The 115,343-nt window shown below is 73.1% G+C and carries 107 protein-coding genes, 1 tRNA gene, 2 rRNA genes, 2 pseudogenes and 1 riboswitch (1 of these 113 running past the window's edge); of the genes and pseudogenes, 71 read left to right on the forward strand and 41 right to left on the reverse strand.

Annotated elements, in window-relative coordinates; translation table 11 throughout:
• The 3 genes from Q8R60_09915 to Q8R60_09925 form a co-directional block, all read left to right on the forward strand.
• Positions 1-3,095, forward strand: a 23S ribosomal RNA gene (locus tag Q8R60_09915); the annotation flags it as partial.
• Positions 3,096-3,215: 120 nt separating this feature from the next.
• Positions 3,216-3,332, forward strand: a 5S ribosomal RNA gene (rrf, locus tag Q8R60_09920).
• Positions 3,333-4,211: 879 nt separating this feature from the next.
• Positions 4,212-5,372 carry a hypothetical protein gene (locus Q8R60_09925; protein MDP3712784.1) on the forward strand — a complete coding sequence of 387 codons (1,161 nt, stop codon included), beginning with the start codon at positions 4,212-4,214 and terminating at the stop codon, positions 5,370-5,372.
• Here Q8R60_09925 and Q8R60_09930 read toward each other — a convergent pair.
• Complete coding sequence (locus tag Q8R60_09930; GenBank protein MDP3712785.1) at positions 5,369-6,298, reverse strand: MBL fold metallo-hydrolase; 930 nt, start codon at positions 6,296-6,298, stop codon at positions 5,369-5,371. The genes Q8R60_09925 and Q8R60_09930 overlap by 4 nt on opposite strands.
• A 126-nt stretch (positions 6,299-6,424) precedes the next feature.
• On the opposite strand from Q8R60_09930, the gene Q8R60_09935 reads away from it, so the two are divergent.
• Positions 6,425-6,772, forward strand: coding sequence for a single-stranded DNA-binding protein (locus tag Q8R60_09935; GenBank protein ID MDP3712786.1), 348 nt, complete (start codon positions 6,425-6,427; stop codon positions 6,770-6,772).
• Between the two features lie 21 nt (positions 6,773-6,793).
• Here Q8R60_09935 and Q8R60_09940 read toward each other — a convergent pair whose 3' ends face one another.
• The gene (locus Q8R60_09940) at positions 6,794-8,086 is read right to left on the reverse strand and encodes a DUF1015 domain-containing protein (GenBank protein ID MDP3712787.1); all 1,293 of its coding nucleotides are present in this window, start codon (positions 8,084-8,086) and stop codon (positions 6,794-6,796) included.
• 71 nt (positions 8,087-8,157) lie between these two features.
• Between Q8R60_09940 and Q8R60_09945 the strand changes: the two genes are divergently transcribed.
• Complete coding sequence (locus Q8R60_09945; GenBank protein ID MDP3712788.1) at positions 8,158-8,634, forward strand: tetratricopeptide repeat protein; 477 nt, start codon at positions 8,158-8,160, stop codon at positions 8,632-8,634.
• Positions 8,635-8,657: 23 nt separating this feature from the next.
• Complete coding sequence (locus Q8R60_09950) at positions 8,658-9,638, forward strand: HAD-IIA family hydrolase (protein ID MDP3712789.1); 981 nt, start codon at positions 8,658-8,660, stop codon at positions 9,636-9,638.
• On the opposite strand, the gene Q8R60_09955 is transcribed toward Q8R60_09950, so the two are convergent.
• Positions 9,626-9,964 (reverse strand): SCP2 sterol-binding domain-containing protein, encoded by a 339-nt coding sequence (locus tag Q8R60_09955; GenBank protein MDP3712790.1) that lies wholly within the window; start codon positions 9,962-9,964, stop codon positions 9,626-9,628. The two genes, Q8R60_09950 and Q8R60_09955, sit on opposite strands and share 13 nt — an antisense overlap.
• Positions 9,965-10,086: 122 nt before the next feature.
• Between Q8R60_09955 and Q8R60_09960 the strand changes: the two genes are divergently transcribed.
• The 8 genes from Q8R60_09960 (at position 10,087) to steA (ending at position 16,932) form a co-directional block, all read left to right on the forward strand.
• Complete coding sequence (locus Q8R60_09960) at positions 10,087-10,473, forward strand: phasin family protein (GenBank protein ID MDP3712791.1); 387 nt, start codon at positions 10,087-10,089, stop codon at positions 10,471-10,473.
• Complete coding sequence (locus Q8R60_09965) at positions 10,470-10,610, forward strand: hypothetical protein (GenBank protein ID MDP3712792.1); 141 nt, start codon at positions 10,470-10,472, stop codon at positions 10,608-10,610. Before Q8R60_09960 ends, Q8R60_09965 begins: the two co-directional genes overlap by 4 nt.
• Before the next feature lie 9 nt (positions 10,611-10,619).
• The gene (locus Q8R60_09970; protein ID MDP3712793.1) at positions 10,620-11,417 is read left to right on the forward strand and encodes a TlyA family RNA methyltransferase; all 798 of its coding nucleotides are present in this window, start codon (positions 10,620-10,622) and stop codon (positions 11,415-11,417) included.
• Positions 11,418-11,430: 13 nt separating this feature from the next.
• Entirely contained in the window at positions 11,431-12,318 is an 888-nt protein-coding gene (locus Q8R60_09975; GenBank protein MDP3712794.1) for an NAD kinase, read from the forward strand.
• Position 12,319: 1 nt separating this feature from the next.
• Entirely contained in the window at positions 12,320-14,053 is a 1,734-nt protein-coding gene (gene recN, locus Q8R60_09980) for a DNA repair protein RecN (protein ID MDP3712795.1), read from the forward strand.
• A complete protein-coding gene (locus Q8R60_09985; protein ID MDP3712796.1) occupies positions 14,050-15,210 on the forward strand; it encodes a GNAT family N-acetyltransferase in 1,161 nt (386 codons plus the stop codon). The genes recN and Q8R60_09985 overlap by 4 nt, the downstream gene beginning before the upstream one ends.
• Before the next feature lie 260 nt (positions 15,211-15,470).
• Complete coding sequence (locus Q8R60_09990; protein ID MDP3712797.1) at positions 15,471-15,713, forward strand: hypothetical protein; 243 nt, start codon at positions 15,471-15,473, stop codon at positions 15,711-15,713.
• A 37-nt stretch (positions 15,714-15,750) separates the two neighbouring features.
• Positions 15,751-16,932, forward strand: coding sequence for a putative cytokinetic ring protein SteA (steA, locus tag Q8R60_09995; GenBank protein ID MDP3712798.1), 1,182 nt, complete (start codon positions 15,751-15,753; stop codon positions 16,930-16,932).
• Positions 16,933-16,977: 45 nt separating this feature from the next.
• On the opposite strand, the gene Q8R60_10000 is transcribed toward steA, so the two are convergent.
• A complete protein-coding gene (locus tag Q8R60_10000; GenBank protein MDP3712799.1) occupies positions 16,978-18,672 on the reverse strand; it encodes a DUF222 domain-containing protein in 1,695 nt (564 codons plus the stop codon).
• Between the two features lie 91 nt (positions 18,673-18,763).
• Between Q8R60_10000 and Q8R60_10005 the strand changes: the two genes are divergently transcribed.
• The 21 genes and pseudogenes from Q8R60_10005 (at position 18,764) to Q8R60_10105 (ending at position 41,458) form a co-directional block, all read left to right on the forward strand.
• Entirely contained in the window at positions 18,764-19,714 is a 951-nt protein-coding gene (locus tag Q8R60_10005) for a copper transporter (protein ID MDP3712800.1), read from the forward strand.
• On the forward strand, positions 19,714-20,445 hold the full coding sequence (locus tag Q8R60_10010; GenBank protein MDP3712801.1) for a hypothetical protein: 732 nt from the start codon (positions 19,714-19,716) through the stop codon (positions 20,443-20,445). Before Q8R60_10005 ends, Q8R60_10010 begins: the two co-directional genes overlap by 1 nt.
• A complete protein-coding gene (locus Q8R60_10015) occupies positions 20,442-21,791 on the forward strand; it encodes a lipid II flippase MurJ (GenBank protein MDP3712802.1) in 1,350 nt (449 codons plus the stop codon). Before Q8R60_10010 ends, Q8R60_10015 begins: the two co-directional genes overlap by 4 nt.
• Positions 21,784-22,788: a glycosyltransferase family 4 protein gene (locus Q8R60_10020; GenBank protein ID MDP3712803.1), complete on the forward strand. Its 1,005-nt coding sequence runs from the start codon at positions 21,784-21,786 to the stop codon at positions 22,786-22,788. Before Q8R60_10015 ends, Q8R60_10020 begins: the two co-directional genes overlap by 8 nt.
• Positions 22,785-24,809 carry a hypothetical protein gene (locus tag Q8R60_10025; protein MDP3712804.1) on the forward strand — a complete coding sequence of 675 codons (2,025 nt, stop codon included), beginning with the start codon at positions 22,785-22,787 and terminating at the stop codon, positions 24,807-24,809. Before Q8R60_10020 ends, Q8R60_10025 begins: the two co-directional genes overlap by 4 nt.
• 54 nt (positions 24,810-24,863) lie before the next feature.
• Complete coding sequence (locus Q8R60_10030) at positions 24,864-26,519, forward strand: CTP synthase (protein ID MDP3712805.1); 1,656 nt, start codon at positions 24,864-24,866, stop codon at positions 26,517-26,519.
• A 103-nt stretch (positions 26,520-26,622) separates the two neighbouring features.
• Positions 26,623-28,938: a DUF6351 family protein gene (locus tag Q8R60_10035; GenBank protein MDP3712806.1), complete on the forward strand. Its 2,316-nt coding sequence runs from the start codon at positions 26,623-26,625 to the stop codon at positions 28,936-28,938.
• Positions 28,939-28,975: 37 nt separating this feature from the next.
• A complete protein-coding gene (locus Q8R60_10040; protein ID MDP3712807.1) occupies positions 28,976-29,587 on the forward strand; it encodes an NUDIX hydrolase in 612 nt (203 codons plus the stop codon).
• Positions 29,588-29,732: 145 nt separating this feature from the next.
• Entirely contained in the window at positions 29,733-30,848 is a 1,116-nt protein-coding gene (gene ald, locus Q8R60_10045; GenBank protein MDP3712808.1) for an alanine dehydrogenase, read from the forward strand.
• Positions 30,849-30,871: 23 nt separating this feature from the next.
• Complete coding sequence (locus Q8R60_10050) at positions 30,872-31,792, forward strand: site-specific tyrosine recombinase XerD (protein ID MDP3712809.1); 921 nt, start codon at positions 30,872-30,874, stop codon at positions 31,790-31,792.
• Positions 31,793-32,052: 260 nt separating this feature from the next.
• A complete protein-coding gene (locus Q8R60_10055; GenBank protein ID MDP3712810.1) occupies positions 32,053-32,940 on the forward strand; it encodes a ParA family protein in 888 nt (295 codons plus the stop codon).
• Entirely contained in the window at positions 32,937-33,482 is a 546-nt protein-coding gene (locus Q8R60_10060; protein ID MDP3712811.1) for a hypothetical protein, read from the forward strand. Before Q8R60_10055 ends, Q8R60_10060 begins: the two co-directional genes overlap by 4 nt.
• Positions 33,483-33,617: 135 nt before the next feature.
• On the forward strand, positions 33,618-34,292 hold the full coding sequence (locus tag Q8R60_10065; protein MDP3712812.1) for a hypothetical protein: 675 nt from the start codon (positions 33,618-33,620) through the stop codon (positions 34,290-34,292).
• Between the two features lie 10 nt (positions 34,293-34,302).
• Positions 34,303-35,226, forward strand: coding sequence for a segregation/condensation protein A (locus Q8R60_10070; protein MDP3712813.1), 924 nt, complete (start codon positions 34,303-34,305; stop codon positions 35,224-35,226).
• Positions 35,223-35,966 carry an SMC-Scp complex subunit ScpB gene (gene scpB / locus Q8R60_10075; protein MDP3712814.1) on the forward strand — a complete coding sequence of 248 codons (744 nt, stop codon included), beginning with the start codon at positions 35,223-35,225 and terminating at the stop codon, positions 35,964-35,966. The genes Q8R60_10070 and scpB overlap by 4 nt, the downstream gene beginning before the upstream one ends.
• A 57-nt stretch (positions 35,967-36,023) precedes the next feature.
• Positions 36,024-36,746: pseudogene (locus Q8R60_10080) on the forward strand (pseudouridine synthase).
• 691 nt (positions 36,747-37,437) lie between these two features.
• On the forward strand, positions 37,438-37,809 hold the full coding sequence (aroH, locus tag Q8R60_10085; GenBank protein ID MDP3712815.1) for a chorismate mutase: 372 nt from the start codon (positions 37,438-37,440) through the stop codon (positions 37,807-37,809).
• Between the two features lie 744 nt (positions 37,810-38,553).
• A complete protein-coding gene (gene cmk / locus Q8R60_10090) occupies positions 38,554-39,288 on the forward strand; it encodes a (d)CMP kinase (protein MDP3712816.1) in 735 nt (244 codons plus the stop codon).
• 56 nt (positions 39,289-39,344) lie between these two features.
• Positions 39,345-39,989: a lysophospholipid acyltransferase family protein gene (locus Q8R60_10095; protein MDP3712817.1), complete on the forward strand. Its 645-nt coding sequence runs from the start codon at positions 39,345-39,347 to the stop codon at positions 39,987-39,989.
• Entirely contained in the window at positions 39,986-41,347 is a 1,362-nt protein-coding gene (der, locus tag Q8R60_10100) for a ribosome biogenesis GTPase Der (protein MDP3712818.1), read from the forward strand. The genes Q8R60_10095 and der overlap by 4 nt, the downstream gene beginning before the upstream one ends.
• Positions 41,348-41,384: 37 nt before the next feature.
• Positions 41,385-41,458: transfer RNA gene (locus Q8R60_10105), tRNA-Pro, on the forward strand.
• Here Q8R60_10105 and Q8R60_10110 read toward each other — a convergent pair.
• Entirely contained in the window at positions 41,450-41,611 is a 162-nt protein-coding gene (locus Q8R60_10110) for a hypothetical protein (protein MDP3712819.1), read from the reverse strand. The two genes, Q8R60_10105 and Q8R60_10110, sit on opposite strands and share 9 nt — an antisense overlap.
• A 19-nt stretch (positions 41,612-41,630) precedes the next feature.
• Between Q8R60_10110 and Q8R60_10115 the strand changes: the two genes are divergently transcribed.
• The 11 genes from Q8R60_10115 to gcvP all read left to right on the forward strand — a co-directional run bounded on the left by Q8R60_10115 (position 41,631) and on the right by gcvP (position 53,524).
• Entirely contained in the window at positions 41,631-42,239 is a 609-nt protein-coding gene (locus Q8R60_10115; GenBank protein MDP3712820.1) for a CDP-alcohol phosphatidyltransferase family protein, read from the forward strand.
• An 11-nt stretch (positions 42,240-42,250) separates the two neighbouring features.
• On the forward strand, positions 42,251-44,737 hold the full coding sequence (locus Q8R60_10120) for a mannose-1-phosphate guanyltransferase (GenBank protein ID MDP3712821.1): 2,487 nt from the start codon (positions 42,251-42,253) through the stop codon (positions 44,735-44,737).
• Positions 44,738-44,865: 128 nt separating this feature from the next.
• Positions 44,866-45,708: a DUF881 domain-containing protein gene (locus Q8R60_10125; protein ID MDP3712822.1), complete on the forward strand. Its 843-nt coding sequence runs from the start codon at positions 44,866-44,868 to the stop codon at positions 45,706-45,708.
• A complete protein-coding gene (locus Q8R60_10130; GenBank protein ID MDP3712823.1) occupies positions 45,705-46,037 on the forward strand; it encodes a small basic family protein in 333 nt (110 codons plus the stop codon). The genes Q8R60_10125 and Q8R60_10130 overlap by 4 nt, the downstream gene beginning before the upstream one ends.
• The gene (locus tag Q8R60_10135; GenBank protein ID MDP3712824.1) at positions 46,034-46,888 is read left to right on the forward strand and encodes a DUF881 domain-containing protein; all 855 of its coding nucleotides are present in this window, start codon (positions 46,034-46,036) and stop codon (positions 46,886-46,888) included. The genes Q8R60_10130 and Q8R60_10135 overlap by 4 nt, the downstream gene beginning before the upstream one ends.
• Before the next feature lie 64 nt (positions 46,889-46,952).
• On the forward strand, positions 46,953-47,351 hold the full coding sequence (gene gcvH / locus Q8R60_10140; protein MDP3712825.1) for a glycine cleavage system protein GcvH: 399 nt from the start codon (positions 46,953-46,955) through the stop codon (positions 47,349-47,351).
• Positions 47,352-47,533: 182 nt separating this feature from the next.
• Positions 47,534-48,079, forward strand: a complete 546-nt coding sequence (locus Q8R60_10145; protein MDP3712826.1) for an FHA domain-containing protein — start codon at positions 47,534-47,536, stop codon at positions 48,077-48,079.
• 59 nt (positions 48,080-48,138) lie between these two features.
• Positions 48,139-48,852 (forward strand): MerR family transcriptional regulator, encoded by a 714-nt coding sequence (locus Q8R60_10150; GenBank protein ID MDP3712827.1) that lies wholly within the window; start codon positions 48,139-48,141, stop codon positions 48,850-48,852.
• A 131-nt stretch (positions 48,853-48,983) separates the two neighbouring features.
• The gene (locus tag Q8R60_10155; GenBank protein MDP3712828.1) at positions 48,984-49,454 is read left to right on the forward strand and encodes a bifunctional nuclease family protein; all 471 of its coding nucleotides are present in this window, start codon (positions 48,984-48,986) and stop codon (positions 49,452-49,454) included.
• 266 nt (positions 49,455-49,720) lie between these two features.
• On the forward strand, positions 49,721-50,269 hold the full coding sequence (locus tag Q8R60_10160) for a MerR family transcriptional regulator (protein MDP3712829.1): 549 nt from the start codon (positions 49,721-49,723) through the stop codon (positions 50,267-50,269).
• Between the two features lie 98 nt (positions 50,270-50,367).
• Positions 50,368-50,467: riboswitch (glycine riboswitch) on the forward strand.
• Positions 50,468-50,737: 270 nt separating this feature from the next.
• Positions 50,738-53,524 (forward strand): aminomethyl-transferring glycine dehydrogenase, encoded by a 2,787-nt coding sequence (gcvP, locus tag Q8R60_10165; protein MDP3712830.1) that lies wholly within the window; start codon positions 50,738-50,740, stop codon positions 53,522-53,524.
• 138 nt (positions 53,525-53,662) lie between these two features.
• Here the strand turns inward: gcvP and Q8R60_10170 are convergent, their stop codons facing one another.
• Positions 53,663-53,923 (reverse strand): DUF5999 family protein, encoded by a 261-nt coding sequence (locus Q8R60_10170; protein ID MDP3712831.1) that lies wholly within the window; start codon positions 53,921-53,923, stop codon positions 53,663-53,665.
• Between the two features lie 172 nt (positions 53,924-54,095).
• Here Q8R60_10170 and Q8R60_10175 point away from each other — a divergent pair, with 172 nt between their 5' ends.
• On the forward strand, positions 54,096-55,265 hold the full coding sequence (locus tag Q8R60_10175) for a chorismate-binding protein (GenBank protein MDP3712832.1): 1,170 nt from the start codon (positions 54,096-54,098) through the stop codon (positions 55,263-55,265).
• Positions 55,266-55,275: 10 nt separating this feature from the next.
• Here the strand turns inward: Q8R60_10175 and Q8R60_10180 are convergent, their stop codons facing one another.
• On the reverse strand, positions 55,276-55,770 hold the full coding sequence (locus tag Q8R60_10180; protein ID MDP3712833.1) for a hypothetical protein: 495 nt from the start codon (positions 55,768-55,770) through the stop codon (positions 55,276-55,278).
• A gap of 289 nt (positions 55,771-56,059) precedes the next feature.
• On the opposite strand from Q8R60_10180, the gene Q8R60_10185 reads away from it, so the two are divergent.
• The 3 genes from Q8R60_10185 (at position 56,060) to Q8R60_10195 (ending at position 57,590) form a co-directional block, all read left to right on the forward strand.
• Positions 56,060-56,629 (forward strand): CAP domain-containing protein, encoded by a 570-nt coding sequence (locus tag Q8R60_10185; GenBank protein ID MDP3712834.1) that lies wholly within the window; start codon positions 56,060-56,062, stop codon positions 56,627-56,629.
• Positions 56,630-56,761: 132 nt separating this feature from the next.
• On the forward strand, positions 56,762-57,025 hold the full coding sequence (locus Q8R60_10190) for a hypothetical protein (protein MDP3712835.1): 264 nt from the start codon (positions 56,762-56,764) through the stop codon (positions 57,023-57,025).
• A 370-nt stretch (positions 57,026-57,395) separates the two neighbouring features.
• The gene (locus Q8R60_10195; GenBank protein ID MDP3712836.1) at positions 57,396-57,590 is read left to right on the forward strand and encodes a hypothetical protein; all 195 of its coding nucleotides are present in this window, start codon (positions 57,396-57,398) and stop codon (positions 57,588-57,590) included.
• Positions 57,591-57,812: 222 nt separating this feature from the next.
• Here the strand turns inward: Q8R60_10195 and Q8R60_10200 are convergent, their stop codons facing one another.
• Together Q8R60_10200 and Q8R60_10205 are read right to left on the reverse strand one after the other, a co-directional pair.
• Positions 57,813-58,874, reverse strand: a complete 1,062-nt coding sequence (locus tag Q8R60_10200; GenBank protein ID MDP3712837.1) for an NlpC/P60 family protein — start codon at positions 58,872-58,874, stop codon at positions 57,813-57,815.
• 113 nt (positions 58,875-58,987) lie between these two features.
• Positions 58,988-59,317 (reverse strand): hypothetical protein, encoded by a 330-nt coding sequence (locus Q8R60_10205; protein ID MDP3712838.1) that lies wholly within the window; start codon positions 59,315-59,317, stop codon positions 58,988-58,990.
• 244 nt (positions 59,318-59,561) lie between these two features.
• Here Q8R60_10205 and Q8R60_10210 point away from each other — a divergent pair, with 244 nt between their 5' ends.
• Positions 59,562-59,936 carry an RNA polymerase-binding protein RbpA gene (locus Q8R60_10210; GenBank protein ID MDP3712839.1) on the forward strand — a complete coding sequence of 125 codons (375 nt, stop codon included), beginning with the start codon at positions 59,562-59,564 and terminating at the stop codon, positions 59,934-59,936.
• 53 nt (positions 59,937-59,989) lie between these two features.
• Here the strand turns inward: Q8R60_10210 and Q8R60_10215 are convergent, their stop codons facing one another.
• From Q8R60_10215 to Q8R60_10230, 4 genes are all read right to left on the reverse strand, one after another.
• A complete protein-coding gene (locus tag Q8R60_10215) occupies positions 59,990-60,499 on the reverse strand; it encodes an FxsA family protein (protein ID MDP3712840.1) in 510 nt (169 codons plus the stop codon).
• A gap of 3 nt (positions 60,500-60,502) precedes the next feature.
• Positions 60,503-61,243: a polyprenol monophosphomannose synthase gene (locus tag Q8R60_10220; GenBank protein MDP3712841.1), complete on the reverse strand. Its 741-nt coding sequence runs from the start codon at positions 61,241-61,243 to the stop codon at positions 60,503-60,505.
• Complete coding sequence (lnt, locus tag Q8R60_10225) at positions 61,240-62,754, reverse strand: apolipoprotein N-acyltransferase (protein MDP3712842.1); 1,515 nt, start codon at positions 62,752-62,754, stop codon at positions 61,240-61,242. Before lnt ends, Q8R60_10220 begins: the two co-directional genes overlap by 4 nt.
• 535 nt (positions 62,755-63,289) lie before the next feature.
• Entirely contained in the window at positions 63,290-64,861 is a 1,572-nt protein-coding gene (locus Q8R60_10230) for an amidohydrolase family protein (GenBank protein MDP3712843.1), read from the reverse strand.
• Positions 64,862-65,009: 148 nt separating this feature from the next.
• Here Q8R60_10230 and lat point away from each other — a divergent pair, with 148 nt between their 5' ends.
• Genes lat through Q8R60_10250 form a run of 4 tightly spaced genes read left to right on the forward strand, consistent with a single transcriptional unit; the run spans position 65,010 to position 69,187 of the window.
• Positions 65,010-66,332, forward strand: coding sequence for an L-lysine 6-transaminase (lat, locus tag Q8R60_10235; protein MDP3712844.1), 1,323 nt, complete (start codon positions 65,010-65,012; stop codon positions 66,330-66,332).
• Positions 66,333-66,335: 3 nt separating this feature from the next.
• Positions 66,336-67,871, forward strand: a complete 1,536-nt coding sequence (locus tag Q8R60_10240; protein MDP3712845.1) for an aldehyde dehydrogenase family protein — start codon at positions 66,336-66,338, stop codon at positions 67,869-67,871.
• 10 nt (positions 67,872-67,881) lie between these two features.
• A complete protein-coding gene (locus Q8R60_10245; protein ID MDP3712846.1) occupies positions 67,882-68,367 on the forward strand; it encodes a nitroreductase family deazaflavin-dependent oxidoreductase in 486 nt (161 codons plus the stop codon).
• Between the two features lie 19 nt (positions 68,368-68,386).
• A complete protein-coding gene (locus tag Q8R60_10250; GenBank protein ID MDP3712847.1) occupies positions 68,387-69,187 on the forward strand; it encodes an aldo/keto reductase in 801 nt (266 codons plus the stop codon).
• Positions 69,188-69,416: 229 nt separating this feature from the next.
• Here Q8R60_10250 and Q8R60_10255 read toward each other — a convergent pair whose 3' ends face one another.
• A complete protein-coding gene (locus Q8R60_10255) occupies positions 69,417-70,997 on the reverse strand; it encodes a thiamine pyrophosphate-binding protein (GenBank protein ID MDP3712848.1) in 1,581 nt (526 codons plus the stop codon).
• A 7-nt stretch (positions 70,998-71,004) separates the two neighbouring features.
• Entirely contained in the window at positions 71,005-72,246 is a 1,242-nt protein-coding gene (locus tag Q8R60_10260; protein ID MDP3712849.1) for a CoA transferase, read from the reverse strand.
• A 26-nt stretch (positions 72,247-72,272) separates the two neighbouring features.
• Between Q8R60_10260 and Q8R60_10265 the strand changes: the two genes are divergently transcribed.
• Positions 72,273-72,665, forward strand: a complete 393-nt coding sequence (locus Q8R60_10265) for a TIGR03618 family F420-dependent PPOX class oxidoreductase (GenBank protein ID MDP3712850.1) — start codon at positions 72,273-72,275, stop codon at positions 72,663-72,665.
• Between the two features lie 18 nt (positions 72,666-72,683).
• Here the strand turns inward: Q8R60_10265 and Q8R60_10270 are convergent, their stop codons facing one another.
• Together Q8R60_10270 and Q8R60_10275 are read right to left on the reverse strand one after the other, a co-directional pair.
• Complete coding sequence (locus Q8R60_10270; protein ID MDP3712851.1) at positions 72,684-73,151, reverse strand: AsnC family transcriptional regulator; 468 nt, start codon at positions 73,149-73,151, stop codon at positions 72,684-72,686.
• Positions 73,148-74,296, reverse strand: a complete 1,149-nt coding sequence (locus tag Q8R60_10275) for an acyl-CoA dehydrogenase family protein (GenBank protein ID MDP3712852.1) — start codon at positions 74,294-74,296, stop codon at positions 73,148-73,150. Before Q8R60_10275 ends, Q8R60_10270 begins: the two co-directional genes overlap by 4 nt.
• A gap of 67 nt (positions 74,297-74,363) precedes the next feature.
• Here Q8R60_10275 and Q8R60_10280 point away from each other — a divergent pair, with 67 nt between their 5' ends.
• From Q8R60_10280 to Q8R60_10295, 4 genes are all read left to right on the forward strand, one after another.
• Positions 74,364-76,562: an alpha/beta hydrolase-fold protein gene (locus tag Q8R60_10280; GenBank protein ID MDP3712853.1), complete on the forward strand. Its 2,199-nt coding sequence runs from the start codon at positions 74,364-74,366 to the stop codon at positions 76,560-76,562.
• Between the two features lie 338 nt (positions 76,563-76,900).
• Complete coding sequence (locus Q8R60_10285; GenBank protein MDP3712854.1) at positions 76,901-77,782, forward strand: helix-turn-helix transcriptional regulator; 882 nt, start codon at positions 76,901-76,903, stop codon at positions 77,780-77,782.
• A 13-nt stretch (positions 77,783-77,795) separates the two neighbouring features.
• The gene (locus tag Q8R60_10290) at positions 77,796-78,707 is read left to right on the forward strand and encodes a 5'-3' exonuclease H3TH domain-containing protein (protein MDP3712855.1); all 912 of its coding nucleotides are present in this window, start codon (positions 77,796-77,798) and stop codon (positions 78,705-78,707) included.
• Positions 78,708-78,769: 62 nt separating this feature from the next.
• Positions 78,770-80,470 (forward strand): glycerol-3-phosphate dehydrogenase/oxidase, encoded by a 1,701-nt coding sequence (locus Q8R60_10295; GenBank protein MDP3712856.1) that lies wholly within the window; start codon positions 78,770-78,772, stop codon positions 80,468-80,470.
• 149 nt (positions 80,471-80,619) lie between these two features.
• Here the strand turns inward: Q8R60_10295 and Q8R60_10300 are convergent, their stop codons facing one another.
• The 8 genes and pseudogenes from Q8R60_10300 to Q8R60_10335 form a co-directional block, all read right to left on the reverse strand.
• A complete protein-coding gene (locus tag Q8R60_10300) occupies positions 80,620-83,322 on the reverse strand; it encodes a DEAD/DEAH box helicase (protein MDP3712857.1) in 2,703 nt (900 codons plus the stop codon).
• A 9-nt stretch (positions 83,323-83,331) separates the two neighbouring features.
• Entirely contained in the window at positions 83,332-84,324 is a 993-nt protein-coding gene (locus tag Q8R60_10305; GenBank protein ID MDP3712858.1) for a YegS/Rv2252/BmrU family lipid kinase, read from the reverse strand.
• Positions 84,231-84,995: a twin-arginine translocase subunit TatC gene (gene tatC, locus Q8R60_10310; protein ID MDP3712859.1), complete on the reverse strand. Its 765-nt coding sequence runs from the start codon at positions 84,993-84,995 to the stop codon at positions 84,231-84,233. The genes Q8R60_10305 and tatC overlap by 94 nt, the downstream gene beginning before the upstream one ends.
• A gap of 144 nt (positions 84,996-85,139) precedes the next feature.
• A pseudogene (gene tatA, locus Q8R60_10315) lies at positions 85,140-85,310 on the reverse strand (Sec-independent protein translocase subunit TatA).
• A gap of 95 nt (positions 85,311-85,405) precedes the next feature.
• Positions 85,406-85,582, reverse strand: a complete 177-nt coding sequence (locus Q8R60_10320) for a hypothetical protein (protein ID MDP3712860.1) — start codon at positions 85,580-85,582, stop codon at positions 85,406-85,408.
• A gap of 23 nt (positions 85,583-85,605) precedes the next feature.
• Entirely contained in the window at positions 85,606-85,938 is a 333-nt protein-coding gene (locus Q8R60_10325) for a hypothetical protein (protein MDP3712861.1), read from the reverse strand.
• Positions 85,939-86,104: 166 nt separating this feature from the next.
• Positions 86,105-87,049 (reverse strand): WYL domain-containing protein, encoded by a 945-nt coding sequence (locus Q8R60_10330; GenBank protein MDP3712862.1) that lies wholly within the window; start codon positions 87,047-87,049, stop codon positions 86,105-86,107.
• Positions 87,046-87,999, reverse strand: coding sequence for a WYL domain-containing protein (locus tag Q8R60_10335; protein ID MDP3712863.1), 954 nt, complete (start codon positions 87,997-87,999; stop codon positions 87,046-87,048). Before Q8R60_10335 ends, Q8R60_10330 begins: the two co-directional genes overlap by 4 nt.
• A 46-nt stretch (positions 88,000-88,045) precedes the next feature.
• On the opposite strand from Q8R60_10335, the gene Q8R60_10340 reads away from it, so the two are divergent.
• The 3 genes from Q8R60_10340 (at position 88,046) to Q8R60_10350 (ending at position 92,862) form a co-directional block, all read left to right on the forward strand.
• Positions 88,046-89,098, forward strand: coding sequence for a DUF3866 family protein (locus Q8R60_10340; protein MDP3712864.1), 1,053 nt, complete (start codon positions 88,046-88,048; stop codon positions 89,096-89,098).
• Positions 89,099-89,136: 38 nt separating this feature from the next.
• On the forward strand, positions 89,137-90,603 hold the full coding sequence (locus Q8R60_10345) for an adenylate/guanylate cyclase domain-containing protein (protein MDP3712865.1): 1,467 nt from the start codon (positions 89,137-89,139) through the stop codon (positions 90,601-90,603).
• Between the two features lie 87 nt (positions 90,604-90,690).
• On the forward strand, positions 90,691-92,862 hold the full coding sequence (locus Q8R60_10350; protein MDP3712866.1) for an EAL domain-containing protein: 2,172 nt from the start codon (positions 90,691-90,693) through the stop codon (positions 92,860-92,862).
• Here the strand turns inward: Q8R60_10350 and Q8R60_10355 are convergent.
• The 11 genes from Q8R60_10355 to Q8R60_10405 form a co-directional block, all read right to left on the reverse strand.
• Positions 92,855-93,226: an FKBP-type peptidyl-prolyl cis-trans isomerase gene (locus Q8R60_10355; protein ID MDP3712867.1), complete on the reverse strand. Its 372-nt coding sequence runs from the start codon at positions 93,224-93,226 to the stop codon at positions 92,855-92,857. The genes Q8R60_10350 and Q8R60_10355 overlap by 8 nt on opposite strands.
• Positions 93,227-93,248: 22 nt before the next feature.
• Positions 93,249-94,607, reverse strand: coding sequence for a Pup--protein ligase (gene pafA, locus Q8R60_10360; GenBank protein MDP3712868.1), 1,359 nt, complete (start codon positions 94,605-94,607; stop codon positions 93,249-93,251).
• A 77-nt stretch (positions 94,608-94,684) separates the two neighbouring features.
• Positions 94,685-97,438, reverse strand: coding sequence for a SpoIIE family protein phosphatase (locus Q8R60_10365; protein MDP3712869.1), 2,754 nt, complete (start codon positions 97,436-97,438; stop codon positions 94,685-94,687).
• Positions 97,439-97,442: 4 nt separating this feature from the next.
• A complete protein-coding gene (locus Q8R60_10370) occupies positions 97,443-99,254 on the reverse strand; it encodes a S8 family serine peptidase (GenBank protein ID MDP3712870.1) in 1,812 nt (603 codons plus the stop codon).
• 129 nt (positions 99,255-99,383) lie between these two features.
• Positions 99,384-99,593, reverse strand: a complete 210-nt coding sequence (locus Q8R60_10375; protein MDP3712871.1) for a hypothetical protein — start codon at positions 99,591-99,593, stop codon at positions 99,384-99,386.
• 196 nt (positions 99,594-99,789) lie between these two features.
• Entirely contained in the window at positions 99,790-100,125 is a 336-nt protein-coding gene (locus tag Q8R60_10380; protein ID MDP3712872.1) for an FKBP-type peptidyl-prolyl cis-trans isomerase, read from the reverse strand.
• Positions 100,126-100,403: 278 nt separating this feature from the next.
• Entirely contained in the window at positions 100,404-101,102 is a 699-nt protein-coding gene (gene prcA, locus Q8R60_10385) for a proteasome subunit alpha (GenBank protein MDP3712873.1), read from the reverse strand.
• Between the two features lie 4 nt (positions 101,103-101,106).
• Positions 101,107-101,895 carry a proteasome subunit beta gene (gene prcB / locus Q8R60_10390; protein ID MDP3712874.1) on the reverse strand — a complete coding sequence of 263 codons (789 nt, stop codon included), beginning with the start codon at positions 101,893-101,895 and terminating at the stop codon, positions 101,107-101,109.
• A gap of 26 nt (positions 101,896-101,921) precedes the next feature.
• Positions 101,922-102,179 carry an endonuclease VII domain-containing protein gene (locus Q8R60_10395; protein ID MDP3712875.1) on the reverse strand — a complete coding sequence of 86 codons (258 nt, stop codon included), beginning with the start codon at positions 102,177-102,179 and terminating at the stop codon, positions 101,922-101,924.
• A 309-nt stretch (positions 102,180-102,488) separates the two neighbouring features.
• A complete protein-coding gene (locus Q8R60_10400) occupies positions 102,489-102,710 on the reverse strand; it encodes a ubiquitin-like protein Pup (protein ID MDP3712876.1) in 222 nt (73 codons plus the stop codon).
• Between the two features lie 84 nt (positions 102,711-102,794).
• Positions 102,795-103,145 carry a Rieske (2Fe-2S) protein gene (locus Q8R60_10405; protein ID MDP3712877.1) on the reverse strand — a complete coding sequence of 117 codons (351 nt, stop codon included), beginning with the start codon at positions 103,143-103,145 and terminating at the stop codon, positions 102,795-102,797.
• 86 nt (positions 103,146-103,231) lie between these two features.
• Here Q8R60_10405 and Q8R60_10410 point away from each other — a divergent pair, with 86 nt between their 5' ends.
• Entirely contained in the window at positions 103,232-104,116 is an 885-nt protein-coding gene (locus Q8R60_10410) for a hypothetical protein (GenBank protein ID MDP3712878.1), read from the forward strand.
• On the opposite strand, the gene dop is transcribed toward Q8R60_10410, so the two are convergent.
• Complete coding sequence (dop, locus tag Q8R60_10415) at positions 104,113-105,639, reverse strand: depupylase/deamidase Dop (GenBank protein MDP3712879.1); 1,527 nt, start codon at positions 105,637-105,639, stop codon at positions 104,113-104,115. The genes Q8R60_10410 and dop overlap by 4 nt on opposite strands.
• Positions 105,640-105,778: 139 nt before the next feature.
• Between dop and Q8R60_10420 the strand changes: the two genes are divergently transcribed.
• On the forward strand, positions 105,779-106,636 hold the full coding sequence (locus Q8R60_10420) for an alpha/beta hydrolase (protein MDP3712880.1): 858 nt from the start codon (positions 105,779-105,781) through the stop codon (positions 106,634-106,636).
• A 24-nt stretch (positions 106,637-106,660) separates the two neighbouring features.
• Here the strand turns inward: Q8R60_10420 and arc are convergent, their stop codons facing one another.
• Positions 106,661-108,421 (reverse strand): proteasome ATPase, encoded by a 1,761-nt coding sequence (arc, locus tag Q8R60_10425; protein MDP3712881.1) that lies wholly within the window; start codon positions 108,419-108,421, stop codon positions 106,661-106,663.
• Positions 108,422-108,596: 175 nt separating this feature from the next.
• Between arc and Q8R60_10430 the strand changes: the two genes are divergently transcribed.
• The 3 genes from Q8R60_10430 to Q8R60_10440 are packed head-to-tail and all read left to right on the forward strand — an operon-like array spanning position 108,597 to position 109,666.
• Positions 108,597-108,716, forward strand: coding sequence for a ferredoxin (locus tag Q8R60_10430; protein MDP3712882.1), 120 nt, complete (start codon positions 108,597-108,599; stop codon positions 108,714-108,716).
• Positions 108,717-108,720: 4 nt separating this feature from the next.
• Positions 108,721-109,044, forward strand: coding sequence for a hypothetical protein (locus Q8R60_10435; GenBank protein MDP3712883.1), 324 nt, complete (start codon positions 108,721-108,723; stop codon positions 109,042-109,044).
• Positions 109,045-109,063: 19 nt separating this feature from the next.
• On the forward strand, positions 109,064-109,666 hold the full coding sequence (locus tag Q8R60_10440; GenBank protein MDP3712884.1) for a hypothetical protein: 603 nt from the start codon (positions 109,064-109,066) through the stop codon (positions 109,664-109,666).
• A gap of 232 nt (positions 109,667-109,898) precedes the next feature.
• Here the strand turns inward: Q8R60_10440 and Q8R60_10445 are convergent, their stop codons facing one another.
• From Q8R60_10445 to Q8R60_10455, 3 genes are read right to left on the reverse strand one after another with little or no spacing between them, the layout of a single operon-like run.
• Positions 109,899-110,834, reverse strand: a complete 936-nt coding sequence (locus Q8R60_10445; GenBank protein ID MDP3712885.1) for a tRNA (adenine-N1)-methyltransferase — start codon at positions 110,832-110,834, stop codon at positions 109,899-109,901.
• A 34-nt stretch (positions 110,835-110,868) separates the two neighbouring features.
• Entirely contained in the window at positions 110,869-111,984 is a 1,116-nt protein-coding gene (locus Q8R60_10450; protein ID MDP3712886.1) for a M50 family metallopeptidase, read from the reverse strand.
• Between the two features lie 9 nt (positions 111,985-111,993).
• Positions 111,994-112,371 carry a hypothetical protein gene (locus tag Q8R60_10455; GenBank protein MDP3712887.1) on the reverse strand — a complete coding sequence of 126 codons (378 nt, stop codon included), beginning with the start codon at positions 112,369-112,371 and terminating at the stop codon, positions 111,994-111,996.
• Between the two features lie 111 nt (positions 112,372-112,482).
• Between Q8R60_10455 and Q8R60_10460 the strand changes: the two genes are divergently transcribed.
• The 3 genes from Q8R60_10460 to Q8R60_10470 form a co-directional block, all read left to right on the forward strand.
• Complete coding sequence (locus Q8R60_10460; GenBank protein ID MDP3712888.1) at positions 112,483-113,358, forward strand: RecB family exonuclease; 876 nt, start codon at positions 112,483-112,485, stop codon at positions 113,356-113,358.
• Between the two features lie 140 nt (positions 113,359-113,498).
• The gene (locus Q8R60_10465; GenBank protein ID MDP3712889.1) at positions 113,499-114,311 is read left to right on the forward strand and encodes an ABC transporter ATP-binding protein; all 813 of its coding nucleotides are present in this window, start codon (positions 113,499-113,501) and stop codon (positions 114,309-114,311) included.
• A 1-nt stretch (position 114,312) separates the two neighbouring features.
• Positions 114,313-115,343, forward strand: partial view of an FtsX-like permease family protein gene (locus tag Q8R60_10470; protein ID MDP3712890.1) — the 5' portion only. Its footprint extends 1,483 nt past the window's final position; the window shows 1,031 of its 2,514 coding nt (coding positions 1-1,031); the start codon lies at positions 114,313-114,315; its stop codon lies off the right edge, out of view.

A 115,343-nucleotide genomic window follows, 5' to 3' on the forward strand; every position in this document is an offset into this window, starting at 1 on the left:
GGTGGATGCCTTGGCATCAAGAGCCGATGAAGGACGTTGGAGCCTGCGATAAGCCCTGGGGAGTTGGCAACCGAGCTGTGATCCGGGGGTGTCCGAATGGGGAAACCTGGCTGGAGTCATGTCCAGTTACCCGCGCCTGAATGAAATAGGGTGTGTGGAGGGAACGTGGGGAAGTGAAACATCTCAGTACCCATAGGAAGAGAAAACAAAAGTGATTCCGAGAGTAGTGGCGAGCGAAATCGGAAGAGGCCAAACTCAAGCAGTGTGATAGCCGGCAGGCGTTGCTGTTTGAGGGTTGTGGGGCCGTTTAGTTGGGTCTGCCGATCCAACACAGAGTAAAAAATCATTGATGAAGTCGAAGAGGACTGGAAAGTCCCGGCGTAGAGGGTGATACCCCCGTACACGTAAGTCAATGACTCTGAAGCGTCACCCCAAGTAACACGGAACCCCTGAAATTCCGTGTGAATCTGGCGGGACCACCCGTTAAGCCTAAATACTCCTTGGTGACCGATAGCGGACAAGTACCGTGAGGGAAAGGTGAAAAGTACCCCTGGCGGGGAGTGAAATAGTACCTGAAACCATGTGCCTACAATCCGTTGGAGCGGGTATTTATACCTGTGACAGCGTGCCTTTTGAAGAATGAGCCTGCGAGTTTGCGTTGTGTTGCGAGGTTAACCCGTGTGGGGTAGCCGTAGCGAAAGCGAGTCTGAATAGGGCGACTGAGTGGCACGCTCAAGACCCGAAGCGAAGTGATCTATCCATGGGCAGGTTGAAGCGCGGGTAAGACCGCGTGGAGGACCGAACCCACTTAGGTTGAAAACTGAGGGGATGACCTGTGGATAGGGGTGAAAGGCCAATCAAACTTCGTGATAGCTGGTTCTCTCCGAAATGCATTTAGGTGCAGCGTTGCGTGTTTCTTGCCGGAGGTAGAGCTACTGGATGGCCGATGGGCCCTACAAGGTTACTGACGTCAGCCAAACTCCGAATGCCGGTAAGTGAGAGCGCAGCAGTGAGACGGTGGGGGATAAGCTTCATCGTCGAGAGGGAAACAACCCAGACTACCGACTAAGGCCCCTAAGCGTGTGCTAAGTGGGAAAGGATGTGGAGTTGCAGAGACAACCAGGAGGTTGGCTTAGAAGCAGCCACCCTTGAAAGAGTGCGTAATAGCTCACTGGTCAAGTGATTCCGCGCCGACAATGTAACGGGGCTCAAGCACACCGCCGAAGTCGTAGGATTCGCATATTTGGTAGGCCTTCGTGGTCCAGCCATGCGGATCGGTAGGAGAGCGTCGTGTGGCGAGTGAAGCGGCGGGGTAACCCAGCCGTGGACGCCACACGAGTGAGAATGCAGGCATGAGTAGCGAAAGACATGTGAGAAACATGTCCTCCGAAAACCCAAGGGTTCCAGGGTCAAGCTAATCTTCCCTGGGTAAGTCGGGACCTAAGGCGAGGCCGACAGGCGTAGTCGATGGACAACGGGTTGATATTCCCGTACCGGCGAAGAACCGCCCAAACTAATCCAGTAGTGCTAAGAGTCCTAATCCGGTAGATGGATCCCTTCGGGGTGAAGCAGCCGGCCTAACGCTCGACCCCATTCTGGTGCGGTTAGCGTATTAACAGGTGTGACGCAGGAAGGTAGCCGTACCGGGCGATGGTTGTCCCGGTGTAAGGACGTAGGGCGAGAGATAGGCAAATCCGTCTCTCACATAGCCTGAGATCCGATGCGTACCCCTCACGGGGGAAATCAGTGATCCTATGCTGCCAAGAAAAGCATCGACGCGAGGTTCTAGCCGCCCGTACCCCAAACCGACTCAGGTGGGTAGGTAGAGAATACCAAGGAGATCGAGAGAATCGTGGTTAAGGAACTCGGCAAAATGCCCCCGTAACTTCGGGAGAAGGGGGGCCGGATTCGTGAAGGGATTTACTCCGGAAAGGGTGTGGTGGCCGCAGAGACCAGTGGGAAGCGACTGTTTACTAAAAACACAGGTCCGTGCGAACAAGCAATTGGATGTATACGGACTGACGCCTGCCCGGTGCTGGAAGGTTAAGAGGAACGGTTAGCCGCAAGGCGAAGCTGAGAATTTAAGCCCCAGTAAACGGCGGTGGTAACTATAACCATCCTAAGGTAGCGAAATTCCTTGTCGGGTAAGTTCCGACCTGCACGAATGGCGTAACGACTTCTCGACTGTCTCAACCATAGGCTCGGCGAAATTGCACTACGAGTAAAGATGCTCGTTACGCGCGGCAGGACGGAAAGACCCCGGGACCTTTACTATAGCTTGATATTGGTGTTCGGTTCGGCTTGTGTAGGATAGGTGGGAGACGGTGAAGCTTGGACGCCAGTTCAGGTGGAGTCAACGTTGAAATACCACTCTGGTCGAATTGGATGTCTAACCTCGGTCCGTGATCCGGATCAGGGACAGTGTCAGGTGGGTAGTTTAACTGGGGCGGTTGCCTCCCAAAATGTAACGGAGGCGCCCAAAGGTTCCCTCAGCCTGGTTGGCAATCAGGTGTCGAGTGCAAGTGCACAAGGGAGCTTGACTGTGAGACAGACATGTCGAGCAGGGACGAAAGTCGGGACTAGTGATCCGGCACTGGCTTGTGGAAGCGGTGTCGCTCAACGGATAAAAGGTACCCCGGGGATAACAGGCTGATCTTGCCCAAGAGTCCATATCGACGGCAAGGTTTGGCACCTCGATGTCGGCTCGTCACATCCTGGGGCTGGAGTAGGTCCCAAGGGTTGGGCTGTTCGCCCATTAAAGTGGCACGCGAGCTGGGTTTAGAACGTCGTGAGACAGTTCGGTCCCTATCCGCCGCGCGCGCAGGAGATTTGAGAAGAGCTGTCCCTAGTACGAGAGGACCGGGACGGACGAACCTCTGGTGTGACAGTTGTTCTGCCAAGAGCACCGCTGTTTAGCTACGTTCGGCAGGGATAACCGCTGAAAGCATCTAAGCGGGAAGCTCGCTTCAAGATGAGATCTCCCACTGGGTCAACCAGGTAAGGCCCCCGACTAGACCATCGGGTTGATAGGCAGGAAGTGGAAGCGCAGTAATGCGTGCAGCTGACCTGTACTAATAGGCCGAGGGCTTGACCACAAACTGCTGCTCTCTCTTCGTGAGAGACAACGCGTCCACTGTGCGGTTCCCGAGATACGGTCGGGAGCCATTCATCCCGCACCACGGGAAGAATGAGCACCACCGACATCTCCATAGAGTTTCGGCGGCCATGGCGAAAGGGAAACGCCCGGTTCCATTCCGAACCCGGAAGCTAAGCCTTTCAGCGCCGATGGTACTGCACGGGAGACTGTGTGGGAGAGTAGGACGCCGCCGGACATACTTTCGACAAGGGCCGCCCATTCGTGGGCGGCCCTTGTCGCATTTCCAACACAATTTTCTTCATAGAGGAGCACCACCGTGGCAGACCAACGCAAGGCGACGAGCGGCGGTAGCGGCGGTAGTGCTGGCCAGGGGCGGCCGTCGCGTCCGGCGGGTGCCGCACGCGCCGGCGGGGCAGGCAAGCCCTCCGGCGGCACGTCGGGCGGTGCCGGTCGCAGTAGCGGTGGGTCGTCCACGGGACGCGCCGGCGCGCAACGCCCGGCGCGTCCGAGCACGGGCAACCGGTCTGGACAGAGCCCGGCAGCTCGCGCGTACCAGGAGCGCACGGCCGAGGATCGTCCGGCCCGTCCCACTGGTGAGCGGTCGGGTGCGGATCGTCCGTCGCGTCCGTACGGGGATCGTCCGGCGCGTCCCGCGGGTGAGCGTTCGGATCGTCCGGCTCGTCCGGCCGGCGAGCGTTCGGCTCGTCCGTACGGGGATCGTCCGGCGCGTCCCGCGGGTGAGCGTCCGGATCGTCCGGCTCGTCCGGCTCGTCCGTACGGGGATCGTCCGGCCGGCGAGCGTCCGGCTCGTCCGTACGGGGATCGTCCGGCGCGTCCCGCGGGTGAGCGCTCGGATCGTCCGGCACGACCGTCCGGCGAGCGCTCGGATCGGCCTGCGCGTCCCGCGAGTGAGCGCACGGATCGTCAGGCGCGGTCGTACGAGGATCGTCCTGCGCGTCCCGCCGGTGAGCGCTCGGATCGTCCGGCACGACCGTCGGGTGACCGGCCGTCGCGTCCGTACGGTGATCGGCCCGCTCGGACTGGCCCGCCGGCGGCGGGGCAGCGCAGGCTGTCACCGGAGCAGGCCGCGAAGCGGGTCGAGCTCGAGAACCGGGTGTACGACCCCCGTCGCGAGGAGCGCCGCAAGCAGGCTCGGGTAGCGCTGCCCGAGGGCATCGACCCGCGCATGCTCGACGCCGACGTGCGACGTGAGCTGCGGTCGCTGTCGAAGGAGACCGCCGACCTCGTCGCGCAGCACCTCATCGTGACCGGCCAGCTGCTCGACCAGGACCCCGACCGCGCGCTCACTCATGCTCGGGCCGCCGTGGCGCTGGCCGGGCGTGTCGGCGTGGTGCGGGAAGCCGCCGGCCTCGCTGCCTACGCGGCGGGGGAGTGGTCCGATGCTCTGTCCGAGCTGCGCGCCGCGCGTCGGATGACCGGCTCGCCCGAGCACCTGGCTGTCATGGCCGACTGCGAGCGGGCGCTGGGCCGGCAGGACCGGGCGTTGAAGTACGCCGACGACCGAGAGGTCGCTCAGCTCACCAACGCGCAGCGGGTCGAGCTCGTCATCGTCGTGTCGGGTGCCCGGCGCGACCTGCGGCAGTACGACGCGGCTGTGCTCGTGCTCAAGGACCCTGCCCAGCGCACCACCGGTGCGCGGCCGTGGGCGTCTCGCCTCTGGTACGCCTACGCCGATGCGCTGCTCGAGGCCGGGCGCGAGGACGACGCGCGCGAGTGGTTCCAGAAGGCTGCGGACGTCGACGAGGCCGGTGAGACCGACGCGCAGGAGCGGCTCATGGCGCTCGACGGCATCGTCTTCGAAGACGCCTACGACGGTGACGACGACGAGGGGCCGGACGCCTGGATCACCCCCGACGCCGAGGACGTGATGGCTGGCTTCGCCGCAGCGATGACAGCCAGCCAGGGCGCAGAGCCGACGGCCGTTGGAGGAGGCCCTGCACCGGCCGAGGCGCTCGAGGTGCACGGTGAGGACTCGGACGATCCCGCAGGGTCGGAAGCGGACACCAGCGCGGGTGAGGCGTCCGGGTCGGGTCAGGACGCTCGCGAGGACACAGCCGACGCGGCTGACGCAGGCGACGATGAGGTGACGGACCCCGACGATGCGGCGGACGGGTCGAGCAGCGGAGACTCGGCGCAGGATGAGGCGGCACCGGCGCGGGAGCGCGCTTCCGGCGTACCTGCTGCGGTGTTCACCCACGTCGAGCCTGCACCGCGGACGAGTGGCGAGCCGGGTGGCAGCACGACGCTGTTCTAGACGGGCTCGACCTGGTCGAGCCAGCGCCTGATGCCGCTGAGGTTGGCGGCATCACTGTTGAGGGCGTCCTGTCGGGCGGCGAGGTCGGGGTCGGCACGCAGGGCGGCGTAGCGCTCGTGGGTGCGGGCCCGGACCGCGGCGACGGCGTGATCGAGCTCGAGCACGCGCGTCTCGCGGGCCAGCTCGACCCACAGGCGCAGCTCCTCAGCGGAGCGCTCGAGGGCGTCGCCGACGGCCGTGACCGGCCCGAAGTGGCTGAACAGCAGTCGGGTCGGAGCCAGCGAGGCGAACAGCTCCAGCGAGGCCAGCGCGACCGGTAGGTCGAAGTCGGGGGGTGGCGTGGCGGGGCGGAGCAGGTCGGCCTCGGGGACGTAGACACCGGCGGCGTCACCGACGTAGAGATCGCCGGTCTCGGAGTCGAGCAGGCCGACGTGGTGGGAGGCGTGCCCGGGGGACCAGTGGGTCGTGAGGCGACGACCGTCGCCGAGGTCGACCTCGCCGGTGTCGCCGAGCGCGCGGACCCGCTCCGCGGGGGTCGCGAGCAGGTCGCCGAAGACCCGGGCGAACAGCTCCTCGCCGTAGACGCGCTTGGCCGAGGACAACAGCCGCTCGGGGGCGACGAGGTGGCGGGCGCCGCGCTCGTGCACGACGACCTCGGCGCGCGGGAAGGCGGCCGCGAGGTCGCCCACGCCGCCGGCGTGGTCGAGGTGGATGTGGGTGACGACGATCGTCGCGAGGTCCTCCGGGCCGATCCCGAGCGCGGCCAGCTCAGCGACGACGAGCGCGGCAGAGGTCGCCGCCCCCGTCTCGACGAGCGCGGGACGCGAGGAGCGGACGAGGTAGGCGGCGGTGATCCCGTCGTAGCCGCCCATCGCGGTGTCGATGAGGTGCACGTCGGACCCGAGCTCACGCGTGCGGTCGTCCACAGGCCCTCCCGGCTCGCGGCGGCCGTCCACAGATCGGTCGCGGGCGGCCCCACGAGGCCGCCTTCCGTCGCACCCTATCCCCGGAGCGACAGGCCCCGGAGCGGGTCGCGGACAGGAGGAGGAGCGGTGCACACGCAGTCACGCAACGAGGTGGTGCTGGTCGGCAGGGTGAGCGCGGACCCGGAGGACCGGGAGCTGCCGAGCGGGGACGTGCTGACGACGTTCCGCCTGGTGGTGGACCGCCCGCCGCCGACCCGGCCGCTGCCCGAGGGGGTCCGGCCGGCGACGACCGACACGCTGGACTGCGTCGCCTGGACCGGGCGGGTGCAGCGCAGCGCCCGTGCGCTGCAGGCCGGCGACGTCGTCGCCGTCGAGGGGGCGCTGCGCCGGCGCTTCTGGCGCTCACCCACAGGGGCGGCGAGCCGGTGCGAGGTGGAGCTCGGTGGGCTCAAGCGGCTGGAGCGCGCCTCCTAGCGGGTGCGGCTGCGGGTGCGGTCAGGCGTCGCGGTGGTCGCGCAGGACCAGCCCGGTGCGGGGCTTGGGAGTGAACAGCGTGGACTTGCGGGGCATCCGCTCGCCGCCGCGCGCGACCGCCGCGACCGCCTCGACCGGGGTCGGGTTCAGCAGCACGGCGGTGCCGCCGGTGCGGGCCGCCTCGGCCAGCGCCTCGTCGACGGCGTGCGCGTAGCCGACCGTCTCGACGGTGTCGGACAGGCCCCAGAGCAGGGGTACGACGAAGCCGTGCAGCACCGACACGTCCAGCGCCTTCCAGGCGACGGAGCGCTCGTCGCCGAGCGCCGTGTCGAGCTTTCCGGTGTCCGGGTCGGTCAGCAGCCGGACCGTGCCGCCGTCGCCGGAGACCAGCAGGAAGGCCGGGCCCGCCTCGCCGGCCTTCGTGAGCGCGGCGAGCGCGCCCTCGAGGTCGTCGTCGTCGAGGTCATGGACCGTCATGCCGTCGCGCGCCCGCCCGGCGAGCTCGGCGGCCTCGACACCGGGGACGACCCGGTGGATCGGGTGGACCTCGGGCCCGAAGGACGTGGCGTCGACGAGGAAGGTGAGCCCGTGGTCCCAGGGGCCGGGCGCGCCGCCGTGGGCCGCCTGGCGCTGCAGGTAGGTGGCGTAGCGGTGGTGGCCGTCGGCGATGAGGGCCGTGCGCGGGTGCAGGTCGGCGGCGATCGCGGCGAGTTCGGTGGGGTCGGTGACCGCCCAGAGCCGGTGACGCAGGCCGTCGGGGAGCACGACGTCGACCAGCGGCTCGCGGGCATCAGCGGTCCGGACCGCGTCGGAGGCGGCCCCGCCCCCGTCGTACACGAGGAAGATGGGCTCGAGGTCGGCCTCGACCGCGGTGTAGAGCGCGAGCCGGTCGCTGACGGTGCCGGACATGGTGTTCTCGTGCGGCAGCACGATCTCGTCCTCCGGCGGGCTGAGCGCCAGCGCCCCGAGCAGCCCGCGCTGCGCGTGTCCCTCGCCGGCCTGCTCGTAGACGTAGAGCGCCGGCACGTCGTCGGGGGCGAGGGCGCCGGTGCTGCGCCACCCGCGGAGCAGGTCCGCGGCGCGGCGGTAGCGCGACTGCTCCCCGTCGGCGTCGCCGCGTGGAAGGATGAGGCGCACCACGTTGTGGTCGGACAGCTCCTCGAGCGCCGCCACGCCCGCGTCGTCGATGACGTCGTAGGGCGGGGAGGTCAGCCCGCTGAGCGGACCGGCGGCGGCAGGGTCGAAGCGCAGGGCCCGGAAGGGCGACAGGACGAGACCGGAAGGACGGGCAGGGGAGGGAGCAGCGGCGGTCACCCCGCCGATGCTAGGGCGGCGGCTCGCGAGGCCGCGCCAGCCGGGCCAGGGATCCACGAGGAGGAGCACGCGTGTCCGACAGGTACGACCCCCGGTACGACCCCCGTGCACCCGACGAGGAGAAGCCCCGGCCTTACGCCGATCTCCCGCCGCCGCCTCCGGACGTCGTGCCCCAGGGCGAGATCTGGGACTGGTACGCGCGCGGCCTCGACCTGCTCGAGAACGGCGACGTCAACGCCGCGATCCAGATCCTCACCCACACCGCGCAGGCCGAGCCGGAGTCGCGGCAGGTCCGCGAGGCGCTGGCGCGCGCGCAGTTCGACGTCGGGATGTACCCCGAGGCCCGCGAGAACTTCGAGTGGATCATCTCGGTGAACCCCGCTGACGACTACGCGCAGTTCGGCCTCGGCCTGGCCGCCACCAAGCTCGGTGACCTACCGGCCGCCGTGGAGCACCTCGCGCTGGCTGCCGCGATGCGCCCCGACATCACCTACTACGCCCAGGCGCTGCGCGGCGCGAAGGCGGCGCTGACCGCCGCCAAGCGCTGATCGGCCGAGGGCCGGTCAGGCAGGTGCCGGTCGGGCAGGTCCTGGTCGGTGACGGGCTCGCGAGCTGCGAGGGGCCGCTCGCGGCCGGCTACGACGCGGGGCTCTACGACCTCGACGGCGTGCTCTACCTCGCCACCGAGCCGATCCCGCACGCCGCCGCCTCACTGGCATCGGCGACGGAGCTCGGGCTGCGCCCGGCCTACGTCACCAACAACGCCTCGCGCAGCCCCGCAGTGGTCGCCGCGCTGCTCGCCAGCGTGGGTGTGTCGGCCGTCGAGCACGACGTGGTGACGAGCGCCCAGGCGTCGGTGCGGCTGCTCCACGAGCAGGTCGACCCGGGCAGCGAGGTGCTCGTCATCGGCTCCGACGACCTTGCCGCGGCGGTCGCCGACGGCGGCTACGCACCGGTGCGGGAGGCAGGCCCGGGCGTGCGGGCGGTGGTCCAGGGGCTGTCCTTCGACGTCGGCTGGCTGCAGCTGGCCGAGGCCGCGGTCGCGATCCGGGCCGGCGCGCTGTGGGTCGCGGCCAACACCGACACGACCTTCCCGTCACCCCGGGGGCCGCTCCCGGGTTGCGGTGCGCTGGTCGCCGCGCTCGTGACAGCGACGGGTCGGGAGCCGGTGGTCGCGGGTAAGCCCGGCCCCGCGCTGCACGCCGAGGCGGTCGAGCGGGTCAGTGCCCGGCGGCCGCTGGTCATCGGCGACCGGCTCGACACCGACGTGCTCGGCGCTGTCGGCGCGGGTGCCGACAGCCTGCTCGTCCTCACCGGCGTCTGCACCCTCGAGGCGCTGCTTGCCGCCCCCGCGGGCAGCCGCCCCGCCTTCGTGGCGGCCGACCTGCGCGGACTGCTCGAGGCCCACCCACCGGTCGAGCTCGTCGACGGGGGCGCCCGCTGCGGGACGGCCTTCGCGGCGTACGACGGGAAGGTGTCCGAGGGCGCGGGGGTCCCGGAGCTGCGGGCGGCCTGCGCCGCGGCGTGGGCGCGCGCCGATCAGATGAGCTGACGCAGCCGGAGCAGGTCGAGCGGCCCGGCCTGCACCCGCAGCTTGCCGGTGGCGAAGGCCGTCGGCACGGAGAGGCGGCCCTCGGCGAGGGAGATGAGGTCGTCCGAGCCGCAGGACAGGCGCACCTGCGCCCGGTCGGCGGTCTCGGTGTGGACGTCGCGCAGGCCCTCCTCGCACAGCCGGCCGACGAAGACGACGTCGAGGTCGTAGACCTTGCAGGAGACGGAGCGCTCGATGACGTACTTCGCGCGCAGGTCCGGGTCGAGGGCGTCGAGGCGCGCGACGAGGGCGTGCACGGTCGCCCACACCTCGTCGATCGTCGCCACGCGCTGCTCCTGGGTCCTCCGGCTGCCGCAACCGTAGCGCCGAGCGCGGTAGCGTCGTCGGGCGCCGGGGCCGTCCGTGCGCAAGCCCGTCCGACCCGAGCCCGTCCCCATCCGGAGGAACCGTGCGCGACGCACTCAAGAGCTACCTGGCGCTGGCCAACGGCGTCACCGAGCTGACCAAGCAGCGGGCCGTCACGGCCGCCAAGCAGCTCGTCGCCCAGGGCGAGGCCACCGCCAGTCAGGTCCAGGAGCTCGCCGAGGACCTGCTGCAGCAGAGCAAGCAGAACCGCGAGGCCGTCACCGCGCTGGTGCGCTTCGAGGTCGACAAGGCGCTCGGCCGCGTCGGCCTCGCCACTCAGGACGAGGTCGAGGCGCTCAAGGCCAAGGTGAAGGCCCTCGAGGCGCAGCTGTCGGGCCCGAAGGCTCCCGCTGCCAAGGCGGCTGCCCCGAAGGCGCCCGCGAAGAAGGCTGCTGCGAAGAAGGCGCCGGCGAAGAAGACCGGCGCGTGAGCGCCGCGGAGCAGGCCGTCGCCCTGCTGGAGCGGCTCGAGGAGCTGCCCGTGGCCGAGCACGTCGCGGTCTTCGACGGCGTGCACCGCCAGCTCCAGGACGCCCTCGCCGCGCTCGACGAGAACAACCGGGCCTAGGAGCCCCGGCTGGCCCGTCGCGCGCGGCTCGACGCCGAGCTGGTCCGTCGCGGGCTGGCGCGCAGTCGCGAGCACGCGAGCGCGCTCATCGCCGACGGGCTGGTCCGCGTCGCCGGCACGGTCGCGACCAAGCCGGCGACCGCGGTCGAGGCCGCGACCCCGCTGCTCGTCGACGCCGAGCAGGGTGAGACCTGGGTGTCACGGGGCGCCCACAAGCTGCTCGGCGCGCTGGACGCCTTCGGCGTAGGTGTCGAGGGTCGTCGGGCGCTGGACGCCGGCGCGTCGACGGGCGGCTTCACCCAGGTGCTGCTGCGCCGCGGGGCGGCGCACGTGGTGGCGGCCGACGTCGGCTACGGCCAGCTCGCGTGGGCGCTGCAGACCGACGAACGCGTGACCGTGATGGACCGCACCAACGTGCGGGCGCTCGAGCTCGCCGAGCCGGTCGACCTCGTCGTCGCCGACCTGTCGTTCATCCCGCTCGGGCTCGTGCTGCCGGCGCTCGCGGGGTGCTGCGCGGCCGGCGCAGACCTGCTGCCGATGGTCAAGCCGCAGTTCGAGGTCGGGCGCGAGCGGCTCCCGTCGGGAGGAGTGGTGCGCGACCATGCGCTGCGTGTGGAGACCGTGCGGCGGGTCGCCGGGCAGGCCCAGGAGCTCGGGCTCGGGGTGCGCGGTGTCGTCGCGTCGCCGCTGCCGGGGCCGTCGGGCAACGTGGAGTACTTCCTGTGGCTGACCGTCGGTGCCGACCCGCTCCCAGAGGTCGAGCTCGACACCGCGGTGGACAACGCCGTCGCGGCCGGACCTGCGTGACAGGGTGGTCGCCATGACGGACCGCCGATCGGTGCTGCTGCTCGCCCACACGGGGCGACCGGCGACGGTCGACGCTGCCCGTCTCGTCGTGTCGCGGCTGCTGGAGGCTGGCGTCGAGGTGCGCGTCCTCGCCGAGGAGTCCGACGACCTCAAGACCGAGGGCGTTGTCGTCCGCGACGAGGCCGGGTGCGCGACCGGCGCGGAGCTGGTGCTGGTGCTCGGCGGCGACGGCACGATCCTGCGGGCCGCGGAGCTCGCGCGCGGCGGGGGAGTGCCGCTGCTCGGCGTCAACCTCGGGCGGGTCGGCTTCCTCGCCGAGGCCGAGCACTCCGACCTCGAGGCGACGGTCGAGCAGGTGCTCGACCGGGCCTACGAGGTCGAGGAGCGGATGACGCTCGGCATCGACGTGGTCGTGGACGGGGAGCGGGTCGACAGCGGCTGGGCCCTCAACGAGGCGGCCGTGGAGAAGGCGGCCCGCGAGCGGATGCTCGAGCTCGTCGTGGAGGTCGACGGCCGACCGCTGTCGCGCTGGGGCTGCGACGGCGTCGTCGCCGCCACGCCGACCGGCTCGACGGCCTACGCGTTCTCGGCCGGTGGCCCCGTGGTGTGGCCCGCGGTGGAGGCCACCCTCGTCGTACCCGTGAGCGCGCACGCGCTGTTCGCCCGGCCGCTCGTCGTGTCGCCCTCGTCGGTCGTCGCTCTCGAGGTCCTGCCCAGCGGGTGCTCGGCCGTGGTGACCTGCGACGGGCGGCGCTCGCGGGAGCTGCCGCACGGTGCGCGGGTCGAGGTACGCCGAGGGGACATCCCCGTGCTGCTGGCGCGCACCCGGGAGCGGGCGTTCACCGACACTCTGGTCGAGAAGTTCGCCTTGCCCGTCGAGGGCTGGCGGGGGCGGGACTGACGTGCTCGAGGAGATCCGCATCTCGGGGCTCGGCGTCATCGACGAGGCCGTCCTGGAGCTCGCGCCCGGCCTGACCGTCGTGACCGGCGAGACCGGCGCCGGCAAGACGATGGTCGTGCAGGGGCTCGCGCTGCTCTTCGGTGGCCGCGGTGAGGGCGGGCGGGTTCGGCCCGGGGCCGACCGGGCCGTCGTCGAGGGCCGGCTCGTCCTCGACCCGGGCCACCCCGCGGTCGACCGGGCGCTCGACGCGGGCGCGGAGCTCGACGAGGGCGTCCTGCTGCTGAGCCGCACCGTGTCGGCCGACGGTCGCTCGCGCGCTCACGTCGGCGGGCGCAGCGTGCCGGTCGGGGTGCTTGCGGAGCTGAGCGAGTCGCTGCTCGCGGTCCACGGGCAGAGCGACCAGCAGCGGCTGCTCAAGCCGGCCCAGCAGCGCCAGGCGCTCGACCGCTATGCCGGGCCGCCGGTGCTGGACCTGCGTGACCGCTTCCGGGCCGAGTGGGTGCGCTGGCGCGACGTGCGCGGGACCCTCGCGGAGCTGCGCGCGGCCGCGGCGGAGCGGTTGCGCGAGGCCGAGCTGCTGCGGCTCGGGCTCGCCGAGGTCGAGGCCGCGTCACCGCTCGACGGCGAGGACGCCGCGCTGCGCGTCGAGGTCGAGCGGCTCGCCCACGCCGACGACCTCCGGACCGCGGCGAGCACCGCGCGAGAGGCGCTGACGGGCGACGACCTCGACGCCCCGGACGCGCTCGGGCTGCTGACCGCTGCCCGCAAGGCGCTGGAGGCCGCTGCGTCCCACGACCCGGCGCTGGCCGCGCTCGCGGAGCGCCTGGGGGAGACCGCCCACGCGGTCGCGGACGCTGCGGGGGAGCTGGCGTCGTACTCCTCGTCGGTCGATGTCGACCCGCTGCGGCTCGCGTCCGCGCAGGACCGGCTCGCGGTGCTGACGGCCCTGGTGCGCCGGCATGCGAGCGAGGACCTCATAGGCGTGCTGGCCTGGGCCGCGTCGGCGAGCGAGCGGCTGCTCGAGCTCGACGGCGCCGACGACCGGATCGCGGCGCTGGAGGCCGAGGACACCGCGCTCGAGGCGTCGCTCGGGGTGCTCGCCGAGGCGCTGTCGCAGGCACGCGTCTCCGCGGCGCTGCGCTTCGGGGCTGCGGTGAGCGCGGAGCTGAGCGAGCTCGCGATGCCGCACGCCGAGGTGAGCGCAGCGGTGACGCAGCGCGAGGCGGTTGACGGCCTGCCGGTCGGCGACCTGGTGCTGGCGGCGGGGCCGGAGGGCGTCGACGAGGTGGAGCTGCTGCTCGTGCCGCACCCCGGCGCGCCGGCGCGGGCACTGCAGAAGGGCGCGTCCGGGGGTGAGCTCTCGCGGGTGATGCTCGCGGTCGAGGTCGTCTTCGCGGGCTCCGACCCGGTGCCGGTGATGGTCTTCGACGAGGTCGACGCCGGGGTCGGTGGTCGGGCGGCGGTCGAGGTCGGGCGGCGGCTCGCACGGCTCGCCCGCGACCACCAGGTGGTCGTCGTGACGCACCTGCCGCAGGTCGCGGCCTTCGCCGACCGGCACCTGCACGTCGTCAAGCGCGACGACGGCACCGTGACGCGCTCGGGGGTCGTCGCGCTCGACGACAGCGAGCGCGTGCAGGAGCTGTCGCGGATGCTCGCCGGGCACGACAGCGGGATGGCGCGTGGTCACGCCGAGGAGCTCCTCGCCGCGGCCGCGCAGGAGAAGGGGGAGCGGTGAACCGCGACATCGTCCGGCTCGACGACCGGCACCGGGACGCCGTGTGGGCGCTCAGCCGGCTGGCCTTCGGGGGTGACCCCGCGGCGCCGACGCCGGCGGCTCACCCGGGTGAGGTCACCTACGGCATCGAGGACGGCACCGGCGGGCTGCTCGCCAGCGCCTCGGTCCGCTCCCTGTCCCAGTGGTGGGGCGGGCGGATGGTCCCGATGGGCGGGGTCGCCGGTGTCGCGGTGCACCCCGACGGCCGCGGCCGCGGCATGGCCCGCCGGCTCCTGCGCAGCCTGCTGCCGCAGATGCTCGAGGCCGGGCAGGCGGTCAGCGTGCTCTTCCCGACCGCTGTCGGGCTCTACCGGCCGCTCGGCTGGGAGGTCGTCGGCTCGCTCGACCACACGCTGCTGCCGACCGCGCTGCTGCGCGACGCGGGCGACCCGGTCGGGGTCCACGTGCGCACCGCCGGGGAGGACGACGTCGCCGCGGTGCAGGAGCTCTACCGCTGGTACGGCGAGACCTCCGCGGGGCTGCTCACCCGTGAGGGGCAGGCCGGTCCCTCCGGTGTGCTGTCGCACGACGTGGTCGCGCTCGCCGAGGACGACGACGGGGTGCCGCTGGGCTACGCCGCCTACGACCGCGGCAGGGGCTACGGCGCCGACGCGGTCGTCACCGTGCACGAGGTCGTGGCCCGCTCAGGTGAGGCTGGTGCCGCGCTGCTGCGCTCGCTCGGGTCGTGGGACTCGGTGGCCCCGTCGGTGCGCTGGCGCGGCCCGACCGAGGAGCTCGCCCTCGAGCTGCCCGGGCAGGTGCCGCCGCCGCAGCGGGTGCAGCCGTGGATGCTGCGCATCGTCGACGCGGAGGCCGCGATCGGGGCCCGCGGCTTCGCGCCCGCCGCCACCGTCGACGCGTCCTTCGCGCTGGTCGACCCCGACGTGCCGGGGCACGACGGGGCGTGGCGGCTCGTCGTCGCCGACGGCCGCGGGGAGCTCGAGCGGACGCCGCGCAGCGTCGACCTGCCGCTGCTGCACGTGCGCGGCCTCGCCCTGCTCTACGCCGGCGCGGCCGACACCGGCCTGCTGCTGCGCACGGGGCTGCTGGACCGGCCGATGCCGACGCTCGACGCGGCCTTCGCGGGGCCGCGGCCGCGGGTCCTCGACTACTTCTGAGGCGTGGCCCGACGCCCTTGCGTTGGATGTCAAAGTCCAACCTCGCTGATCTCGATGATCGACAGCACATCTGCACGCGCCGGCACGCTCAGCGCGGGGCCACCGCCCGTGCGGATGTGCTGTTGATGTTGCTGCCGCCGTGCTGCCGCCGTGGTGGCGACACGATGTCGGCGGGGTGAGGCCCGTGGTCGTCGCGCGGCCCGTCCGGGGCTTCACGAGAGGCGACCTCGTGCCGATGAGGATGCGGAGGAGGGTGTGTCGTGATCGCTCTGCTGTTCGTCCTGGCTATCGCACTGGGAACGCTCTACGTCTGCTGGCTTGCCGCGGCCGTGGTCCTTGCGCGCCCGGGCATCGCGCCGCACGTGGTCCGGCCGCCCTTGCCGCGCGCCGATCAGCCGCCGGTGGGCCTCGCTCCGCTGGTCCCGTCGCCGCGAGCCGTCGCCGAGGAGGCCCAGCGCGGGCTGCGCGACCTGCAGGCGTGGCTGGCCGACCAGCGCGGCTGACCGGACCTGGGGCAGCCGCTCTGGCAGACTCGGCCGGGTGAGGCTGGCAGCAGGACGGCGCCGCCGACAGGCCGAGCGCCTGCCGGGCCTCACGGGGACCGCGCGGCTGGACCGCCGCACCAAGCGGCTCACCGGCCGGCTGCGGCCGGGCGACATCGCCGTCATCGACCACGTCGACATCGACCGGGTCAGCGCCGACGCGCTGGTCGCGTGCAAGGTCGCCGCCGTCGTCAACGCTGCGCCGAGCACGAGCGGGCGCTACCCCAACCTCGGCCCGGAGATCTTGCTGACCGCGGGCATCCCGCTGCTCGACGCGGTGGGGGAGGACATCTTCTCGGCGGTCGACGAGGGCGACACGGTGCGTCTCGACGGCGACCGGCTCTACGTCGGCGAGGACGTCGTCGCGACCGGGTCCCTGCAGGACGAGGACTCCATCGGGGCCGCGATGGCCGAGGCGCGGGCCGGGCTGCACACGCAGCTCGAGGCCTTCGCCGCCAACACCATGGAGTACCTCCTCAAGGAGCGGGCGCTCCTGCTGGACGGCATCGGCGTACCCGTGATCCGGACCAAGCTGGAAGGTCGCCACGTCCTGGTCGTCGTGCGCGGCTACGACTACCGCGAGGACCTCGCGGTCCTGCGGTCCTACATCCGGGAGTACCGCCCGATCCTGCTCGGCGTCGACGGCGGCGCCGATGCGCTGCTGGAGGCCGGTCTGACGCCGGACCTCGTCGTCGGCGACATGGACTCGGTCTCCGACAAGGCCCTCACCTGCGGCGCGGAGATCGTGGTCCACGCCTACGCCGACGGGCGCGCACCCGGTCTCGCGCGCGTGCAGGACCTCGGCGTCGAAGCCGTCGTCTTCCCCGCGGCCGGCACCTCGGAGGACGTCGCACTGCTGCTCGCCGACGAGAAGGGCGCGACGCTGATCGTCGCGGTGGGCACGCACGCGACGCTGGTCGAGTTCCTCGACAAGGGGCGGCAGGGGATGGCCTCGACGTTCCTCACCCGGCTGCGGGTCGGCGGCAAGCTCGTCGACGCGAAGGGCGTGTCGCGGCTCTACCGCTCGCGGATCTCGACCTGGCAGCTGCTCCTGCTCGTGCTCGCGACGCTGGTCGCGATGGGCGCGGCGGTGCGGGTCTCGCCGGCGGGCGAGGCCTATGGGCAGCTGATCGAGGACCAGGTCCGCGACGTGCTGTTCTGGGTCTCCGGCCTGTTCTGACGCGGCAGCCGAGCCGCGCCCATTCGAGTTGCTGGGAGGTCGTCGTCAGGCGGCGTGTTCCAGCAGGACCATGGTGACGTAGCTGAGGTCGAGGGGTTCGCCGTGCCACTGGGGTGGGAGGCGGTGCTCGTCGATGTCGAGGGTGGGGTCGAGTTGGTGGGGGTTGCCCCAGGCGGGGCTGGAGTGGTGGGGGACGGGGATGTCGTCTCGGGTGCGGACGGTGAGGGTCCGGTCGGGGCTGAGGACGAGCTGGAAGCCTTCGGTGTGGACGAGGGTGTGGTGGCGGTGGCAGAGCAGGACGAGGTTGTCGAGGTCGGTGCGGCCGCCGTGGGTCCAGTAGATGACGTGGTGGGCGTGGAGCTTGGTGTTGCGGGGGCAGCCGGGGAAGCGGCAGCGTTCGCCGTCGAGGGTGCCGAGGGCGCGGCGTAGGGGGCCGGTGACGAGCCGGTCCTGGCGTCCGCGGTCGTGGACGGTGAGGTCGGTGCGGGTGATCTCGGGTGGCAGGAGCAGCTGTCCGTTGACCTCGACGACCGCCTTGCGTGAGCTGGCGCTGGTGCGGGGTCGGGGGAGCGTCTGGGGCGGGAGGAGCTCACCGTCGTGGGTGCGGGCCCAGCCGCTGAGGGGGTCGACGTGCAGGGTGAGCGTGTCCTTGGGCACGGGTGTGCTGTGGGGGGTGTCGAGGGCGCGGGTGCACAGTCGGATCAGGGCGTCGCCGTAGGACGCCTTCCCGATCGCGATCTGGTCGTGGACGGCCTGGGCGCGCACGCTCGCGTCGAGGGTCTTCTGGTTGTTCCACTGGGCGGTCGCGCGGCGTCGGGCCTGTTCCTCGGCCTTCTCCCGGTCCTGTCGGGAGACCGGTGCGGGCGCTTCCGCGGAAGCGTCTGCGGCGCCGGCCGGCGTGATCGCGAGGGCGGGAGCGACGACGTGCGCGAAAGAGCCCTGTCCGATCCGGACCGCGCCTGGCGGGGGTGGCGAGAGCGGCTCGGGAGGGTCGGCGTCGACTGCCTCGCTGGACCTCAGGGACGCTTCCGCGGAAGCGCCCGCGGCCGACACCGGCGCTTCCGCGGAAGCGTCGACGGTGACGTCCTTCTCGTTCGGGTCGCGGGTCGGGGGGAGGTCGAGGCCCTCGCCGAGCTCTGCGGCGAGGGCGTCGGCGTGCTGGTCGCGCTCGGCTTGCAGCTCGGCGAGGACACGGTCGAGGCCGGCTCGCACGACCGGTGCCGCGCCGGCCGGGACGCGGAGGGTCACGACCATCGTGCCGTCGTCGTCGTAGCGGAACCGCGACCGCAGCCGCTGCTCCGCCGCGACGGGGTCGACCGCTTCCATGGCGGCGGCCGCGGCCCGGGCGAGGCCACGCGCGACCTTCTCGATCTGCGCGCCGGTGCACGAGCGCGCCACCGCGAGCAGGACCTCCTCGGTCTCGGCGGTCGCACAGCGGGTCAGCGCCCGGACCTGAGTCCACGACAGTCGGCCCTCGCTGAAGGCGGCCGACGTCAGCGGCAGCTCCCGCAACAGCCGGGCGACCCGGACCCGTTCGCGGGCCGCGACCGGGCCCATCCCGAGCTTCCAGGACAGCCAGTGCGCGCACGACAGCATGCCCGGACCCGACCACGCACCGCGGTCGTCGTACTCCCCGATCAGGGTCAGTAGTCGAGCCTCGCCCGCTGCGATCCGACCCGCCCAGGTCGTGATCTCCGCAGCCAGCTCGGCATCCGACAACGTCGCAAGAGCAGTCCCCATCGCTGCAAGGTAGGACCGACCTCCGACAGTTCTTGATGGCCGTTCGCTACGGTCGTCTCGTGGTCGTGACAGCGGGAACCTGGTTGGCGCAGTGATCGACTTCCGGTACCACCTCGTCAGCACCATCGCGATCTTCATGGCGCTGGCGCTCGGCATCGTCGTCGGCACGACGCAGCTCAACGACCAGGTGCTCGACAACCTCAAGAGCTCCATCTCGAGCCTCACCAGCGACAAGCGCAACCTCGAGTCCACGACGCGCACCCTGCAGTCCGACGTCAGCGACGCCGACGCCTTCGTCAGCTCGGTCGCGGCGGACCTCGTCGCCGGCACCCTGCAGGGCGAGACGGTCCTCCTGGTCACGGCGCCCGGAGCGCCCTCGGAGCTCGCGGGCGAGCTCGCGCCACTGTTGGAGCAGGCCGGCGCGACCGTGATCGGACGGCTGCGGCTGCAGCCCGCGCTGCTCGACGGCACCCGCGGCCAGGAGCTCGACGACCTGTCGACGCGGGTCCGCCCCCCGGCGACCGAGCTGCCCGCGGGTGAGCCGGTAGACCGGGCCGCCGTGGTCCTCGCCGAGGCGCTCGTCCGGGAGCCCTCCGACACCGGCATCTCCGAGGCCGCAGCGGAGACGGTGCTCGGCGGCTTCGCCGGCGAGGACCTCGTCGACCTCGACCGCGAGCAGGGCGCCGCCCGCCGCGCGACCCTCGCCGTCGTCCTGGTGCCCGCCGCCGGCGAGCAGCCGCCGACGGAGGCCGAGCAGGTCCGCCTGCGCTCGGTCCTCGCCGTCGCCAAGGCCCTCGACGCCCGCTCGCGGGGCGTGGTCGTCGCCGGACCGCTCGACGCCAGTCGCGAGGCCGGTGTCCTCGAGGTGCTGCGCAAGGACGCGGCGCTGTCCGAGGAGGTCTCGGGAGTCGACAGCGTCGACCGCGCCCTCGGGCAGGTCCTCACCGTGCGGGCGCTCGCCGACGAGCTGCGCGGCGTGTCCGGCCGCTACGGCAGCGGGCCCGGCGCCCAGCCGGTCGTGCCGACGCCCGCACCGAGCTGATGCTGCTGCGGGGGGCCGCGCTGGCCGCCGCGCTCCGGCACGGCCTGGCCGCCGTGACCTCGTGGGACAGGACCAACCACAGGGGTACGCCGCTGTCGCTGCTCGCCGGACCGGCCCTCGCCCTGGCCTCCCCGGCCGCCCCCGCAGAGCTGGTCGCCGGTGTCGGCGCGGGCGCCCTGGGGCTCTACGACGACGTCGCCGGGCACCGCGAGTCCGAGCGCTCCGCCAAGGGACTGCGCGGCCATGCCGCCGCGCTGCGTGAGGGCCGCGTCACCGCCGGTGCGGTCAAGGTTGCCGGCCTCGGGGCAGTGGGCGTGCTGGCGGCCGCGGGCCTTCCCCGGCGTACTCCTGCAGACGTCCTCATCGGTGGCGCCGTCGTCGCCGGCACCGCCAACCTGCTGAACCTGCTCGACCTGCGCCCTGGCCGGGCGCTGAAGGTCGCGGCCCTCGGCGGTGCGCTGCTCGGCCAGCCGCAGGTGGTCGGGGCGTCGCTCGCGCTGCTGCCCGAGGACCTGCGCGAGCGGACGATGCTCGGAGACACCGGTGCCAACGCCGTGGGGGCGGTCCTCGGTGTCGGGCTGCTCCGGCGCGTCCCGTCGACAGGGGGGCGGGCGGCCGTGCTGGCCGTGCTGGTCGGGCTGACGTTGGCCAGCGAGCGGGTGTCGTTCTCGGCCGTCATCGACCGCACGCCGGCTCTGCGATGGGTCGACCGGCTCGGTCGGCTGCCGTGAGGACCCAGACGCTGCTGGGTGCGGCCGCGGGCATCGCGGTCGTCACGGTCGCGGCGCGGGTCGTCGGCTTCGGCCGGACCGCGGTCCTGGCGCAGACCGTCGGTGCGTCCGACGTCGGCGACACCTACACCGCCGTCAACGCGCTGCCCAACGTGCTCTTCGAGGTCGCAGCCGGGGGCGCCCTTGCCGCCGTCGCGGTGCCGCTCGTCGCCGGGGCCGTCGCGGCCGGCGACCGCGCGACCGTCGACCGCACCGTGTCGGCGCTGCTGTCGTGGACCCTCGCGGTCCTGCTGCCCGTCGCGCTGGGGTGCGCACTCGCGGCGCCGCTGCTCGTGCGCGGGCTGCTCGGCGACGACGCGACCGGCGCGGGCTCGGTCGACGTCGGTGCCCGGATGCTGCGGGTCTTCGCCCCGCAGGTTGTCCTCTACGGCGTTGCCGTCGTGCTCATCGGCGTCCTGCAGGCGCACCGCCGCTTCCTCGCTGCCGCCCTCGCCCCGCTCGTCTCGAGCCTCGTCGTCATCACCACCTTTCTGCTCTACGCCGGCACCGGCCCGCAGGCCTCGCCCGCCGACCTCACCGACGGCCAGGTGCTGCTGCTCGCCGGCGGCACCACCGCGGGGGTGCTCGCGCTCGCCGCGACCGTCGCCGTCCCGCTGCGCACCACCGGCGTCCGCCTACGCCCCTCGCTGTCCTTCCCGCCGGGGGTCGCGGCCCGGGCCCGCGGCCTGGCCGGCTCCGGCGTCGCCTCGCTGCTCGCCCAGCAGGTCAGCCTGCTCGTCGCGCTGCGCCTCGCCGCTGACGGCGCCGAGGGCACCGTGGTCGTCTACTCCCTCGCGGTCGCGGTCTTCCTGCTGCCCTGGGCAGTCCTCGCGGTTCCGGTCGCGACGTCGGCCTTCCCCCGGATGTCGGAGGCCGCCACGCAGGAGGGCACGGCGTACGCCGAGGTCGTGCGCAGCTCCCTGCGCGCGGCCGTCGGACTGTCGGCGCTCGGTGCCGTCGCGCTGCTGGTCCTCGCCGGACCGGTCGCCGCGCTGCTGCTGCTGTCGGGTGCGCCCGGGCTCGACGACAGCGACGCGCTGCGCGACGCGATCCGCGCCTTCGCGCCGGGGCTGGTCGGCCACGGGGCCGCGGCGGTCCTCGGGCGGGCGCTGCTCGCCGACGGCCGGAGCCGGTCGGCGGCTGCCGGCACCGCGAGCGGCTGGCTCGCGGTCGCCCTCGGGTCGGTCCTGCTGGCGCGGCTCAGCGACCTGTCCACCGCCGTCGCGCTCGGGCTCGCGAGCAGCGCCGGCCTCACCCTCGGCGCCGTCGTGCTCGGGTCGCTGCTCCGGCAGGCCCGCCGTGGCTGACCTCGCGGGCACGCGGGTGCTGCTCGTGCTCGCGACCTCCACCGGGGGAGTGGGCGAGCACGTCCGGTCGCTGGCCGCCGGGTTGTCCGCGCGGGGTGCGACCGTCACGGTCGCGTGCCCGTCGTCGACGCAGGCGGCCTTCGGGTTCGACCGCCACGTCGCGGTGGAGATCGGGTCGCGGCCCGCGCCGTCGGACCTCGCCGTCCTGCGCCGGCTGCGGGCGCTCGCCCGCGACCACGACGTCGTGCACGCCCACGGGCTGCGGGCCGGTGCCCTGGTGCCGCGCGGGTCGGTCGTGACCTGGCACAACGCGCAGCTGACCGGTAGCCCGGTCGGCGCGCTGCTCGAGCGGCTCGTCGCCCGTCGCGCAAGGGTGACCCTGGCGGCCTCGGCAGACCTCGCCGACCGCGCCCGGGAGCTCGGGGCCCGCGACGTGCGGGTCGCGCCGGTGTCGGCCCCTGACCGCGTCGCGACCGGGCGCGACCCCGGGCTCGGCCACCCGCTGGTCCTCGCGATCGGCCGGCTCCACCCGCAGAAGGGCTACGACGTCCTGCTCCGTGCGCTGCCGCTGCTCGGCGACGCGGTCGTCGCGGTCGCGGGTGACGGACCGCTGCGCGGGTCGCTCGAGATGCAGGCGCCGGAGGTGCGCTGGCTCGGTCACCGCGACGACGTCGCAGACCTGCTCGCCGCAGCCGACGTCGTCGTGCTGCCGTCGGTGTGGGAGGCCCGCTCGCTCACCGCGCAGGAGGCGATGCGGGCCGGGCGCCCGCTCGTCGCGACCGCGGTCGGGGGCGTCCCGGACCTCGTCGGTGACGGGGCGGTGCTCGTCGCGCCGGGTGACGCCGACGCGCTCGGTGCCGCCGTGCGCCGGCTGCTCGACGACCCAGCGGCCGCGACTGCGCTGGGGGAGCGGGCCCGGGTCGTCGCCGCGACCTGGCCGACGCCCGACGACGCGGTCGACCTGGTCGTCGCGGCCTACCGCGTGGCGCTCCCATGAGGCGCCTCGCCCCGCGGCTGCTTACAGGACTGGCGGTGACGGGCCTGCTGCTGGTCGGGCTGACGGTCCGCGACGGCAGCGCACACGGCCCCCGCGCGAGCGTCCCCCAGCTGGGTTCGACGGCAAGTCCGACGGCCGGGTCCGTCACCGTCATCGGGGTCCCCGGCCTGCGCTGGTCCGACGTCGACCCGACAGTCACCCCGACCCTGCACGCCCTGGCGCGCAGCTCGGCCGTCGGTTCGCTGTCGGTGAAGGCGCGCCCCTCGGTGAGCTGTGCCGCCGACGGCTTCCTCACCCTCGGAGCGGGCAACCGGGCCGAGGCCTTCGGGGTCGCGTGCGGCAGCGCACCGACGGCCGCGGAGCTGCCCGAGCTGCGTCGTCGCAATGCCGCCACCCGCGACGGCGCGCAGGTCGGACTGCTCGGGTCGGCCCTGCCCGCCACCGACTGCATCACCTGGAACGGCCCGCTGTCCTTCGCCGCCCACGGCCGCCGGGCGGTCTTCCTCGGCGGCGGCACCAGCAGCGACGAGGTGCCGGGCGCGCCGATCCCGCTGCGCTCCACCGCGGGCGCGCAGGGCGGCCTCGGCAGCTGCCGGCTCGCGGTGCTGGAGGCGACGGTCGTCGGAGCGGACGGCTCAGCCCGCCGGGCGGCGGCAGCGGCTGCCGACGCGCTCGTCCGGGAGGTCCGGGCCGCGACCCCGCCGACGGGGGCGCTGCTCGTCGTCGGTGTGAGCGAGGCACCGACCGACGACGACCCCCACCTGCACGTGGCCATCGGCTCCGGGCCTGGGTTCGCGCCAGGCGCGCTGCGGTCGGCCTCGACCCGGCGCGACGCGATGGTGCAGCTCGTCGACGTGGCCCCCACCGTCTTGTCGCTGCTCGGAGTAGCGGTCCCCGACGACGTCATCGGGCAGCCGATGCGGGTCAGCGGCAGCGCGCCGACCCTCGCCGAGCTGGTCGACACCGACCGGCTCGCCACCACCGAGGCCGACGTCCGGGTGCCCTTCTTCGTCGTCTACCTCGGGGTGCTGCTCCTGCTGCTCGGAGCACTCTGGCGCCGGCGACAGGTGGCCCGCGTCGTCGCGCTGACCGGCGCACTGGTGCCTGTCGCGTCGTACGCCGCCAACCTCCTGCCCTGGTGGCGCACGGGTGCACCGCTGGTCTCGCTGCTCGCCCTGTCGGTGGGGCTGGCGCTGGCCGTGGCGCTGCCTGTCAGCCGACTGCGGGGGCGGCTCGCCGCGGTGGCCGTGGTCCTGCTGACGGGCACCGCCGTGGTCCTCGCCGACCTGCTCACCGGGGCGACCCTGCAGCTGTCGTCGGTGGCGGGCTACTCACCGCTGGTCGCCGGTCGCTTCGCCGGGATCGGCAACGTGGCCTTCGGGGTGCTCGCGGCCTGCGCCGTCCTCGGGGTGGCGGCGACCCGGTCGGCACCCGCGGCGGTGCTCGTCGGCGGGCTGGTCGCGGTCGTCGATGGCGCGCCACCGTGGGGCAGTGACGTCGGAGGCGTGCTCGCACTGGCTCCGGCGTACGCCGTGCTCGTGCTCCGGCTCGCGGGGCGGCGGGTCTCGGTGCTGCGGGTCGGGCTGGCCGGGGTCGTGGGTGCGGCGACCGTGGCTGCCTTCGCGGTCGCGGACAGCGCGCGCCCGCCCGACGAGCGGACCCACCTCGGTCGCTTCGCGCAGCAGGTCGTCGACGGCGAGGCCGGGCGGGTGCTCCGACGCAAGGCGGAGGCAGTCTTCGGGCTGCTCTTCCACTCGCCCGTGACCGCGCTGCTGCCGCTGCTCGTGGCCGCGGTGGTGCTCCTCGTCGTGCGGCCACCGGCGCCGCTGCGGGTGGCTTTCGACGACGCCCCGGCGTGGCGGTCGGGGCTGGTCGCGCTCGGTGTGGCGTGCCTGATCGGCTTCGCGCTCAACGACAGCGGCGCGGCGGTGCCGGCTCTCGCGCTGGTCGTCGCGCTGCCGGCGACCGCTGCGGTGGTGCTGTCCGGCGCGCCTCGACGCGAAGGGGTGCCGGACCGTTAGAGTGGACTTCCGTGCAGCGGCCTGCGGGGTCGCTCTCGAGCACGGGAGATCCGAGTGGTCCGAGCGAGCCAGACCTGCCACCTGTTCGTCACCGGCGGCGTCGCCTCGTCGCTCGGCAAGGGGCTCACCGCCTCCTCGCTCGGGCGGCTGCTGAAGGCGCGCGGCCTGCGCGTGACGATGCAGAAGCTCGACCCCTACCTCAACGTCGACCCCGGGACGATGAACCCGTTCCAGCACGGCGAGGTCTTCGTGACCGACGACGGGGCGGAGACCGACCTCGACGTCGGTCACTACGAGCGGTTCCTCGACGAGGACCTGCACGGCGACGCCAACGTCACGACCGGGCAGGTCTACAGCGCGGTCATCGCCAAGGAGCGCCGCGGGGAGTACCTCGGCGACACCGTCCAGGTCATCCCGCACATCACCGACGAGATCCGCAACCGGATCACCAGCCTCGGTGGGCCTGACGTCGACGTGGTCATCACCGAGGTCGGTGGCACCGTCGGCGACATCGAGTCGCTGCCCTTCCTCGAGGCCGCCCGCCAGGTCCGCCAGGAGGTCGGCCGCGACCGCTGCTTCTTCCTGCACGTCTCGCTCATCCCCTACATCGGCCCGTCGGGGGAGCTGAAGACCAAGCCGACGCAGCACTCCGTGCAGGCGCTGCGCACCATCGGCATCACGCCGGACGCGATCGTGTGCCGCTCCGACCGCCCGATCCACGCCGGCATCAAGAACAAGATCGCGGCGATGTGCGACGTCGACGTCGAGGCCGTCGTCTCCGCCGTCGACGCGCCGTCGATCTACGACATCCCGAAGGTGCTGCACGCCGAGGGCCTCGACGCCTACGTCGTCCGTCGGCTGGGGCTGCCCTTCCGCGACGTCGACTGGCGCGACTGGGACCAGCTGCTGCAACGGGTCCACGCGCCCGCCAAGGAGCTGACGGTCGCCCTTGTCGGGAAGTACGTCGACCTGCCCGATGCCTACCTGTCGGTGACCGAGGCGCTGCGGGCCGGCGGCTTCGCCAACGACGCGAAGGTGCACATCCGCTGGGTCACCTCCGACGACTGCGAGACCCCCGAGGGCGCGCGCAAGGCGCTCGAGGGCGTCGACGGCGTCCTCGTGCCGGGCGGTTTCGGCGTACGCGGGATCGAGGGCAAGCTCGGGGCGATCACCTACGCGCGGACCGAGAAGATCCCGACGCTGGGGCTGTGCCTCGGCCTGCAGTGCATGGTGATCGAGGTGGCCCGGTCGCTCGCCGGCATCGAGAAGGCCAACAGCGCGGAGTTCGACCCGGCGTCGCCGGACCCGGTCATCGCGACGATGGCCGACCAGGAGGACGTCGTCGCCGGTGAGCGCGACATGGGCGGCACGATGCGGCTCGGCCTGTGGCCGACCAAGCTGCTGTCCGGGTCGGTGGCCGCCGGTGCCTACGGCGACGAGCCCGCGACCGAGCGGCACCGTCACCGCTACGAGGTCAACAACGCCTACCGTCCCGCCCTCGAGGCCGCCGGCCTGGTCTTCTCCGGCACCTCGCCGGACGGTGGCCTGGTGGAGATCGCCGAGCTGCCCGCCGACGTGCACCCGTTCTTCGTCGGGACGCAGGCCCACCCGGAGTTCCGCTCCCGCCCGACCCGCGCGCACCCGCTCTTCCGCGCCTTCGTGGCCGCCGCCTGCGACCGCGCCGACGGCCGGATGCTCCCGCTCCAGTAGCCCACGACTGCGCTCGAGGTCCTGACACGCGGGACTCGGGCGCAGCGCGAACACACCCGAAGTGCAACGATCCGGACACCCCTCAACCGGACGGAGCCCGTCGATGCGTGCCACCCGACTCCTGCTGCCCCTGATCGTCCTCGGTCTCGTCGGTGCCCTGCCGGCGCAGCCGGCCGCGTCGGCCCCACCCGGCGACGTGCGCATCGAGGTGCTGTCCGGACGGGGTGACCTCGTCACCGGCGGGGACGCGCTGCTGAAGGTTGTCCTACCGGCAGGCGCGAGCGCTACCGGGCTGCGCGTCGACGACGACGGACGCGACGTCACCGCCGCCTTCGGGGCGGACGGGCTCGGCCTGGTGACGGGCCTCGCGAAGGGGCGCAACGTCGTACGTGCTGTGCTGCCCGACGGGCGGGGGGCCCGCATCACGCTGACCAACGCACCGATCGGCGGGCCCGTCTTCAGCGGTCCGCAGATCCAGCCCTGGGGCTGCACCGAGGGGGCTCTCGACGCGCAGTGCAACCGCCCTGCCACCGTGACGTTCTCCTACCTGCCGACGGGTGGTGCGGCGCTACAGCCCTACGACCCGGAGAACCCGCCGTCCGACGTGTCGACGACGACCACCGACGAGGGCAACGAGGTTCCTTTCATCGTCCGGGAGGAGACCGGTGTCAGCGTCCGCGACGAGTACCGCATCGCGGCGCTGTTCGACCCGACGAAGCCGGTCGACCCGACCGCCGACAACCCCGGGTTCGCCCACAAGCTCGTCCTCACTCACGGCGCCAGCTGCGACACGGAGTACGCCATGGGGACCGCCCCCGACGTGCTGCTCACCGATGCCCTGTCGCAGGGCTTCGCTGTTGCCTCGCACGCCCTCGACAACGCCGGCCACAACTGCAGCCTGGTCACACAGGCCGAGTCGCTGGTCGTCACCAAGGAGATGGTCGCGGAGCGCTTCGGCCCGATCGACTACACCATCGGCAGCGGCTGCTCGGGCGGCTCGCTCGTGCAGCAGCAGGTCGCCAACGCCTACCCCGGCGTCTACCAGGGCATCACCCCGCAGTGCAGCTTCACCGACGCGTGGAGCTCGGCCCAGCAGTACGTCGACTACGTCGGCTTGCGGGCCTACCTGGAAGGGCCCGGCCTCGCCGAGGGCATCACCCCCGTGCAGTGGCCGGTCATCGTCGGCCACGCCAACCCGGTCAACCAGATCAGCTTCACGACCGCGATCCCGAACTCCGGCGACCCGAGCCGTTCGTGCTCCGGCGTGCCAGCCGCGGACGTCTTCAGCGCGACCAACCCTGACGGTGTGCGCTGCTCCTTCCAGGACTACATGGTCAACGTCTTCGGCACGACGCCCGACGGCAAGGCCCGCCGACCCATCAGCAACGTCGGCGTGCAGTACGGCCTGTCGGGCCTGCTCGCCTTCCTCGACCCGGCGTCGGCCACCGACCCGACCCGGCCGCCGCTGACCCCCGCGCAGTTCGTCGCTCTCAACGCCGGCGTCGGCGGCTTCGACATCGACTTCGAGCCGATCGCGGCGCGCACCGTCGCCGACCCGATCGCGCAGGACCGGGTCTACCGGAGCGGCGCGGTCAACACGGGCGCGCACCTCGACGAGGTCGCGATCATCGACCTCGGCGGTCCCGAGCCCGGTGCCTTCCACGACGTCTACCGCAAGCACTCGATGCGGGCCCGTCTGATCCGCGAACACGGCGACGCCGACAACCAGGTCTTCTGGGAGGGCCAGACGCCGCTGCTCGGCGACGTGTCCTTCGTCGACGACTCGATCCGGGCCATGGACGAGTGGCTCGCCGCGGTGCAGGCCGACACCAGCGCGCTGCCGCTGGCCGACAAGATCGTCGCGGCGAAAGCGGTGGCAGGGGTGACGGAGCGCTGCGTCGCGGTCGACGGCCAGGACGTCCCGCTGGCGTTGTGCGACACGACGGTCGACCCGACCATCTTCTCCTCGCCCCGCATCGAGGCCGGCGGGGGCGACCCGAAAGTCGGCTTCACCGACGACCGGCTCGACTGCCAGACGGTGCCGCTCACGTCCTTCACCTGGGCGGGCCAGGCCTTCGCCGCCGTCTTCACCGCTGCCGAGCAGACCGCCCTCCAGCAGACCTTCCCCGACGGGGTCTGCGACTACAGCCGCCCCGGCAAGGGCTTCCAGGCCGCGACGACCTGGCTCACCTACCAGGACGCGTCGGGTGCCGTGATCTACGGCGGCCGACCGCTCGGCGCCGCGCCGGTGTCGGTGCCCTTCCGTCCGGCCGGGTCTGTGACCGGCCCGGTGACCGGACCGGTCGTGGCGCCGACGCTGCCGACCACCGGTGGGTCGACGGCCCTCGGGCTGGGGGCGCTCGTGCTGCTCGGCGCCGCGCTGGTGCTGCGCCGCGGACGTCGGTCGCCGACGCCCTGACCCCCGACGCTCCGACCGGCCTGGCACGATCGTCGGCATGAGTGCGCCGCACGACCACCGGGTCGTCACCACCGACCGGGTCTACGACGGCCGCGTCATCGCGGTCCGTCGCGACGTCGTGAGCATGCCGGGGGAGACGACCTCGCAGCGCGACGTCGTCGAGCACCCCGGCGCGGTCGGCGTGGTCGCTCTCGACGACGACGGCCGGGTGCTGCTGGTCTCGCAGTACCGCCACCCGGTCCGGCGCCGGCTCGAGGAGCTGCCCGCCGGTCTGCTCGACGTCTCCGGTGAGCCGGCGCTGCTCGCCGCCCAGCGCGAGCTCGCCGAGGAGGCGGGGCTCGGGGCCACGACCTGGCACGTCCTCGTCGACGCCCTGACCTCGCCCGGGATGACCGATGAGGCGATCCGGCTCTTCCTCGCCCGCGACGTCCACCCGGTCGAGCGGCAGGTCCAGGAGCACGAGGAGGCCGACCTCACGACCGAGTGGGTCGCGTTGGAGGAGGGCGTACGACGGGTGCTCGCGGGCGAGATCGAGAACGCCATGTGCTGCCTCGGGCTGCTGGCTGCGGACCGGGCGGCACAGTCGGGCTTCGCGGGGCTGCGGCCGGCCGACGCGCCCTGGCCCGCCCGTCCGGTCACCGCCGGCTGACCGACGGCTCTCGTCGTACGACGTCTCTCTCCCGGGTGGCGTCACCGGCGCTCTGCGCCGCTAGGCTCGCTGCGCCGCACCACCCCGCGGCCCCCTGTCTCCGCGCCCGACCGGCGCGGCCTGCCCACGCCCTGGAGGCACGCTCGTGAAAGTCGGCATCCCGCGCGAGGTCAAGGACCACGAGTACCGCGTCGCGATCACGCCCGCGGGTGTCCGCGAGCTCGTCGCCCACGGCCACTCGGTGGCGGTCGAGAAGGACGCCGGCGTCGGGTCCTCGATCACCGACGACGAGTTCGTCGCCGCCGGTGCCTCCATCGTCGGGACGGCCGACGACGTGTGGGCCGACGCGGAGCTGGTGCTGAAGGTCAAGGAGCCGGTGGCCTCGGAGTACCACCGGATGCGTCGCGACCAGGTGCTGTTCACCTACCTGCACCTCGCCGCGTCGAAGGCGTGCACCGACGCGATGCTGGCCTCCGGGGTCACGGGCGTGGCCTACGAGACGGTGCAGCTCGCCGACCGCTCGCTGCCGCTGCTCGCGCCGATGTCGGAGGTCGCGGGCCGGATGGCGCCGCAGGTCGGCGCCCACTGCCTCGAGCGCGGCGCGGGTGGCCGCGGTGTCCTGATGGGCGGCGTCTCCGGGGTCTACGCCGCGAAGGTCGTCGTGATCGGTGCGGGCGTCTCCGGCATGAACGCCGCCGCGATCGCGCTCGGCATGCAGGCCGAGGTGCTGCTGCTCGACCGCAACGTCGCGCGGCTGCGCGAGGTCGACCGCATCTACCAGGGCCACATGCAGACCGTCTGCAGCAACACCTTCGAGATCGAGCGGGCCGTCCTCGACGCCGACCTCGTCATCGGCGCGGTGCTCGTGCCCGGTGCCAAGGCGCCGACCCTGGTCTCCGACGAGCTCGTCGCCGCGATGAAGCCGGGCTCGGTGCTCGTCGACATCTCCGTCGACCAGGGTGGCTGCTTCGAGTCGACCCGGCCGACGACGCACTCCGACCCGACCTTCGAAGTCAACGGCTCGCTGTTCTACTGCGTCGCCAACATGCCGGGCGCTGTCCCGCACACGTCGACCTACGCGCTGACCAACGTCACGCTGCCTTACGCGCTCGAGATCGCGAACCGCGGGCTCGCCGGCGCGGTCGCGGCCGACCCGGCGCTCGCGCCCGGGGTCAACACGGTGTCGGGCTCGCTCGTCTACGGCCCGGTCGCCGAGGCGCACGGCCTGCCGCTGGTCGACCTCGCGAGCGTGCTCGCCTGACACCGGTGAGCCCTGGCTCGCGGGTGGCGTCGCGGGTGGTGTCGGCGTACCTCGACCATCTCGCCGTGGAGCGCGGGCTCGCGGCCAACACGCTGTCGTCGTACCGCCGCGATCTCTCCCGCTACACCGCGTGGCTGGGGGAGCGCGGGCTCGACACGGTGACGGAGGCCGATGTGGCCGGCTTCCTGGCGTCGCTGCGGACCGGGTCGGAGTCGCACCCGCCGCTGTCGGCGACCTCGGCCGGCCGGGCGGTCGTCGCGGTCCGCGGCCTGCACCGCTTCGCGCACCGGGAGGGGCTCACCGCGGGCGACCCCGCGCGGGAGGTCCGCCCGCCGGCGGCGGTGCGTCGGCTGCCCAAGGCGCTGCCGGTCGAGCACGTCGTCGCGCTGCTGGAGGCGGCGGGTGCGGGGGAGGGGCCGCGGCCGCTGCGCGACCGCGCGCTGCTCGAGCTGCTCTACGGCACGGGAGCCCGGATCTCGGAGGCGGTCGGGTTGGCCGTCGATGACGTCGACGACGTCTCGGGGCTGGTGCGGCTCGACGGCAAGGGCGGCAAGCAGAGGGTCGTGCCGGTGGGGTCCTTCGCGCTGGGGGCGCTGTCGGCCTACCTCGTGCAGGGCCGGCCGGCGCTGTCGGCCGCCGGTTCGGGGACGTCGGCGCTGTTCCTCAACGCCCGCGGTGGTCGGCTGTCGCGCCAGAGCGCCTGGACGGTGCTGCGGGCGGCTGCGGTCCGGGCGGGCTGGGAGTCCTCCCGGGTCGAGGGGCTGTCGCCGCACGTGCTCCGGCACTCCTTCGCGACGCACCTGCTCGACGGCGGGGCCGACGTCCGGGTCGTGCAGGAGCTGCTCGGGCACGCCTCGGTCACGACGACCCAGGTCTACACACTGGTCACCGTCGACCGGCTGCGCGAGGTCTACGCGACCGCGCACCCACGCGCGCTGGCCTAGCGCGCCGGCTCGGCCCGCGCGGGGCACCGCGCGTCGGTGGCCGGCTCGCTACGCACACCTCGTGGTTTCCACAGTCAGGGGACACCGTCCACAGGGATTGCCCACAGGTCCTCCGGCGTGTCGTCCACACCTTATCCCCAGGACGTGGTCGCAGGTTCGACAGACCCAACGTCGCGGTCGTAGAGTCCGGCCCGTCCCGTCGGCATGTGCGTTCGGCGAGAAGTCACATGAGCGGTTCGTCGTTAGGGAGGCACACAGACATGTCGACAAGTGCGGGAGCGCACCACATCCCGGTGTCGTTAGCTGCGGGTGAGGCCGACGGCCTCGGCCCGACCGGCCGGGTCCGGCCGCACTTCCCGGAGCCGCCGCCGCTCGACCGGCACGGACCGGCCCGCATCCTGGCCATGTGCAACCAGAAGGGCGGCGTCGGCAAGACCACGTCGACGATCAACCTGGGCGCCGCGCTGGCCGAGACCGGGCGACGGGTGCTCTTGGTCGACCTCGACCCGCAGGGCGCGCTGTCCGTGGGCCTGGGCGTCAACCCGCTCCAGCTGGACCGCACCGTCTACAACCTGCTCATGGAGCGCGACGTCACCGTCGACGACGTGATGCTGAAGACCAACATCGCAGGCATGGACCTGCTGCCGAGCAACATCGACCTGTCGGCCGCCGAGGTGCAGCTGGTCAACGAGGTGGCCCGCGAGCAGACCCTGCTGCGGGTGCTGACCCCGGTCTTGGACGACTACGACATCGTCCTCATGGACTGCCAGCCCTCGCTCGGCCTGCTCACCGTCAACGCGCTCACGGCCGCCCATGGAGTGATCATCCCGCTGGAGTGCGAGTTCTTCGCACTTCGCGGTGTGGCCCTGCTCATCCAGACCATCGAAAAGATCCAGGAACGGCTCAACCCTCGACTTGAGCTTGAGGGAATTCTGGCCACGATGTACGACGCACGCACGCTCCATGGTCGGGAGGTGCTCGCCCGCGTTGTCGAGGCGTTCGGCGATCGGGTCTTCCACACCGTGATCAACCGCACCGTGCGCTTCCCCGAGACCACCGTCGCGGGCGAGCCGATCACCACCTACGCATCGAGCTCCGCCGGAGCCGGTGCGTACCGCGACCTGGCCAGAGAGGTGCTCGCCCGATGAGCCGACGCAGCAGCCTGCCCGGAGCCGACGAGCTGTTCCGCACGACCGGACCGGAGCGTTCCGCGGGCACCCGGTCCGCCGCGGAGCGCCCCGACGACGGGGACGGGCCCGACACCGGCCTGGCGGCCGTCGAGGCGGCCCTGTCCACCCTGCCGGTGGGTGGGTCCACGAGCGGGCCGTCCGCTGCCGTCGCCGATGCGGCGCCGTCCGTCGTATCGACTGCTGGTCTCGGCGGCAACGACGACCTCGTCGACAGCCGTCAGCCGGCGGGCTCGGTCCGCCACACCGGGATCCGGCGCCGCCCGCGGGCGGTCGGGGACCGCCGACCGAGCGGGCGCGAGCGCCACGACGAGAAGATCACGGTCTACGTCTCCGCCGAGGAGCTCATGGACCTCGAGCACGCCCGCCTGGCGCTGCGCGGCGAGCACGGCCTGGTCGCCGACCGCGGTCGGATCGTCCGCGAGGCGCTGGCCGTCGTCCTGGCCGACCTCGAGGCCAAGGGCGACGCCAGCATCCTGGTACGCCGCCTCACGGGCCGCTGAGGGCCGACTGAGGGCCGACTGAGCGGCCTGACCGGCCCACCCGACCCCCTCCCGACCCGGCTCACCCGACGGCCGTCTGAGGCGGTCTGAGGCCGCCTGACCGACACCCGGCCCGGACCCTGGCACGCTAGAGGGGTGCTCTACGCCCTCGGCGACCTCACGTCGTTCCTCCTGCTGCTTGTCGCGACCGTGGTCGCGCTCACGCTGCACGGCTGGCTGACGGCAGTGCTGTGCGCCCGCGTAGGTGACCGGCAGGTCATCGCGGAGGGACGTTCAGTGCCTGACCCGCGCCGCCAGATCGACCCGTTCGGGGCGATCGGGGCGCTCGTGGGCGGTGTCGGATGGTCACGCGGTGTGGCAACGCCTGCGCGCCATCGCAGGTCAGCCGTGCTGCTCACCACGCTCGTGCCTGCAGGTGTGCTCCTCGTCCTCGGCCTGGCGCTGCTCGTCGGATGGCGCCTCGTCTCGGGGTTGTCGCTGCCCGCGGGCGCCGACGTCTCGCTCCTGCTTCGCGAGCAGACCCCCTTCGTGCCCGTCGGAGAGCTCGCCCTGCTGCTGACCGGCGCGGTGTTCCTGGTCAACGGGCTGCTCAGCCTCCTTCCGCTACTGCCTCTCGCGGGCGGGCGGTTGCTGTTCGCGCTCGCTCCCCGCTCCCGGGGGTGGCAGCAGGCCGAGCACCAGCTGGGCGAGCGCAACATCGGGACCGTCGTCCTTCTCGCCCTGTGCCTGTTCGTCACCTCCGTGCCGCTGCTGCCGGCGGTCCTCGACGCGATCGCGGGCCCGCTCGCCGCCCTGGCGACCGGTGGCTGAGGTGACCGAGGTGCCGGGAGAGGCCGCACCGAGCGCTCCTGGCGTCTCGCTCCCGCTGGCGGCGACTGGCTTCTCGGTGCACCTCGACGTCTTCGAGGGCCCCTTCGACCTGCTGCTCCAGCTCATCAGCAAGCACCAGCTCGACGTCACCGAGGTGGCGCTGTCGAAGGTCACCGACGAGTTCATCGCCCACATCCGGGCGCTCGGTCAGGAGTGGGACCTCGGCCAGGCGACCGAGTTCCTCGTGGTCGCGGCCACCCTGCTCGACCTCAAGGCCGCGCGGCTGCTCCCGTCGGCCGAGGTCGAGGACGAGGACGACCTGGCGCTGCTCGAGGCCCGCGACCTGCTGTTCGCCCGGCTGCTGCAGTACCGCGCCTACAAGCAAGCAGCCGCTCACCTGGCCGGCCTGCTCGCCGCTGAGTCGCGGCGCTTCCCGCGGCAGGTCTCGCTCGAGCCGCGTTTCGCAGGACTGCTCCCGGAGGTCCTGCTCGGCCTCGGGCCGCAGGAGTTCGCCGCGATCGCCGCGCGGGCGATGACGCCCCGGGCCGAGCCCGAGGTCGCGGTGGACCACGTCCACGGCGGGACGGTGAGCGTGCGCGAGCAGACCGCTCTGCTGCACGAGCGGCTCCGTCGTACCGGCGGGGGCTCCTTCCGCAACCTCACGGCGGACTGCCAGGGCACCCTCGAGGTCGTCGCCCGCTTCCTGGGCCTGCTGGAGCTGTTCCGCGAGGGTCTGGTGGCCTTCGAGCAGGTCGAGGCGCTCGGTGAGCTGCACGTGCGCTGGACCGGTGGCGACGACCGCGCCGTGGGCGAGGCGACCGAGGATGGGGGAGCGGCTGCCGGGGCTGCTGCGGGCGCGGAGTGGGACGAGCCGTTGGGTGGGCCGGACGACGACGCGGCGCCGTCGTCCAGTGCGAATGGAGGGCGCCGATGAGCGTGAATGAGGACGACATGACTCCAGATCCCTATGCCGACACGTCGACATCCGACGGGATCGCGCAGGACCACGCGACGACAGCGGGCGCGAGCGAGGAGGCGGGTCCGGCCGAGGACGTCGGCGAGGACGTCGGCGAGGACGAGGGACTCGCGCCGCATGCCGGTCCCGACGAGCTGTTCGAGCCGGCGGACCTGCCACCGCTGCGCGCCGCGCTGGAGGCCGTCCTGCTGGTCACGGACGAGCCGGTGCCCGCAGTGACCCTCGCCCAGGTCGTCGAGCGCCCCACCGACGAGGTGGAAGCGGTCCTGGCCGAGCTCGCCCAGGAGTACGTCGAGACCGGCCGAGGCTTCGAGCTGCGCACCGTGGCCGGCGGCTGGCGCCTCTACACCCGCGCCGACTGCGCGCCCTACGTCGAGCGCTTCGTCCTCGACGGCCAGCAAGCCCGGCTGACCCAAGCCGCCCTCGAGACCCTCGCCGTCATCGCCTACCGCCAGCCGGTGAGCAAGGCGCGGGTGTCCGCGGTCCGCGGGGTCAACGTCGACGGCGTGGTGCGCACGCTCGTTGCCCGCGGTCTGGTCGTGGAGGCAGGCCAGGACGGCGAGACCGGTGGGACGCTGTTCCGTACGACCAACGTGCTCCTGGAGAAGCTCGGGCTCCAGTCGCTGGAGGACCTACCCTCCCTTGCTCCCCTCCTCCCCGAGTTGTCAGACATCGAGTTCGACTCGACGTCGACCTGAGATCGAGAGATTCCCCCTGTGAAGGACCACCAGAACGACTCCACGCACGGCGATGCCGACGGCATCCGACTGCAGAAGGTGCTTGCCCAGGCAGGCCTCGGCTCGCGGCGCGCGTGCGAGGTCCTCATCGGTGAGGGCCGGGTCTCGGTCGGCGGTGAGACGGTGCTGGAGCAGGGCCGGCGGGTCGACCCCGAGACCGATGTCATCAGGGTCGACGGGATGCGCATCAACACCACGAGCGGTCTGGTGCACCTCGCCATCAACAAGCCTCGGGGGGTCGTCACCGCGATGACCGATCCCGAGGGGCGACCGTGCGTGGGCGACATGGTGCGGGACCGCAAGGAGCGGCTGTTCCACGTCGGGCGGCTCGACAGCGAGACCGAGGGGCTGCTGCTGCTCACCAACGAGGGGGAGCTGGCGCACCGGCTGTCGCACCCGTCCTACGAGGTCCCCAAGACCTACCTCGCGGAGGTCCTTGGTCCGATCGCGCGCGACGTGGGGCGGCGCCTCAAAGCAGGAGTGGAGCTCGACGACGGCATCGCGCGGGTCGATGAGTTCAAGCTGGTGAGCTCCACGGGCAACCGGGTGCTGCTCGAGGTCGTCCTGCACGAGGGGCGCAAGCACATCGTTCGCCGCCTTCTGGACGAAGTGGGCCATCCTGTCCAGCGGCTGGTCAGGACCTCCGTGGGGCCGGTGCAACTGGGGATCCAGCGCTCCGGGCGCATCCGGGCCGTCACCCGAGAGGAGCTTGCCGGCCTCTACGCGCTGGTGGGCATGTAGCGCCTCCCTCAGCAACTCGCCCGCTTCTCAGGGGTGGCGCTGCCACATCCGCAGCTCGTCTCGGCGGCGCTGCTGCACCTGTGTCACCCGCGTGCCGTGCGTAGGCCTGCCCGACGTCGACCAGCAGAGGCCAGCCCTGGCGGCGCGGGGCTCCTCGCCGCCCCTGCGCTCCTGCGCTCCGGACGCTTCTGCGTCGAGTGGGTCGCGTGCCCTCACAGCCCTCGACGACAGCGACGCTCGCCGGCCTGACGGGTGCACCGGCGGTCTGGGACAAGCGCCTCGGCGGGCACCTCCTGACCTCGAACAGCGGCAGGGCATGGCGTCCTGTCGACCCCCCGTCACGGTGCTCCGCCCCCGACCGGACGATGTGTCGTCGCGGCGCTGCATAGAACCGTCGACGTCATTCTTTCACGGTATGTAGATAAAACGAGAACACGAGATGTCGGGTACGAGTCCGGAAGCACGATCGGGAGCGGATCCCGGACTTCGGCGAGATTCATCTTTTTGTCGATAAGCCTCAGCGTGGCGAGTTGGACAGTCGGCGGTCGGCCCTGATGCGCTTGGAAGCCATTAGATCGACAAAACGCGAAAGCGTTTCATCGTGGAAGGGTTCTAGTGCTGACGAGACACACCGACACCCCTACAGACAGACTTGGGGTGACATGGCTATGGTCTGGTCTGACACGAGGAGGTGGGCGGTATCGCCACGCGAGCAGTACGCGGCGCGATCCAGGTCGATGCGGACGAGCGCGACCAGGTCCTGGCTGCGACGACCGAACTCCTCACCGAGGTGCTGGTCCGCAACGCGCTCACCCCCGAGGACCTCATCAGCGTGGTGTTCACGGCCACCCCCGATCTGGTCTCGGAGTTCCCTGCCTACGCCGCCCGGCAGATGGGGATCACCGACGTCCCCCTGCTGTGTGCCACGGAGATCTCCGTCCCCGGGGCCATGGCTCGCGTCTTGCGGCTGCTGGCACACGTCGATACCGAGCGTCCGCGCGCAGAACTGCGTCACGTGTACCTGCGTGGAGCGGCCCAGTTGCGAACGGACCTCCCCCAGTGAGCCTCCCGTTCCCTCACCGGTCGCCTGCGGCCGCCTTGTCCTCGCCACCCAGAGGTCACGAGCTCTCCGGCGCTGGGGTCATTGCAGGGCCCGCACGCTCCGGGAGTGCCGTTGCCACGACGAGGCCGGAACGGTCGGCGCTGGCGCTGGCGCCGGCAATGCGCTCCGGGCGACACCCCGCCGTCGGCTCCGCAGCTGTCGCTGACCCTGCGCCGCTGATCGTCAGGACGCTCTCCGTGAGGGACTGCCTGACCTCCTTAGCGATCTCTCTGTGACAGCTGGGCCCGACCAGGCGTAGTTGCACGGATGCACCTCACACAGAGATCGAGTCACACAGGCCAAGCAGACTCGATCTCAGGCGCACGTCGAGACCTGCACCTGAGCGTTGTGCAGCGGTAGAAGGTGCGGGAGTCCACCGACGTCCTGTGCCAGGCCGCACAACGCGGCAAGTCCCCGACGGCCGCGTGCCGGGAGTCGGCTCGCACAGCGGGCAGGTCGGGGCTCGCCACCGGGGCGGCTCCCGGCAGACCCCGGAAGTGCGGCCCGCCGGCTGAGTACGCTCCACGGCGACCGAGTTCGCTCCGGTGAGTCACCGAGCCCGCGCGGGTCGACAGAGCAGCTCCACAGACGTTCAGACGCGTACGGGACGCCTCCAGGCGGCGGCAGGGCTCACCAAGCGCTCGTCAGCAGGTCACCAGCAGGTTCACAGCAGGTCCAGAACGGGTCCACAACGCAGGGAGCGACGTGACGCAGCGCAGCGTGGCCGGGCCGACGCGGGTGGTCGCCCTCGACGGTCCGTCGGGGTCGGGGAAGAGCACCGTGGCCCGGGGGGTCGCACGCGCGCTGGGCTGGCGCTACCTGGACACGGGGGCGACCTATCGGGCCGCCACGCTGGCCGTGCTCCGGGCTGGGGCGGACCCCACCGACCGTGCCGCAGTCGTGGCCGCGGTCCACAGCGCGCGCATCGAGGTGGCGACCGACCCAGACCAGCCGGGCATCTGCTTGGACGGCGAGGACGTCGCCGCGGCCATCCGAACCGCCGATGTCACCGCAGCGGTGAGTGCGGTGAGCGCGGTCTCCGAGGTTCGCGACCTGCTGGTCGCACGTCAGCAGGAGCTCATCGGAGACGGTGCGGTGGTCGTCGAGGGTCGCGACATCTGCGCGGTCGTCGCACCAGCGGCGCTGGTCAAGGTCTACCTCGACGCCGACCCGCTGGTGCGGGCCGCGCGTCGGGCGGGCGACAGTGACGCAGGGGTCGTGGTCACCGGACCGCCGGGTGCGCCGGAGGCCACGGCGGAGGCTCTCGTGGCCACGGTGGCCGCCGATCTCGCGCGCCGCGACGCGTTGGACAGCTCGCGGACGGTGAGCCCGCTCGAGGCCGCCCCCGACGCCGTCCACATCGATGCGAGCCACCTCGGCGCCGAGGAGGTCGTCGCGGCTGTCCTGTCGCTCGTCGACGACGCCGGGCTGCGGATCTGAGCTACATCTCAATGAGTCCAGAAGTCGACAAGTCGGGTCCGCAAGGCGGCCGTGCGGTGGCCACCGGCACGCCCCGGCCTGCCCTCATCGCGTTCACCCGCGCCTGGGGTCGGTTGCTCGCCCGGACGATCTTCCGCTTCGAGGTGACCGGCGCCCAGCACGTGCCGACGCAGGGCGCGGTCATCCTGGCCGGCAACCACAGCGGCCTGCTCGACGGTCCGCTCGTCTACTTCACGAGCCCGAGGGCGCCCGTCCTTCTCGCCAAGGCGGAGCTCTTCGTCGGCCCGTGGGCCCGCGCGCTCGGCTGGCTCGGGCAGGTCCCGGTGCACCGCGGGCAGCCCGACCGGGCTGCTCTCAAGGCGGGGCTGGCCCAGCTCGCCCGGGGAGGCGTCCTGGGCGTCTTCCCCGAGGGGACGCGCGGCAGCGGTCAGCTCGAGCAGGTCGCCCACGGCTTGGCCTATCTCGCCCTGCGTTCGGGCGCCCCCGTCGTACCCCTGGCGGTCGTGGGAACCGCCGGCGCCTGGCCCAAAGGGCGCCGCCTGCCCCGGCTGCGGGCGCCCGTGCGCGTGGCCTTCGGGCCGCCGATCACGCTCGACGTCGAGGGCGACCCGCGTGCACGGCGTACCGTAGGGGTCGCCGCGGAACAGCTGCGGCTCGCGCTTGTGGATCACCTGCGCACCACCACAGGGGAGAGCGCATGACCAGCCACGAGCCGGGGACCGATCCGAGCAGCGAGGCACCGCAGCCGGTCCTCGCTGTCGTGGGTCGCCCCAATGTCGGCAAGTCGACACTGGTGAACCGCATCCTGGGACGCCGCGAGGCCGTCGTCGAGGACGTGCCGGGCGTGACCCGCGACCGGGTCACCTACGACGCGCAGTGGCGCGGCCGCCGCTTCACCGTGGTCGACACCGGCGGGTGGGACCCCGACGCGGACGGCCTGGCGAAGGCGGTCAGCGCCCAGGCGGAGGTCGCGGTCGCCGCGGCCGACGCGGTGCTGTTCGTCGTCGATGCGACCGTCGGTGCGACCGACAGCGACGAGGCCGTCATCCGCGTGCTGCGCAAGGCCAAGAAGCCGGTCGTGCTGGTGGCCAACAAGGTCGACGACGCCCGCGCGGAGTCCGACGCGGCAGAGCTGTGGTCGCTCGGCCTGGGTGAGCCGCACAGCGTGTCGGCCCTGCACGGGCGCGGCAGCGGTGACCTGCTCGACGTCATCCTCGAGGCGCTGCCCGAGACACCCGCCGACCGTGACGACGAGGAGGGCGGCCCGCGCCGGGTCGCGCTGCTCGGACGCCCGAACGTGGGCAAGTCCAGCCTGCTCAACCGGCTCACCGGCGAGCAGCGGGTGCTCGTCGACAGCGTCGCCGGCACGACCCGGGACCCGGTCGACAGCCTCGTGGAGGTGGGCGGCGAGATCTGGAAGTTCGTCGACACCGCCGGTCTGCGCAAGCGCGTCGCGCACGCCTCCGGTGCGGAGTACTACTCCAGCCTGCGCACCCAGGCCGCGCTCGACGCCGCCGAGGTCGCGGTCGTCCTGCTCGACGCGAGCGAGCCGATCAGCGAGCAGGACCAGCGGGTCATCGCGATGGTCGTCGATGCCGGCCGCGCCCTCGTCATCGCCTACAACAAGTGGGACCTCGTCGACGAGGACCGTCGCCCCCAGCTGGCGAAGGAGATCGACCGCGAGCTCGCCCGCGTCACCTGGGCCCCTCAGCTCAACGTCTCGGCGCTCACCGGCCGCTCGGTCGACAAGCTCGCGACGTCGCTCCACGTCGCCCTCAACGGCTGGGAGACCCGCGTCCCCACCGCCCGCCTCAACGCCTGGATCACCGAGCTCACCCAGGCCACGCCGCCGCCGGTGCGCGGCGGCAAGCAGCCCAAGGTGCTGTTCGCCACGCAGGCCTCGACCCGGCCGCCCAAGTTCAAGCTCTTCACCAGCGGCTTCCTCGAGGCGGGTTATCGCCGCTTCATCGAGCGGCGGCTGCGCGAGGACTTCGGCTTCGCCGGCACCCCGATCGAGATCTCGGTCCAGGTCCGAGAGAAGGGCAAGCGGACGGGCTGATCCGCTAGGGTGTGTCCGCACGTCACCGCATCATCCGCGGGCTGTAGCGCAGCTTGGTAGCGCACCTGACTGGGGGTCAGGGGGTCGCAGGTTCAAATCCTGTCAGCCCGACGTCTGCGGGCCTGGGTCGTCCGCGAGGACGACCCAGGCCTCGCTCAACCGGGCACCGTCGTGGCCGTAGCGGGTGCTGCCGGGTCGGTCGGGAGCACCGACGGTACGACGCAGGGCCTCGCCGCCGCACCGTGTCGGGGTCGACGGGCGCACGGTGTGTAGGGTCCGGCACGTGGCGACCGCGACGGAGCACAGCCCGTCCGACCGCATCTGGACGGTGCCCAACCTGCTGTCCGCGCTGCGACTGGCCGGCGTACCGCTGTTCCTCTACTGGGTGCTGGTCACCGAGCAGGACGGCCGGGCCATCCTGCTGCTGATGGCGGCGGGCGCCAGCGACTACTTCGACGGCAAGATCGCGCGCAAGTACGGGCAGTTCTCCCGCCTGGGGCAGCTGCTGGACCCTGCTGCGGACCGGCTCTACATCCTCGCCACCCTGCTCGCGCTCGTCGTCCGTGACGGGTTGCCCCTGTGGTGGGCTCTGGTGTTGATCGGCCGTGACGTGGCCTTGGCCTTCACGATCCCGGTCCTGCGCAACGTCGGCTACGGGCCGTTGCCGGTGCACTTCCTCGGCAAGGCCGCGACGTTCAACCTGCTCTACGCCTTCCCGATGCTGCTCGCCGCCCTGCCGGACCAGGACGACACGCTCGCGACGGTCTTCCGGCCACTGGGTTGGGCCTTCGCGACGTGGGGGAGCGTCCTCTACCTGTGGGCCGGCGTGCTCTACGCCGTGCAGGTCAGGCACGTGGTGCGTGCGGCGCGCGCGGAGGGCGGCGAGACGTGAGAGCGGTCGTCATGGCTGGGGGCGAAGGGACGCGCCTACGGCCGATGACGGCCAACCAGCCCAAGCCCCTGCTCCCGGTCGCGAACCGACCGATCATGGAGCACGTGCTGCGGCTGCTCAAGCGGCACGGCTTCGACGAGACCGTCGTGACGGTGCAGTTCCTGGCCTCCCTCGTGCGGAGCTACTTCGGCGACGGCGGTGACCTCGGGATGCACCTGTCCTACGCGACGGAGGAGACCCCGCTGGGCACGGCAGGATCGGTGAAGAACGCCGAGGACGCCCTGCGTGACGACAGCTTCGTCGTGATCTCCGGTGATGCGCTCACCGACATCGACCTCACCGCGCTGGTCGCGGCCCATCGCGAGCGCGGTGCGCTGGTGACGGTCTGCCTCACCCGGGTGCCCGACCCGCTGGAGTTCGGCATCGTCATCACCGACGAGGAGCAGCGCATCGAGCGCTTCCTCGAGAAGCCGACCTGGGGTCAGGTGTTCTCCGACCAGGTCAACACCGGCATCTACGTCATGGAGCCTGAGGTCTTCGCGCACGTCGCGGCCCGCGAGGTCGTCGACTGGTCCGCAGACGTCTTCCCGGCTCTGGTCGCCGCGGGTGCGCCGGTCTACGGCTATGTCGCCGATGGCTACTGGGAGGACGTCGGCACGCATGAGTCCTACCTTCGGGCGCAGGCCGATGTGCTCAACCGTCATGTAGACGTCGAGATGGATGGCTTCGAGCTGTCTCCTGGGGTCTGGGTGGGAGAGGGGGCGGAGGTCGATCCCGAGGCGGTGCTGTCCGGACCCCTCCTGATCGGTGACTACGCCAAGGTCGAGGCCGGGGCGGAGCTGCGCGAGTACACCGTGCTGGGGTCCAACGTCGTCGTGAAGGGCGGCGCCTTCCTGCACCGCGCCGTCGTGCACGACAACGCCTTCATCGGCGCCCAGGTGACGCTGCGCGGCTGCGTCATCGGCAAGAACACCGACGTCATGCGGGCAGCGCGCATCGAGGAGGGTGCGGTCGTCGGCGACGAGTGCGTCGTGGAGCAGGAGGCGTTCGTCTCGAGCGGGGTCAAGGTCTATCCCTTCAAGACCATCGAGGCCGGCGCGGTCGTCCACACCTCGGTCATCTGGGAGTCGCGCGGGACGTCGTCGTTGTTCGGGCCCCGAGGGGTGTCGGGCCTGGTCAACGTCGAGATGACCCCGGAGTTCGTGGTCCGGCTGGCGTCGGCCTTCGCCACCACGCTCCAGAAGGGCACGGTCGTGACGACCTCGCGCGATGCGTCGCGCGCTGCCCGCGCCCTCAAGCGGGCGGTCATCGCGGCGCTCACCGCGTCCGCGATCGACGTCCGGGACCTCGAGGTCACACCGCTGCCGATCACCCGCTTCGAGACCTCGCGCAGCGACGCCGTCGGCGGCGTCGTCCTGCGCACGACCCCGGGGGACCCGCAGTCGATCGACGTGGTCTTCCTCGACGCCGACGGCTCGGACCTCTCGCCTGCTGCGCAGCGGCGGCTTGAGCGGGTGTTCGCCCGACAGGAGTTCCGGCGGGCGTTCCCGGGGGAGATCGCCGAGCTCTCCTTCCCGGCGCGGACCGTGGAGACCTATGCGCAAGAGCTCCTGCGGAACGTCGACGTCAGCGGGGTGGCCGAGGCGCACCTCAAGGTGGTCCTCGACACCGCGGGGGGCGCAGCCGCCCTCGTGCTGCCCACGCTGCTCGGCCGGCTGGGCGTCGACGTGCTCACCGTCAACGGCAGGTTGAGCGAGACCTCGACGACCGAAACGCTCACCGAGCACCTCCACGACCTCGAGCGGCTAGGCGCCCTCGTCGCCAGCTCGGGGGCGGCCTTCGGCGTGCGCTTCGACCACCTCGCCGAGCGCATCGCGCTGGTCGACGACCGCGGCGAGCTCGTCCATGACGACCGCGCGCTGCTGGTCGTGCTGGACCTCGTCGCCGCGGAGCGGGGCCGCGGTGGCGCGATCGCCCTGCCGGTGACCACCACGCGTGTCGCGGAGCAGGTCGCCGCCTTCCACGGCACCGGCATCGTGTGGACGGCGACGTCCCCCGACGACCTCACCCGGTGCGCCCGGGGCGACGGCGTCGTCCTCGCCGGCGACGGCAGGGGCGGCTTCGTCGTCCCTGAGCACGGCTCCGGGATCGACGGTCTGGCGGCGTTCGTCCGGCTGCTCGGTCTCGTGGCGCGCACCCGGCTGTCGCTGTCGGAGATCGACGCGCGCATCCCCCTCGCGCACGTCCTGCGTCGTGACGTCGCGACGCCCTGGGCCGCCAAGGGCACCGTGATGCGCGTCGTCATGGAGGCAGCGGGGTCCCGCGAGGTCGACACCACCGACGGCGTGCGCGTCGTCGAGCCGGACGGCTCCTGGGCGCTCGTGCTCCCCGACCCCACCCAGGCCGTGACGCACCTGTGGGCCGAGGCCGCCACGCCGGTCGCGGCCGCGGCCCTGCTGGACAGCTGGACCGCGGTGGTGGAGGCCGTTGCCGTGTGAGCGACCTGAGGGGCGCGGGTCCGCGTCGTCCAGGTGACGCACGGGTGGGGCAGGATGAGCCGGTGCGCCCCACCCCTCCCTCGTCGCCCCCGGCCCGTGTCGATGGGTCGATGTCACTTCTTGTCGACATGATGACCAACACTCTCGACGAGGCGTACGCCGATGCAGCCCGGCGCAAGGCTTCCGGCGACGCACCCACGACCGGCGGGACGCCCGCCGCGGTCGTTCCCGTTCCGAGGCGGCTCGTCGCCCTCGTGCTGCTCGTCGCCCTCGGCGTCGTCACCGGGATCGCAGCGGCCCAGGTGCGTCGGCGCGACGCCGCGCAGGACCCGAGCCGCGCGGCCCTCGCGGCTGACGTCCGCGAGCGGATCGCCTCGACGGACGAGCTCGCCGCGCAGGCGGCGGGACTCCAGGCGTCTCTGGCCAGTGTGCGGGACGAGGCCCTGGCCGCGGACGCGCGCGGCCGGGAGGTCTCGGCGCGTCTCGGACTGGTCGAGCTGCTTGCCGGGACGACGGCCGTGACGGGCGACGGCCTGGTCGTCACCCTCGACGACGCGCCTGCGGCCCGCGGGGACGACGGCGCACCGCTCGACGACCGAGGCGGGCGTCCGGGCGACGGACGGGTGCTCGACCGTGACCTCCAGGAGCTCGTCAACGGGCTGTGGGCCGCGGGCGCCGAGGCGATCAGCGTCAACGACCAGCGGCTCACCGCGCTCACCGCCATCCGCGGAGCGGGCGACGCCGTCCTGGTCGACAAGCGACCGCTCGTCCCGCCGTACGTCGTGCAGGCCGTCGGTGACCCGGCGTCGCTGGAGCCTCGCTTCGTCGACGGCACGGCGGGTCGCCGGCTCGCGACGTACACCTCGCTGTACGGCCTGCGCCTCGGTGTGGAACCGGGACGTAACCTGCGCCTGCCGTCCGCGCGTGACCCAGACCTGCGCAGCGCCGTACCGAAGGGGGTGCAGCGGTGATCCCCGCCATCGCACTGGCGGTGGGCGTCGCGCTGGGCCTGCTGCTCGAGCCCACCGTCCCCGCCGTGCTGCAGCCCTACCTGCCCATCGCCGTCGTCGCGGCGCTCGACGCGGTCTTCGGTGCGGTCCGTGCCCAGCTCGACGGGATCTTCGACGACCGGGTGTTCGTCGTGTCCTTCGTGAGCAACGTGCTCGTCGCCGGCCTGGTGGTCTTCCTCGGTGACCAGCTCGGGGTGGGCGGGCAGCTCTCGACCGGGGTCGTCGTCGTGCTCGGGATCCGGATCTTCTCCAACGCGGCGGCGATCCGGCGCCACGTCTTCCGGGCATGACCGGCGCGAGCGGCGCGCAAGACCGGGCGCCGACCCCGCCGGCCCCGCCGGCCCCGCCGAGCGCCTGGCGGCGCCTGGCCCGCGTCCTGCGCCCTCGGTTGAGGAGGGTCGACGTCTCGGTCGCGGCTCTGCTCGCCCTGCTCGGCTTCGCGGCCGCCGTGCAGGTCCGCTCGGCGCAGGACGACGGCCTGCTGGCTGCTGCACGCGAGGAGGACCTCGTCCGCATCCTCGACGACCTGTCCAACAGGGAGGACCGGCTGCGCCGCGAGCTGGCCAGCCTCACGGCGGCCAAGGACCGGCTGAGCAGCGGTTCGGACCAGGCGCAGGTCGCGCTGGAGCAGGCTCAGCGGCGCACGCTCGTGCTGGGTGTCCTCACGGGCACGGTGGAGGCGCGCGGACCCGGCATCGTCCTGACCCTCACGGACCCGCAGGGCGAGCTCGGCGCCGACGTGCTGCTCGACGCCCTGGAGGAGCTGCGCGGCGCGGGGGCAGAGGCGATCCAGGTCGAGGGCCCGGTCGTCAGCGGCGAGGGGGAGGGAACCGCGCCGGTGGTGCGGGTGGTCGCGAGCACCGCGCTCGTGGACGCCATTCCCGACGGTGCGTCCGACGGGAACGACGGTCCGCGTGGTGTCGAGGTCGACGGCACCCTGCTGCGCCCGCCCTACCGCTTCACCGTCCTGGGCGACCCCGGCACGCTGGCCTCGGCCATGGCCATCCCCGGTGGGGTCGAGGACGTTGCCGAGCGGGCCGGTGGACAAGTTGTCGTCACGCGCGGCGAGGCGCTCGCGGTGACCGCCTTGCGACAGCTGTCGCGTCCTCGTTACGCTCGCCCGACCGGTGAGTCCGACTGACCCGTCCGGCCACCCCACCACCCTTGGCGAGCGCGGCTGCGCCCGCCCCGACCGAGAGGCGCCGGTGTACCCCGACGACCTGAAGTACACCGCCGAGCACGAGTGGGTGAAGGTGGTCGGCGACGGTCCCGACGCCGTCCTGCGCCTCGGCATCACGCACTACGCCCAGGAGGCGCTCGGCGACATCGTCTTCGTGACGCTGCCCTCCGTCGGCACCGACGTCGAGCTGGGTCAGGCGATGGGTGAGGTCGAGTCGACCAAGAGCGTCTCGGACGTCTACGCCCCGCTGCCCGGCACCGTCACGGCGCGCAACAAGGCACTGGACGCCGCCCCCGAGCTGGTGAACTCCGACCCCTACGGCGAGGGCTGGATGGTGGAGCTGGCGCCGACGGGCGGGGTGAGCGCGGCGCTCGCCCACACCTCGCTGCTCGACGCCGCCGCCTACCAGGCCCTGCTGGGCTGACGGTCCCTCACAGTATGACTCGACCTCGGGTCGAGGGTCGTGCCGCCACCTCGACCTCCACCGGCGGTTGACCCTGCCGCCGAGCACGCACTACGGTCGTGACGACCCGGCCCACCCGGCCCGGGGGACCGCGAGGCGGTGACCCACCCCTCGCACGCGGACGAGCGGAGGCGGGCACCGACGTGTTCTGCACGCAGTGCGGTCAGCAGAACCCCGACGACAGCCGCTTCTGCGCGCGCTGCGGCACCGCGGTCAGCGCGCCGTCCGGGGGACCCGGTGCGGGGGAGATCCCGGGGGTGGACACCACCTCGACGATCTCGCTCGCCGCGCTCGAGGGCGCGCTCGAGGGCGGTGCCGAGTCCGTCGAGGCCACCGAAGGGGCGGGCCAGGACGAGCCTGCCGGGAGCACCGTTGAGGCCCTGCCCGCGGGCAGCGCGCTGCTCGTCGTGAAGCGTGGGCCCAACGCCGGCTCCCGCTTCCTGCTCGACGCCGCCACCACGACGGCCGGACGGCACCCGGAGAGCGACATCTTCCTCGACGACGTCACCGTGAGCCGGCGGCATGCCGAGTTCGTGCGCGAGGAGCACGGCTTCCTGGTCCGGGACGTGGGCAGCCTCAACGGCACCTACCTCAACAGGGAGCGCATCGAGGCGGCAGCGCTCACGGGCGGTGACGAGGTGCAGATCGGCAAGTACCGCCTGGTCTTCCTCGTCGGAGGGGGCCAGTGACGACGCCGTCCCGCGCCGACCTTCCTTCCCGGGCGGATGCGGTGGTGAGCCGGGCCTTCATGAGCATCGGCGAGGTGCTGGGCCAGTTGCGCCCGGACTTCGCGGACATCACGATCTCGAAGATCCGCTTTCTCGAGGCTGAAGGTCTCGTCGAGCCCGAGCGCACGTCAAGCGGCTACCGCAAGTTCTCGCGGGAGGACCTCGCGCGCCTGCGCTTCGTCCTGTCCGCCCAGCGCGACCACTACCTGCCGCTGCGGGTCATCAAGGAGCACCTCGACGCCCTCGACAGGGGACTCGAACCGCCGTCGCTCGGCACCACGGGAGGGCCCCGCGTGCCGCGTGCGTTGGTCGCCGCGGAGGGGCTGCCGTCGCCGGAGAGCTTCCTGCCCGACGTGAGCGAGATCCGGCTGTCCCGCGCCGAGCTCCTCTCGGCGGCCGGGCTCGACGAGGAGCAGCTGCTCGCGCTCGAGCAGTACGGCCTCGTCACCACGCGGGCCGGCGGGAGCCACTACGACGGCGACGCGCTCGTCGTCGCCAAGACGGTCGCGGAGATGGCCCGCTTCGGCATCGAGGCCCGGCACCTGCGCCCCTTCAAGGCCGCGGCCGACCGGGAGATCGGTCTGGTCGAGCAGGTCGTCACGCCTCTGGTGCGCCAGCGCAACCCCGAGGCGCGGGCCCGGGCCGACGAGGTCGTGCGCGAGCTCGCCGCGCTGTCGGTCAAGCTGCACTCGACGCTGGTGAAGGCCGGGCTCGGGCCGGGCCTTCGGCGCTAGGACCGGTCACCGGTCCGGGGGCGGCAGGGGCCGACCCGCGGGGGTAGGGTCGACAGACTGCCGGGGACGCGCCCCGCAGGATCGAGGGAGGCCCCGTGGACGAGCCCGCTGAGCAGGGGCCGCCCGGCTCACTGTGCGAGCTGAGCGTCGTCGGGGTCCGCGTCGAGCTCCCCAGCCAGCAGCCGATCGTGCTGCTCAAGGAGGTCGACGGCGACCGCTACCTGCCGATCTGGATCGGGGCGGTCGAGGCCACCGCGATCGCTTTCGCGCAGCAGGGCGTCGTCACGGCCCGACCGATGACCCACGACCTGCTGCGCGACCTGCTCGCCGCACTGGACAGCCCGCTGCGCACGGTGACCATCACCGAGCTGCGCGAGGGCGTGTTCTACGCCGAGCTCGCCTTCGACGGCGGGACCACGGTCAGCGCTCGCCCCTCCGACGCGATCGCGCTCGCGATGCGCACCGGAGCGGTCATCCGTGGTGAGGAGGCCGTGCTCGCCGAGGCGGGCATCGCGATCCCCGATGAGCAGGAGGACGAGGTGGAGAAGTTCCGCGAGTTCCTCGACACCATCACGCCTGAAGACTTCGAGCAGGGCTCCTAGCCCTCACCCTTGAGTAGAGGTCGAGAGTTGAGACACGTGCGACGACACGCCCCCGCGGTCGTTGCGCAGCACGGCGCACGTCCTTAGCGTGCACTGCACACGCGGCGCGGGCTGACCCCCCGAGCGGCACCGGAGCACGGCGGCACAGGAGGCACGCGGTGGTCGACGAGACCAGCGGGCACGGCAACGACGAGCAGCCGGGTGCTGACGTGGGCGCGCCGGCTGCACCGGCCAGCCCGCGTGCGAGCCTCAACCTCCAGGCGAGCCTGTTCGACGACCTGCCGCTCGAGGACCAGCCCGGTGGCGACCCCGAGGGCGTGGGCTACCGCGGCCCCACCGCGTGCAGCGCCGCGGGCATCACCTACCGCCAGCTCGACTACTGGGCCCGCACCGGCCTGGTGGAGCCCAGCGTGCGCGAGGCCTCCGGGTCGGGCACCCAGCGGCTCTACAGCTTCCGCGACATCCTGGTCCTCAAGGTCGTCAAGAAGCTGCTCGACGCGGGCGTCTCGCTGCAGAACATCCGCACCGCGATCTCGACGCTGCGCGACCGCGGTGTCGAGGAGCTGGCGCAGATCACGCTGATGAGCGACGGCACGACCGTCTACGAGTGCACCAGCACCGATGAGGTCGTCGACCTGCTGCAGGGCGGTCAGGCCGTCTTCGCGATCGCCGTCGGTCGCCACGTCCGCGACGTCGAGGGCTCCCTCGCCCAGCTCCCGGGCGAGCGCGCCCGCGAGGCCGAGTCCGCTCCCGCGGACCAGGGCGAGCACGCCGACGAGCTCGCCTCGCGCCGCCGCCGCCGCACCGCCGGCTGAGCTCGCGACCGCACGCCGCACCCCTCGCGGACACGCCGACCGACCCCGTCGTACGACGGGCTGGTGGGTCGGCGCGCTGGTAGGCTCGGCCTTGCCGACGACCCCACGCGGGAGAGTCCCCGTGCACGCCAGTGCGGGGCGCCGAAGGAGCAAGTCCTCCCCGACAACCTCTCAGGCCCCGTGGACCGCGTGGGACAGGCGACTCTGGAAAGCGACCATCCCGGCCCGCCACGGGCCGGGTGGTCCACCGACGGTGCAAGCCCGCAGGCTGGGTGAAGCTCTCAGGTCCCGTGACAGAGGGGGAGGGCCCGCCGAGCGCTGACCAGCGCTCGGCGTCGCGCCGGTGCCTGGAGGCCCCCCGTGTCGAGTCCCGTGTCGAGCACCCCCCGTCCCGCCCTGCGCGACCTCGAGCAGGCGGCGCCCTTCGCGACCCGCCACATCGGCCCGGACGCCGACGAGATCGCCAAGATGCTCGCCGTCATCGGCCAGGGCAGCCTCGAGGACCTCGCCCGCACGGCCGTCCCCGACGCGATCCGCCTCACCGAGTCGCTCGACCTGCCGGCGCCGGCGAGCGAGCAGGAGGCGCTCGCCGAGCTGCGGGCGCTCGCCGGGCGCAACACCGTCCAGGTGCCGATGATCGGCATGGGCTACGCCGGCACCCACACGCCGCCGGTGGTGCTGCGCAACGTCTTGGAGAACCCGGCCTGGTACACCGCCTACACGCCCTACCAGCCCGAGATCAGCCAGGGCCGGCTCGAGGCGCTGCTCAACTTCCAGACCGTCGTCGCCGACCTCACCGGACTGCCCCTGGCGGGCGCGTCGCTGCTCGACGAGTCGACCGCCGCCGCCGAGGCGATGACGCTGGCCCGCCGCACCAGCAAGGCCCCGGACAGCGCGGTCTTCCTCGTCGACGCCGACACCCACCCGCAGACGGTCGCGGTGATCGAGACCCGGGCGGAGCCGCTGGGGCTGAGCGTGCAGGTGGTGGACATGTCGACAGGTCTCCCTGCCGACATCGAGGTGTTCGGCGTCCTGCTGCAGCACCCCGGTAGCAGCGGCGCGGTGCGCGACCTGCGGCCACTGGTCGAGGCCGCTCACGCCCGCGGGGCGATCGTCGCCGTCGCCGCCGACCTGCTCGCCCTCACGCTGCTCACCAGCCCGGGCGAGCTCGGTGCGGACGTCGCGATCGGCACCACCCAGCGCTTCGGCGTGCCGCTCGGCTACGGCGGTCCGCACGCCGGCTACATGGCGGTGCGCACCGGTCTGGAGCGCTCCATGCCGGGCCGCCTCGTCGGTGTCAGCGTCGACGCCAACGGCGCGCCCGCCTACCGGCTGGCCCTGCAGACCCGCGAGCAGCACATCCGCCGCGAGAAGGCGACCTCCAACATCTGCACCGCGCAGGTGCTGCTGGCCGTGATCGCCGGCATGTACGCCGTGTGGCACGGACCGGAGGGCCTGCGGACGATCGCCAGCCGCGCCCACCGGATGGCCGCGCTGCTCAGCCGCGCGCTCGACGGCGTCGCCGAGACCGTCCACCCGCACTTCTTCGACACCCTCACGCTGCGGGTGCCCGGTCGGGCGGCCCCCGTCGTCGAGGCGGCCCGGGTGGCCGGCGTCGACCTGCGCCTCGTCGACGACGACACCGTCGGGGTCAGCACCGACGAGACCACCACGCGCGCCCACCTCGAGGTCGTGCTCGCGGCTTTCGGCGCCGACGCCCCCGACTGGGACGCCCTGGACGCGACGACCCCCGACGCGCTGCCCGACGCGCAGCGACGCTCCTCGTCGTACCTCACGCACGAGGTCTTCCGGACCCACCACAGCGAGACCGCGCTGCTGCGCTACCTGCGGCGGCTGTCCGACAAGGACCTGGCGCTCGACCGCACCATGATCCCGCTGGGGTCCTGCACGATGAAGCTCAACGCCACGACCGAGATGGAGCCGGTGACCTGGCCGGAGTTCGGCGGGTTGCACCCCTTCACACCCGCCCGGCACGCCGAGGGCTACCGCCAGCTCGTCACCGACCTCGAGCGCTGGCTGTGCGAGGTCACCGGCTACGACGCCTGCAGCCTCCAGCCCAACGCCGGGAGCCAGGGCGAGCTGGCCGGTCTGCTCGCGATCCGTGGCTACCACCGCGCCAACGGCGACACCGCGCGCGACGTCTGCCTCATCCCGGCGAGCGCCCACGGCACCAACGCCGCGAGCGCGGTCATGGCCGGCATGCGGGTCGTCGTGGTCGGGACCACGCCCACGGGCGACGTCGACGTCGTCGACCTGCACGCCAAGATCGACGCGCACCGCGACCGGCTCGCCGCGCTGATGGTCACCTACCCGAGCACCCACGGGGTCTTCGAGGACACCATCACAGAGGTCTGCGCCGCGGTGCACGACGCGGGCGGTCAGGTCTACGTCGACGGCGCCAACCTCAACGCGTTGGTCGGCCTCGCGAAGCCCGGCCGCTTCGGGGCCGACGTCAGCCACCTCAACCTCCACAAGACCTTCTGCATCCCGCACGGCGGTGGCGGTCCGGGCGTGGGGCCGGTCGCGGTGCGGGAGCACCTCGCGGCGTACCTCCCCAACCACCCGCTCGACCCGGCCGCCGGTCCGGCGACCGGGCCGGGCCCGATCAGCGGAGCGCCCTACGGCAGCGCCGGGATCCTGCCGATCAGCTGGGCCTACGTCCGCATGATGGGCTCCGACGGGCTCACCCGCGCCACCCAGGTCGCGGTCCTGTCGGCCAACTACGTCGCCGCCCGGCTGCAGCCGCACTTCCCGGTGCTCTACACCGGTCGCGGGGGGCTCGTGGCCCACGAGTGCATCGTCGACCTGCGCACGATCACCAAGGAGACGGGCGTCACGGTCGACGACGTCGCGAAGCGGCTCGTCGACTATGGCTTCCACGCCCCGACGATGAGCTTCCCGGTCGCGGGCACGCTCATGATCGAGCCGACCGAGTCCGAGGACCTCGCCGAGCTCGACCGGTTCTGCGACGCGATGATCGCGATCAGGGCCGAGATCGACGAGGTCGCGGCGGGCACCTGGCCGGCCGACGACAACCCGCTGCGCCACGCGCCGCACACCGCGGCCGACGTCACGGGGGAGTGGGGTCGCTCCTACTCGCGCGAGCTCGGTGCCTTCCCGGGGGCTGTGGTGGCCGCCACGAAGTACTGGCCGCCGGTCCGTCGCATCGACGGCGCCTTCGGTGACCGCAACCTGGTGTGCAGCTGTCCTTCGCCGGAGGTCTACGCCGACTGACGCACCTGCTGGTGGGATAGGCATCCCGCTCACGACAGTGGCCCCACCCCGGACGGGGGAGGGGCCGTGGTCGCGTGCAGCAGGTGCAGGGGTCGGGAGCTCACGTCGTACGACGTGGTGGTGCTCCCGGCGGGAGGCTCAGGCAGCGGTCGGGGAGCCGCAGGGCGACCAGACCCGGCAGGCCGGGCGGTGCGGCGCGACCGTGCTGCGGTCGGGCATCAGCTCGCCGGTGTCCTCGAAGAGCACGACGCCGTTGCACAGCAGGGACCAGCCCTGCTCCGGGTGGCTCGAGATGACGCGGGCGGCGTCGTGGTCGGCGGCGTGCGCTGAGGGACACCGTGGCTCGTGCGCGCACGCGGTGTCGAGCTCCTGGGGCAGTGGGCTGCTCGTGGGTGCCATGCTGGTGTGCTCCTGCGTCGAAGGCCTCGGGTCGGCCCCCGCGGGTAGCGGGTGCGCTCCGATGCGCTGCTCGTCTTGCGTCAACGACCCGCGGGTGGCGGAAGTGACGCAGATGACATTGTCTACCTCGGCGAGCCCGTCCGGGGCCTGAACTGCACGATCGGGGGAGACTGTGCCGACCGGCAGGGCCAGCGGCACCGACGAGCCGCCCGGCCGGCCCGCTGCCTGGCGCGGCCCGCTCGTCGAGGTGGACCGGCTCGAGTGGAGCGCGACCGGAACGTCCACGGGGACCACCACGGGGCACCTCCGCGATCTGCTCGACGACTTCCTGTCCGCGCACGGTCTCGCGGGCGAGCCGGCAGCGCAGTCGTCTTCCGGACAGACCGCCGTCGCGCTGCTCCTCGGCGCCGACGGGTGCGCGGCCCTGGCCGGGATGCCCAAGGGAGCCGCCAGCCCGGTCGCCGTCCCCGACGTCGTGGCCGTCGCCCTGCGTCGGGCAGACCGGCCCGCGCACCCTGACACCCCTGCGCCGGCCGTGGGGGAGTGGGCGCTGTCGTGGACCGACGCCGAGCACGCGGCGGCCGTCGAGAAGGTGCGGGAGGCGATCGGGCGCGGGGACGTCTACCAGGCCAACGTCGTCGGTCACCGCAGCGCACCCAGCAGCGGCGACCCGCGCGCGGTCGCCCGTCGCGTCGCGACGATGGCAGGAGCCGGGGCCTACGCCGGGATGCTGTCCGGCGCGGGCTGGGCCGTGGGGTCGGCCTCGCCGGAGCAGTTGGTCCAGGTCACCGGTCGGCGCGTCACCACGGTCCCCGTCAAGGGCACCCGCGTCGAGCGCCCGGGCGCCCGCGAGGAGCTGCTCGTCAGCACCAAGGACCGCGCCGAGCACGTCATGATCGTCGATCTCGAGCGCAACGACCTCGGGCGGGTCGCGGTCACCGGCTCGGTCACCGTCGAGCGGCTCTACGACGTGAGCAGGTGGGCGCACCTGTGGCACGCCGGGTCGACCGTCGCCGCCGAGCTCGCGGCCGGTGCGACCGCCCTCGACGTCCTGACGGCTCTCGCACCTGGCGGCTCGGTCACCGGCGCGCCCAAGCGGGCTGCCTGCGCGCTGCTGGCCGGCCTCGAGCCGGTGGGGCGCGGACCCTCGATGGGCGCCCTCGGTCTGCTCTACCCGGGGGGCTGCGACCTCGGGCTGACGATCCGCACGGTGGCGGTTGCCGACGGGCGCGCCCACGTCTGGGCAGGCGGCGGCATCACGTGGGGGAGCGACCCGCTCGCCGAGGTCGCGGAGGCCCACGCCAAGGCCGCCCCCGTCGTCGCGGCGCTGTCCGCGCCCTGACCCCGCGCGCTCAGGTGCGGCCCTCGGACTCCTGCGCGGCCGACAGCTGTGCGTCGGCCTGCGCGCTGCGCGTCATCCAGGTGGCGCGCAGCACCCGGTGCCCCGCGGCCTCGTAGGCGTCGCAGACGGCGAGGTCGTCGTCGACGACAAAGGCCACCACGCGGTCGCGCGCGGCCCGGGCGAGCCAGCGGGGCTTGCCGACCGCCGCCGGGCTGTGGTCGGAGTCGGAGCGCATGTGCAGGGCGCCCTCGGGCAGGCCGTGACAGGCGAACCACGCCAGGGTGTCGGCCCGGCACCGCTCCGGGCGGCCGGTGACGTAGACGACCTCGCAGTCGCGCGCGGCCTCGGCAGCCAGGGCCAGGCCCTCGGACAGCGGCGGGTCGTCCACGGCGGCCTGGAAGAACGCGTCCCAGCGCTTGGGCCGGTGGTCGAGGTGGTGCAGGCGGTGTCGAACGTCGGCGAGCACACCGTCCACGTCGAAGACGGCCAGCGGTCGGGTGTCCACCCGTCGAGTCTGCCTGGTCCACGAGGCATGGCCCAGATCACCTGATGTACGGCGTTTCGATGTCCTGGTTTCACCCGATTGGCCTACACTTTCCTCAGTACCCAGCTCCACCGGACGGCCTCCCTCTTGCCCCTCGGCCACGGCCCACGACCCGTCCGTAGTCAGGTGGATCACCCACCTGGCCGCTCAAGTCCCTGCCCCCGATCTGCCGAGGCACCCTGTGGCGGGACGTCCGCCTCGGGGACCGGTTGACCTGACCTGCCCCCGATGTCCGAGAGGTCCTCATCTCGTGCGACTCGCTCAGCGCGCCAGCGTTCTCACCCTGACCGCCCTCGTGGCCGTGCCGCTCCTGGGCTCCGCCCCGGCGCTCGCCGCCGACGGCCCGGTCTTCAAGGTCCACGCCCTCGCTCCCGTCACCGCGACGACCACCTCCGTGGCCACTGCCCCCACGACGACGGTCGTGCGCGCCCAGGCGGTCACGTCGCTGTCGGCCGCGGACGTCTACGAGAACCGCCTGTTCCAGCTCACCAACGCCGCCCGCACCTCCCGCGGCCTGCGCCCGCTCGTGAAGTCGGGCTGCGCGACCACCATCGCCGGCAACTACGCGCTGCGGCTCGCCCAGCTCGGCAAGCTCGTCCACAACAACATGTCGCGCGTTGCGGCGACCTGCGGCGCCAGCGGCGCGGGGGAGAACATCGCGTTCGGCAACGTCAGCGCCGACCAGATGTTCCAGATGTGGATGAACAGCTCCGGTCACCGCGCGAACATCCTGCGCCCCGACTACAAGAGCATGGGCATGGGCGCCTACAAGACGATGTCCGGGCGCTGGTACGGCGTTCAGAACTTCCTACGCGCCTAGCGGTCCGGGCCGCGGGGGGTAGTCACCACGGCCACCCGAGAACCACCCGGTCGGGTAGTGCGCCGAACCGCTCCGGCGGCCGATCATCGTGATGGTCGCGATCTGCTCGCGGCCGTCATGGATGGAGGCCACGTGCGCATCACGGACATCGCGCTGTCGACCCCGGTCACGGGTGCCCGCCCTGCGGCGGCGCGCCGCGCTGGTGAGGGCGCAGGCGCCGCGCCGGTCGTCCGACCCGGTCCCACGGAGCGGGGCGCGTCCGCCGACGAGGTCGCGGAGATCGCGCTGCAGAAGGCCGCTGCCTTCGCGGCCGCGGCCCGCACCGTGGCCGCGCAGAACGAGCTCGCGTCGGCGTCGGCGTCCCAGGAGCGGCTCACCGAGGCGCTCGTCCCCTAGCCGCCCGGGCGGCCAGGCGTCGCTCCGCAGGCGGGGCTGCGCACACGGGCCGCCCCTGGGTGGGCGTCGTGCCCGCCCGCCCGCGCACGATCGCGGCGCACGCGCTCGTCTCTTGCCGACGGGCACGGCGGCTACGACCTCGCGATCTACCGCGGGGCGCTGCGCTCCTGGCTCGACGGGGGAGTGCTCTACGACTACGCCCACCCCTGCGACTCGCGGCAGCTCGGCTTCACCTACCCGCCGTTCGGCGCGCTGGTGCTCGCGCCCCGATCAGCTGGATCCATCACCTGTGGTGGGTGATCCCGGCCGTCGCGGGCCTGCTGCACCCCGCACCCGTCGAGCCCTGTTCGCGGCAGGGTGCCTGGTCGCGGTGTTCGCCTCGTCGCTGCCGGATCTCGCCCGCGTGCCGCTCGGTGAGCATCGGTCGTCGGTCTGGACGGTGCTGGGCGAGAGCGCCCTGTGCCTGGCGCTGCTGGCCGTGCTCATGCTGCTCCCGTACCGAGCGGCCACGGGTTCCGGGCAGGCCCGGAAGGGGCCAGTGGCGCTCCCGACCCGTGCGATCTGACATAATGTCGATTATCGGCGCAGTATGTGAGCCAGGGGAGTCGGCCGAGCGGGGCGCTGTCCCGGTGCCACTCTCTCGCCACCTCACGACGGCGCCTTGCAGCACTGCACGCACCTAGCGTGCACTGTCCATGCGGACGGGGTCGCCCTTCCGGTGCAGCAGTGCACGCGGACCGCGTGCACTGCTGCAAGCGGCGCGGCAGGTGGTTGCCGCTGCAGACGGTCAGCGACGAGGGCTCGAACTCGCGGCGGGCTTGGCGGCGGGCTTGGCTGGGGCCGTCGTGACCACCGGTGGGCGCACCAGGCGCACGGTGGGGCTGGCGAAGACGCGCCGCACGACCACGCGGCCGAGGACCTTGGAGCTGTCGACCATGTAGCCGTGTCCGAGGTAGATCCCGACGTGCTCCGCGGGTGCGCCGTAGACGACGAGGTCACCGACGCGGGCGTCGGGCAGAGCCACCGGGCGCGAGGCCGCGACCAGAGCGCGGCGGTCGGCGGGCAGGACGCCACCCCCGGCGTGCCGCCACGCGACCCGGACCAGCTCGACATCGGTCCACGCGGTCGACCCGAGCACCGAGCGGGCGTTGGCCGCGGCCTTGGTCATGACGGCGCTCGACTGCACCTTCTGCACGCCAGGCAGGCCCTTGAGGGGTACGACGGGAGCCGGCACGGCGGCGGGGCGGTTGACGGTCGACGTGCTGGTCCCGCTGGTGGGACGAGTCGCGGCCGGTGTTGGCGCGGCAGTCGGCGACGGGGCGGTCGGCGATGTCGTGCCGGCGCTCAGGGGCGTCGGCGTCCAGGGCTTCACGGGGACCATGCCGTCGCGCGGGACGCGGCCGTAGCGCACGATGCCGGTGGTCCAGATCGCCCGCTCGACGACGCCCTTGCGGCTCGAGGAGGCGTCGACCATCCGGCCGCCGCCGATGGCGAGGCCGACGTGGCTGACGGGCTGGCCGTAGAAGACGAGGTCGCCGGGGTGGAGCTGCTCGGCAGGGATCGGCACCGCCCAGCGCTGCTGGTCGCGCGAGACCCGGGGCATGCCCGTGACTCCCCCGACCTCGCCCCACAGGAACGACGTGAGACCTGAGCAGTCCCACAGGTCGGGCCCCTCGGCCCCGAGCTCGTAGCGGTCACCGACCTGCTGCTTGGCGATCTGCACGATGGCCGGGACCGGGTCCGTGGTCGCCGGTCCCGCGCTCAGCCCCGCGGTCGTCCCGGCGGCGAGTCCGGCGCACAGCGCCAGCGCGGTGAGCGCGCGGGCGCGCAGGGACCGGACGGAGGGCACAGCAGCTCCAGTGGGACGGGTGTGACGGCTGATGCTGGTGTGTCGGCGGGTTTCCGGCAATACCTGAGCCCGCGACGTCCACATCGTCCCGGTGTGGGGAGCCGACCCCGGGTTCAGCGGTGGGCGAGCTCGCGGGCCTGGACGCCGGCGGCGGCGGCCGCGATCAGGACCAGCGCTCCCCCGGTGCCCTTCGACAGCCGCCCGGCGCCCACGGCCCGCGCGACGGCCGCGGCGTCGACGGCGTCGGCGAGCAACCCGGCGGCGAGCCAGAGCCGCGCCGGCCGACCGTCACCGGAGCGGCGCGCCGCCCCGCCTGCCGCAACCGCTCCGAGGCCCAGGGAGACCTCACGCGCGCCCAGCATCTGGACGGCCCAGTCCATCCGCTGGGCGCTCGCCGAGTCGACGCCCAGCGCCGTCGGGACCAGCGACGGTCGGGTGAGCATCGCCACTCCCACCCCGGTGCGAGCCAGCCCCAGGCGGGTAGGAGACAGGAGGCGGCCGACCAGTCCAGCGGTACGGGCGGGGGCGGTCAGCAGCACGGGGGCTCCAGGTGTCAGCGGGGAACGACGGTTGAGGGGTGTGCAGAAGTTGTGAAGGTCGTCTCCACAGCCTCTGCACGGGCAACCCGGGAATCCTCGCAGGCGTCTGGTCGTTGGAACACTCGAACCCACTGCTGGGAGGCACCCGATGAGTGACCGCGTCCTGCGAGGCAGCCGCCTCGGAGCGGTGAGCTACGAGAGCGACCGGCACACCGAGCTCGCTCCGCGGCTGCAGACCGTCTACGACTGCCCCGACGGCCACGCGACCACCGTGCCGTTCGCCGCCGAGGCAGACATCCCCTTCACGTGGGAGTGCCGCACCTGCGGCGCGACCGGGCTGCTGCGCGACGGTGTGCAGCCCGAGCCCAAGAAGGGCAAGCCGGCCCGCACCCACTGGGACATGCTGCTGGAGCGCCGTTCCCCCGCCGAGCTCGAAGAGGTCCTGGCCGAGCGGCTCGCCGTGCTGCACGAGCAGCAGGGCGCCGTCAAGGCCGCCGCGAAGGCGTCCAAGAAGAGCGCCTGACGCACCTGAACCCCCTCATCGGGCCGCCCTCCTGACCCCGGGGGGCGGCCCGGCTACGTTCCCGGGCGGTCGGGCCGCTCGACGACCTCTCCCTCGACGAGGCCGTCCACCACGGAGCCGTCCACCACGGGCCCACTGCCCGGCCGGCGCGTCCCGCGGGTCGCCCGGCTGCCGACTGCGCCGCCCACCAGGCCCACGACCCCGAGCCTGCTGGTGAAGAACCCCAGCAGCAGCCGGCGCAGCACCGCCCGCGACGGTGGCGCGACGCACAGCAGCCCGAGCACGTCAGTGGTGAAACCGGGTGTCAGCAGCAGCGCGCCGCCGAAGATGACGAGCGCCCCGTCGGCGACCTCACGGGCGGGGACCTTGGACGACGCCAGCGCCGCGCGGAAGGCCGCCCACGTCTTGCGCCCCTCGCGCCGCACCAGCCAGGCCCCGAGCACCGAGTCGAGGACCAGCAGGGCGATGGTGGGCAGTACGCCGATCTGCTGGCCGACCTGCACGATCACGTAGAGCTCGACGATCGGCACCACGACGAACGCGACGGCGAGCAGGAGTGGCACGGCTCAGCCTCCGACGCGGGTCGGTCGACGGTCGCGGGAGCGGCGGCTCGTCAGGCCCCACCAGCTCACCCGCCACAGCGCCTCGAGCACGATCGCGCGGCTCATCTTCGACTCGCCTCGCTCGCGCTCGACGAAGGTGATCGGCACCTCGACGACGCGGTAGCCGGCCTTCCAGGTCTGCCACGCGAGGTCGACCTGGAAGCAGTAGCCCTGCGAGGAGATCGCGTCGAGCGCGAGCGCGTCGAGGACCTCACGGCGATACGCGCGATAGCCGCCGGTCGCGTCGCGCAGCGGCACCCCGAGCATCAGCCGGGTCCACCAGTTGCCGCCGCGTGACAGCACTTCGCGCGACGTCGGCCAGTTGACGACCCGACCGCCCTCGACCCAGCGCGACCCGAGTGCCAGGTCGGCGTCGTCGAGGGCCGCGAGCAGCAGCGGCAGCTGCTCGGGTGCGTGCGATCCGTCGGCGTCCATCTCCACGACGACGTCGTAGCCGTGCTCCCGGGCCCACCCGAACCCTGCGACGTACGCCGCTCCGAGGCCCGTCTTCTCGGTCCGGTGCAGCACGTGCAGCCAGTCGTGCTGCGCCGCGAGCGCATCGGCCAGGTCACCGGTGCCGTCGGGGCTGCCGTCGTCGATGACGAGCAGGTGCGCGTCGGGCACCGCGGCGTGCAGCCGCGACGCGATGATCTCGAGGTTGTCGCGCTCGTTGTAGGTCGGCACGCACACCAGGACCCCGCTCACGGACGCCTCACCAACGCGCACCCGAGGGCGACCAGACCGACCAGCGCGAGCGCCGCCTCGGGCAGCCCGCCGAGGCGGGTCGCCACGGTCAGGGCGGTGCGCTGGGGCACCTCGTGGACGAGGACGTCGCGGGTGAAGACCTCCGCGCGGTCGACGATCCGGCCGTCCGGGGCGATCACGGCACTGACTCCCGAGGTGGCGGCGACGAGGACCGCGCGACCGTGCTCGACGGCGCGCAGGCGCCCCATGGCGAGCTGCTGCTCGGTCTGGGCGGTGCGCCCGAAGGTGGCGTTGTTGGTCTGCACGACCAGCAGCCTGCCCCCTCCGGTCACGACGTCACGCACCAGGTCGTCGTAGGCGACCTCGAAGCAGATGACATCGCCCACACGCGCGACTCCGACGTCGAGCACACCGGGCTCGTCCCCGGCGCGGAAGTCGCGCGGGACCAGGTCGACCTTGCTGGTGACCTTGCGCAGCAGCGAGCGCAGCGGCATGTACTCCCCGAACGGCACCGGGTGCCGCTTGACGTAGCGCTCCCCCGCCCCGGTGACCGGGTCCCAGACGATCCCGGTGTTGTCGACCTGGTCTCCCGCGTCGACGAGGGTGCCGACCAGCACAGGAACGCCGATGTCACGCACCGCCTCGTCGATGAGCGCCCGCGCGACCGGGTCCCCGAAGGGGTCGATGTCGCTCGCGTTCTCGGGCCAGACGACCAGGTCCGGTCCGGTGACCGTGCCGGCCCGCACGGCGTCGGCGAGCTCACGGGTCGCCTGGACGTGGTTGCGCAGCACCGCGGTGCGCTGGGCGTTGAAGTCCAGGCCGAGGCGCGGCACGTTGCCCTGCACGACCGCGACCGTCGTCGTGGGGCCGTCGACCGGGGTGGGCACGAGGACGGCCACCGCCCACACCGCTAGGGCGGGTACGACGGGCCACAGGGCGCGCCTGCCGGGGCGGGTCACCACGTGCGCGAGGGCTCCCCCGACCAGCGCGACACCGAAGGTCACGAGCGGGGCACCGCCCAGTGCGGCCAGCGGGGTCAGCGCGGTGTCGGCCTGGCTGAAGGCGAGCCGCCCCCACGGGAAGCCGCCGAAGGGCGCCCGCGAGCGCAGGGCCTCCCCCGCGACCCAGACGCCGGCCGACCAGACAGGCCACCAGGTCAGGCGGCTGACGACCGCCAGGGCCGCGCCCATCGGGAGCACCATCGCGGTCTGCAGGAGCACCAGCGCGATCCACGCGCCGGGGCCGGCGACGGTCCCGGACCAGTGCAGCAGCGGCAGGAAGAAGCCGAGCCCGAAGGCACCCGCGAGCACCACGCCGTGACGGGCGCTGCGTCCGCGGACGACGAGCAGCAGCCCGGCGACGGCGACGGGTGCGAGCAGGGCGAGCGCGACGGGCGCGAAGGCGAGGTCGAGCACGACGCCGCTGGCCGCCGCGGCGGCGACCCGGGGAAGGCCCGGCGCCCACGCGCGCCGGCCGACAGGGCCGGCTGTGGGAGCAGCAGGGCGGTCCACGACGGCGACACCATCCGCCCTGCCGTCAGCCCTACCTTCCGAGCCGCCGTCCGCACTGCCCATCGGGTCCACACCGACAGTCTGCCTGGCGTGCCCGCACGAGGGTCGGTCGCGTGCGATGGAGCAGGGACCCGACGGCGCCTTCGGTCCGACCCGCCGGCGGGTGGTGCCCGTCGCCGTGCCGTTATCTGATGAGCCACCGGGTCCCTGCCCTGGATCGCACCCCCCACGACCGCCTCCGGTGCTCCCGCGCGCCCGTCCCCGGTCCTGGGCTGGCGTCGCCGCGGCAGCGGGGTCGGGCTGCCGAGGTGCCCAGTCGGGGGCGGTCGCAGCGGGCCGGTGACGGACCGTCCCTGGTGGACCGTCGCGGACCTTACCCACCCCCGCGGTGGGTCTGTCAACAGGCCCCTGACCTGCGGGTTTGCCGGGTTTTCGCAGGTCAGACGGCTATGGCAGATCTTGCTCCGTTCGGCGCTTGACTTCCGGCCCGCCGCACGGGCGACATCCGCCGTTCACCGACCCCCCGGCCGACCGGTCACCCGGCGTCGTGGACGGTCGTCCCGCGCACGACCAACCGCCGGCAGACCGGGCCGTCGGCGTCCAGGTCCGGCAGCCCCGCGACGGCCGCCCGCGGGTCGGTCGACCAGCCGCTGACGCGCTCGTCGGGGGTCTGCACGACGAGCTCGCCGGCGACGTCCCACACCGCGAGGGTGGCGGGCGCGCCCGGGACGAGCTCGCCCTCATCGTCGCGGCCGGCAGCCCGCCAGCCACCGCGGGTGTGGGCGGAGAAGGCCGCCCGGGCCGAGAGCCCCGAACCGGGGGTGCGGTGGTGCACCGCGGCGCGGACCGTCCCCCACGGGTCGAGCGCGGTCACGGGGGCGTCCGAGCCGAGCGCGAGCGCGACGCCGGCGGCGGCCAGCGCGGCGAAGGGGTTCATGCCGGCCGCCCGCTCCCAGCCCAGCCGCTGGGCGTACATCCCCTCGGGCCCGCCCCAGCGGGCGTCGAAGACCGGCTGGACGCTCGCGACGAGTCCGAGCTCGGCCATCGCGGTGATCTGGTCGGCGGACAGCATCTCGGCGTGCTCGACGCGGTGCCGCAGTGCCCGCACCGCCGGCAGGCCCACGTCGGTCGCGGCCTCTGCGATGCCGGCGAGCACCTCGGCGAGCGCCTGGTCCCCGATGGCGTGGAACCCGGCCTGCAGGCCCGCCCGCGTGCAGGCGGCGACGTGGCGGGCGACGTCGGCGGCCGTGAGGTAGGGGTGCCCGGCGGTTTCGTCGTCGTCGTACGCCCTGCTCAGACAGGCGGTCCGCGACCCCAGCGCCCCGTCGGCGAACAGGTCTCCCCCGGCCCCGACCGCGCCGAGCTCACGGGCCCGCTCGACGCCGTCGAGCTCGCCCCAGTAGCCGATCCGCTCGACGCCGTGCTCGAGCGCGAGCAGCGCGGTGAAGTCGGTCTCACCGCCGATGTCGGGTCCCCCGCACTCATGGACGCAGGCGATCCCGAGCGACGCGGCGCGGTCCAGCGTCGCCCGCTGGGCCGCCCGGCGCTGCGCCGGTGTGACCGCCTCGTAGGCCGCGGCGCGGACCAGGTGGTGGGCCTCGGTGCGGACCAGGCCGTCGCCGGCGAAGCCGACCGCGTCACGGGCGGCGGGCACGGCGGCGAGCAGCGCGGACGACGCGACCGCGCTGTGGACGTCGGTGCGGGCGAGGTAGACGACCCCGCCGTAGGAGGCGCGGTCGAGCTCCGCGGCGGTCGGCGGACGGCCCTCGGGCCACGCGGTCTCGTCCCAGCCGGTGCCGAGCAGCACTCCCCCGCGGGCCTGGCGGGCGGCCGTCGCGACCCGGTCGAGGGCGGCCGCGAGCGAGGGCACCCCGGTGAGGTCGAGGCCCGTGAGCGCGAGCCCGTTGGAGGTGGCGTGCACGTGGGCGTCGACGAAGGCCGGCGCGACCCAGGCGTCGTCGAGGTCGACGACCTCGTCCGCACCCATCGCGTCCGCGGCAGCCTCCGAACCCACCCAGGCGACCGTCTCGCCGTCGACGAGCAGCGCGGTGGCGAACGGGTCGGCCGGGGTGCGGACCCGGCCCCGTCGGTAGAGCGTGGTGGCCATCCGCTCACGCTAGTGAGCGGCCCGCGACACGGGAGATCCACCCGTCCGAATGGCAGAAGGCGGGCGAATCTCCGGCTAGCCTGCAGAGATGACGATGGTTGCGCCCGACCCGCAGCAGACCGACAGCGCCCCTGCGGCCCCGCCCGCGATCGCTCCCGGGGAGGTCCACGACGTCCTGCGGCGCTCGCTGCTCGTCGACGGCTTCGACATGGTGCTCGACCTCACGCGCAGCCGCGGCTCGCACCTCGTCGACGCCCGCGACGGCACGACGTACCTCGACCTGTTCACCTTCTTCGCCAGCAGTGCCCTGGGCATGAACCACCCGGCGCTCGCCGACGACGCCGTCTTTCGCGCCGACCTTCTCGAGGCCGCGTTCAACAAGCCGTCCAACAGCGACGTCTACACCGTCGCGATGGCGCGCTTCGTCGACACCTTCCGGCGCGTGCTCGGCGACCCCGGCCTGCCGCACCTGTTCTTCGTCGAGGGCGGGGCGCTCGCCGTCGAGAACGCGCTGAAGGTCGCCTTCGACTGGAAGTCGCGGTGGAACGAGGCGCACGGCCTCGACCCGGCGCTCGGCACCAAGGTGCTGCACCTGCGCGACGCCTTCCACGGCCGCAGCGGCTACACCCTGTCGCTCACCAACACCGACCCGGTCAAGACCGCGCGCTTCCCGCAGTTCGGCTGGCCGCGGATCCCCTCGCCCTACCTCTCCAGCTCCTACGACGAGAAGGCCCGCGAGGCCGAGGCCCTGGCGGCGGCGCGCGCGGCCTTCGAGCAGCACCCCCACGACATCGCGTGCTTCGTCATGGAGCCGATCCAGGGCGAGGGCGGCGACCACCACTTCCGGCCGGAGTTCCTGCAGGCGATGCAGGCGCTGTGCGTCGAGTTCGACGCGCTGTTCGTCCTCGACGAGGTCCAGACCGGCTGCGGCCTGACCGGCACGGCGTGGGCCTTCCAGCAGCTCGGCGTGCAGCCCGACGTGGTCGCCTTCGGCAAGAAGACCCAGGTCTGCGGCGTCATGGCCGGCGGCCGCGTCGACGAGGTGCCCGACAACGCCTTCGCGGTGTCGTCGCGGATCAACTCCACCTGGGGCGGGTCGCTCGTCGACATGGTCCGCGCTCGGCGCGTGCTGGAGGTCATCGAGTCCGAGCGGCTGGTCGAGCGGGCCGCCTCGCTCGGCGAGGTCCTGCACGGGCTGCTCACCGACCTGGCCGCCACCCACCCCGTCGTCGAGGACGTCCGCGGCCGCGGCCTGATGCGGGCCTTCTCCCTGCCGGACAAGGGTCTGCGCGACGCGCTGCTCGCCGAGCTGCGCGACAGCGAGCGGGTGCTGCTGCTCGGCTGCGGCAGCCGTAGCGTGCGGTTCCGCCCCGCCCTCACCGTCACCGAGGCCGAGCTCGCCGCCGGCGTCGCCGCCGTCGACCGCGTCCTCACCCGGATGACCCGCCCCACCACCGACCAGGAGTCCTGAGCAGTGCTCGTCACGTCCTTCGTCGCCGGCCACCCCGTCCAGGGCACCGCCGGGACCTTCACGTCCGTCAACCCCGCGCAGCTCGACGACGTCGTCGCGGAGGTGTCGCTCGCCTCCGCCGACCAGCTCGTCGAGGCCTTTCGGGCCGCGAAGGCAGCGCAGCCCGCCTGGGCCGCCGTGCCCGCCCCTGTGCGCGGCAAGACGATCGCCGCGATCGGCCGGCTCGTCGAGGCCAACAAGGAGTCACTGGCGGCGCTGGTGACCCGCGAGGTCGGCAAGCCGCGCGCGGAGGCGCTCGGTGAGGTGCAGGAGATCATCGACACCTGCGACTTCTTCCTCGGTGAGGGCCGGCGCCTCTACGGCCAGACCGTGCCGTCGGAGATGCGCGACAAGCAGCTGTTCACCTTCCGGATGCCGGTCGGCGTGGCTGGCATCATCACCGCCGGCAACTTCCCCGTCGCCGTGCCCTCCTGGTACCTCGTGCCCGCGCTGCTGTGCGGCAACGCCGTCGTGTGGAAGCCCGCCGACTACTCCGCGGCGCTCGGCGACGCCCTCACCCGGCTGTTCGTCGCGGGCGGCCTGCCCCCGGGTGTCCTCAACACCGTCCACGCCGACGGGCCGACCACCTACGACGGGTTGTCGCTCGCGCTCGAGCAGGGCCTCGTGCAGAAGGTCGGCTTCACCGGCTCGTCGGAGGTCGGCGCGCGCATCGGCGAGCTCACCGGCCGCCACCTGCAGACCGCCTGCCTCGAGCTCGGCGGCAAGAACCCGCTCGTCGTCATGCCCGACGCCGACCTCGACCTCGCCGCCGAGGGCGCGCTGTTCAGCGGCTTCGGCACGGCCGGTCAGCGCTGCACCTCGCTCGGCGTCGCGATCGTGCACTCCTCGGTCCACGACGCGTTCCTCGAGAAGCTGCTCGCCCGCCTCGCGGACGCTCGGGTCGGTGACCCGACGCAGGACGTCCTCTATGGCCCGATGCTGTCGGAGCGCTTCCTCGCCGGCTGGGAGAAGTGGCTCGGGGAGATCCAGCCGCACCACAGCACCCACGGACCGACCGGCCGGATCACGTCGACCAACCCGCGGCCGGGCTTCGTCGGTGACCCCGACGCGGGCGTCTACGCCCACCCGGTGGTCGTCTCCGGCGTACGCCCCGACGACGCCCTCTACCGCCACGAGACCTTCGGGCCGCTGGTGTCGGTGATGTCCTTCGAGACCTTCGACGAGGCGATCGCGCTCGCCAACGACCACGGCTACGGCCTGTCGTCGGCCATCTACACCAACGACCCCAAGGCCGCCTGGGACTTCCGCTCGCGGGTGTCGGCCGGGATGGTGTCGGTGAACAACTCGACCTCCGGCGCCGAGGCGCACCTGCCCTTCGGCGGCAACGGCAAGTCCGGCAACGGCTCGCGGCAGAGCGGCGTGTGGGTGCTCGATCAGTTCACCCGCTGGCAGTCGATGAACTGGGACTACGCCGGCACCCTGCAGAAGGCGCAGATGGACACCGAGGAGGCCGCCGCCGACCTGGACTTCCGGCTGTAGCCTGCCGCGCGTGACCGTGCGACAGCGATTCGACAGCGGCATCCAGCGCCTCGCGGGGACCGTGGTCTTCGCGCGGGTCGCGCGGCCGGTGATGCCGGTCCTCGACCGGGTCACCCATCGGCTCACCGGTGGCCGCTTCCTGCTCTCCACGGTCTTCGTGCCCGCTCTCGTCCTGCACACCACGGGTGCGAAGAGCGGCCTGCCGCGCGAGTCCCCGCTCGCCTCGCTGCCCGACGGCGACGGCTTCTACGTGGTCGGCTCGAACTGGGGCGGCGCCTCCCACCCGGCCTGGACCGCCAACCTCATCGCGCACCCCGACGCCTCGGTGACCTACCGGGGCCGGACCTTCCCGATCCACGCCCACCTGCTCAGCGCTGCCGAGAAGGCCGAGGTCTGGCCGAGGCTGCTCGAGGTTTGGCCCACCTACGACACCTATGTCGAACGCTCGGGGCGTGACCTGCGCGTCTTCCTGCTCACCCGCGTGTCCGCGTCCTGACGGCGGGCAGGCCGACCCCATGAGCGACCCGACAGCCGCTGTCCCCACGACTGCGCTTCCCCTGCCCGGGGGCGGGCAGATGCCGCTGGTCGGCTTCGGCACCTGGCGGCTGCTCGGGCAGGGGGCTGTCGACGCGACCCGCTGGGCCCTCGCGGCCGGCTACCGCCACCTCGACACCGCCACGATGTACGCCAACCAGGCCGAGGTCGGTCAGGCCCTGCGCGCCTCCGGCGTCCCCCGCGACGACGTGTTCGTCACGACGAAGCTGCCGCCGGACCGCGTCGCCGAGCCGCGAGCGGTCCTGGAGGAGAGCCTCACCGAGCTCGGCCTCGACCAGGTCGACCTGTGGCTGGTGCACTGGCCGCCCCCGGGTGACGACACAGCGCTGTGGCGGGACTTCGTCGCCGCCCGCGACGAGGGCGTGGTCCGCGACATCGGGGTGAGCAACTACTCCCTTGAGCAGGTGGACCGGCTGGTCGAGTCCGTCGGCGTGCTGCCCGCCGTCAACCAGGTGCCCTGGAGTCCGCTGTCCTTCGACCGGGCGGTCCTCGACGGTCACCGCGCCCGTGGTGTCGTGCTCGAGGGCTACTCCACACTGCGTGGTGGCACCCTCACCCGCCCGGTCGTCGTCGCGATCGCCGCTCGCCTCGGTCGCACGCCGGCGCAGGTGCTGGTCCGCTGGCACGTCCAGCACGAGGTCGTCGTCATCCCGCGCTCCTCCCAGCGCGAGCGCGTCGTGGCCAACGCCGACGTCGACGGCTTTGCCCTGTCGGCGGCCGACATGGCTGCGCTGGACGCCCTCGGCGTCACCCCCGCCTGACCGGGCCCGCCCGCTGTCCCGCCCCGGTCCGCTGCCCCGGTCCGCTGGCCCGGTCCGCCCAGAGCGCACCGCCCTCGGTCACCCTCGCTCGCCGCCTTGCTGCACTGCACGCCCTCCGCGTGCACTGCCCAACGGCCACGACGCGACCCACGCGTGTGCAGTGCACGGCAGGAGCGTGCACTGCAGCAAGGCGCGCTGCAGGGGTACAGGCGCCCTGCCCGCGGCGCGGTCAGTGGCCGCCGGCGCGGTACCAGCGCGGCGACGTCGTCGGTGGCGGGGTCCACGAGGCCTTCACGACCAGCAGGTTGGGGCGACCGCTCGCGATGCCGGCCGCCACCGCAGCACCCAGCTCCGCCACCGTCACCTCGCGCGCGTCGACCCGGAAGGCCGCCGCCATCGCCACGAAGTCGGGCGGCTCGAGATCGCAGCCGAGCGGCGCGAGCCCGTCCTTGGTGAAGTCGTAGGCGAGCATCCCGTAGCCGCCGTCGTCGACGAGCACGACCGTCACCGGCAGCCGCTCCTGGGCGGCCGTCGCGAGGTCACCGCAGGCGAAGAGGAAGCCACCGTCACCGACGACCGCGACCGCGGGCCGGCCGGACAGCGCCGTCCCGAGCGCGGCGGGGAAGCCGAAGCCCAGCGTCCCCCAGCCCACCGGGTAGGCCAGTCCGCGCGGCTGCCCGACCCGCCCGAACCCGCCGTACCAGTAGCCCGGGACGCACATGTCGCACACCACGACGGCGTCGTCGGGGAGCCCCGACTCGAGCGCGTCGAGGAAGTCGGTCTCGGGACCGGCGTACGACGCACGCCCCGCCGGGCGCTCCCACCAGGGCTCGCGCGCGGGTCCGGGCAGCGCGGCGACGAGGCGCGCCACGGCGGACGACACGTCCTCCTGCAGCCACACGTCGGGCTCGACGTTGACCGGCTTCGCGAGGTCGACGACGACGAGCGAGCGCGGGCGCGGCTGCCGGAAGCCCTGGGTGTTCATGAAGTCGAGGTCGCTGCCGAGCACGACGACGCAGTCGGCCTCGTCCCACAGCGCGCCCGCCTCGGGCACGTGCGGCGGCAGGGGCACGAGGTGCGGGTGGTCGGGGGGCAGCAGGCCACGGCCGCCGTACGACGACAGGACCGGTGCGCCGAGGGCCCGGGCCAGCCGGTCGACCAGGTCGCCGGCGTCGGAGGCGGTCGCTCCCCCGCCGACCCACAGCAACGGCTTCGCGGAGGTAAGGAGCTCCTCCAGCGCCGGCTCGCGCTCTCCGTCGGCGACGACGGGCCCTGTCCAGGACCGGCTGGCCAGGGTCCGCTGCACGGCCTGGCCGGTGACGGTCGCCGAGAGCAGGTCGGTCGGGATCTCGAGGTAGACCGGACGGCGTGGGTGCTCCAGGGCAAGCTCGCCGGCGCGCACGACGTCGTCGTACACGCTGTCGACCGACGTCACGAGCACCTGCGCCTTGGTGACCGGGCGGAAGAAGCCGGCCTGGTCGACGGTCTCGTGCAGCACCCCGCGGTAGACGCCCTCGCGCCGCAGCGTCGTCGGGATGTCGGTCGCGACGACGAGCAGCGGCGAGTGCGACGCCCACGCCTCGCCGACGGCGGTGACGACGTTGGACGCACCCGGGCCGGTCGTGGTGATCGCGACGCCGAGGCGGCCGGTCGCGCGGGCGTATCCGTCCGCGGCGTAGCCGGCGGTCTGCTCGTGGCGCACCCCGACCAGTCGCACGCCGGAGCCCGGGAAGCCCTTCCAGGCCGCGAGGTTGTGCACCCCGGGCAGCCCGAAGGCCACCTCCACGCCGAGCGCCTCGAGGGCCCTCACGAGAGCCTCACCGCCGGTCGCCATCGACCACCTCCTGGACCTGCGCGGCCGACAGGCCGAGCGACGTGAGCACCTCGACGGTGTGCTGACCGAGCAGCGGCGGGGCCCGCCGGACCCGTGGCCGCACCCCGTCGAGACGCAGCGGTGAGCCGACCACGGTGACCGGGCCGGCCGGGTGGTCGACGTCCTGCAGCAGACCCACCGCCGTGAGCTGCGGGTCGTCGGCGAGCTGCCCGACGTCCTGCACCGGGGCGCAGGGCACTCCCGCGGCCGCGAGCACCTCGGCCCACTGCGCGGCGGGCCGGGCGCCGAAGACCGCGGCCAGCGCGGCGGACAGCGCACCCCGGTCGGCGACCCGTCCCGCGTTGGTCGCCCAGCCGGGCAGCGGCTCCAGCCGGATGGCGGCGCACAGGTCGGCGAACTGGCTGTCGTTGCCGGCCCCGACGACCAGGGGGCGGTCGGCGCACGGGACCGGGCCGTAGGGCGCGATGTTGGGGTGGTCGTTGCCGGCGAAGGACGGCACGACGCCGCCGACGAGGGCGTTGCTCGCCTGGTTGACCAGCATCGACACGGCGGCCTCGAGCAGCCCGACCTCGACCCTCGTGGCCCGGCGGGTGAGCAGACCGGCCAACGCGCCCACCGCGGCGTAGAGACCGGTCACGACATCGGCGACGGCGACGCCGACCTTCGTGGGCTCGGACGTGCCGGTCACCGACATGAGGCCCGAGCGGGCCTGCGCCATCACGTCGTACCCCGGCTTGTGCCCGTCCGGACCGTCGGACCCCGCGCCGCGCACCGAGACCCAGGTCGCGCGGGTCTGCTCGCGCAGCTCGGCCAGGCCGAGGGCCTCGAGGTGGTGCGGCAGGAAGTTCTCGACGACGACGTCGGCGGTAAGCGCGAGCCGGCGCACGACGGCCCGGCCCCTTGCCGTGGTGAGGTCCAGCGCGACGGAGCGGCGGTCGCGGTTGACGGAGAAGAAGTACGCCGCGTCCGCTCCGTGGAAGGGCGGTCCCCAGTGGCGAGTGTCGTCACCGGTGCCTGGGCGCTCGACCTTGACGACGTCGGCGCCGAGGTCGGCGAGCACCATGCAGCAGTAGGGCCCGGCGAGCACGCGGGACAGGTCGAGGACCCGCACACCGGCGAGCGGGCCGGCCCCGGGCGCGTCGGTCACGTCCGGCCAGCCGGGCCCCGCGTCGAGGGCGGAGACCAGCCCGGCGAGCTCCGGGTCGACGTCTCGAGGGGCAGTCACAGCGCGGTCACCCTAGCCTCTTGAGGGTGGCTCTCGACCCTGCCGACCTGCCCGCCGATGTCGTGTCGTTCCTGACCGAGCGGCACCTCGCGACCCTGACGACACTGCGCCCTGACGGCACCCCGCACGTCGTCGCGGTGGGCTTCACCTGGGACCCCGAGAGCCGCCTGGGCCGGGTCATCTGCAGCGGCACGTCGCGCAAGGCGCACCACGTCCGCGCGGGCTCGCCCCGCGCGGTCGTCGCGCAGGTGGACGGTCCGCGCTGGCTCTCGCTCGAGGGCGTGCCCGTCGTGTCCGACGACCCGGAGCGGGTCGCAGAAGCCGTACGCCGCTACGCGTCCCGCTACCGCCAGCCGGCCGTCAACCCGGCTCGCGTCGTCATCGAGATCGCGGTCGACCGGGTCCTCGGCCGCGGCTGAACCCGGCTAGAACGGCAGTCACACCGGCGGGGGCGTCCGGCCCTCCCACGGGGTGGACAGCACGACGGTCGTGCGCGTGCGGACCCCCGCCGCGGCCCGGATCTCCTGCAGCAGCAGCTCGAGGTCACCAGGCCCCGCGACCCTGACCTCGAGGATGTAGCTCTCGTCCCCCGCGACGCTGTGGCACGCCTGGATGCTGTCGAGGTGGCGCAGCCGGTCCGGGGCGTCGTCGGGCGCGGCCGGGTCGATCGGGGTGATGCTGACGAAGGCGGTCAGTGGGCGGCCGGTCGCGACGGGGTCGAGCGACGCGGCGTAGCCGGTGACGACGCCGCGCTGCTCGAGCCGGCGTACCCGCTGGTGGGCGGCGCTGGTCGACAGCCCGGTCTCGCGGGCGAGGTCGGCGTAGCTGCGCCGGCCGTCCTCGGCGAGCAGCCGCAGGATCGCTCGGTCGAGGTCGTCGAGCTCGGGGGTCCGGGGGTGCGTCACGGGCGCGTCAGCGACCGGCCGATGACGATGCGCTGGACCTGGTTGGTGCCCTCGAAGATCTGCAAGATCTTCGCCTCGCGGAAATAGCGCTCCGCGGCGAAGTCCTCGACGTAGCCGTAACCGCCGAGGACCTGGATCGCATCGGTCGTCACCCGCATCGCGGTGTCGGTGGCGAACAGCTTGGCCATCGAGGCCTGCGGGCCGTAGGGCCGGCCGGCGTCCTTGAGGCGCGCGGCCGACAGGTAGAGCTGGCGGGCCGCCTCGGTCTGCGTCGCCATGTCGGCGAGCAGGAACGACACGCCCTGGAAGTCCGAGATGGCCTTGCCGAACTGCTTGCGCTCCCCGGCGTAGGAGACGGCGAGGTCCAGCGCCGCCTGGGCGAGCCCGACCGCGCAGGCCGCGATCCCGAGGCGCCCGCTGTCGAGAGCGCTCATGGCGATCTTGAAGCCGTCGCCCTCCCCCGCGATGAGCCGGTCGGCCGGGACGCGTGCCGCATCGAGCTGGATCGTCGTGGTGTGGGACGCCCGCATGCCCATCTTCTTCTCGGGCCGCTGCGGCACCAGCCCGGGCGTCGAGGCGTCGGCGAGCAGGCACGAGATCCCACCCGGGCCGTCCCCGCCGGTGCGGACCATGAGGTTGTAGAAGTCCGCCGACCCGCCGTGGGTCACCCAGGCCTTCGCGCCGTCGACGAGGTAGTCGTCGCCGTCACGCACCGCCCTCGTCGACAGCGCCGCCGCGTCCGACCCGCTGTGGGCCTCCGACAGGCAGTAGGCACCGAGCAGCTCGCCACCGAGCATGTCGGGCAGGAAGCGCTCCTGCTGCTCGGCGCTCCCCCACTGCGCGACCGGGAAGCAGGCGAGGGTGTGCACGCTGACGCCCACCGCCACGGCGGCCCAGACCCGACCGAGCTCCTCGAGCACCTGCAGGTAGACCTCGTAGGGCTGCCCGCCGCCGCCCTGCTCCTCCGGGTAGGCCAGGCCCAGCAGACCGGCCTTGCCGAGCGTGCGGAACAGCTCGCGCGGGAAGGTGCCGCTCGCCTCGTGGTCGGCGACCAGCGGCGCGACCTCGCCCTCGCACAGGTCGCGGGTCAGCCCGAGCAGCGCCTCGGCCTCAGGCGTCGGCAGCGTGCGGGTCACGGGCGGCATGGGGGTCCTCTCGCGGCGGTGCGGGTGCGCGGCTCACGGTAGCGCCGCCGTTACCGTGTCGCCTGCGTTGCAGGAGGCAGGCCCGCCACGTAGAACCTGTTCTCATGAGGCCTGCCGTGCTCGTGCTCGCCGCCGGTGCCCTGCTCGGCTCCCTCGCGTTCCCGCCACCGGCTCGACGCAGGCAGCCCCAGCAGCCTCGCCGCCCGCGTCCCCTGCGTCGCGCGGCCTGCCCGACGGTGTCCCGCCGGCCGTCCTGCGGCCCGAGCGTCCGCTGCCGAGCGCCGATGGCTGGCCCGGCTCCGAGGCCTTCGCCCGCACCTCGGGCACCGGTCGGCTCGACCGCGGCAGCCTGCTCTGGACCGACTTCCTCTACGACGACAGGGGTACGACGGCCCCTGCCGCCGGTGGCCCGGCCGGCAGCCTGTCGGAGGTCGGCACCCCGTCGTTCGGCGGCTACACCTACACCTCGCCGTCCGCGAAGGGCAACGCCGCCGACGTCTTCCGGGCAGGCGTGCACCTCGACCGGTCCGCGAGCTACTGGCGGGTCGACTGGACCACCTTCGCCGACCCGAGCCTGCCGCTCGCGGTCTGGACGATGGACACCGACGACAGCACCGCGACCGGCGCGTCGGACTGGCCCGCCGCCGCCGGCGTCAGCTCGCCCGGCGTCGAGCGGTCGCTGGTCCTGTCCGCGAAGGGCGCCCAGCTCCTCGACGGCGCAGGGACCGTCCTGGCCCGCCCGACCGTCACGGTCGACACGGCCGCGCGCTCCTTCGTCGTACGCATTTCCCGCACCGTCCTGCCGGTCGCCGGCACCTGGTCGGTGCGCCTGGCCGCCGGCGTGGCCGACCCCTCCGGCACGTCGATGGCCCGCCCCGGCGGCGCACTGCCGGGCCAGCCGTCGGTCTACCAGGCGAGCTTCCGGACGCTGGCGCAGGAGCCCCCGCTCTACCAGTTCTGGAACGACGGCGCGCAGGTCGCCGCCCTCGCCACCGGCGACGTCTCGGACTTCGCGGTCGACGTCGTCTGGGCCGACCTCGCCGCCCGTCGCAGCACGCCCGAGGCGAGCCCCAAGGGCTGGAGCCCGCGGTGGTACGTCTCCTCCGTCGAGCCGGGTCAGGGCCAGCTCACCGGCGCCGACACGCTTCGCGACGGGCAGCCCAACTACCTCGACCGGGTGCAGCCCTACGCGGTCTACGTCCCTGCGGCGTACGACGGCAAGCGCCCGACGTCCCTGACGTTCCTGCTGCACTCCTTCACCCAGAACCACAACCAGTACGCGAGCACGACCCCCACCTTCAGCCGGTTGGCCTGCGAGGAGCGCGACTCGATCTGCGTGACGACGCTCGGTCGCGGTCCGGACGGGGAGTACGAGGGTCTCGCGGAGCTCGACGTGTGGGAGGTGTGGGGACGGGTCGCCGCCGGCTTCCGTCTGGACTCCGAGCGCACCGTCGTCGCGGGCTACTCGATGGGCGGCTTCGGGACGACCAAGCTCGCCACCCAGCACCCGGACCTGTTCGCCAAGGCGGTGACGCTTGCCGGGTCGCTGGGCGACTACCCGCAGTTGGAGAACCTGCGCGAGCTCCCCTACTACCTCGCCGGCGGGGCCGCCGACGAGCTGGTGCCCTTCACCGACCAGCTCGCGACGGCGGAGCTGCTCGACGGCTTCGGCTACCGCTACCGCTGGCTGACCCACGCCACCGACCACGTCGCCTACGAGCTGCAGGACGGATTCGCCGACGCGGCGTCGTGGATGGGGTCCTCGGTCCGGGCCCGCCGACCCGGGCGGATCACCTTCACCTGGGACAAGCGTCAGGAGCAGCCGGCGCTCGGGATCGGGGTGACCGGGGCCTACTGGCTGCGGTCCCTCTCGGCGCGGACCGGTGCCGCTCGGGTCGAGGCCTCCAGCGGTGGGCTGTTCCTGGCCGACCCGACGCCGCTGACCGCGCCGGGGATCGTCGCCCCCGGCGACACCGCCGGTCCGGCCGTGGTGCGCGAGCTGACCTGGGGACCGGGCCCGTCACGGGTTCGCAGCCGCGACCTGGTGCTGTCGCTGACCGGGGTGCGGTCGGTCACCGTCGACCTCGCGGGCGCCGGCCTCGACCGTGGCGGCGCCGTCCGGCTCACGACGACGGCAGATGCCCCGACGACGGTCGTCCTCGTCGGCCCGCGCTCCACCCGCACCGTGACCGTCCCCACCGGCACCTCCACGCGCACCCTGCGACCTGCCCGGCGTGACCTGCCCGCCGTGACCTGCCCGCCGTGACCGTCCGCGGGGTTCACACACCCTTCGCCCGCGCCTTGCTGCACTGCACGCCCCTGCCGTGCACTGCACAGACGCGCCGTGGGCGTCGCCGGCGGCGACGTGAGCGCAGCAGTGCCCTGTGCAGTGCACGCGGGCAGCGTGCAGTGCAGCAAGGCAGGCGGCAGGACATCCAGCCCCCGACGCAGCGAGCTGGGTGAAGGGAGCAGGGCGCAGCGACCAAGGGCGCAGCGACCAAGGGCGCAGCGAGCAAGGTGCAGGGATGTCCACAGGCCGGCCGGGCGTCCACAGGCCGCGCTGCCGTGTCACCGCGGTCTCGCTCCCGGCTCCACAGTGTGCCCGTGGACGTCGCGGAGGTGGTGTGGCAGGCGCGGGTGGCAGCGGGCCTCAGTCAGCGCGCGCTGGCTGCCGCGGCCGGGATGTCGCGCGGCACCGTCGGCGACATCGAGTCCGGCCGTCGACAGGCGGCGTGGGCGTCGGTGTCCCGGTTGCTCGAGGCCTGCGGGCTGGAGTTGGCCGTGGCACCACCGGCGCCGGCGCTCGACGCCTCGACGCGGCGTTACCTGCAGATGAGCACGAGCGACCGGCTCTGGTCCTCCCTCAATGGCATGGACCGCGACCTCAACCGTCGTCGCCTGTCGGACCTGGACGTGTGGGTCCAGCTCGACCGGCTCACCTCCCGCAACACCGTCAGCCTGGCGCCCCGGGCGTGCGTGGGCGTCTGGTTGCGGCACCCTGCCCCGGTCCCGCTGCCCGTCGTCGTCCACCGTGACAGGCTCCCCGCCGGAGAATGGTCCGCCCTGACGGTCACCCTCGACCCGGCGCCGCCGGCGAGGCACCTCATCCCCGTCGGGCTCCACCCCCAGCGACGCGGGGTCCGTGTCCTTACTCCGGTCGCGCTCGCACTGCGGCCCGAGGTGGCCGAGCACGCCGCGCAGCTGCGCGCCGTGGCCCGCCACCTCCACCGTGAAGAGGGCTTCGACCGGGCCCGGCGGCATCGCCCGGCCCACCGCGTCAGCGACCCCATCAGGGAGGGCTGGGACGTCCTGCAGCGGCACGCCTACGGGACGTCGAACGTCGAGCCTTCGTCCACGGCGCGCAGGGAGTGGCGCGCGTCGTCGTCGGTGAGCTTCTCGCAGTGGCTCACGCGCAACGGGTACCAAGACCCGCGCTACGACTGGCGGCGACAGGCCGACGCTGACGAGCAGGAGGAGGCGGGGTGAGAGGCTCCGCACCGTGCCTGGACAGCTGACGCTCCTCGACGCCCCGAGCCTGTGGTACCGCTCGTTCTACGGCGTGCCCGACTCCATCACGGCCCCGGACGGGACCCCCGTCAACCTCGTGCGCGGCACGATCGACCTCATCGGCCGCATCGTGAAGGACACCCGCCCGGCCCGACTCGTCGCGGCGCTCGACCTCGACTGGCGGCCCGCTTTCCGGGTGGTGGCCGTTCCGTCGTACAAGGCTCATCGGGTGGCCGCGGCCGGCGGCGAGGAGGAGCCGCCCTCGCTCACCGTGCAGGTGCCGATCCTGCTCGAGGTCCTCGACGCGCTGGGGGTCTGCGTGGTCGGCGCGGAGGGGCACGAGGCAGACGACGTCCTCGGGACCTTGTCGACCCGTGACGCCGGACCGGTCGACGTCGTCACAGGTGACCGTGACCTCTTCCAGCTCGTGGACGACAGCCGAGGCGTGCGGGTCCTCTACACGGTCGAGAAGCTCAAGCCCTACGACGAGGCGGCCGTCACCGCGAAGTACGGCATCGCCGGCCGGTCCTACGCCGAGTTCGCCGTCCTGCGCGGTGATCCCAGCGACGGGCTGCCCGGTGTCAAGGGCGTGGGCGAGAAGACCGCTGCGGCGCTGGTCAACCGGTTCCACACGGTGGACGCGATCATCGAGGCCCTCGACGCCGGGTCCGACGACGGGTTCCCCGCGGGCACCCGCAACAAGCTCGAGGCCGCCCGGGACTACCTCGCCGTCGCCCCAGCGGTGAGCCGCACGGTGCGGGACCTCCCGATCCCTGACCTGGACGACGCGCTCCCCCGCACGCCGCGTGAGCCCGACCGGCTGCTGGCCCTGTCGGACCGCTGGGGCCTCGAGAGCTCGCTGGAGCGCTTCCTGCAGGCTTGCGAGGTCGCCCACAGCGCTTGACGCATCGCCCGATCCTGCCGATGGAGGAGTGAGCACGCCAGGAAGGTGGCAGACTCCTACTCATGGGTAACAACGCGCCCGGCTTCTCGGTCCGCACCCGCGCGGCCGACCTCGCCGACGCCACCGCGACCGAGGTCGACGTCCTCGTCGTCGGCATGGGCGCGACCGGTGCGGGCGTGGCCCTCGATGCGGCCAGCCGCGGCCTGCGGGTCGCCGTCGTCGACAAGGGCGACCTCGCGAGCGGCACCAGCAGCAAGAGCAGCAAGCTCGTCCACGGCGGCCTGCGCTACCTGGAGAACTACGAGTTCGGGCTCGTCCGCGAGGGCGTGCTCGAGCGGCAGCTGCTCATGCGGCTCGCCCCGCACCTCGTGCGACCGATGGACTTCCTCTACCCCGTGTGGCCCGACACGGCCAAGCGGCGGCTGCTGGGGCTGGGACTCACGACGTACGACGTGTTTGCGCTCGCCTCGCTCGGCGGCCGCATGGGCGAGGTCCGGCGGCACCAGCGGGTCAGTGCCGAGGAGGCCGTCGAGCTGGCGCCGGCACTGGCCGACAGCGGACTGGCCTACTCCTACCTCTACGGCGACTGCGGCACCGACGACGCCCGGCTGGTGCTCGCCGTCGTGCAGGCGGCTCGCCGGTTCGGTGCGCTCGTCGTGCCCTACGCCGAGGTCACCGACCTGCAGCAGACCGATGGGCGCGTCAGCGGGGCGACGGTCACCGACCGGCTCACGGGGACCGCACTGACCGTGCGCGCCCGCCATGTCGTCAACGCGACCGGCGTGTGGGTCGACCACCTGCAAGGGCTCGAGGAGCCCGGGCGCGCCCCGGTGGTCTCCCCGAGCAAGGGCGTGCACGTCGTCGTGCCGCGCGAGCGGCTGCCGCTGCTCAAGGCCTCGGTGCTGCTGCCGTCGAAGCAGGGCGACGGCAGGTCGATGTTCGCGATCCCGTGGGGGCGGCAGACGATCCTCGGCACGACCGACACCGCCTACGACGGCGACCTCGCCGACCTGTCGCTGACGGGCCAGGACCTCGACTACGTGCTCGCGGCCGGCAACGACGTGTTCCGCCGCGGGCTCACCAGCGACGACGTGCTCGGCGCGTGGGCCGGTGTCCGGCCCCTCATCCGCGAGGCGGGCTCGTCCTCGATGAGCGACGTCTCGCGCCGCCACACCCTCGTCGAGGGCAGCGCAGGACTGCTGACGATCACCGGCGGCAAGCTCACGACCTACCGGCGGATGGCCAAGGACGTCGTCGACCGCATCGTCGAGCGCGACGGCCGCAAGGCCCGCTGCCGCACCGACGAGATCCCGCTGTCGGGCACGCGTCCGCTCGAGGCCCTGCAGCAGGAGATCTCCACCGCCGCCGTCCCGCTCGGGCTCGACGACGACGTCGCCCGCACCCTGGTCCGCCAGGCCGGCGAGCGCGCCTCCGACGTGCTGTCGCTGGTCGCCGCCGACCCAGCGCTCGGCAAGCGGCTGTCGCCTTGGTCGGCCCACATCGCCGCCGAGGTCGTCCATGCCGCCCGCGCGGAGGGCGCCGTCACCCTCGACGACGTCTTCAGCCGCCGCACCCGGCTGTCACTGCGCTCCAAGGACGCCGCGCTGCCGGCCGCTCCCGAGGCCGCACGGCTGCTCGCCGCCGAGACCGGCCGCGACGATCGGTGGGCCGCCGCGCAGGTGGCTGCCTACGCCGATGCCGTCCGTCGCGAGCGCGGGGTCCTCGGCCTCCCCGACGCCGCGCAGCTCCCCGCCGTCGGCTGACAGTCCCCGCCCGCTGACCCTCCCCCGCCGCGGCGCCCTTCCCCGCTGATCTTCGCCTTCTTGCGGCTCGTCACGCTCACCGAATCGCAACAGGACGAAGATCGTCCGCAGGTGTAGGGGTACGGGCCGGGCGGGCGGGTGGCGGGCGGTCAGGTCACGGAGGTGTAGGCGACGACGCCGCGGCGGACCGCGGTGACCGCCTTGCGCGCACTGCCGCGCACCTCGGCCGGTGCGATGTCGGCGATCTGCCCGAGCAGGTCGAGCAGCTGCTTGCACCAGCGCACGAAGTCGCCCGCGGTCAGTTCGTCGCCGTCACCGAGGACGGTGTCGAGGCCCGCCCCGGAGGCCCAGGCGTACGCCGCCGCGGCGAACCCCGGGTCGGGCTCACGGAGCAGTTCGACCTTGTGGCGACCCTCGAGGTCGGCGAGCCGGGCCCAGAGCCGCGAGACCTCCGCGAGGGCGCCCTCGACGGCACCGCTCGGGACCCGCACCGCGCCGCCCTCGGGCCGGCGGGCGCTGTAGACGAGCGACGACACCACCGCGGCGAGCTCGGCCGGACCGAGGCCGTCCCAGGCGCCGGTGCGCAGGCACTCGACCACCAGCAGGTCGGTCTCGCTGTAGACCCGGGCGAGCTGTCGGCCGGCGTCGGTGACCTCGTCATCGGCGAGGTAGCCGAGCTCGGTCAGCACCGCGCAGACCCGGTCGAAGGTCCGGGCGATCGAGCCGGTCTTGCCGGCGACGCGGTGCTCGAGGGCGTCGGTGTCGTGGCGCAGCCGCACCCACCGCTCGGCCCACCGCATGTGGGCCTCGCGGTCGTCGCAGCCGTGCACCGGGTGCCGCCGCAGGGCGGCCCGCAGCGACTGCAGCTGGTCGTCGTCTCCGGGGTTGGACCGCCCGGCCCGCCCCGTGCGCGGGCCGCGCGAGTCGAGGCCGAGGTTGCGCAGCGAGGAGGCGAGGTCGCGCCGGACCTGCGGCTGGCGGTGGTCGACCCGCTTGGGCAGCCGCACCTGGGCGAGCGCCTCGACCGCGGACGGGAAGTCTGCGGGTGAGAGCCGGCCCGCCCAGCGGTCCTCGGTGACGACCAGCGGGTGCGCGTCGCCACCCATCGACAGGCCCGGGTCGAGCACCACGGCGAGCCCGGTGCGGCGCCCGTGCGGCACCCGGATCACGTCACCGGGCTTGAGGGCCTCGAGCGACTGCGCTGCCGCCGCCCGGCGCGACGCCGCGCCGGTGCGGGCGAGGTCGGTCTCGCGCCGCTTCACCGATGCGCGGAGCTCGGCGTACTCCTGGGTGTCACCGAGGTGGCAGGTCATCGCCTCGGTGTAGCCGGCCAGCGCCTCGAGGTTGCGCGAGACCTGGCGGGCGAGGCCGACGACGGAGCGGTCGGCCTGGAACTGCGCGAAGGAGCTCTCGAGCAGCGCCCGCGCGGGCTCGCGACCGACCGAGCCGACCAGGTTGCAGGCCATGTTGTAGGACGGGCGGAAGCTCGACCGCAACGGGTAGGTGCGGGTCGAGGCGAGGCCCGCGACCGCCTTCGGGTCGAGGCCCTGCTGCCACAGCACGACGGCGTGGCCCTCGACGTCGATGCCGCGGCGGCCGGCGCGGCCGGTGAGCTGGGTGTACTCCCCCGGGGTCACGTCGGCGTGGGTCTCGCCGTTCCACTTCACGAGCTTCTCGAGCACGACCGACCGGGCCGGCATGTTGATGCCGAGCGCGAGCGTCTCCGTGGCGAAGACCGCCTTGACGAGCCCCTGGACGAACAGTTCCTCGACGACCTCCTTGAAGGTCGGCAGCATCCCCGCGTGGTGCGCGGCCAGCCCGCGCTCGAGCCCCTCGAGCCAGTCCCAGTAGCCCAGGACGCGCAGGTCCTCGCGCGGGATGTCGGCCGTGCGCCGCTCGACGTGGCGGCGGACCGTCTCGCGCTCCTCGGCGGTGTTGAGCCGCAACCCGGAGCGCAGGCACTGCTCGACGGCCGCGGCGCAGCCGGCCCGGCTGAAGACGAAGGTGATCGCGGGCAGCAGCCCCTCGCGGTCGAGCCGCTCGATGACGTCGGGCCGCGACGCCTGGTGGCGCCGGGCAGGTCGTTCCCGGTCCCCGCTCCGCCCGCGGGGCAGGTAGCGCTCCTCGTCGCGCGCCAGCCGCACGAGCTCCGGGTTGACGTCGCGCTGGTCCTGGTCAACGAAGAGGTCGTAGAGGCGCGTGCCCACCAGGACGTGCTGCCACAGCGGCACCGGCCGGTGCTCCTCGACGACGATCGTGGTGTCGCCGCGCACCGTCACGAGCCACTCGCCGAACTCCTCGGCGTTGCTCACCGTCGCCGACAGCGAGACGACCGCCACCTCGTCGGGCAGGTGGATGATCACCTCTTCCCAGACCGCCCCGCGCTCGCGGTCGGCGAGGTAGTGGACCTCGTCCATGACGACGTGCGACAGCCCGCGCAGGGCGTCCGAGCCGGCGTAGAGCATGTTGCGCAGGACCTCGGTGGTCATGACGACCACGTCCGCGTCGCCGTTGACCGCGTTGTCGCCGGTGAGCAGGCCGACGCGGTCGGGCCCGTGGCGGTCGACGAGGTCGGCGTACTTCTGGTTGGACAGCGCCTTGATCGGCGTCGTGTAGAAGCACTTGCCGCCGCCGCGCAGGGCGAGGTGCACGGCGAACTCCCCGACCACCGTCTTGCCGGCGCCGGTGGGAGCCGCGACAAGCACGCCCTGACCCGCCTCGAGGGCCTGGCAGGCGGTGCGCTGGAAGGCGTCGAGCCCGAAGGGGTAGCCGACCTCGAACTCCGCGAGCGCGACACCGACCTGGGTCCTGCGGAACGCCGCGTAGCGCTCGGCGGGCGAGGGCTCGCTCATCCCACGACCCTACGTCGCTGGAGGTGTCCCGATCACGCGCAGCGCGCCGGGGACCACCGTTGTCGTGAGCGGCAGCCGACCGAGGGCCTCGCCGTCGGCGTAGACGCTCGCGTCCCCCTCGATGCGGACCTCGCGGGCCCGCCCGGTCCAGACCTCCGGCGCCGCGAGATGGCCGCCCCGGAAGACCGACGGGAACAGCCGCAGGAAGCGCCTGCGCGACATCTCCCCGATGACGACGACGTCGAGCAGGCCGTCGTCGAGCCGGGCGTCGGGGCAGACCCGCATGCCCCCGCCGTACGACGGGGCGTTGCCGACGGCGACGAGCATCGCGTCGACCTGGCGTGGCACCCCGTCGAGCACGAGCAGGAAGCGCTTCGGCCGGTAGCTCATGAGCTCCGCGACGACGGCCACGTCGTAGCGCCGACGGCCGCGGGGGAAGCGCATCCGGTTGGCGCGGTCGTTGGTCGCGGCATCGAAGCCGGTGCCGAGCACGCACGCCCACCACTGGTCGCCGCACCGCACCGCGTCGACCTGGCGCGCGGGTGCGGTCAGCAGCAGCTGGGCGCTGCGGGCGGGGTCGCCGAGCGGCAGTCCGAGGGCCCGCGCGAGGTCGTTGCCGGTGCCGGTCGGGACCAGCCCGAAGCCCGTGGGTGTCCCCGCGACGGCCTGCAGCGCCAGGTGGGCCATCCCGTCACCACCGACCGCGACGAGCGCCTCGGCGCCCTGCGCGACCGCCTCGCTGCACAGCCGCGCGGCATCGGGCCCGTCGTGGCCGACGACGCGGACGACGGAGGTGCCCGCGGCGCGCAGGTGCTGCTCGACGACGTCGGCCGCCCTGCCCGCGCGGCCCTTGCCGCTGGCCGGGTTGACGACCAGCGCGACCCGCCCGAGCCCGCTCGGAGCGCCGGTCAGAGCGCCGACACCTCGTCGTCGGCGAGCCCGCTGTAGTCCTCGCCGCTGCCGCGCCGGGCGCGCTCGCGCAGCCGCGCGATGACGATGCAGGCTTCGTAGAGCAGGTAGATCGGGATGGCCATGAAGCAGAACGTGAACGGGTCCTGCGACGGCGTGATGAGCGCGCTGCCCGTGAAGATCCCGAGGATCATCCCGCGGCGCCAGGCGCGCATCTTCGACGACGGGAAGACCCCGACGACGTTGAGGAACAGCACCAGCACCGGGAACTCGAAGGCCACTCCGAACGCGAGCAGGCACAGCGTGAGGAACGACAGGTAGCTCTGGATCGACAGCAGCGTGTTGATGTCGCCGCCACCGACCTCGAGCAGGAAGTCGAGCCCGCGGCTGACGGTGAGGTAGGCGAAGGTCGTCCCGACGAGGAAGAGCAGCAACGCGGCGGCGAGGAAGCCCGCGGCGTACTTCTTCTCCTTGCGGTGCAGCGCCGGGGTGATGAAAGCCCCGAGCTGGTAGAGCCACACCGGTGACGAGACGATCGCGCCGCCGATGAAGGCGACCCGCAGCCGGACCTTGAACTGGTCGAAGATCCCGAAGGCTGTGAGGTCGCAGTTCTCCGCGCCGGCGCGGGTGTCGCAGTAGGGCTGGCGCAGGAAGTCGTAGGCCGGCTCCCAGAAGACGAACACCACGACCACGCAGACCGCGAGCGCCGCGAGCGACTTGGCCGAGCGGTTGCGCAGCTCGACGAGGTGCTCGATCAGGCTCATCCGACCGTCACCGGACGACCCGAGCGTCTCCTCGGTGGACGGCGGCGCGGTGGGCGGCCCGGGTGGGCGGGGGGTGGCGGGTCGGCCCACCTACGGGTTGCTCTGGTCGGACTGGCGGTTCTTGTCCGCGATGACCGGCGGGAGGGAGGTGTCGGACTCCGACGTGCCGTCCTCGCGCAGGCCCTTCGTCTCGGCCTTGAAGATCCGCAGCGAGCGACCCAGCGAGCGCGACGCGTCCGGCAGCCTCTTCGCGCCGAACAGGACCATGACGACCACGGCGATGATGAGAATCTCGGTGGTGCCGAGGTTGGGCACGACGTACCTCCTGGTTGGGCCTGTCGCCAGCCTACGCCGGACCGTGGCTGTCGAGCGTCCTCACGGCGAACGCCGAGTGGACCGGCAGCGACCAGTCAGCGCCGGGTGGGCGGCTGCTGGACCTCGAGCCCGGCACTCGCGCGGTCGACGACCTCGCTGATGCGGCTCACCGAGCCGCCGAGCGCCTTCACGGCGCCCCAGAGCCGCCACGCCAGCGCCCCGAAGAGCACGAGCGTGACCAGGACGAGCAGGACTCCCGCGACCCAGACCACGGGTCGAGGCTACCGAGTGGGGCCTACGGGCTGACGGAGGCGCCGGCGAGGGACGCGATGAGGTCGGTCTCGCCGAGCTGCAGCGCGAAGTCGAGCAGGTCGTCGTAGGACAGCGTGGCGCCCGGGTGCGGCTCGAGGGCCTCGGCCGGGACGTCCCAGACCTGGGCGGGGACGCCACCGCTGACCAGCAGCGACACGACGTGGTCGTCGGCCGGCTTGCGGATCTCGTCGGCGCAGGTCGGGCAGTCGAAGCGGTAGTAGGAGAGCGGTGCGTGGCTGCAGACCATGAGCGCGACGTCCGCGGGGGTCAGCTCGACCTCGCCGCAGGTGGGGCAGCTCGCCTTGATGGTCGTCATCGCGGTCTCCTCGGGTGCCAGGTGTCGCGCCGGTGGTGCGGCACAAGCGGCATCGGCAGATCCGGCCGATCGCTTGACGACCATCCGCAGGGATGGCACGGAGTGACTACGACCCGGTCCAGGAGGTCCAGGTCGGGCGCAGGGCCGTTCGGCGCAGCAGCGAGGCTCAGGAGGAGTACGCCGCGAGCGCGGCCGCGGCGTCGGCGCGGACCTGCTCGGCGAGCGCGGCCGGCGCGACCACCCGACCGGTATCGCCCAGGCGCAGGGCAAGCCGCCGGACCCAGTGGTGGTCGGGCGTGCGCAGCCCGACGAGCAGCTCGCTGCCGACCTGCTCCACGGTCTCGCAGGGGTGGTAGTCGGCGACCCAGTGGGCACCCGGTCCGAGCGCCAACGTGACGAGGTCGTCGTCGGGGCCGGGCTGGAAGAGCCCCTGCGACAGGTCGCGGCTCTCCGCGTGGGGCGGGACGGCCGCGGCCTCGTCGAGGACCTCGACCCCGGCAATCCGGTCGAGTCGGAAGAGCCGGACGCCCTCGGCCAGCCGGCACCAGGCCTCGAGGTAGCTGCGGCCCTCGACGACCAGGCGCATCGGGTCCACCAGCCGGGTGGTGCGCTCGTCGCGCCCCGGGACGTCGTAGTCGAGGCGCACGAGGCGGCCGCGCTCGAGCGCGTCGGTGAGGGTGCTGAGCAGCACCGCCTCCGGCTCGACGACGACCTCGACGCGCTGGGCCTGCTCGGCGGCCGCGCCGGCGGCCTCCTCGACCTTGACCAGGGCGCGATCGACGGCGTCGCGGTCGGCGAGGCCGGGCGTCTCGGCGAGGGTGCGCAGCGCGACGACGAGCGCGAGGGCCTCGTCGACGGTGAGGCGCAGCGGCCGGTCGACGCCCTGCGCGTCGAGCAGCGTGACGGTGTCGCCCTCGAACTCGAGGTCGATGAGGTCACCGGGGCTGTGGCCCGGCAGCCCGCACAGCCACACCAGGTTGAGGTCGCGGCGCAGCCGCTCCTCGGTGATGCCGAAGTCGGCCGCGACGTCGGCGAGCCGGACGCCCTGGTGGGCCTGCAGGTAGGGCACGAGCGCGAGCAGCCTCGGCAGGTCCCCGAGCGCGCCGGTCACCGGGCACCCGCCAGTGCCGTGAGGCGGCGCACGACGGCCGCGCGAGCCTCGGGCGGGGCGAGCACGACCGCGTCGGCCCCGAAGCCGGTGACCCGGTCGGCGAAGCGCTCCGGGTCGGAGAAGCCGAGCTCGACGACGTCCCAGCCGTCGCCGTCGGGCGTGCTGGCGGTCGCCTCGCGGCGCAGCTCCCAGCCCGCGCCCGCGCGCAACCGGACGGTCGCGGTGGCCCGGGGCTCGTCTCCGGCGAGCCGGGCGACGATGGCCCGCAGGTCGACCGACGGTGCGACGACGGCACCCGCGGCGCCCTCGGGTCGCACCGCGCCCTCGATGCGTGACAGCCGGAAGACGCGCTCGGCCTCGCGGGCGCGGTCGTGGCCCACGAGGTACCACCGGCTGCGCCAGGACACGACGCCCCACGGCTCCACGACGCGCTCCTCGGCGGGCTGACCACCCGGGCGGCGGTAGTCGAAGCGGATCGCCTGCTGGTCGCGCACGGCCGACCAGCAGGCCTCGAAGGCGGGCTCGCTCGCCCCGACCCGCGGCTCCAGGGCGCCGCGGGCCTCGACGACGTCGACACCGGCCGCCCGCAGCTTCAGCAGCGCCGAGCCGGTCGCCGCAGCCTGCGGGGCCGACTGCCACAGGCGGGCGGCCAGCCCCAGCGCGGCCGCCTCGTCGGGCAGCAGCGTGATCGGCGGCAGCTCGTAGTCGCGCCGCGCGATGCGGTAGCCGGGCTCGTCGTCGTGGGCGTGGCTGTCGGTGCCGGTCTCCAAGGGGATCCCGAGCTCGCGCAGCTCCTCCTTGTCGCGCTCGAACATCCGCCGGAAGGACTCCTCGGAGCCCTGCTCGTAGCCCGGGACCGCGTCGCGGATCTGCTGGACCGACAGGTAGCGGCGGGTGTGGAGCAGGCAGATGACGAGGTTGAGGAGCCGCTCGGTCTTCTTCGCTGCCACGGCGGCGACGCTAGCCTGCCGGCGTGCCTGAGCGCGGGAGGGTCCGGTGATCGTCTGGCGGCGCGGGACCGTGGCCGCGACCGGCCGCTCCTGGCCGGGAGCGGTCGAGCTCGACGTGGACGTCGAGGGCCCGGCCCCGAGCGGCCGCCTGCGCGCGCTCGCCTACACCGACCTGGTCGGGACCCCAGCGCCCGGCGACGCGGTCCTGCTCAACGCGACGGCGCTCGGCCTGGGCCTCGGCACCGGCGGCTACGCCCTCGTCATCGCGGTCCCCGACCGGCTGCCGCCCGACCGCGAGGGCCCGGGCCACCTCGTCAAGGCCCGCTACACACCGCTGCAGACCGTCGTGCTCGGCACCGACGAGCAGGACTCCCCCGCCCACGCACTGCTCACCGACGACGGCCCGCTGCCCGGCACCCCGGTGGTCGTCGCCGACCTGCACTCCTCCCTGCCCGCGGTCGTCGCGGGGGTCCTGCACGACCGGCCCGGGACCCGGGTGGCCTACGTCATGACCGACGGCGGCACCCTGCCGCTTGCCTTCTCCCGCACCGTCGCGGCCCTGCGCCCGTCGCTCTGCGGCACCGTCACCGCCGGACAGGCCTACGGCGGCGACGGCGAGGCCGTCACGGTCCACAGCGCCCTGCTGGTCGCCGTGCGGGTGCTGCACGCCGAGGTCGTCGTGGTCACCCAGGGTCCCGGCAACCTCGGCACCGGCACCCCGTGGGGCTTCTCCGGGGTCGCGGCGGGCGAGGCTGTCAACGCCGCCGCGGCCGTCGGCGCCCGGCCGGTCGCGACGCTGCGGATGTCGCAGGCCGACCCGCGCGAGCGCCACCGCGGCGTGTCCCACCACTCGCTCACCGCCTACGGCCGGGTCGCCCTCTCCCCCGCCGACGTCGTCGTCCCGTCGTCGTGGGCGGCGCTGGTCGACCCGACCGCCTTCGCCCGCCACCGCGTCGTGACGGTCGACGACGACGGCCTGCTCGACGCCCTGCGGGCCGGCCCCGTCCCGCTGTCGTCCATGGGCCGCGGCCTCGACGACGACCCGGTGGCCTTCGTCGCGGCGGCGGCGGCCGGCCGGCACGCCGCAACCCTCCTGTGACGGTGTCCGGGCAGGTCGCCCCGGCGTACCGCCGTGCCGTGGCCCGCCGCTTCGTGCTCGTCATGTCGGTGTCGATGTTCGGCGCCAACACCCTCGGCGCGCTCGTCGTCTTCGTCTACCTCACCTTCGTGCTGCCCGATGCCATGAGCGCCGACCTCGAGCTCGTCAACAGCATCGTCGCGGCGTCCTACCTCGTCTTCTCGCTGGTCGTCGGGACGGTCGGCTCGGTGGTGCTGCAGCGGCGGATCCTGCGGTGGTTCCGCAAGGCGCACGTCCTCGACGACGAGGACAGGCGTACGACGCTGCGCCTCCCGGCGCGGTGCGTCCGTCTCTACGGCGTCCTGTGGGGCGTCGCGGTCGTCGTCTTCGTGTCCATCAACCTCGGAAACGACGTCAACCGGGCGCTCGACATCGCGTCCACCATCGGCTTCGGCGGACTGACCACCTGCGCGCTGGCCTACCTGCTGGCGGAGCGCGCCGTCCGCCCGCTCGTCGCCGAGGCGATGCGCGACCAGGTCGAGCCGCCACCGGTGGTCCTCGGCGTACGCCGTCGGATCCTGCTGTCGTGGGCGCTCGGCACCGCGGTGCCGGTGTCGGGGATCGTGATCGGTGTCCTCGACCCGGCCGACGACGGGGGTCTCGACCCTCCCGCGGTGCTCTTCCTCTGCGTGGTCGCCCTCGGGGTGGGACTGCTCGCGATGCTGGTCGCCGCGCGGTCGGTGAGCGACCCGGTCCAGTCGGTCACGCGGGCCCTGGCCGCCGTCGCCGCGGGCGACCTCAGCGTGCGGGTCGATGTCGACGACGTGAGCGAGGTCGGCCAGCTGCAGAGCGGCGTCAACGCCATGGTCCTCGGCCTGCAGGAGCGGGACCGGCTGCAGGACCTCTTCGGCAGGCAGGTGGGCCGCGACGTCGCCCGGCTGGCGCTGGAGCGGGGCGTCGACCTGCGCGGCGAGCGGCGCGAGGTCGCGGTGCTCTTCGTCGACGTCGTCGGCTCGACCGCCCTTGCCGCGCGCAGCGACCCGGAGGACGTCGTGAGCGCCCTCAACCTCTTCTTCGGTGTCGTCGTCGACGCGGTCCAGGCAGAGGGCGGCTGGGTCAACAAGTTCGAGGGCGACGCCGCGCTGTGCGTCTTCGGCGCGCCCGTCGGCCTCGACGACCCGTGGACGGCGGTGCTGCGGGCCGGCCGGGCGCTGGCCGCGCGGCTGGAGCCGCTGCCGCTGGAGGCCGCGGTGGGCATCAGCGGCGGCACCGTCGTCGCCGGCCACATCGGGGCCTCGTCGCGGTTCGAGTACACCGTCATCGGCGACCCGGTCAACGCCGCGGCCCGGCTCACCGAGCTCGCGAAGCAGGAGCCGGGTCGGATCCTGGCGGACGGTGCCGTCGTCGGGCGGGCCGAGGCAGGCGAGGCCGAGCGGTGGCTGCCCGGCGAGCGGGTCGTGCTGCGCGGCCGGACCGCGTCGACCGTCCTGCACGCTCCGCTGGACCCTCAGCACCAGGGCCCGTAGTCACGGCGGGCCACTGGACGACGCGCGCCCGGGTGGTCCCGCCGGACTCTGCTTGCGAGCGGGTAGGGGTGTGCCGATGGTCGTCGTGTGAGCCCTGACTCCTCGGCCGGTCCCGCGTTCAGCCGCGCGGCGCGGCAGGTCCTCGCTCACCTGCGAGAACAGCTCGACCTCGAGGTCGCCTTCGTGTCCCGCAAGGTCGGCGACACCTGGTTGCTGCTGCAGGTCGACGACGACGCGTTCGGCCTGACCGAGGGGCTGTCGATCCCCTGGAGCGACTCGCTGTGCAGCCGGGTGGCGTCGGGCGAGGCACCGACCGTCGCGCCCGACGTGTCCGCAGTGCCCGTCTACGCCACGGCCGCTGCCCACCTCGGGCTGTCCCTCGGCGCCATCGTCAGCGTGCCGATGCGCGACGACCACGGGGAGCTGCTGGGGACCCTCTGCGCCGGGAGCCCCCGGGCCCGTGGCCCGGAGCTCGCTGCCCAGGAGCGCCACGTGTCGCTGCTGGCCGCGCTGCTCGGCTCCCTGCTCTCCTCCGAGGTGGGCTCTCTTCGGGAGGACCGGCGGCTGCTGCTCTCCGCGGCGGCACCCGACCCCGTCACGAGTGCTCTCCCGCGCGCGGTCTGGGACCGCGCGCTCTCGGCGGAGGAGGCCCGCTGCGCGACCTACGGCCTGCCGTGCTCCTTGGTCGTCGTCGACCTGGCCGGCCTGTCCGAGGTCAACGCCACCCTGGGTCACGAGGCCGGAGACGCGGTGCTGCGTGCGGCGGCGCAGGTCCTGCGGGACAGCAGCCGCGCCGAGGACCTGCTCGCCCGCATCTCCGGTGACCAGCTCGGGCTGCTCCTCGTGGAGTGCGACCGGCCGCAGGCAGAGGCCCGCGTCCGTCAGCTGCGTGCTGCGCTCGACGCAGTGGGCGTCCGGGCTGCGGTGGGCAGCGCGACCAGGCGCGACGACCTGATGAGCGCCTGGCACCGCGCCGACGAGAAGGTCCGCGCGAGCAAGGGCGACCCGGCTGCACGGCTCCCGCTGGACGGGGCCGCCTGGGAGGTGCCGACGCACGACGACCCGGTCCTGTCGGAGCTGCTCGACCTCGCCCGCCGTCAGGTCGGTGCCGACATCGCCTTCCTCGGAGCCTTCACCCAGGGGGCTCGGGTGATGCGCGCGATCTCCTCCGAGCACCCGCTTCCGATCGGGCCCGGTGCGGTCGAGGACCTCGACGTCACGCTGTGCCAGCGCATCCTCGACGGCCGGCTGCCCCCGGTCATCCCCGACACGGCCGCGGAACCCGAGGCCATGGCCCTGGCCATCACCCGGGCCCTTCCGATCGGGTCCTACGTCGGGGTGCCGGTGGTGCTGCCAGGCGGGCGGCTGTACGGCACGCTGTGCGCGCTGTCACCGATGCCGGACGCCTCGCTCTCCCAGCGCGACGCGGACGCCCTCACCGCCATCGCCCAGAGCATGGCCCGCGTGCTCACCCACGAGGAGACCAGCCGCCTCGCGCGCAGGTCCGTGCTGCGACGGTTGGACACCGCGCTGGCAGGCGACGCGACCACCATGGTGTTCCAACCGGTGCTCGACCTGAACGGACGCGTGGTCGGCTCTGAGGCGCTCGCCCGCTTCCAGCTCGAGCCGGTCCGCGGCGCCGACCAGTGGTTCGCCGACGCGGCCTCGGTCGGCCTCACCGTCGAGCTGGAGCTCGCGACCGCGCGACAGGCCCTGGCGGCGTTGTCGAGGTTGCCCGGGTGGCTCGCCCTCAACTTCTCCGCCACCACCCTGTGCACGCCGGCGCTCCAGGCGGCGCTCGCCGACGTCGACGTGAGCCGGCTCGTGCTCGAGGTCAGCGAGCACGAGGAGATCGCCGACTACGACGCCCTTCTGCGCGCGCTCGCACCGCTGCGCCTGCGGGGTGCCCGGGTCGCGGTGGACGACGCGGGTGCGGGCTATGCGAGCCTGCGCCACGTCGTGCGGCTCGAGCCCGAGGTGCTCAAGCTCGACATCTCGCTCGTGCGCGGCATCGACACGGCCCCCAATCAGCTCGCGCTCGCGACCGCCCTCACGACCTTCGCCCACGAGATCGGCTCGACGGTCATCGCCGAGGGCGTCGAGACGGCCGCGGAGCTCGCGACGCTGTCCGAGGTGGGAGTCGGGCTGGTGCAGGGGTGGTACCTCGGTCGGGGCGTGCCGCTGAAGGAGTTCCTGCGCCGCTGGAGCGTCCCGGGCCCGAGGGCCCGGGTCCGCACCAGCGGGCTGGCCGTCAGCTGACGCGCAGCAGGTCCACGACGAAGACGAGCGTCTCGTTGGGGCCGATGGCGCCCCCGGCACCGCGGGCGCCGTAGCCGAGGTCCGGCGGGATGGTCAGCTTGCGACGGCCACCGACCTTCATGCCTGCGACGCCCTTGTCCCAGCCGCCGATGACGTGCCCGGCACCGAGCGCGAAGGTGAACGGCTCACCGCGGTCCCAGCTCGCGTCGAACTGCTTGCCGGCCGACCAGGAGTGGCCGACGTACTGCATGGTGCAGGTCGTGCCGGCGGTGGCCTCGGTGCCGTCGCCGACGGTGAGGTCCTCGATGACCAGCTCGGTCGGAGGGGCACCCTCGGGGATGGTGACCTCGGGCTTGCTGCTCAACTCGTGCTCCTTGCTCGGGGCGTCACATGGACGCGATCAACTTGTCCACCCGGTCGTCGACCGAGCGGAAGGGGTCCTTGCACAGCACGGTGCGCTGCGCCTGGTCGTTGAGCTTGAGGTGCACCCAGTCGACGGTGAAGTCGCGGCGCTTCTCCTGGGCCCGCTTGATGAACTCCCCGCGCAGCTTGGCGCGGGTCGTCTGCGGCGGCACGGACTTGGCCTCGAAGACCGCGAGGTCCGTGGTGGCCCGCTCGACAGCGCCCTTCTTCTCCAGCAGGTAGTAGAGGCCCCGGTGGCGGTTGACGTCGTGGTAGGCGAGGTCGAGCTGGGCGACCCGGGCGCTCGAGAGCGGGAGGTCGTGCTTGGCGCGGTAGCGCTCGATGAGCTGGTACTTCGTGACCCAGTCGATCTCGCGGTCGACCAGCGACAGGTCGCCGGTGTCGATGGCCTCCAGCGTCCGGCGCCACAGGTCGAGCACCCGCTTCACGGTCGCGTCGCCGCCACGGCGGTCGATGAAGTCCTGCGCCTTCGCGTAGTACTCCCGCTGGATCTCGAGCGCGGTGGCCTCGCGGCCGTTGGCGAGCTTGACTTTGCGCCGGCTGGTGATGTCGTGGCTGACCTCGCGGATCGCCCGGATGGGGTTCTCCAGGGTCAGGTCGCGCATGACGATCCCGGCCTCGATCATCCGGAGCACGAGGTCGGTCGTGCCGACCTTGAGCAGCGTCGTGACCTCGTTCATGTTGCTGTCGCCGACGATGACGTGCAGCCGGCGGAAGCGCTCGGCGTCCGCGTGGGGCTCGTCGCGGGTGTTGATGATGGGGCGGCTGCGGGTCGTGGCGCTCGAGACGCCCTCCCAGATGTGCTCGGCCCGCTGGCTGACGCAGTAGACCGCGCCGCGGGGCGTCTGCAGGACCTTGCCCGCGCCGCAGATGATCTGGCGGGTCACGAGGAAGGGGATGAGCACGTCCGCGAGGCGGCTGAACTCGCCGTGACGTCCGACCAGGTAGTTCTCGTGGCAGCCGTAGGAGTTGCCGGCGCTGTCGGTGTTGTTCTTGAACAGGTAGATGTCGCCGGCGATGCCCTCCTCACGGAGCCTGCGCTCGGCGTCCATGAGCAGGCCCTCGAGGATCCGCTCCCCCGCCTTGTCGTGCGTGACGAGGTCGACCGCGTCGTCGCACTCCGGGGTGGCGTACTCCGGGTGGCTGCCGACGTCGAGGTAGAGCCGCGCGCCGTTCTTGAGGAAGACGTTGGAGCTGCGCCCCCAGCTCACGACCCGGCGAAAGAGGTAGCGGGCGACCTCGTCGGGCGACAGCCGGCGCTGCCCCTTGAACGTGCACGTCACGCCGTACTCGTTCTCGATCCCGAAGATCCGGCGGTCCACCCTCCGGACGCTACAGGTCACAGTGCCGCACGTCCGCGCGACCCTCGTCAGGCACCGCAATGGATCGGCGCTCCGGCTCAGACCGCGCTGGTCTCCCGGCCGGTCGCGGGTGCCGGCACGGTCCACGGGGTCGGGACCTTCCGCAGCTCGAGCACGGCGATGACCCGGGTGCCCGTGGCGTCGCCGCTGATCTGCAGGTCCTCCGACACGGCCTGCACGATGTGCAGCCCGCGACCGCTCTCGCTGCTCGCGACGGCTCGCGACGGCAGGCCGTCGAGCCCCGGCCCGTCGTCGTCGACCTGCAGGACGAGCCGGTTGCCTTCGAGTGACACCGACAGCTCCACCCGGGAGCGGGCGGCGCGCACCGCGTTGGCGAGCAGCTCACCGGCGGCCAGCGCGGCGTCGTCGGCGTCGACGGCGCGGGCCCGCAGCCACGCGGTCAGCTGCCGCCGTGCGGCGGCCGCGCCCTCGGGCCCGGCACCGACGTCCCAGCGCGCGGTCGGGGCCACGACCGCAGCGACCGTACGACGAAGGACGAGGGCGAGCGTGTCGTCTCGACGGTCGCCCTCGCGCAGCGCCGCCTCGACGAGCGAAGCCGACTGCGACTGGGCGTCGAGGCTCGCGACGGTGCCCGCGTGCTCGGCGAGGTCCTCGAGGCCCTGCAGGATGTCGCGCGTGGACTCGACCAGGCCGTCGGTGTAGAGCAGCAGGGAGTCGCCCGGGGCGAGCCAGGTCTCGGTGACGTCGTCGCTGCCGGCGCCCGGCCAGCCGATCGCGCCGCCGTGCGCGACCACCTGGCGGACCTGGCCGTCGGACCCGACGACCAGCGGCGGCGGGTGGCCACCGCTCGCGACGAGCAACCGCCCGGTCGTGGGCTGGTAGCGGGCGAGCACCACGGTCGCCACGAGCTCGGGGTCCTGGCGGCCTAGCAGCTCGTCGCAGCGGCCGACGACGTCCTGCAGCGGGGTGCCGTCGAAGACGACGTTGCGCAGCGCGTGCACGACCGCGAGGGCGTCCTGGGTCGCGCGCACCCCGTGCCCGAGGACGTCCACGACGGCGAGGTGCAGCTCGCCGGTGGGCAGGACCTGGCAGTCGTAGAGGTCCCCGCCCGTGGGAGACGACGGGTCGGAGGCGACGTAGGTGACCCCGAGCTCGACGCCGTCGACGTCGGGCCGCGGCGGCATGACTGCCTCCTGCAGGTGCTCGACGACGACGCGCTGCGCGGCCTCCATCTCGACCAGCTGGCGGAACTGCGCGCGCAGCTGCTCCATCTCCTCGGCGGGCGTGACGTCACGGGCGACGACGACGAGGGTGGGCTGCTCCCCCAGCCGTTCGGCGGTGGAGTAGCTGCAGGCCAGGCGACGTGGGCCGGCGGGTCCGCGGACCAGCACCTCGGAGGGAAGGTCACCGCGCGTCGTCCAGCTGGCGAGGTCGACCGGCAGCCCGGTGCGGGTCGTGAGGTGCAGACGTCGCAGCGCACCCGGTCGACCGACCACGCCGACCGCGAGCGCCCCGGTGATGCGCTCGAGCGCGGGGTTCCACGACAGCACGGTGCCGTCCTCGTCGAGGGTCGCGATGCCGTCTGACGTCGAGCTGATGATCTCGTCGAGCTTGCGCCGCTCCTCGAGCACCGTGGCGAGCAGCCGGCCCTTGGCGAACGCGCTCGTGGCCTCCCGGGCGAGGGCCTCGACGATCGCGATCTCCTCGCGGCCCGCCGACTCGAAGCCCGCGCGGTCCACCACCAGCAGCGCCCCGATGAGGCGGGCGTCGTCGCGTAGCGGGGCGGCCAGGCAGTCCCGCCCCTGCTCCCCCGCCAGCGCGAGCGCCAACGGGCCGGTGTCGGTGCGCCGCACCTCCACCGGGCCCGGCAGCGCAGCCATGACCCCCGCGAGCGACAGCGCGTCGTCGCCCTCCACGAGCACGGTCGGCTCGCCGGCCAGCGAGCCGTCGACGGCCCGCTCGAGGCGGTGCACCTCCCGGCTGCCGTCCGTGCGCAGGACCAGCATGACGAGCCGCGCGTCGAAGGTCGCGGCGACCTCGTGGAGGTAGGCGCCGATCGCCTCGCGCGGGTCGATCGGTTGGCTCAGCGCGGACGCCGCCCGCTGCAGCCCTGCGACCCGTGCCCGCTCGGCGCGGGCCGCCGCCTGGCCGCGGTAGGCGAGGTGGAGCAGGACGAGGGGGACGGCGAAGACGGGCACGGTCGCGGGGTGTCCGTCGTAGGACGCCGTGAAGAGCAGGCCCACGGCTGCGTTGACGGCCAGGCCGCCGAGCCACCCGGGCAGCACGACCGGTGCCAGTCCGGTGAGGACCGCGCCGACGCCCCCGCCGTTGCTGATCGCCAGCACGACTGCGAAGGCCGCGTGGTTGACCAAGGCGACCAATGCGAGTCCGAGCAGCACGCCGAGCAGCCCGCGCACGTCGAACCCGTCGCCACCCACAGCGTGCACGGCGGTCGCACCGAGTGCTGTCGCGAGCGACCACTGCGCGACGTTGAAGACCAGCTTGAGGGAGTCGTTGCGGCGGAGCAGTCCGGCGACCGCCTGACCGGACGCCACCGCGGCGACGGCCTGCCACCCGGCAAAGGCGAAGAGCAGGGGGGCGAGGACGGCCTCGACGAGGTTGAGGCCGTTGACGTGGCGGCCGAGCCGGAAGCGGACCTGGAGGAACTCGGCCAGCCCGACCAGCAGTGCCAGGACGGGTAGCACGAGCGGGGCGGGGTCGCCCGGTCCCCGGGCGTCGTCGACCACGAGCCCGACGGTGACCGCGCTCGCAGCCACCGCCAGCCCGAGGACAAAGGCTCCGACCGCGACGGGTCGGCGCACTGACGTCATCCGGCTAGTCCCAGGCCCCGTACCAGGCACCACCGGGGAGCGGTACGCCGAAGAACGTCCTCTCCCCCGACGAGCTGCCGTCGTCGGTCTCGCCGTACCAGCTGCTGCCGTACCAGCTCGAGCCGTACCAGCTCGAGCCGTACCAGCTACTGCCCGTCCACTGGCTCTCGTACCAGCTCGAGCCCGTCCACTCGCTGTCGCGGAACTCCTGCGGGTCGAACTCCCGCAGCTGGCCGGTCGTCTGTCCTGCCAGCTGCTCGGGGCAGAAGACGTCGCGGACCGGGTCGAGCGGGTCGCCCGTCGTGCACGTTGGGGTCACCAGCACTGTGCCGCGGCTGCCCTGCAGCGACCCGACCGTCTCGAAAGCGTCGCGGACCTGGGACACGACGGCCGCGGTGCTGAGTCCCGCCCGGACGATGTCGAGCAGCCCTGCGCCGACCACCAGCGGGTCACGGGCCTGGATGCGCTGGGCACCAGCCGTGAGCCGGGTCTTCACCGCGTCGGGCGTGAGCGTCGAACGCTGCTGCAGCAGCAGCGCGACGGCGCCGGAGGTCACGGCGGTCGCCATCGAGGTCCCGGAGCCGGCGCGGTAGGGCCCGCTAGGCGCACCGGGCATCGCCGCCAGCGCCGAGCCGGGGGCCTGCAGCGACACGACCTTCGCGCCGGGGGCGACGAGGTCAGGCTTGGCGATCCCGTGGCGGGTCGGCCCGCGGCCGCTGAAGTCCGGGACGCGGTCGTCGTCGACGGCCGGCGTGCCGCGGTCGTTGACCGCACCCACCGTGATGACGAGCGGGTCGTCGCCCGGCTTGCTGATCGTGCCGGCGGACGGTCCGCGGTTGCTCGCCGCGACGGTGACGACGAGTCCGGAGGCCCAGGCCCGCTGCACGGCGAGGTTGAGCGGGTCGACGGTGTGCGACACCGGGCTGTCCGTGCCGAGCGAGAGGTTGAGGACGCGGATGCCGTAGCGCGGCGCGAACGACGTGACCCATTGGATCCCGGCGAGCACCTTGCTGACGTCCGCCGATCCGTCCCTGCCCGCGATCTTGACGCTGATGAGATCGGCGTCGGGGGCCGTGCCCTTGTAGAGGCCGCCGGACTGCGCGCCGTTGCCGGCGATCAGACCGGCGAGAAAGGTGCCGTGGCCGTAGCTGTCGTCGCAGCTCGCCTCGCCGGAGAAGTTCACGCAGGCCACCGTGGCCCGCTGGCGGGGGGCCACGTCGTCGACGTCGGGCAGGGACGCACCGAGGTCGTTCGGCAGCGACTCGACGGCCTTGCTGCGGTCGGCCGGAAGCGGGTCCTCCACGGGCAGGACCCGCGAGCGCGACCCGTCACTCGTCATGAGGTCGGGAGACGGGGTGATGCCGGTGTCGAGCAGCGCGACGACGACGCCCTTGCCGGTGATCCCGAGGGCGTGCGCAGCCTCGGCGTTGGTCTCGCGGTTGACCACGGGCCGGGGGTACGACGAGGACGTGTCCGTGGCGGTCGACGGGTCGGCCTGGACGTGGACGCTCGCGTCAGGGGTGACGGCCCGTACTCCGGCGGAGGAAGCCAGCCGTGGCTGCGCGTCCACGGGGATGCTGGCAGCGACACCGTCGACGATCGCCAGCTCGCGCGTCACGCTGCCACCGACCCGACGCACCGCCTGCGCGGCGGCCTCGACCGAGTCGGCCTGCACCACGACCCGAACGGGTGCGGTGGCCTGTGCACCCTGGGACACCGGTGCGCCCTGCGCCAGCGGGGCCGCGGTCGCGGCGGGGGCCACCACCACGCACGTGCCGAGCAGCAGTGCGATTCCGACCTGTGGAGCTCTCGTCACCGAACGTCCCCCCTGAGCCACGGGCTGTGACCGCTCGTGGTCACGACCAGCACCGTCCGGCCGGATTACCCGGCCTTCCCACGAGCGAAACGCAGCATGCTGCGCCAATGTCGTGAGATGCCCGTCACATCACCAGGTCGGTCGTCGCCAACCTCTTTCCAGCAGTGCCTCCTGCAGTGCCGTCCCCGCCTCGTCGCGCTCGGCCTGCAACCGGTCCATCGTCGCGAGGTCGAGCTCGCCACGGCCTGCGTGGTGCTCCAGCCGGTTGGTGGCGATGACCAGGTCGCGCATGGCGGCGACGAGACGGTCGTCGGTGAGAGCGAGGGCGAGAGCGGGCACGGGGCCTCCCGAGGCTGAGGTGTGCTCTCTGCCTCGGCCACCTGGAGCAGTGTTCTGCAGCGAGCGGCCGAGAGTCCACCCGATCGGCGCATCGGCCCGACGCGGCTGCTGGGCCGATCGGAGCAGTCAGTACCCGCGGGCGGTCTCGCGGGCGGTCCCGCTGGAGGTGGCGCCCTGCAGACGGCGTACCCCGCTGCTACTCGACCTTCACCAGGTCGACGACGAAGACCAGCGACGCTCCGCCCGGGATGTCGGGCGGGTAGCCCTCCGCGCCGTACCCCTGCTCGGCCGGGATGGTCAGCTGGCGCCGGCCACCGACCTTCATACCGACCAGGCCACGGTCCCAGCCCTGGATGACCGCGCCCTCGCCGAGGGTGAAGGGGAAGGTCGAGTCGGGGCCGCGGTCCCAGGAGGCGTCGAACTGCTTGCCGTCTGCGGCGAGGACCCCGACGTAGCGCACCGTGAGCGCCGAGCCCGCGCAGGCCGTCGTCCCGGTGCCGGTGACGACATCGGCGACGACCAGCGCCTCCACCGTCGCGGGGCCCTTCGGGACGGTCGGCTTCTTCGTCAGGTCGGTGGTGCTCCCGGCCGCGGCGGGCGAGAGGGCCGGCGCTCCGTCGCAGGACGCCGCGTCACCAGGCGCGGGCGCCCCGGTCGGAAGGCCCGGCCCCTGGATGGGCGCGCTGGTGCTGGGTGCGCTCTGCACCGTTGGGTCCTCGAGGGCGTCGGTGGCCTCATCGCCGCAGCCGGCCAGCCCGACGAGCAGGGCCACGACGACCGTCGTACGCCGTGCTGTGGTCAGTGCGCGTCTCACGGGGCGAGCAGCCTCTCGAGCGGGGCGCCGACGAGGCGCTTGAAGGCGCGCCGGGGTCGGGTGCGGTCAAGGACAGCGGCCTCGAGGTCCTCGGCCGCGATGGTGCGGGCCTCGGCTCCGTCGGCGACCGGCTGCGCGAGCGCGGTGACGGCGAGCTTGAGCACGTCGGCGAGCGGCGCGGTGGGGTCGTGGTGCTCCTTGACCCAGGTGGCGATGGGCTCGGCGTTGCCGCCCATGGCGACGAAGCCGTGCTCGTCGGCCACGCTGCCGTCGTAGGTGAGCCGGTAGATCTGGTCGTCGGCCGCGGTCTGGCCGACCTCGGCGACGACGAGCTCGACCTCGTAGGGCTTGCCGGACTCGGTGAAGATCGTGCCGAGGGTCTGGGCGTAGGCGTTGGCGAGGCCCCGGCTGGTGACGTCGCGGCGGTCGTACTGGTAGCCGCGGAGGTCGGCGTAGCGGACACCCGCGAGCCGGAGGTTCTCGAACTCGTTGTACTTGCCGACCGCGGCGAAGGCGATGCGGTCGTAGATCTCGGAGATCTTGTGCAGCGCGTTGGAGGGATTCTCGCCGACGAACAGGATGCCGTCGGCGTAGGTGATCGTCAGGACGCTGCGACCGCGCGCGATGCCCTTGCGGGCGTAGTCGCTCTTGTCCTTCATCACCTGCTCGGGCGAGACGTAGAACGGCGTGCTCATCGGCTCAGCCCCCCGGGTTCGTCATGCGGGCGTCGACGACGCTCTGGACCACGGCGCCGACCTCGATGTCGGGCAGCCTGCGCAGCCCCTCGTCGGTCACGCTCATGACCACGGGCCAGATCTTGCGGGTGAGGTCGGGGCCGCCGGTCGCGCTGTCGTCGTCGGCGGCGTCGTAGAGCGCGTCCACGCACAGCGCCACCGCCTCGGCCTCAGTGCTGCCCTCGGTGAAGCGCTTCTTCAGCGCGCTGCGGGCGAAGACGCTGCCCGAGCCGACGCTGTGGAAGCTGTGCTCCTCGTAGCGCCCGCCCGTCACGTCGTAGCTGAAGATCCGACCGATGCCTGCGTCGAGGTCGTAGCCGGCGAACAGCGGCACGACCGCGAGGCCCTGCATGGCCATCGCGAGGTTGCCGCGGATCATCGCGGACAGCCGGTTGGCCTTGCCGTCGAGGCTCAGCACGCTGCCCTCGAGCTTCTCGTAGTGCTCGAGCTCGACCTGGAACAGCCGCACCATCTCGATCGCGAGGCCCGCCGTGCCGGCGATGCCCACGCAGGAGTACTCGTCGGCGGGGAAGACCTTCTCGATGTCGCGCTGGGCGATGATGTTGCCCATCGTCGCGCGGCGGTCCCCGGCCATCACCACGCCGTGCGCGTGCGTAACCGCGACGATCGTCGTGCCGTGCGGCGCGTCCACAGTGCCGGACGGCAGCGTCAGCCGCGACGGGAGCAGGTCCGGCGCTGCCGCTCCGAGGAACTCCACGAAGCTGCCCGCCGGTGCGGTGTAGTGGGCGGGCAAGCGCCCGGACTCCCCTGGTGCCTGTGTCACGACGTCCTCTCGATGTACTCGATCATCCGGCGCAGCGTCTCAGAGGAGTCTGCGACCTGGCCGAGCGCGGCGTTGCACCGGAAGCAAAGCACCCCGCGCACCTGGCCCGTCACGTGGTCGTGGTCGACATGGACCGCCTCGTGCTTCTGGCAGATGGCGCAGAGCCCGCCTTGGGCGTCGATGAGAGCGTCGCGCTGGGTCAGAGTGAGTCCGTAGACCTTGAGGAAGCGCGTCTCTCGCGCCTTGGCGGCCACGCACTCCTTGCACCAGGCATTGAGCCCGCCAGGCTGCCGCGGCGCCTTCGAGAACCGATTGTGCGGTAGGACCGACGTGCATCGTGGGCAGTACTTGTGACCCTCGGGATCCTGGCGCCTGGCTCGCACCGTGTGCCCGGCACGCTCTCGTCGGCGTCGGTACGTGGCCGCAGCGCGCAAGGAGAAGCACTGCTTGCAGTAGAACTGCAGGCCGTCTGGCTGCCCGGCATTCTTAGAGAAGTCACTGACTTGTTTCGCCTGCTTGCAATCTGGGCAAACCTTGCGGCCCGCGCGAGGCGAATCGCTCAATTATTGGCCCCCCTTCTGAACGTATCCCTTCACGAAGTCCTCAGCATTCGACTCGAGCACCTCGTCGATTTCGTCCAACAATGCGTCGACGTCGTCGGTGAGGGCACCGACGCGCTCCTGCACGTCGCTGGTCGCGTCGACCGGGTCGGCGCCGGTCTCCTCGACCTCGTCCGACGAGCGGTTCGCCCGCTCCTGACCGCCGCCACTGTCCTTGGTCGCCATCGTGCGCTCCTGCCGTCGGGATCCCTGTGACGCAACCTATGCGACGGGAGCGTCACCCACCCATCGGCGCGGCTGGCGTGTGGATCAGTCGTCGACGACGACCCAGGAGCCGTCGCGGCGGGCGGGGCGGCGGCGCAGCCTCGCGACCCGGCCGAGCAACGCGAATGCCTGGGTGTAGCCGGGGGTCTTCCCGACGTAGGTCAAGAAGCCCTTCGGGCCCTCGACCATCTCGCCGGTGTCGAGGTCGTAGCGGGAGCCGTGCCACGGGCAGACCAGGCAGCCGGCGGCGTCGAGCGAGCCCTTGGACAGGTCGGCGAGCTGGTGGCGGCAGCGGGAGGAGACTGCGCGCAGCTCGCCGTCACGATCGGCGACGGTCCATCGACCGGCGCGGGCGACGCCACGGGTCGGGAGCGAGGTGGCGGGGATCTGCGGCACGGGGCCTCCAGGTGGGGTTCGGAACAGCGACCCTGCTCGCCCGACCCCACTGCTGTCCAGCGCAGCCGGACGGCAGACTGCGCGGCATGGGGATCGACGAGCTCGCGGACGCGCTCTACGCGCTGCCGCCGGAAGCTTTCACGGTCGCCCGCGGCACCGCGGCGAGGGCCGACCCGTCGAGCAAGCAGGCCATCACTGCGCTGCGTCGACCGACCGTCGCGGCCTGGATCGTCAACGTCCTCGTTCGTCACGACCCCGCGGTGCTCGAGGACCTGCTCGCCCTGGGGCCCGCGCTGGTCGAGGCTCAGCGCGCCGGTGACGGACCGCAGCTGCGCACCCTGTCCGAGCGGAGGCGGGCGCTGCTCGGGACAGTGACCGCGCGCGCGGTCGAGCTGGCCTACCGCGAGGTCACCGGCGCCGTGCGGAGCGAGGTCGAGGCGACCCTCGATGCAGCCCTGGCCGATCCCGCGAGCGCCGACGCGGTGCGTTCGGGCCGGCTGGTCCGGGCGCTGTCCTACGCGGGTTTCGGTGGTGTCGACCTCGACGGAGCGACGGCCGTGCCGATGAGCGCGGGCAAGGCGGCCGCGGGCAAGGCGACCGGCGGCAAGGCGACCGGTGACAGAGCGCCCGCGGTGGCGGGGCCGTCGGCGGCCGAGCTCACGGCCCGCGCGGAGCTGGAGCGGCTGGAGGCCGACGCCCTCGACGCCGCCGGCCGGCTCGACGACGCCGTACGCGCCCTCGACACCTCCTGCGAGGCCGCCAACCGGGCCGCCGCGGACCTCACCGTCGCCGACGCGGAGGTCGCCCGCGCCGAGGAGGCGCTGGCGCAGGCGCGGCAGCGTCGTACAGCCGTGCACGACCGCGAGCGCGAGACCACGTCCGCGAGGGCCGCGGCAGAGCGGGCCGTCACGAGAGCCCAGGCCCGCGCGGAGAAAGCGCGGCTGGCCCTCGACGCGCGACGGCGGGGCTAGCGCTTGCCGGCCAGCCGGTCGACGAGCTCGAGCGCGGTGTCGCAGGCGTCGAGCAGCTCACCGACGTGGGCCCTGGTCCCGCGCAGGGGCTCCAGGGTCGGGACGCGCTGCAGCGACTCGCGGCCGACGTCAAAGATGACGGAGTCCCACGACGCGGCGGCGACGGCGGTGGGGTACTTCGACAGGCAGCGCCCGCGGAAGTAGGCGCGGGTGTCCTCCGGCGGGTTGAGGACAGCGTGCTGCACCTCGTCCTCGGTGACGATCGTGTCCATAGACCCGCGCGCGACGAGCCGGTTGTAGAGGCCCTTGTCGAGCCGCACGTCGGACCACTGCAGGTCGACCAGGTGCAGCTTGGCGGCGTCCCACGTCAATCCCTCGCGGTCGCGGTAGCCCTCGAGCAGGCTGAGCTTGGCCACCCAGTCGAGCTCGCGCGCCAGCGACATCGGGTCGGTGGCGAGCCGGTCGAGCACCGACTCCCAGCGGCGCAGGACGTCGTCGGTCTCGGGGTCGACGTCGGCGCCGTAGCGGTCCTCGACGAACTTGCGCGCCTGCTCGAGGTACTCCGTCTGCAGCTGCACCGCGGTGAGGTGCCGGCCGTCGCGCAGGGTCAGCAGGTGGGTCAGCGACGGGTCGTGCGACACGGCGCGCAGTGACGCGACGGGGTCGACGACCGCGAGGTCCACGCCGGTCTCGGTGAACCACCGCGCTTCGATCATCGACAGCACCAGCGAGGTGGTGCCGACCTTGAGGTACGTCGAGACCTCCGCGAGGTTGGCGTCGCCGATGATGACGTGCAGCCGGCGGTACTTCTCCGGGTCGGCGTGCGGCTCGTCGCGGGTGTTGATGATGGGTCGCTTGAGGGTGGTCTCGAGGCCCACCTCGACCTCGAAGAAGTCGGCGCGCTGCGACAGCTGGAAGCCGGTGCCGCGCCCGTCCTGGCCGGTCCCGACCCGACCGGCTCCGGTGACGACCTGTCGGGAGACGAAGAACGGCGTGAGGTGCCGGACGATCTCCGCGAAGGGCGTCTGACGGGCCATCAGGTAGTTCTCGTGGGTGCCGTAGGAGGCGCCCTTGCCGTCGGTGTTGTTCTTGTAGAGCTGGATCGGCGCGGTCCCCGGCACCTGCAGCGCCCGCTCCGCCGCGAGCGCCATCACCCGCTCCCCCGCCTTGTCCCACAGCACCGCGTCGCGCGGGCCGGTGACCTCCGGCGAGGAGTACTCCGGGTGTGCGTGGTCGACGTAGAGCCGCGCGCCGTTGGTGAGGATCACGTTGGCGAGGCCGAGCTCGTCGTCGGGCTCGCCGGGCGAGTGGTCGGAGCCGCCGAGGCCCACCTCGAACCCACGCGCGTCGCGCAGCGGGTTCTCCTCCTCGAAGTCCCACCGGGTACGCCGGTCCCGCGTGGGCATCGCGCCCGCGTAGCCGTTGACGACCTGGGAGCTGGCAACCATCGCGTTGACGCCCGCGACGCTCGGGACGGAGACGCCGTACTCCGTCTCGATCCCCATGACCCGCCGGCTGCTCATGACCCCGAGCCTAAGCCGCCCCCCGCCCCCCTTGCGTCATCAGGACTCAGGAGATGCCGCCGCGCGGGGGTTATGACGCAAGGGCCGGTGAACCGCGGATCCCCCGCGGGCGAACGCCTCCACCGTGCAGGATGGTCGGATGACGCGACGACGGGCGCTCGGGGTGCTCGGGGCCGCCGTCGCCGGTGCCGCGGGCCTGCTGGGGCTGCGCGAGCTCGCCCGCACCGCCCCGGATCCGGTCGTCGTCGCCGGCACGACGCGCACCATCGACCGCTTCGCCGACCACGCGAGCGGCGAGGGCGAGTGGTGGGTGCCACCGGGCGCCACCGGGCCGCTGCCGACGGTCGTGCTGGTCCACGGCGGCTACTGGCGGGCCGGCTTCGACCGGACCCTCGAGGACGCCCTCGCCGCGGACCTCGCCGGCCGCGGGTTCCTCGTCTGGAACCTCGACTACCGCCCCTCCACGACGGCCTTCCCGACGACCCTCACCGATGCCGCACAGGCCTACGACCACCTCGTCACCGGGGTCCACGCCGACCGGGTCGACCGGTCGCGCGTCGCGGTCGCGGGCCACTCCGCCGGCGGACACCTCGCGCTGTGGCTCGCCAGCCGGCCGCGGCTGCCGGACGGCCACCCGGTCCGGACCCCCGCGGTCGTGCCGGCGCTGTGCGTGGCGCAGGCCCCGGTGGCCGACCTCGTCGAGGCCCACCGCCTCGGCCTCGGCGGCGGTGCGGTCGCGGCGCTGCTCGACGGCTCGCCACGTGACCACCCGGACCGCTACGCCGTCGCGGACCCGGCCCAGCTCGCGCCGTCAGGGGTCCGCACCGTGCTCGTCCACGGTGTCGACGACAGCGTCGTCCCGATCAGCCAGAGCGAGGCCTACCTCCGGCGCGACCCCACCGCGCAGTTACGACGGGTCGCCGGCGGGCACTTCGAGCACCTCGACCCGCGCACCGAGGCGATCGGTGCGCTGCGCGAGGCGCTCGCGACGCTGTAACGCCGCGGCGTACTCCTTGCGGCCCTAGAGGTACTGGCCGGTGTTGGAGATGGTGTCGATGGACTTGCCGGTCTCCGTGCCCTTGGCGCTGGTGACGAGCGTGCGGATGTAGACGATCCGCTCGCCCTTCTTGCCCGAGATCCGGGCCCAGTCGTCGGGGTTGGTGGTGTTGGGCAGGTCCTCGTTCTCCTTGAACTCGTCGATGCACGCGGTGAGCAGGTGCTGCATCCGCAGCCCCTTCTGCGTGGTCTCGAGGAAGTCCTTGATGGCCATCTTCTTGGCGCGGGCCACGATGTTCTCGATCATGGCGCCGGAGTTGAAGTCCTTGAAGTACAGGACCTCCTTGTCACCGTTGGCGTAGGTCACCTCGAGGAAGCGGTTCTCCTCCCCCTCGGTGTAGATGCGCTCGACGACGCCCTGCACCATCGCGGCCAGCGTGGCCTCGCGGGAGCCGCCGTGCTCGGCGAGGTCCTCGGCGTGCAGCGGCAGCTCGGTGACGAGGTACTTGCCGAAGATGTCCTTCGCCGCCTCGGCGTCAGGCCGCTCGATCTTGATCTTCACGTCGAGGCGACCGGGTCGCAGGATCGCCGGGTCGATCATGTCCTCGCGGTTCGAGGCGCCGATGACGACGACGTTCTCGAGGGTCTCGACGCCGTCGATCTCGGCCAGCAGCTGCGGCACGATCGTGGTCTCGACATCGGAGCTCACGCCGGACCCGCGGGTGCGGAAGATGGACTCCATCTCGTCGAAGAAGACGATGACGGGCGTGCCCTCCGACGCCTTCTCGCGGGCCCGCTGGAAGATCAGCCGGATCTGGCGCTCGGTCTCGCCGACGTACTTGTTGAGCAGCTCCGGGCCCTTGATGTTGAGGAAGTAGGCGCGGCCCTCGGGCTTGCCGGTGACCTCCGCGACCTTCTTCGCCAGGGAGTTCGCCACCGCCTTGGCGATGAGGGTCTTGCCGCAGCCGGGCGGGCCGTAGAGCAGGACGCCCTTGGGCGGGCGGAGCTGGTGCTCCTTGAACAGCTCCTTGTGCAGGAACGGCAGCTCGACCGCATCGCGGATCGCCTCGATCTGCGACGCGAGACCGCCGATGTCGGAGTAGTCGATGTCGGGGACCTCTTCGAGGACGAGCTCCTCGACCTCGCTCTTGGGGATCCGCTCGTAGACATAGCCGCTGCGGGTCTCCAGCAGCAGCGAGTCACCGGCCTTGATGGGCGTGTCGAGCAGCGAGTCGGCGAGCATCACGACCCGCTCCTCGTCGGTGTGACCGACGACCAGCGCGCGGTCCCCGCCCTCGAGGACCTCCTTGAGAACGACGACGTCGCCCTGCTTCTCGAAGGCCAGAGCACGTACGACGTTCAAGGCCTCGTTGAGCATGACCTCCTGGCCACGGCGCAGGTCGTCGAGCTCCACCTCGGGGCTCACGGTCACACGGAGCTTGCGGCCACCGGTGAAGACGTCGACGGTGTCGTCGTCGTGGCGCGACAGGAAGACGCCGTACCCGCTCGGCGGCTGAGCGAGCCGCTCGACCTCCTCCTTCAGCGCCACGATCTGGTCGCGTGCTTCCTTGAGGGTGTTGACGAGCCGGTCGTTCTGCCCGGACGCGCCGGCGAGTGACTCCTGGGCCTGGGCGAGACGTTCCTCGAGCTGGCGGACCTGGCGCGGGGAGTCGGAGAGGCGGCGCCGCAGGACGGCGATCTCCTCCTCGAGGTGCGCCACCTGCGCGGTCAGGTCCGAGACCTCACGCGGGCGCTCCTCGGAGCTCCCTGAACGTGTGCTTGCCACGCTGTCACCATCCCGTCACGCAGTCGGGCGTCCTTCGCTCGCATCCTACGTACGTCGCCAACGGCTCCGCCGTTCGCCGTGCCGTGCGGGTACCCATCGGCAGCGCGGGCCGTGCGCTGAGGGTCACGCGCACCTGCGACGGGTGGGCGGGCGGCTTTCGCCGTACTGTGCGGGTGTGTCCGACGAGCTGGTCCGCGTCGACCAGGACCTGTGCACCGGTGACGGGCTGTGCGTGCAGTACGCCCCCGAGGTGTTCATCGGCATGCCGGCCGTGCCGTCACGGCTGTCCGCCTGACCCCGTGACTGACGACGAGGGCCTGCCGCGGCCGCTCGTCACGATCAGCGGCGGGCCGGTCGACCTGCAGCAGGGCGACGTCCTGGGGGTCGAGCCCGGTCCTCGGCGCGGTCCGGTCGACGTCGCCCGCACCGTCCTCGGCTGGCAGCCCCGCCGTGACGTGCGGACCCCGCTGACGGCCGCAGCAGCGGTGGTGCTGCTCGCCGGAGCCGTCAGCGCCGTGGCTCTCGAGCTGCGCCCGGTGTCCACCGTGCCGGCCGACGTCGTGGCCGCCACCCTGGCCACCGGCAGCTACCGCGTCGAGCTGCGCCGACGAGACCGAGGGTGACGCGTCGCCCGACCGCGCCGTGCTCGACGTGGACCTCGGTGAGGAGGCCTTCCGCTTCGAGGTGTCGACGTCGTCACCGTCCGGGCAGGGGGTGTCCTTCGGGGTCGTCACGATCGGGGACGACACGTGGACGCGGTTCCCGTCGCCCGAGGCACTGGCCCGCGACGAGCTGGGTGCGGAGCCCTCCGACGAGGCGGTCTGGCTGCGCAGCGACACCGACGCCGAGCAGAGCGCCCAGCTGCTGGGCACCGAGGCGGGACTGCGCGACCTGCTGGCCGACGCGCGGGTCGTGCGCGAGCTGCCCGACGGCCGAGTCGGTGACGACGAGGTGCGGCGCGTGGTCGTGGCGCTGACCGACCCGGCCAGCGACAGCGACGGCGACAACGACAGCGCTGCCGACGATGCCGACGCGCTGGCCGGGGCCGATGAGACCGACGAGGTCGAGGCGCAGATGTCGGTCGACGACGAGGGCCGGCTGCGTCAGCTGGTGCTCGTCGACGACGAGGGCCGCAGTCAGGTGCGCAGCACCCTGGAGCTGTCGCGCTTCGGTGACGACCTCGACATCGAGCCGCCCCCGGCCGATCAGGTCCGCGAGGGCGGCAGCGGTCTGTTCGGCACCTGACCCCGCGGGAGCGCCCCGCCAGAGCGGGGTGCGGCGGAAGTGCGTGCAGGTGGCGGCCGCGCCCCGGGTGACGCGCCCCGACCCGCCGTGGCGGCGACAAGGCCCTCTCGAGCGCACGCAGTCCCGCCGGAGGTCCTTGCTGCTTCCAGTCCCGCGCCGCTACCAGCCTGCTCCCGCAGCGCCAGCGCCAGTGGAGCGAGGACTGGAAGCAGGAAGGACCGCAAGAGCCGCCCTACGGCAGCTGCGGCCGGAAGGGGGTCTTCGGTGCGGAGGGGTCGGGTGCGTCCGCGGAGGTGTCCGTCGACTCGGTCACGGGCTCGCCGTACATCCCCTTGGACGGCCGGCGCCGGCGCAGCGGCGGCTCCACCCCGTCGGCGAGGCGGCGGGTCGTGCAGAGGAAGCCGGTGTGGCCGACCATCCGGTGCTGCGGCCGGACCGCGAGCCCCTCGACGTGCCACCCGCGGGCCATCGTCTCCCAGGATTCCGGCTCGGTGAAGCTGCCGTGCGCGCGCATCGCCTCGACCGTGGTCGACAGCTGGGTGGTGGTCGCGACGTAGCAGCACAAGACGCCGCCGGGGCGCAGGGCGCGGGCCACCGCGTCGAGGCACTCCCAGGGCGCGAGCATGTCGAGGACCACGCGGTCGGCGTCGGTCTCGTCGAGCTCGTCCTGCAGCGACCCGACCGTGATGGACCACGCCGGGTGCGGCCCGCCGAAGAAGCGCTCGACGTTGGCCCGGGCGATGTCGGCGAAGTCCTGGCGGCGCTCGTACGACGACAACCGACCCCCGTCACCCACGGCGCGCAGCAGCGACATGGACAGCGCGCCGGACCCCACGCCCGCCTCGATGACGTGCGCGCCGGGGAAGACGTCGGCCATCCCGACGATGTTGGCGCTGTCCTTGGGGTAGACGACCTGGGCGCCGCGCGGCATCGACAGGACGTAGTCCGGCAGCAGCGGGCGCAGGGCGAGGTACTCCGTCACGCCTATCCGCACGACGACGCCCTCGGGCCCGCCGAGCAGGCTGTCGTGCTCGAGGATCCCCTTGTGGGTGTGGAACTGCTTGCCCGCCTCGAGCGTGATGGTGTGCATCCGCCCCTTGGGGTCGGTCAGCTGCACCTGGTCGTCGGGGCGCAGGGGCCCGCGGCGTCGTTCCGCTCCTGTGGTCACAAGGAGTCGAGGCTAGTAGGCCCCAGGGAGTGCCTCAGGGCGTGACGGCCTTGGCGACGTCGGCGACCGACACCACCCGCACCTCGCCGGTGGCCGGGTCGGACGTGACGTACTCCGTCGCGGGGTGCCGCCGCAGCGCCTCCAGCAGCGGCTCCCCCGACAGGGTCGGGTCGAGCACCATGCCGTCGACGATGCGGCGAGCGACGGTCCCGACGGTGACCCAGGGCCGACGCGCCTCGGGCGTCGCGAGGACCGCGGCCTCGTTGACGACAGCCTCGAGCCGGTCGGCGGAGTCCACGACGACGACCCCGCTCACCCCGGCCTCCTGGGCACGTCGCACGGCCTCGGACAGCGGCAGGGTCGAGGGCACCCGGATGGCCGGTCGGGCGAGCGCCACGACGCTGACCTCGGGCAGCTTGGTCATCACCTGCGACCGCCGCAGGGCCGCGGTCGCGCCGGAGAAGATGACGGCGGACATGAGCGCGGAGACCAGCACCTCGAAGATGCCCACGTCGTAGTCGAGCGCCGCCGGCACGATGCCCACGAGCAGGACGGGTACGCCGACGAGGGCCACCGCCTGTCCGGCGCGGGCCGCCGCACGGGTGGCCCGCTCGGCGTCGCCACCGAGGTGCCAGGCGACGGCGCGCACGACCCGCCCGCCGTCGAGCGGCAGGCCCGGCAGCAGGTTGAAGACGGCGACGGCGCCGTTGACGTAGGTCAGCAGCAGGCAGATCGCGGCTGCCACGGAACCCTCGGCGAAGGCGTCACCGACGACCAGCGCTGCGCCAGCGCTGCAGAGCAGCAACGAGACCATCGGCCCGCTGATCGCGACGGCGTACTCCCTCGCCGGGGTCTGGGGGGGCTCGGTGATCTCGGTGAGGCCGGCGAGCAGGGTGATGGTGATGGACTTCACCGGCAGGCCGAGCAGCCGGGCGACGACGCAGTGCCCGATCTCGTGCAGCAGCACCGACAGGCCGAGCAGCAGCGCGAGACCTGCGGCGATGCCGTAGGCCCGCGCGGTCGTCGTCTCGTCCTGCAGCTGCCGGCCGAACTGCAGCACGATGAAGGCCGCGAAGAGGAACCACGACGGGGCCACCAGGACGGGTACGCCGAGGACGCGTCCGACCTGCAGGCCTCCTCTCGGGGTCACCCCCGCACCTTACGTGGCGTTGCTCGGTGTCCTGCCCGACCAGGCCACCCGACTGCCCACGGGGGCCACGTGGTGGAGGTCGACGCCGTGCAGGGCGGCGGTCCGCGCGGCGGCGGCGGCGTCGGCCGCGACGGCCACCAACCGGCCACCCGGGGCGAGGGCCAGCACGGCTGCGGGCACGTCGTGCGCGGCCACCGCGACCGCCACGTCAGCGGCGCGGGAGGCGGCCGGGGGCTCGTCCGGCTCGTCCGGCTCGACCGGTCCGGCACCCGCGAGCAGGGCGCGCCGCAGGACGTCACCGCCGCCGAGCACCACCACGGACTGACCCGCGCGCACCCCCGCGAGCGCGGTGAGCACGGCGGCGAGCTCGCGGTCCCCTGTCATCACGCACCGCCTCCCTGACCTGACCCGACTCCCGGAGCCTGCCACCACCGGCGTCGTCCACAGGGGGTGGCGCGCGTCCCCGGTCTTGTCCCAGCCCGGACCTACCCTGGCGCCATGTCCGCTGCCGTCGACCTTCCACTGCCCGTCGTGGGGTCGCTGTCGCCGTCGCGCGCGGGCGACTTCATGACCTGCCCCTTGCTGTTCCGCCTGCGCACGATCGACCGGCTGCCCTCGCCGCCGTCGTCGGCGGCGACCCGCGGCACGCTCGTCCACTCGGTGCTGGAGCGGCTGTTCGACCTGCCCGCCGACGAGCGGACCCCTGAGGCTGCTGCAGCCCTGCTGCAGCCGGAGTGGGACCGCCTCGTCGAGGCCGAGCCCGAGGTCGCCGGGCTGTTCGCCGACGAGACCGAGCTGGCGGCCTGGCTGGTGAGCGCGAAGGGCCTGCTCGACGGCTACTTCACCCTCGAGGACCCGCGGCGCTACGAGCCGGCCGAGCGGGAGTCCTACGTCGAGGTCGTCCTCGACGGCGGTCTGCGCCTGCGCGGCATCGTCGACCGCCTCGACGTCTCCCCCGACGGCCGGCTGCGCATCGTCGACTACAAGACCGGCCGCTCGCCCAACGAGGCGTACGAGGGCAAGGTCCTGTTCCAGATGAAGTTCTACGCGCTCGTCATCTGGCGCACCCGCGGCAGCATCCCGGCGCTGCTGCAGCTGATGTACCTCGGCGACACCCAGGTCCTGCGCTACGTCCCCGACGAGGCGGACCTGCTCGCCACCGAGCGCAAGCTGCTGGCCCTGTGGGCCGCGATCGAGCGGGCCACGCAGCTGCGCGACTTCCCGCCGCGGGCGTCCAAGCTCTGCGACTGGTGCGACCACCAGGCGCTGTGCCCGGAGTTCGGCGGGACGCCGCCGGCCTGGCCCGAGGACGCCGTGTCCCGGCTGGCGCTGTCGTCGACCGCCGCGATCCCGGCGCAGGACACAGCGGAGTAGACAGGGGCGTCAGACGGGGACGACTCGGGCACCGGCGGTTTCCGGCGTACTCCCCCGTCGTGTCCCTGAGGTAGGAAACCAGGGTGCGCTCGGGGTCCTGCCCTGGTGTGCTGCCGCCTGACCCCGGCCAGGGTTCCCGCATGACGACAGCACTGGGAGTGACCGTGACGACAGCCGCCCGCACCATCGACCTGGTCAAGGTCTACGGGTCCGGCGACACCGAGGTGCGCGCGCTCGACGGCGTGACGCTCGAGTTCGCGAGCGGCGAGTTCACCGCGATCATGGGGCCGTCCGGGTCCGGCAAGTCGACCCTGATGCACGTCATGGCCGGGCTCGACGGTGCGACCAGCGGGCAGAGCTGGGTCGGCGACGTCGACCTGTCGGAGCTCTCGCCACCGCCGGTGCGTGGCTGGCGGACCTGGCTGCGGCGTCGTCGGCAGGACAAGCGCGCCGACAAGGCGCTGACCGCGCTGCGCCGCGACCGGGTCGGCTTCGTCTTCCAGCAGTTCAACCTGCTGCCGACCCTGACCGCCGGGGAGAACATCACGCTGCCGCTGGACATCGCCGGACGCGACGTGGACCCGTCGTGGTTCGAGGAGGTGGTGCGGGCGGTCGGGCTGGGCGACCGGCTCGGGCACCGTCCGGCGGAGCTCTCGGGCGGGCAGCAGCAGCGCGTCGCCTGCGCTCGCGCGTTGGTGTCGCGCCCCGCGGTCGTCTTCGCCGACGAGCCCACCGGCAACCTCGACTCACGCGCCGGCGCGGAGGTGCTGGGGTTCCTGCGGAGCTCGGTCAAGGACCTCGGCCAGACCGTCGTGATGGTCACGCACGACCCGGTCGCTGCGTCCTACGCCGACCGGGTCGTCTTCCTCGCCGACGGCCGGCTCGTCGGTGAGCTGCGCGAGCCGACCGCGGAGCGGGTGCTCGACACCCTCAAGACCCTCGAGCAGGCCTGAGGTGCTGCGCGCGACGTTCCGGTCGCTGCTGGCCCGCAAGCTGCGCCTCCTGCTGTCCGCGACCGCGATCGTGCTCGGCGTCTCCTTCGTGAGTGGCTCGCTCGTGCTCACCGACACCCTGGGCCGGGTCTTCGACGAGCTGTTCGCGAGCGTCAACGCCAAGACCGCCGTGGAGGTCCGCGGCAAGGAGGCCTTCGACGCCGGCAACCAGGGCGAGGCCGCCCGGCAACCCGTGCCCGTGTCCGTGCTCGACACGATCCGGGCGGTCGACGGCGTCACCGCGGTGGTCGGCGACGTGTCCGGCTACGCCCAGGTCGTCGACGCCGACGGCGAGCCCTACAGCACCGGGGGCGCACCCACCTTCGGGCTCAACTACGACGCCGACCCGTTGACGTCGTCGTTCACCCTGCGCTCCGGTGAGGCCCCAGAGGGCCCGGGTGAGGTCGCGCTCGACGCCGCGACCTCCGAGGCCACCGGCTTCGAGGTCGGCGACACCGTCAGCGTCATCCTGGCCCAGGGCCGCAAGGAGCTCACGGTCAGCGGCGTCTTCGGCTTCGGGGAGAACGACAACCTCGCCGGGACGAGCATCGTCGCGCTCGACCAGGGGGTCGCGGAGCAGCTGCTCGGACGACCGGGTGAGTACGACGTGGTGCGCGCCGCGGCCGAGGACGGCGTGTCTCGGGAGGAGCTGCGCGACCGGGTCGCCGCGGTACTGCCCGCGGGCACCGAGGCCGTCACGGGTGAGCAGAGCGCCGACGAGACCGCAGGTGACATCAAGGACGCGCTCGGCTTCGTCAACACCTTCCTGCTCGTCTTCGCCGGCATCTCGCTGTTCGTCGGCGGCTTCCTCATCTTCAACACCTTCACGATGCTCGTCGCGCAGCGCCAGCGCGAGCTCGCGCTCCTGCGGGCGCTCGGTGCCAGCCGCGGCCAGGTGATCCGCAGCGTCCTCGTGGAGGCGCTCGTCGTCGGCTTCGTCGCGTCGGTCGTGGGCCTCGGCACCGGACTGCTCGTCGCTGTCGGCCTGCAGGG

Source organism: Mycobacteriales bacterium (genome assembly GCA_030697205.1).
Lineage (GTDB): Bacteria > Actinomycetota > Actinomycetes > Mycobacteriales > SCTD01 > JAUYQP01.

Coding starts and splice junctions, on each gene's coding strand:
- Q8R60_09975 (MDP3712794.1), top strand. CDS start 11,431: ATGACGGACCGCCGATCGGTGCTGCTGCTCGCCCACACGGGGCGACCG.
- Q8R60_10000 (MDP3712799.1), bottom strand. CDS start 18,672: ATGGGGACTGCTCTTGCGACGTTGTCGGATGCCGAGCTGGCTGCGGAG.
- Q8R60_10010 (MDP3712801.1), top strand. CDS start 19,714: ATGCTGCTGCGGGGGGCCGCGCTGGCCGCCGCGCTCCGGCACGGCCTG.
- Q8R60_10025 (MDP3712804.1), top strand. CDS start 22,785: ATGAGGCGCCTCGCCCCGCGGCTGCTTACAGGACTGGCGGTGACGGGC.
- Q8R60_10035 (MDP3712806.1), top strand. CDS start 26,623: ATGCGTGCCACCCGACTCCTGCTGCCCCTGATCGTCCTCGGTCTCGTC.
- Q8R60_10040 (MDP3712807.1), top strand. CDS start 28,976: ATGAGTGCGCCGCACGACCACCGGGTCGTCACCACCGACCGGGTCTAC.
- Q8R60_10055 (MDP3712810.1), top strand. CDS start 32,053: ATGTCGACAAGTGCGGGAGCGCACCACATCCCGGTGTCGTTAGCTGCG.
- Q8R60_10060 (MDP3712811.1), top strand. CDS start 32,937: ATGAGCCGACGCAGCAGCCTGCCCGGAGCCGACGAGCTGTTCCGCACG.
- scpB (MDP3712814.1), top strand. CDS start 35,223: ATGAGCGTGAATGAGGACGACATGACTCCAGATCCCTATGCCGACACG.
- der (MDP3712818.1), top strand. CDS start 39,986: ATGACCAGCCACGAGCCGGGGACCGATCCGAGCAGCGAGGCACCGCAG.
- Q8R60_10120 (MDP3712821.1), top strand. CDS start 42,251: ATGGCTGGGGGCGAAGGGACGCGCCTACGGCCGATGACGGCCAACCAG.
- Q8R60_10125 (MDP3712822.1), top strand. CDS start 44,866: ATGATGACCAACACTCTCGACGAGGCGTACGCCGATGCAGCCCGGCGC.
- Q8R60_10135 (MDP3712824.1), top strand. CDS start 46,034: ATGACCGGCGCGAGCGGCGCGCAAGACCGGGCGCCGACCCCGCCGGCC.
- Q8R60_10150 (MDP3712827.1), top strand. CDS start 48,139: ATGAGCATCGGCGAGGTGCTGGGCCAGTTGCGCCCGGACTTCGCGGAC.
- gcvP (MDP3712830.1), top strand. CDS start 50,738: ATGCTCGCCGTCATCGGCCAGGGCAGCCTCGAGGACCTCGCCCGCACG.
- Q8R60_10170 (MDP3712831.1), bottom strand. CDS start 53,923: ATGGCACCCACGAGCAGCCCACTGCCCCAGGAGCTCGACACCGCGTGC.
- Q8R60_10205 (MDP3712838.1), bottom strand. CDS start 59,317: ATGCTCACCCGACCGTCGCTGGTCCCGACGGCGCTGGGCGTCGACTCG.
- Q8R60_10210 (MDP3712839.1), top strand. CDS start 59,562: ATGAGTGACCGCGTCCTGCGAGGCAGCCGCCTCGGAGCGGTGAGCTAC.
- Q8R60_10230 (MDP3712843.1), bottom strand. CDS start 64,861: ATGGCCACCACGCTCTACCGACGGGGCCGGGTCCGCACCCCGGCCGAC.
- Q8R60_10250 (MDP3712847.1), top strand. CDS start 68,387: ATGAGCGACCCGACAGCCGCTGTCCCCACGACTGCGCTTCCCCTGCCC.
- Q8R60_10275 (MDP3712852.1), bottom strand. CDS start 74,296: ATGCCGCCCGTGACCCGCACGCTGCCGACGCCTGAGGCCGAGGCGCTG.
- Q8R60_10295 (MDP3712856.1), top strand. CDS start 78,770: ATGGGTAACAACGCGCCCGGCTTCTCGGTCCGCACCCGCGCGGCCGAC.
- Q8R60_10300 (MDP3712857.1), bottom strand. CDS start 83,322: ATGAGCGAGCCCTCGCCCGCCGAGCGCTACGCGGCGTTCCGCAGGACC.
- tatC (MDP3712859.1), bottom strand. CDS start 84,995: ATGAGCCTGATCGAGCACCTCGTCGAGCTGCGCAACCGCTCGGCCAAG.
- Q8R60_10325 (MDP3712861.1), bottom strand. CDS start 85,938: ATGACGACCATCAAGGCGAGCTGCCCCACCTGCGGCGAGGTCGAGCTG.
- Q8R60_10365 (MDP3712869.1), bottom strand. CDS start 97,438: ATGACGTCAGTGCGCCGACCCGTCGCGGTCGGAGCCTTTGTCCTCGGG.
- prcA (MDP3712873.1), bottom strand. CDS start 101,102: ATGAGCACGCCGTTCTACGTCTCGCCCGAGCAGGTGATGAAGGACAAG.
- Q8R60_10400 (MDP3712876.1), bottom strand. CDS start 102,710: ATGGCGACCAAGGACAGTGGCGGCGGTCAGGAGCGGGCGAACCGCTCG.
- Q8R60_10410 (MDP3712878.1), top strand. CDS start 103,232: ATGGGGATCGACGAGCTCGCGGACGCGCTCTACGCGCTGCCGCCGGAA.
- dop (MDP3712879.1), bottom strand. CDS start 105,639: ATGAGCAGCCGGCGGGTCATGGGGATCGAGACGGAGTACGGCGTCTCC.
- Q8R60_10420 (MDP3712880.1), top strand. CDS start 105,779: ATGACGCGACGACGGGCGCTCGGGGTGCTCGGGGCCGCCGTCGCCGGT.
- Q8R60_10460 (MDP3712888.1), top strand. CDS start 112,483: ATGTCCGCTGCCGTCGACCTTCCACTGCCCGTCGTGGGGTCGCTGTCG.
- Q8R60_10465 (MDP3712889.1), top strand. CDS start 113,499: ATGACGACAGCACTGGGAGTGACCGTGACGACAGCCGCCCGCACCATC.